General features: G+C 63.8%; 106 protein-coding genes, 2 tRNA genes and 3 pseudogenes (2 of these 111 running past the window's edge). 48 read left to right on the forward strand and 63 right to left on the reverse strand.

Features of this window, described 5'->3' with window-relative positions:
- The 4 genes and pseudogenes from dapB to J6497_RS09735 all read left to right on the forward strand — a co-directional run.
- A protein-coding gene (gene dapB, locus J6497_RS09720; protein ID WP_225704043.1) for a 4-hydroxy-tetrahydrodipicolinate reductase crosses the window boundary here: on the forward strand, positions 1–478 show its 3' portion. The gene continues 338 nt to the left of window position 1, outside the view; the window shows 478 of its 816 coding nt (coding positions 339–816); the start codon falls outside the window, past its left edge; its stop codon occupies positions 476–478.
- A 67-nt stretch (positions 479–545) separates the two neighbouring features.
- A complete protein-coding gene (locus J6497_RS09725; RefSeq protein ID WP_225704044.1) occupies positions 546–1,169 on the forward strand; it encodes a 2,3-bisphosphoglycerate-dependent phosphoglycerate mutase in 624 nt (207 codons plus the stop codon).
- 4 nt (positions 1,170–1,173) lie between these two features.
- Positions 1,174–1,635: a hypothetical protein gene (locus J6497_RS09730; protein WP_225704045.1), complete on the forward strand. Its 462-nt coding sequence runs from the start codon at positions 1,174–1,176 to the stop codon at positions 1,633–1,635.
- Positions 1,636–1,656: 21 nt separating this feature from the next.
- Positions 1,657–2,188: pseudogene (locus J6497_RS09735) on the forward strand (GNAT family N-acetyltransferase).
- Between the two features lie 61 nt (positions 2,189–2,249).
- On the opposite strand, the gene J6497_RS09740 reads toward J6497_RS09735, so the two are convergent.
- Together J6497_RS09740 and J6497_RS09745 are read right to left on the reverse strand one after the other, a co-directional pair.
- Entirely contained in the window at positions 2,250–3,146 is an 897-nt protein-coding gene (locus J6497_RS09740) for a methylated-DNA--[protein]-cysteine S-methyltransferase (RefSeq protein WP_225704046.1), read from the reverse strand.
- Between the two features lie 53 nt (positions 3,147–3,199).
- The gene (locus J6497_RS09745) at positions 3,200–3,718 is read right to left on the reverse strand and encodes a DUF2244 domain-containing protein (RefSeq protein ID WP_225704047.1); all 519 of its coding nucleotides are present in this window, start codon (positions 3,716–3,718) and stop codon (positions 3,200–3,202) included.
- Between the two features lie 22 nt (positions 3,719–3,740).
- Between J6497_RS09745 and nth the strand changes: the two genes are divergently transcribed.
- From nth to J6497_RS09760, 3 genes are all read left to right on the forward strand, one after another.
- Positions 3,741–4,505: an endonuclease III gene (gene nth, locus J6497_RS09750; protein WP_225704048.1), complete on the forward strand. Its 765-nt coding sequence runs from the start codon at positions 3,741–3,743 to the stop codon at positions 4,503–4,505.
- Positions 4,506–4,576: 71 nt separating this feature from the next.
- The gene (locus tag J6497_RS09755) at positions 4,577–5,740 is read left to right on the forward strand and encodes an HlyD family secretion protein (RefSeq protein ID WP_225704049.1); all 1,164 of its coding nucleotides are present in this window, start codon (positions 4,577–4,579) and stop codon (positions 5,738–5,740) included.
- Positions 5,727–7,355 (forward strand): MFS transporter, encoded by a 1,629-nt coding sequence (locus J6497_RS09760; RefSeq protein WP_225704050.1) that lies wholly within the window; start codon positions 5,727–5,729, stop codon positions 7,353–7,355. Before J6497_RS09755 ends, J6497_RS09760 begins: the two co-directional genes overlap by 14 nt.
- 111 nt (positions 7,356–7,466) lie before the next feature.
- Here the strand turns inward: J6497_RS09760 and J6497_RS09765 are convergent, their stop codons facing one another.
- The gene (locus tag J6497_RS09765) at positions 7,467–8,216 is read right to left on the reverse strand and encodes a sulfate transporter family protein (protein WP_225704051.1); all 750 of its coding nucleotides are present in this window, start codon (positions 8,214–8,216) and stop codon (positions 7,467–7,469) included.
- Positions 8,217–8,292: 76 nt separating this feature from the next.
- A pseudogene (nikR, locus tag J6497_RS09770) lies at positions 8,293–8,728 on the reverse strand (nickel-responsive transcriptional regulator NikR).
- Between the two features lie 220 nt (positions 8,729–8,948).
- On the opposite strand from nikR, the gene J6497_RS09775 reads away from it, so the two are divergent.
- Together J6497_RS09775 and J6497_RS09780 are read left to right on the forward strand one after the other, a co-directional pair.
- Positions 8,949–9,263 carry a hypothetical protein gene (locus tag J6497_RS09775; protein ID WP_225704052.1) on the forward strand — a complete coding sequence of 105 codons (315 nt, stop codon included), beginning with the start codon at positions 8,949–8,951 and terminating at the stop codon, positions 9,261–9,263.
- Between the two features lie 30 nt (positions 9,264–9,293).
- A pseudogene (locus tag J6497_RS09780) lies at positions 9,294–9,509 on the forward strand (TonB-dependent receptor); the annotation flags it as partial.
- Between the two features lie 5 nt (positions 9,510–9,514).
- Here J6497_RS09780 and J6497_RS09785 read toward each other — a convergent pair.
- The gene (locus tag J6497_RS09785; protein ID WP_225704053.1) at positions 9,515–10,402 is read right to left on the reverse strand and encodes a YiiX/YebB-like N1pC/P60 family cysteine hydrolase; all 888 of its coding nucleotides are present in this window, start codon (positions 10,400–10,402) and stop codon (positions 9,515–9,517) included.
- Between the two features lie 191 nt (positions 10,403–10,593).
- Between J6497_RS09785 and J6497_RS09790 the strand changes: the two genes are divergently transcribed.
- Both J6497_RS09790 and J6497_RS09795 read left to right on the forward strand, forming a co-directional pair.
- Positions 10,594–12,012: a flavin monoamine oxidase family protein gene (locus tag J6497_RS09790; protein ID WP_225704054.1), complete on the forward strand. Its 1,419-nt coding sequence runs from the start codon at positions 10,594–10,596 to the stop codon at positions 12,010–12,012.
- Entirely contained in the window at positions 12,012–12,680 is a 669-nt protein-coding gene (locus J6497_RS09795) for a Dph6-related ATP pyrophosphatase (protein ID WP_225704055.1), read from the forward strand. Before J6497_RS09790 ends, J6497_RS09795 begins: the two co-directional genes overlap by 1 nt.
- A gap of 819 nt (positions 12,681–13,499) precedes the next feature.
- On the opposite strand, the gene J6497_RS09800 is transcribed toward J6497_RS09795, so the two are convergent.
- The 7 genes from J6497_RS09800 to infC all read right to left on the reverse strand — a co-directional run bounded on the left by J6497_RS09800 (position 13,500) and on the right by infC (position 20,111).
- Positions 13,500–14,276: a sulfite exporter TauE/SafE family protein gene (locus J6497_RS09800; RefSeq protein WP_225704056.1), complete on the reverse strand. Its 777-nt coding sequence runs from the start codon at positions 14,274–14,276 to the stop codon at positions 13,500–13,502.
- Positions 14,273–16,681 (reverse strand): phenylalanine--tRNA ligase subunit beta, encoded by a 2,409-nt coding sequence (gene pheT, locus J6497_RS09805; RefSeq protein WP_225704057.1) that lies wholly within the window; start codon positions 16,679–16,681, stop codon positions 14,273–14,275. Before pheT ends, J6497_RS09800 begins: the two co-directional genes overlap by 4 nt.
- A complete protein-coding gene (locus J6497_RS09810; protein ID WP_225704058.1) occupies positions 16,678–17,148 on the reverse strand; it encodes an endonuclease domain-containing protein in 471 nt (156 codons plus the stop codon). Before J6497_RS09810 ends, pheT begins: the two co-directional genes overlap by 4 nt.
- A gap of 85 nt (positions 17,149–17,233) precedes the next feature.
- Complete coding sequence (gene pheS / locus J6497_RS09815; protein ID WP_225704059.1) at positions 17,234–18,316, reverse strand: phenylalanine--tRNA ligase subunit alpha; 1,083 nt, start codon at positions 18,314–18,316, stop codon at positions 17,234–17,236.
- A gap of 213 nt (positions 18,317–18,529) precedes the next feature.
- The gene (rplT, locus tag J6497_RS09820) at positions 18,530–18,889 is read right to left on the reverse strand and encodes a 50S ribosomal protein L20 (protein ID WP_225704060.1); all 360 of its coding nucleotides are present in this window, start codon (positions 18,887–18,889) and stop codon (positions 18,530–18,532) included.
- A gap of 68 nt (positions 18,890–18,957) precedes the next feature.
- On the reverse strand, positions 18,958–19,158 hold the full coding sequence (gene rpmI, locus J6497_RS09825) for a 50S ribosomal protein L35 (RefSeq protein WP_225704061.1): 201 nt from the start codon (positions 19,156–19,158) through the stop codon (positions 18,958–18,960).
- A gap of 413 nt (positions 19,159–19,571) precedes the next feature.
- Positions 19,572–20,111: a translation initiation factor IF-3 gene (gene infC / locus J6497_RS09830; RefSeq protein WP_225704188.1), complete on the reverse strand. Its 540-nt coding sequence runs from the start codon at positions 20,109–20,111 to the stop codon at positions 19,572–19,574.
- A gap of 223 nt (positions 20,112–20,334) precedes the next feature.
- On the opposite strand from infC, the gene J6497_RS09835 reads away from it, so the two are divergent.
- The gene (locus J6497_RS09835; RefSeq protein ID WP_225704062.1) at positions 20,335–21,138 is read left to right on the forward strand and encodes an alpha/beta hydrolase; all 804 of its coding nucleotides are present in this window, start codon (positions 20,335–20,337) and stop codon (positions 21,136–21,138) included.
- A gap of 164 nt (positions 21,139–21,302) precedes the next feature.
- Positions 21,303–21,773, forward strand: coding sequence for a nuclear transport factor 2 family protein (locus J6497_RS09840; protein WP_225704063.1), 471 nt, complete (start codon positions 21,303–21,305; stop codon positions 21,771–21,773).
- Between the two features lie 154 nt (positions 21,774–21,927).
- Here J6497_RS09840 and J6497_RS09845 read toward each other — a convergent pair whose 3' ends face one another.
- The 4 genes from J6497_RS09845 to J6497_RS09860 form a co-directional block, all read right to left on the reverse strand.
- Entirely contained in the window at positions 21,928–23,544 is a 1,617-nt protein-coding gene (locus J6497_RS09845) for a PEP/pyruvate-binding domain-containing protein (RefSeq protein WP_225704064.1), read from the reverse strand.
- Positions 23,545–23,555: 11 nt separating this feature from the next.
- Positions 23,556–24,662: a coiled-coil domain-containing protein gene (locus tag J6497_RS09850; protein WP_225704065.1), complete on the reverse strand. Its 1,107-nt coding sequence runs from the start codon at positions 24,660–24,662 to the stop codon at positions 23,556–23,558.
- A gap of 881 nt (positions 24,663–25,543) precedes the next feature.
- The gene (gene queG, locus J6497_RS09855; protein WP_225704066.1) at positions 25,544–26,767 is read right to left on the reverse strand and encodes a tRNA epoxyqueuosine(34) reductase QueG; all 1,224 of its coding nucleotides are present in this window, start codon (positions 26,765–26,767) and stop codon (positions 25,544–25,546) included.
- Positions 26,716–27,408, reverse strand: a complete 693-nt coding sequence (locus J6497_RS09860) for a glutathione S-transferase family protein (RefSeq protein ID WP_225704189.1) — start codon at positions 27,406–27,408, stop codon at positions 26,716–26,718. Before J6497_RS09860 ends, queG begins: the two co-directional genes overlap by 52 nt.
- 283 nt (positions 27,409–27,691) lie before the next feature.
- Here J6497_RS09860 and J6497_RS09865 point away from each other — a divergent pair, with 283 nt between their 5' ends.
- Positions 27,692–28,498: an undecaprenyl-diphosphate phosphatase gene (locus J6497_RS09865; RefSeq protein ID WP_225704067.1), complete on the forward strand. Its 807-nt coding sequence runs from the start codon at positions 27,692–27,694 to the stop codon at positions 28,496–28,498.
- A gap of 74 nt (positions 28,499–28,572) precedes the next feature.
- Here the strand turns inward: J6497_RS09865 and J6497_RS09870 are convergent, their stop codons facing one another.
- The gene (locus tag J6497_RS09870) at positions 28,573–29,562 is read right to left on the reverse strand and encodes a complex I NDUFA9 subunit family protein (protein ID WP_225704068.1); all 990 of its coding nucleotides are present in this window, start codon (positions 29,560–29,562) and stop codon (positions 28,573–28,575) included.
- 154 nt (positions 29,563–29,716) lie between these two features.
- Between J6497_RS09870 and J6497_RS09875 the strand changes: the two genes are divergently transcribed.
- The 3 genes from J6497_RS09875 (at position 29,717) to J6497_RS09885 (ending at position 32,751) form a co-directional block, all read left to right on the forward strand.
- Positions 29,717–29,803 (forward strand) — tRNA-Leu (locus J6497_RS09875).
- Positions 29,804–30,182: 379 nt separating this feature from the next.
- The gene (locus J6497_RS09880) at positions 30,183–31,070 is read left to right on the forward strand and encodes a cation diffusion facilitator family transporter (RefSeq protein ID WP_225704069.1); all 888 of its coding nucleotides are present in this window, start codon (positions 30,183–30,185) and stop codon (positions 31,068–31,070) included.
- 247 nt (positions 31,071–31,317) lie between these two features.
- A complete protein-coding gene (locus J6497_RS09885) occupies positions 31,318–32,751 on the forward strand; it encodes a multicopper oxidase family protein (protein ID WP_225704070.1) in 1,434 nt (477 codons plus the stop codon).
- A gap of 61 nt (positions 32,752–32,812) precedes the next feature.
- Here J6497_RS09885 and J6497_RS09890 read toward each other — a convergent pair whose 3' ends face one another.
- Positions 32,813–33,115 carry a PadR family transcriptional regulator gene (locus J6497_RS09890; protein WP_225704071.1) on the reverse strand — a complete coding sequence of 101 codons (303 nt, stop codon included), beginning with the start codon at positions 33,113–33,115 and terminating at the stop codon, positions 32,813–32,815.
- Between the two features lie 198 nt (positions 33,116–33,313).
- Between J6497_RS09890 and J6497_RS09895 the strand changes: the two genes are divergently transcribed.
- Entirely contained in the window at positions 33,314–33,682 is a 369-nt protein-coding gene (locus J6497_RS09895; protein WP_225704072.1) for a DoxX family protein, read from the forward strand.
- A 211-nt stretch (positions 33,683–33,893) separates the two neighbouring features.
- Here the strand turns inward: J6497_RS09895 and J6497_RS09900 are convergent, their stop codons facing one another.
- The 3 genes from J6497_RS09900 to J6497_RS09910 form a co-directional block, all read right to left on the reverse strand.
- Entirely contained in the window at positions 33,894–34,655 is a 762-nt protein-coding gene (locus tag J6497_RS09900; RefSeq protein ID WP_225704073.1) for a glycosyltransferase family 2 protein, read from the reverse strand.
- A 4-nt stretch (positions 34,656–34,659) separates the two neighbouring features.
- Positions 34,660–35,499, reverse strand: a complete 840-nt coding sequence (locus J6497_RS09905) for an FkbM family methyltransferase (protein WP_225704074.1) — start codon at positions 35,497–35,499, stop codon at positions 34,660–34,662.
- Positions 35,500–35,652: 153 nt separating this feature from the next.
- Positions 35,653–36,282 carry a class I SAM-dependent methyltransferase gene (locus tag J6497_RS09910; protein WP_225704075.1) on the reverse strand — a complete coding sequence of 210 codons (630 nt, stop codon included), beginning with the start codon at positions 36,280–36,282 and terminating at the stop codon, positions 35,653–35,655.
- Positions 36,283–36,562: 280 nt separating this feature from the next.
- Between J6497_RS09910 and J6497_RS09915 the strand changes: the two genes are divergently transcribed.
- The 9 genes from J6497_RS09915 to J6497_RS09955 all read left to right on the forward strand — a co-directional run bounded on the left by J6497_RS09915 (position 36,563) and on the right by J6497_RS09955 (position 43,940).
- Entirely contained in the window at positions 36,563–37,177 is a 615-nt protein-coding gene (locus tag J6497_RS09915; protein WP_225704076.1) for a ribonuclease D, read from the forward strand.
- A gap of 164 nt (positions 37,178–37,341) precedes the next feature.
- Positions 37,342–38,082, forward strand: coding sequence for an LPS export ABC transporter periplasmic protein LptC (gene lptC, locus J6497_RS09920; protein ID WP_225704077.1), 741 nt, complete (start codon positions 37,342–37,344; stop codon positions 38,080–38,082).
- Positions 38,079–38,768, forward strand: a complete 690-nt coding sequence (locus tag J6497_RS09925; protein WP_225704078.1) for an LptA/OstA family protein — start codon at positions 38,079–38,081, stop codon at positions 38,766–38,768. The genes lptC and J6497_RS09925 overlap by 4 nt, the downstream gene beginning before the upstream one ends.
- Before the next feature lie 264 nt (positions 38,769–39,032).
- Entirely contained in the window at positions 39,033–40,031 is a 999-nt protein-coding gene (gene lptB / locus J6497_RS09930; protein ID WP_225704079.1) for an LPS export ABC transporter ATP-binding protein, read from the forward strand.
- A 92-nt stretch (positions 40,032–40,123) separates the two neighbouring features.
- Positions 40,124–41,764, forward strand: a complete 1,641-nt coding sequence (gene rpoN / locus J6497_RS09935) for an RNA polymerase factor sigma-54 (protein WP_225704080.1) — start codon at positions 40,124–40,126, stop codon at positions 41,762–41,764.
- Between the two features lie 175 nt (positions 41,765–41,939).
- On the forward strand, positions 41,940–42,542 hold the full coding sequence (hpf, locus tag J6497_RS09940) for a ribosome hibernation-promoting factor, HPF/YfiA family (RefSeq protein ID WP_225704081.1): 603 nt from the start codon (positions 41,940–41,942) through the stop codon (positions 42,540–42,542).
- A gap of 231 nt (positions 42,543–42,773) precedes the next feature.
- Positions 42,774–43,235 carry a PTS IIA-like nitrogen regulatory protein PtsN gene (gene ptsN / locus J6497_RS09945; protein ID WP_225704082.1) on the forward strand — a complete coding sequence of 154 codons (462 nt, stop codon included), beginning with the start codon at positions 42,774–42,776 and terminating at the stop codon, positions 43,233–43,235.
- Between the two features lie 64 nt (positions 43,236–43,299).
- Positions 43,300–43,596, forward strand: a complete 297-nt coding sequence (locus tag J6497_RS09950) for a nucleotidyltransferase family protein (protein ID WP_225704083.1) — start codon at positions 43,300–43,302, stop codon at positions 43,594–43,596.
- Between the two features lie 143 nt (positions 43,597–43,739).
- The gene (locus tag J6497_RS09955) at positions 43,740–43,940 is read left to right on the forward strand and encodes a HepT-like ribonuclease domain-containing protein (protein WP_225704190.1); all 201 of its coding nucleotides are present in this window, start codon (positions 43,740–43,742) and stop codon (positions 43,938–43,940) included.
- A gap of 110 nt (positions 43,941–44,050) precedes the next feature.
- Here the strand turns inward: J6497_RS09955 and J6497_RS09960 are convergent, their stop codons facing one another.
- The 8 genes from J6497_RS09960 to J6497_RS09995 all read right to left on the reverse strand — a co-directional run bounded on the left by J6497_RS09960 (position 44,051) and on the right by J6497_RS09995 (position 51,365).
- Complete coding sequence (locus tag J6497_RS09960) at positions 44,051–44,317, reverse strand: BQ00720 family protein (RefSeq protein WP_225704084.1); 267 nt, start codon at positions 44,315–44,317, stop codon at positions 44,051–44,053.
- A gap of 49 nt (positions 44,318–44,366) precedes the next feature.
- Positions 44,367–44,792 carry an Hsp20 family protein gene (locus tag J6497_RS09965; protein ID WP_225704191.1) on the reverse strand — a complete coding sequence of 142 codons (426 nt, stop codon included), beginning with the start codon at positions 44,790–44,792 and terminating at the stop codon, positions 44,367–44,369.
- Positions 44,793–45,077: 285 nt separating this feature from the next.
- Positions 45,078–46,166: a sn-glycerol-3-phosphate import ATP-binding protein UgpC gene (locus J6497_RS09970; RefSeq protein WP_225704085.1), complete on the reverse strand. Its 1,089-nt coding sequence runs from the start codon at positions 46,164–46,166 to the stop codon at positions 45,078–45,080.
- A gap of 3 nt (positions 46,167–46,169) precedes the next feature.
- Positions 46,170–47,018 (reverse strand): sn-glycerol-3-phosphate ABC transporter permease UgpE, encoded by an 849-nt coding sequence (gene ugpE, locus J6497_RS09975; protein WP_225704086.1) that lies wholly within the window; start codon positions 47,016–47,018, stop codon positions 46,170–46,172.
- Positions 47,018–47,899: a sn-glycerol-3-phosphate ABC transporter permease UgpA gene (gene ugpA / locus J6497_RS09980; RefSeq protein ID WP_225704087.1), complete on the reverse strand. Its 882-nt coding sequence runs from the start codon at positions 47,897–47,899 to the stop codon at positions 47,018–47,020. Before ugpA ends, ugpE begins: the two co-directional genes overlap by 1 nt.
- A 63-nt stretch (positions 47,900–47,962) precedes the next feature.
- Positions 47,963–49,279 carry a sn-glycerol-3-phosphate ABC transporter substrate-binding protein UgpB gene (gene ugpB / locus J6497_RS09985; RefSeq protein ID WP_225704088.1) on the reverse strand — a complete coding sequence of 439 codons (1,317 nt, stop codon included), beginning with the start codon at positions 49,277–49,279 and terminating at the stop codon, positions 47,963–47,965.
- A gap of 296 nt (positions 49,280–49,575) precedes the next feature.
- A complete protein-coding gene (locus tag J6497_RS09990; RefSeq protein WP_225704089.1) occupies positions 49,576–50,781 on the reverse strand; it encodes a CaiB/BaiF CoA transferase family protein in 1,206 nt (401 codons plus the stop codon).
- A 218-nt stretch (positions 50,782–50,999) separates the two neighbouring features.
- Positions 51,000–51,365, reverse strand: coding sequence for an organic hydroperoxide resistance protein (locus J6497_RS09995; protein ID WP_225704090.1), 366 nt, complete (start codon positions 51,363–51,365; stop codon positions 51,000–51,002).
- 156 nt (positions 51,366–51,521) lie between these two features.
- On the opposite strand from J6497_RS09995, the gene J6497_RS10000 reads away from it, so the two are divergent.
- Positions 51,522–51,986, forward strand: coding sequence for a MarR family winged helix-turn-helix transcriptional regulator (locus J6497_RS10000; protein ID WP_225704091.1), 465 nt, complete (start codon positions 51,522–51,524; stop codon positions 51,984–51,986).
- A gap of 15 nt (positions 51,987–52,001) precedes the next feature.
- Here the strand turns inward: J6497_RS10000 and J6497_RS10005 are convergent, their stop codons facing one another.
- The 3 genes from J6497_RS10005 to J6497_RS10015 form a co-directional block, all read right to left on the reverse strand.
- On the reverse strand, positions 52,002–52,238 hold the full coding sequence (locus tag J6497_RS10005) for a GIY-YIG nuclease family protein (protein WP_225704092.1): 237 nt from the start codon (positions 52,236–52,238) through the stop codon (positions 52,002–52,004).
- Positions 52,239–52,402: 164 nt separating this feature from the next.
- Positions 52,403–52,478 (reverse strand) — tRNA-Ala (locus tag J6497_RS10010).
- Positions 52,479–52,542: 64 nt separating this feature from the next.
- Entirely contained in the window at positions 52,543–52,953 is a 411-nt protein-coding gene (locus J6497_RS10015; RefSeq protein WP_225704093.1) for a TIGR02300 family protein, read from the reverse strand.
- A gap of 143 nt (positions 52,954–53,096) precedes the next feature.
- Here J6497_RS10015 and aroA point away from each other — a divergent pair, with 143 nt between their 5' ends.
- Positions 53,097–54,446, forward strand: coding sequence for a 3-phosphoshikimate 1-carboxyvinyltransferase (gene aroA, locus J6497_RS10020; RefSeq protein WP_225704094.1), 1,350 nt, complete (start codon positions 53,097–53,099; stop codon positions 54,444–54,446).
- Positions 54,443–55,081 (forward strand): (d)CMP kinase, encoded by a 639-nt coding sequence (gene cmk, locus J6497_RS10025; RefSeq protein ID WP_225704095.1) that lies wholly within the window; start codon positions 54,443–54,445, stop codon positions 55,079–55,081. The genes aroA and cmk overlap by 4 nt, the downstream gene beginning before the upstream one ends.
- 11 nt (positions 55,082–55,092) lie before the next feature.
- Here the strand turns inward: cmk and J6497_RS41205 are convergent, their stop codons facing one another.
- The gene (locus J6497_RS41205) at positions 55,093–55,227 is read right to left on the reverse strand and encodes a hypothetical protein (RefSeq protein ID WP_283844408.1); all 135 of its coding nucleotides are present in this window, start codon (positions 55,225–55,227) and stop codon (positions 55,093–55,095) included.
- 492 nt (positions 55,228–55,719) lie between these two features.
- Between J6497_RS41205 and rpsA the strand changes: the two genes are divergently transcribed.
- The 6 genes from rpsA (at position 55,720) to trpB (ending at position 61,721) form a co-directional block, all read left to right on the forward strand.
- Positions 55,720–57,429 carry a 30S ribosomal protein S1 gene (gene rpsA, locus J6497_RS10030; RefSeq protein ID WP_225704096.1) on the forward strand — a complete coding sequence of 570 codons (1,710 nt, stop codon included), beginning with the start codon at positions 55,720–55,722 and terminating at the stop codon, positions 57,427–57,429.
- A 277-nt stretch (positions 57,430–57,706) separates the two neighbouring features.
- The gene (gene sppA / locus J6497_RS10035) at positions 57,707–58,684 is read left to right on the forward strand and encodes a signal peptide peptidase SppA (RefSeq protein ID WP_225704097.1); all 978 of its coding nucleotides are present in this window, start codon (positions 57,707–57,709) and stop codon (positions 58,682–58,684) included.
- Positions 58,685–58,825: 141 nt separating this feature from the next.
- Positions 58,826–59,176, forward strand: a complete 351-nt coding sequence (locus J6497_RS10040) for an integration host factor subunit beta (protein WP_312010264.1) — start codon at positions 58,826–58,828, stop codon at positions 59,174–59,176.
- A gap of 81 nt (positions 59,177–59,257) precedes the next feature.
- Positions 59,258–59,650 (forward strand): regulatory signaling modulator protein AmpE, encoded by a 393-nt coding sequence (gene ampE / locus J6497_RS10045; protein ID WP_225704099.1) that lies wholly within the window; start codon positions 59,258–59,260, stop codon positions 59,648–59,650.
- A 54-nt stretch (positions 59,651–59,704) separates the two neighbouring features.
- Positions 59,705–60,382, forward strand: a complete 678-nt coding sequence (locus J6497_RS10050) for a phosphoribosylanthranilate isomerase (RefSeq protein WP_225704100.1) — start codon at positions 59,705–59,707, stop codon at positions 60,380–60,382.
- Positions 60,383–60,503: 121 nt separating this feature from the next.
- On the forward strand, positions 60,504–61,721 hold the full coding sequence (gene trpB, locus J6497_RS10055; RefSeq protein WP_225704101.1) for a tryptophan synthase subunit beta: 1,218 nt from the start codon (positions 60,504–60,506) through the stop codon (positions 61,719–61,721).
- Positions 61,722–61,803: 82 nt separating this feature from the next.
- On the opposite strand, the gene J6497_RS10060 is transcribed toward trpB, so the two are convergent.
- Positions 61,804–62,148, reverse strand: coding sequence for an endonuclease domain-containing protein (locus J6497_RS10060; protein ID WP_225704102.1), 345 nt, complete (start codon positions 62,146–62,148; stop codon positions 61,804–61,806).
- Between the two features lie 75 nt (positions 62,149–62,223).
- Here J6497_RS10060 and trpA point away from each other — a divergent pair, with 75 nt between their 5' ends.
- The 3 genes from trpA (at position 62,224) to J6497_RS10075 (ending at position 65,434) form a co-directional block, all read left to right on the forward strand.
- A complete protein-coding gene (gene trpA, locus J6497_RS10065) occupies positions 62,224–63,060 on the forward strand; it encodes a tryptophan synthase subunit alpha (protein WP_225704103.1) in 837 nt (278 codons plus the stop codon).
- Between the two features lie 92 nt (positions 63,061–63,152).
- The gene (gene accD / locus J6497_RS10070; RefSeq protein ID WP_225704104.1) at positions 63,153–64,094 is read left to right on the forward strand and encodes an acetyl-CoA carboxylase, carboxyltransferase subunit beta; all 942 of its coding nucleotides are present in this window, start codon (positions 63,153–63,155) and stop codon (positions 64,092–64,094) included.
- Positions 64,091–65,434 carry a bifunctional folylpolyglutamate synthase/dihydrofolate synthase gene (locus J6497_RS10075; protein ID WP_225704105.1) on the forward strand — a complete coding sequence of 448 codons (1,344 nt, stop codon included), beginning with the start codon at positions 64,091–64,093 and terminating at the stop codon, positions 65,432–65,434. The genes accD and J6497_RS10075 overlap by 4 nt, the downstream gene beginning before the upstream one ends.
- A gap of 7 nt (positions 65,435–65,441) precedes the next feature.
- Here J6497_RS10075 and J6497_RS10080 read toward each other — a convergent pair whose 3' ends face one another.
- The 12 genes from J6497_RS10080 to ubiE form a co-directional block, all read right to left on the reverse strand.
- Positions 65,442–66,455 (reverse strand): ATP-dependent DNA ligase, encoded by a 1,014-nt coding sequence (locus tag J6497_RS10080; RefSeq protein WP_225704192.1) that lies wholly within the window; start codon positions 66,453–66,455, stop codon positions 65,442–65,444.
- Between the two features lie 147 nt (positions 66,456–66,602).
- Positions 66,603–66,923: a thioredoxin gene (gene trxA, locus J6497_RS10085; RefSeq protein WP_027580982.1), complete on the reverse strand. Its 321-nt coding sequence runs from the start codon at positions 66,921–66,923 to the stop codon at positions 66,603–66,605.
- Positions 66,924–66,988: 65 nt separating this feature from the next.
- Positions 66,989–70,510: a double-strand break repair helicase AddA gene (gene addA / locus J6497_RS10090; protein ID WP_225704106.1), complete on the reverse strand. Its 3,522-nt coding sequence runs from the start codon at positions 70,508–70,510 to the stop codon at positions 66,989–66,991.
- Positions 70,504–73,650, reverse strand: coding sequence for a double-strand break repair protein AddB (addB, locus tag J6497_RS10095; protein WP_225704107.1), 3,147 nt, complete (start codon positions 73,648–73,650; stop codon positions 70,504–70,506). Before addB ends, addA begins: the two co-directional genes overlap by 7 nt.
- Before the next feature lie 201 nt (positions 73,651–73,851).
- A complete protein-coding gene (locus J6497_RS10100) occupies positions 73,852–74,574 on the reverse strand; it encodes a nucleotidyltransferase family protein (protein WP_225704108.1) in 723 nt (240 codons plus the stop codon).
- A 139-nt stretch (positions 74,575–74,713) separates the two neighbouring features.
- Positions 74,714–75,034, reverse strand: a complete 321-nt coding sequence (locus J6497_RS10105) for a PilZ domain-containing protein (protein ID WP_225704193.1) — start codon at positions 75,032–75,034, stop codon at positions 74,714–74,716.
- Positions 75,035–75,116: 82 nt separating this feature from the next.
- A complete protein-coding gene (gene tsaE / locus J6497_RS10110) occupies positions 75,117–76,640 on the reverse strand; it encodes a tRNA (adenosine(37)-N6)-threonylcarbamoyltransferase complex ATPase subunit type 1 TsaE (protein WP_225704109.1) in 1,524 nt (507 codons plus the stop codon).
- A complete protein-coding gene (locus tag J6497_RS10115; protein ID WP_225704110.1) occupies positions 76,637–79,156 on the reverse strand; it encodes a PAS domain-containing sensor histidine kinase in 2,520 nt (839 codons plus the stop codon). Before J6497_RS10115 ends, tsaE begins: the two co-directional genes overlap by 4 nt.
- A 184-nt stretch (positions 79,157–79,340) precedes the next feature.
- Positions 79,341–79,799, reverse strand: coding sequence for a dUTP diphosphatase (gene dut, locus J6497_RS10120; RefSeq protein WP_225704111.1), 459 nt, complete (start codon positions 79,797–79,799; stop codon positions 79,341–79,343).
- The gene (gene coaBC / locus J6497_RS10125; RefSeq protein ID WP_225704112.1) at positions 79,796–81,208 is read right to left on the reverse strand and encodes a bifunctional phosphopantothenoylcysteine decarboxylase/phosphopantothenate--cysteine ligase CoaBC; all 1,413 of its coding nucleotides are present in this window, start codon (positions 81,206–81,208) and stop codon (positions 79,796–79,798) included. The genes dut and coaBC overlap by 4 nt, the downstream gene beginning before the upstream one ends.
- A gap of 53 nt (positions 81,209–81,261) precedes the next feature.
- On the reverse strand, positions 81,262–82,836 hold the full coding sequence (gene ubiB / locus J6497_RS10130) for a 2-polyprenylphenol 6-hydroxylase (protein ID WP_225704113.1): 1,575 nt from the start codon (positions 82,834–82,836) through the stop codon (positions 81,262–81,264).
- Positions 82,833–83,594: a bifunctional demethylmenaquinone methyltransferase/2-methoxy-6-polyprenyl-1,4-benzoquinol methylase UbiE gene (ubiE, locus tag J6497_RS10135; protein WP_225704114.1), complete on the reverse strand. Its 762-nt coding sequence runs from the start codon at positions 83,592–83,594 to the stop codon at positions 82,833–82,835. Before ubiE ends, ubiB begins: the two co-directional genes overlap by 4 nt.
- A 190-nt stretch (positions 83,595–83,784) precedes the next feature.
- Between ubiE and mutM the strand changes: the two genes are divergently transcribed.
- Positions 83,785–84,669, forward strand: a complete 885-nt coding sequence (gene mutM / locus J6497_RS10140) for a bifunctional DNA-formamidopyrimidine glycosylase/DNA-(apurinic or apyrimidinic site) lyase (protein ID WP_225704115.1) — start codon at positions 83,785–83,787, stop codon at positions 84,667–84,669.
- 23 nt (positions 84,670–84,692) lie between these two features.
- On the forward strand, positions 84,693–86,372 hold the full coding sequence (ggt, locus tag J6497_RS10145; protein WP_225704116.1) for a gamma-glutamyltransferase: 1,680 nt from the start codon (positions 84,693–84,695) through the stop codon (positions 86,370–86,372).
- 168 nt (positions 86,373–86,540) lie between these two features.
- Here the strand turns inward: ggt and J6497_RS10150 are convergent, their stop codons facing one another.
- Positions 86,541–87,896 (reverse strand): serine protease, encoded by a 1,356-nt coding sequence (locus J6497_RS10150; RefSeq protein ID WP_225704117.1) that lies wholly within the window; start codon positions 87,894–87,896, stop codon positions 86,541–86,543.
- A 270-nt stretch (positions 87,897–88,166) separates the two neighbouring features.
- On the opposite strand from J6497_RS10150, the gene J6497_RS10155 reads away from it, so the two are divergent.
- On the forward strand, positions 88,167–88,967 hold the full coding sequence (locus J6497_RS10155) for a HesA/MoeB/ThiF family protein (RefSeq protein WP_225704118.1): 801 nt from the start codon (positions 88,167–88,169) through the stop codon (positions 88,965–88,967).
- A 3-nt stretch (positions 88,968–88,970) separates the two neighbouring features.
- On the opposite strand, the gene J6497_RS10160 is transcribed toward J6497_RS10155, so the two are convergent.
- Positions 88,971–89,972, reverse strand: a complete 1,002-nt coding sequence (locus J6497_RS10160) for an aldo/keto reductase (RefSeq protein ID WP_225704119.1) — start codon at positions 89,970–89,972, stop codon at positions 88,971–88,973.
- 120 nt (positions 89,973–90,092) lie between these two features.
- Here J6497_RS10160 and J6497_RS10165 point away from each other — a divergent pair, with 120 nt between their 5' ends.
- Entirely contained in the window at positions 90,093–91,031 is a 939-nt protein-coding gene (locus J6497_RS10165; protein ID WP_225704120.1) for a LysR family transcriptional regulator, read from the forward strand.
- A gap of 119 nt (positions 91,032–91,150) precedes the next feature.
- Here J6497_RS10165 and J6497_RS10170 read toward each other — a convergent pair whose 3' ends face one another.
- Positions 91,151–92,152, reverse strand: a complete 1,002-nt coding sequence (locus tag J6497_RS10170) for a 2-hydroxyacid dehydrogenase (RefSeq protein ID WP_225704121.1) — start codon at positions 92,150–92,152, stop codon at positions 91,151–91,153.
- 327 nt (positions 92,153–92,479) lie between these two features.
- On the opposite strand from J6497_RS10170, the gene J6497_RS10175 reads away from it, so the two are divergent.
- Positions 92,480–93,007, forward strand: a complete 528-nt coding sequence (locus J6497_RS10175) for an SH3 domain-containing protein (protein WP_225704122.1) — start codon at positions 92,480–92,482, stop codon at positions 93,005–93,007.
- Between the two features lie 87 nt (positions 93,008–93,094).
- Here J6497_RS10175 and irrA read toward each other — a convergent pair whose 3' ends face one another.
- Entirely contained in the window at positions 93,095–93,583 is a 489-nt protein-coding gene (gene irrA / locus J6497_RS10180) for an iron response transcriptional regulator IrrA (RefSeq protein WP_283844409.1), read from the reverse strand.
- Positions 93,584–93,907: 324 nt separating this feature from the next.
- Here irrA and fabA point away from each other — a divergent pair, with 324 nt between their 5' ends.
- From fabA to fabI, 3 genes are all read left to right on the forward strand, one after another.
- A complete protein-coding gene (gene fabA / locus J6497_RS10185) occupies positions 93,908–94,429 on the forward strand; it encodes a 3-hydroxyacyl-[acyl-carrier-protein] dehydratase FabA (RefSeq protein ID WP_225704123.1) in 522 nt (173 codons plus the stop codon).
- A gap of 43 nt (positions 94,430–94,472) precedes the next feature.
- Positions 94,473–95,696 carry a beta-ketoacyl-ACP synthase I gene (gene fabB / locus J6497_RS10190; protein WP_225704124.1) on the forward strand — a complete coding sequence of 408 codons (1,224 nt, stop codon included), beginning with the start codon at positions 94,473–94,475 and terminating at the stop codon, positions 95,694–95,696.
- A 179-nt stretch (positions 95,697–95,875) separates the two neighbouring features.
- Positions 95,876–96,676, forward strand: coding sequence for an enoyl-ACP reductase FabI (gene fabI, locus J6497_RS10195; protein WP_225704125.1), 801 nt, complete (start codon positions 95,876–95,878; stop codon positions 96,674–96,676).
- 88 nt (positions 96,677–96,764) lie between these two features.
- On the opposite strand, the gene J6497_RS10200 is transcribed toward fabI, so the two are convergent.
- The 10 genes from J6497_RS10200 to rimP all read right to left on the reverse strand — a co-directional run bounded on the left by J6497_RS10200 (position 96,765) and on the right by rimP (position 108,921).
- Positions 96,765–97,370 (reverse strand): glutathione S-transferase family protein, encoded by a 606-nt coding sequence (locus tag J6497_RS10200; protein ID WP_225704195.1) that lies wholly within the window; start codon positions 97,368–97,370, stop codon positions 96,765–96,767.
- A gap of 199 nt (positions 97,371–97,569) precedes the next feature.
- On the reverse strand, positions 97,570–98,304 hold the full coding sequence (locus J6497_RS10205; RefSeq protein WP_283844410.1) for a superoxide dismutase: 735 nt from the start codon (positions 98,302–98,304) through the stop codon (positions 97,570–97,572).
- Positions 98,305–98,502: 198 nt separating this feature from the next.
- The gene (gene pnp, locus J6497_RS10210; RefSeq protein WP_225704126.1) at positions 98,503–100,653 is read right to left on the reverse strand and encodes a polyribonucleotide nucleotidyltransferase; all 2,151 of its coding nucleotides are present in this window, start codon (positions 100,651–100,653) and stop codon (positions 98,503–98,505) included.
- Positions 100,654–101,030: 377 nt separating this feature from the next.
- On the reverse strand, positions 101,031–101,300 hold the full coding sequence (rpsO, locus tag J6497_RS10215) for a 30S ribosomal protein S15 (protein ID WP_225704127.1): 270 nt from the start codon (positions 101,298–101,300) through the stop codon (positions 101,031–101,033).
- Positions 101,301–101,302: 2 nt separating this feature from the next.
- Positions 101,303–102,412, reverse strand: coding sequence for a tRNA pseudouridine(55) synthase TruB (gene truB, locus J6497_RS10220; RefSeq protein ID WP_225704128.1), 1,110 nt, complete (start codon positions 102,410–102,412; stop codon positions 101,303–101,305).
- 1 nt (position 102,413) lies between these two features.
- Complete coding sequence (gene rbfA, locus J6497_RS10225) at positions 102,414–102,827, reverse strand: 30S ribosome-binding factor RbfA (RefSeq protein ID WP_225704129.1); 414 nt, start codon at positions 102,825–102,827, stop codon at positions 102,414–102,416.
- Positions 102,828–102,973: 146 nt separating this feature from the next.
- Entirely contained in the window at positions 102,974–105,658 is a 2,685-nt protein-coding gene (gene infB / locus J6497_RS10230; protein ID WP_225704130.1) for a translation initiation factor IF-2, read from the reverse strand.
- A gap of 162 nt (positions 105,659–105,820) precedes the next feature.
- Positions 105,821–106,507, reverse strand: coding sequence for an RNA-binding protein (locus J6497_RS10235; RefSeq protein WP_225704131.1), 687 nt, complete (start codon positions 106,505–106,507; stop codon positions 105,821–105,823).
- Between the two features lie 15 nt (positions 106,508–106,522).
- Positions 106,523–108,133 carry a transcription termination factor NusA gene (nusA, locus tag J6497_RS10240; RefSeq protein ID WP_225704132.1) on the reverse strand — a complete coding sequence of 537 codons (1,611 nt, stop codon included), beginning with the start codon at positions 108,131–108,133 and terminating at the stop codon, positions 106,523–106,525.
- Positions 108,134–108,135: 2 nt separating this feature from the next.
- Positions 108,136–108,921 (reverse strand): ribosome maturation factor RimP, encoded by a 786-nt coding sequence (gene rimP / locus J6497_RS10245; protein ID WP_225704133.1) that lies wholly within the window; start codon positions 108,919–108,921, stop codon positions 108,136–108,138.
- A gap of 440 nt (positions 108,922–109,361) precedes the next feature.
- On the opposite strand from rimP, the gene J6497_RS10250 reads away from it, so the two are divergent.
- Positions 109,362–110,438 (forward strand): DUF2336 domain-containing protein, encoded by a 1,077-nt coding sequence (locus J6497_RS10250; RefSeq protein ID WP_225704134.1) that lies wholly within the window; start codon positions 109,362–109,364, stop codon positions 110,436–110,438.
- Between the two features lie 118 nt (positions 110,439–110,556).
- Here J6497_RS10250 and trmB read toward each other — a convergent pair whose 3' ends face one another.
- The 3 genes from trmB to J6497_RS10265 all read right to left on the reverse strand — a co-directional run.
- Positions 110,557–111,294 carry a tRNA (guanosine(46)-N7)-methyltransferase TrmB gene (gene trmB / locus J6497_RS10255; protein ID WP_225704135.1) on the reverse strand — a complete coding sequence of 246 codons (738 nt, stop codon included), beginning with the start codon at positions 111,292–111,294 and terminating at the stop codon, positions 110,557–110,559.
- Positions 111,294–112,418, reverse strand: coding sequence for a M20 family metallopeptidase (locus J6497_RS10260; protein ID WP_225704136.1), 1,125 nt, complete (start codon positions 112,416–112,418; stop codon positions 111,294–111,296). The genes trmB and J6497_RS10260 overlap by 1 nt, the downstream gene beginning before the upstream one ends.
- Positions 112,419–112,612: 194 nt before the next feature.
- Positions 112,613–112,825, reverse strand: the 3' portion of a protein-coding gene (locus J6497_RS10265) for a helix-turn-helix domain-containing protein (RefSeq protein ID WP_225704137.1). The gene runs 204 nt beyond the window's last position; the window shows 213 of its 417 coding nt (coding positions 205–417); its start codon lies beyond the right edge, outside the window; its stop codon occupies positions 112,613–112,615.

The following is a 112,825-nucleotide window of genomic DNA, read 5'->3' on the forward strand; positions in this document are numbered from 1 at the left end:
AAGCGTCACCAACCGCGCCGTCGTGGTGAAGTCCGGCAATATGAGTCTCGGCGTCAATCTCCTGGCGGCCCTCGTCAAGCAGGTTGCGAAATCGCTCGATGATGCCTTCGATATCGAGATCGTCGAGATGCACCACAAGGCCAAGGTCGACGCGCCCTCCGGCACCGCCCTCCTGCTCGGCGAAGCCGCCGCTGCTGGCCGTGGCATTGCGCTCGACAAGCACTCGGTGCGTGGCCGCGATGGCCACACCGGCGCGCGCCGGAGCGGCGATATCGGCTTTGCGTCGCTGCGCGGCGGCACCGTGACCGGCGATCACAGCGTCATCTTTGCCGGCCGGCAGGAGCGCATCACACTGTCGCACCACGCCGAGGACCGCATGCTCTTTGCGCATGGCGCAATCAAGGCGGCGCTGTGGGCACACGGCAAGAAGCCCGGGCTATACTCCATGATGGATGTGCTGGGGCTCTCTGACGTCTAACGCATGGTCCGGAAAAGTGGGATCGGTGATCCGAAATGATCATGCTCAAACAAGAACGGAATTTGGAATGAGCGATCGTCTTCTTGTGCTGGTGCGCCACGGCCAGAGTGAGTGGAATCTGAAGAATCTCTTCACCGGTTGGAAAGACCCCGGTCTCACCGAGCAGGGCATTGCCGAAGCGAAGGAGGCCGGCCGCAAGTTGAGGGCGCAAGGACTGTCGTTCGACATCGCTTTTACGTCGGTGTTGAAGCGCGCGCAGCATACGCTCGATCTGGCGCTTGCTGAAATCGGTCAGACCGGATTGAAGACGCTCAAGGACCTCGCGCTCAATGAACGCGACTACGGCGATCTTTCCGGTCTCAACAAGGATGACGCCCGCAAGAAGTGGGGCGAGGAGCAAGTCCATATCTGGCGCCGCTCCTACGATGTGTCGCCGCCCGGCGGCGAAAGCCTGAAGGACACGCTGGCGCGCACGCTGCCCTATTACGTGCAGGAGATCCTGCCCTGCGTGCTGCGCGGCGAGCGTACGCTGGTCGCCGCTCACGGCAATTCGCTGCGCGCGCTGATCATGGTGCTGGAGAAACTGTCGCCCGAGCAGATCCTGAAGCGCGAGCTCGCGACCGGTGCGCCGATCATCTATCGGCTCAACGCCGACTCCACCGTCGCCTCAAAACTCGATCTGGCGGCGTGACGTTATGGGCATTGCAGCACCTGACCTGTCGAATGAATGGGACAGGGACAAGCTGCGCAATTGGATGGCAAATGCGAAGCGGCATAACCGAAATGATATTTACCAAGCCGCTTTTCGACAGCTGTGCCGGATCGAAGGAAGAAATATAGACGACCCTTTAGAGGCAGAATTCGCCATTGTGATGAGAGCCCTGGAAGAAGCGCTCTCCGAGGAAAGCGGCACCACAAAACGCCTAAACCGAACGCGCCAAAAGTTGAACAGGGTAGGCGTAAGGCAGACTTTGGCAGATTTGGCGATGAAGCCAACTCCTTCCACCGGATTCCTCAAACTTGTGGAGTTTGGCATGGCTGCAGAACTTTCGGCGGAGGCTTTGATCCTGAAGTACGAAGGTGAGTTCGTTCCAGCAGTGGTCTCCGCCGCCAAGAAGCGTTTGGCAGAATATGAAATTCTGAACTCTCCGGCTTAATTTTCGACGAGGGTGTTCACGGTGACCGGCGACGTCGAGATTTGTGTTCTTACCGATCCCGTCGCTGACACAACACTCGATCAATTGGCATTGGTCTTGGTCGATTGCATCGAAGGGGGCGCTAGCGTCAGCTTCATGGCGCCGTTTACGCAAGCCGACGGGCTTGTGTTCTTCCGAAAAGTGGCAGCTTCGGTCGCGTCAGGCGACACCGTGCTGCTCGCAGCAAAGCTCGATGGCAAGATGGTGGGGCACGGTCCAGCTGGGTCTCGACACGCCGCCCAACCAGCCGCACCGCGCCGATCTGAAGAAGATGCTGGTACACCGTTCCGCCCGCGGGCGCGGCATCGGTGCAGCGCTGATGGCGCAGATCGAAGTCGAAGCGATCAGGCGCGGCCGCTGGCTGCTCGTGCTCGACACCGTGCCGGGCGAAAACGGCTATCGCCTGTACAAGCGTGCAGGCTGGACCGAGAGCGGGATCATCCCGAACTACGCGCTGTTCCCCGACGGCCGGCTCTGCGACACCGCGGTGTTCTGGAAGCGACTGGATAAGTAGGGCTTGTAGAGCGGGCAAAGCGAAGCGTGCACATCCTACGAACCAGGAAATCACCGCTTCGCTATTGCAAGCCTAGCTGCCCGGCTTCCCAGCCGAGCATCGCCTGCTTGCGGGTGATGCCCCAATGATAGCCAGTGAGCGCGCCGCTTTTGCCGAGCGCGCGATGGCAGGGTACTACGAACGACACGGGGTTGCGGCCGACCGCGGCGCCGACGGCACGCGAGGCTTTTGGGCTGTTGATCCTGCAAGCGATGTCGGAATAGGAAACTGCGCGCCCCATTGGGATTTTGAGCAGTGTCTCCCATACGCGCACCTCGAAATCGGTGCCGATCAGGACCACGCGCAGCGGCTGGTCCGGCCGCCACAGCTTCGGATCGAAGACGCGCTGTGCAATCGGAGCGGTGCCTTCGGTGTCCTCTACATAGGTCGCGTTCGGCCAGCGCCGTCGTAGGTCGGCAAAGGCGGTTGCTTCGTCCCCGGGATCGGCGAAGGCGAGACCGGCCAGGCCGCGGCTGGTGCCAATCACGATCGCGGTTCCGAATGGCGAGGGATGGAAGCCGTAGTGCAGCGTCATGCCGGCGCCGCCGTTCTTCCATTCGCCCGGCGACATTGCTTCATGGGTGACGAAGAGATCGTGCAACCGGCCCGGGCCCGAGAGCCCGGAATCGAGCGCGGCATCGAGCACGCTGGCCGAATCGCGGAGCAGGTTCTTGGCATGGTCGAGGGTGAGCGCTTGCATGAACGCTTTTGGCGTAAGCCCCGCCCAGCGCCGGAACAGGTGGTGCAACTCGTCAGGCGTCACGCCGGCGGCATCCGCCACCGCCTCGATGGTCGGTTGCGCGCGCCAGCGCTCCGAGATGAAGGCGATCGCGCGCCGTACCGAATCGTAGTCGCGCAGCGCGGCGCTCTCGAGACCCGGTTTGGCCAGATGCTGGTCATGGATGGCAAGTGTCATCATGGGCCTGATTTAGGGCACATGCGGCTGTTCAACCACCCGTTTTCCGACAACCTTCAGTGAATCGGATTATAGGTCGGTCCGCGCTTGGCGGCATTCAGCGCGGCGATTAAGGCCTTGGCAAAGCTCGCTTTTTCGTCCGGCCCCAGGAAGCTGCCGATGTCGACGCGGCGTCCTCTGGAAACCAGGTAGAGCCGCTCGATGCCAAACTCGGCGTCGACCTGCTGCTCGAACTGCACCCAGAGCGGATTGAGCACCCATTCCGCGACATGGCCACGATGGTTGACCCGGCGCACCCGCAATTCCGATGGCGTCACTGTGACTTCCTCGCAGGCCAGGGCTGTGCGGAAATTGACGCGGAAGGCCCAATAGATGACGAGCACGTCGAGGCCGAAGAAGCCGAACACCGGCCAGGCGCCCATCCACCAGAACACGATGCCGGCAGCAAAACTGACCGCGCTGACGATGCTCATCAGCACGATGAAGCCGCCGCGGCTGAGCGAGCGATGTGGCGTCAGCAGCGCCGAGAACAGCTTTGGTTCAAGCGCCGGGTCAAAGTCGTTGCCTGCGGTCATGGCTCACCAGTATATGCCGATCATGGCCAAAATCATCCGCGCTCAACGCGCCAGGAAACCCATCGTTCGATCCGCGTCGAAAAAATCGGCAAAGAGGCCGGTGGCCAAGCCACCCGCGCGCGTGGCGAAGAAATCCCTCAAAGCGCCCAAGCCCTGGACCCCGGCCGAAGTGCGCGAAGCATTCGCGCGGTTCCGCAAGGCCAATCCGGAGCCGAAGGGGGAGCTCGAGCATCTCAACCCGTATACACTGCTCGTGGCCGTCGTGCTCTCGGCGCAAGCGACCGATGCCGGCGTCAACAAGGCGACGCGCGCGCTGTTTGCCGTCGCCGATACGCCGCAGAAAATGCTCGCGCTCGGCGAGGAGAAGTTGCGCGACTACATCAGGACCATCGGCCTCTATCGGACCAAGGCCAAGAACGTCATCGCGCTATCCGAGAAGCTGATCTCGGATTTCGGCGGCCAGGTGCCGCGCACCCGCGCCGAGATCGAGTCGCTGCCCGGTGCCGGCCGCAAGACCGCCAATGTTGTGCTCAACATGGCGTATGGCGAACATACGCTGGCGGTCGATACCCATGTGTTCCGCGTCGCCAATCGCACCGGGCTTGCGTCCGGCAAGACGCCGCTCGAGGTCGAGCGGGGACTGGAGAAGGTGATTCCGGCCGAGTTCATGCTGCATGCACATCACTGGCTTATCCTGCACGGCCGCTACACCTGTCTCGCACGGAAACCGCGCTGCGAGGTATGCCTGATCAACGATCTTTGCCGGTGGCCGGAAAAGACGGTCTGAGCAATGATGGCGGCCCTCGGCCGACCGCTGTCTCGGCAATTGCGTGGGAAGGATGACTTGGGGAATCTACCTTGAGTGAGCAGAACCAAATCGCCCCAGCTCCGGTGAACAGGATTGCGCCGGCCCCGGCTCCGGCCCCCACAGCTCCGCCGCCGAAGCCATCGGCTGCGCCGTCGAGCACCTTGGGCCGGTTGGCCATTCCGGTCTTCGCCGTGCTCGCTGCTTTCGCTTTCATCGCACTGGCGACGCTGCGCTGGGACGAATGGATCGGCGCCGCCACGATCCAGACCACCAACGACGCCTATGTCCGCGCCGAGCTGACACGGCTGAGCAGCCGCGTCGCCGGCGAGGTGTTGACGGTGGCGGTGAAGGATTTCCAGCACGTCAAGGCCGGCGACCTCCTGGTGCAGATCGATCCCGCCGACTACCAGGCGCAGGTTGCGCAGGCCGAAGCCGGCGTCGCCGCCGCGCAGGCCGCGCTCGACAATCTGAACAACCAGGTCGAGCTGCAGTACGCGACCATCGCACAGGCCGAGGCCGCGCAAGTATCTGCGGCGGCGTTGGAGGTCGAGGCGCGTCAGGAACAGGAGCGCCAGCAATCACTGTCGCTGACGGACGCGGGCACGCGGCAGCGGCTCGAGCAGGCGACTGCGGCTTATGCAAAAGCGCAAGCCGATGTGCGCGCAAGCCGCGCCGTGATCGCCGCCCAGCGTCATCAGCTCGAGGTGCTGCAGGGCACCAAGAAGCAGCGCGCCGCCGATCTCGATGCTGCCAAGGCGCAGCTGGCCGCCGCAAAACTCAAGCTCGGCTACACCACGATCGTGGCGCCGTTCGACGGCGTGGTCGGTGAGCGGCAGGTGCAGCCGGGCGACTACGTCAATATCGGCACCAACCTGATCAATGTCGTGCCGCTGCCAAACGTCTATGTGATCGCCAACTACAAGGAGACCCAGCTCACGCGGGTGAGGCCGGGCCAACCCGTCGTGATTACGGTCGATAGTTTCCCGAACCAGAAACTGCATGGCCGCGTCGAGCGCATTGCGCCGGCCAGCGGCTCGCAATTCGCCCTATTGCCGCCGGATAACGCCACCGGCAATTTCACCAAAGTCGTGCAGCGTATTCCGGTCCGTATCCGTTTCGACGATGACCAGCCGCTGTTGTCGCGCCTGTTGCCCGGCATGTCCGTGGTCACCCGCATCAACACCAGCGAAGCGGGGGCCGATGGCGGCAAATGACGATGCCGGCCGCGGACCGATCTCGCAGGGCGGCATCGCGCGGCAGCCGCTGTTTGCGGTGGTCGCGGTGCTGCTCGGCTCGTTCCTCGCCAATTTCGACAGCCGGCTGACCACCGTTGGCCTGCCGGATTTGCGCGGCGCCTTCTCGCTCGGTTTCGACGAGGGCGCCTGGCTTTCAACCGCGGGAATCGGTTCGCAGATCTTCATCGCGCCGGCGGTCGCCTGGCTCGCCACGGTGTTCGGCCTGCGCCGCGTATTGGGCATCCCGAGCCTCGTCTATGCCGGGGTATCGCTGACTATCCCATTCGTCGACCATTACCCCACGCTGATCGCGCTCAGCATCGTGCATGGCCTCTTGCTTGGCACTTTCGTGCCGGCGACGCTGATGATCGTGTTCCGGAATCTGCCGATCCGCTGGTGGATTCCGGCGATATCGATCTACGCGATCCGCGTCGGCTTCGCGCTCGATACCTCGACCTCGCTGGTCGGTTTCTATGTCGATCATCTCGGTTGGCAATGGCTGTACTGGCAGGGCGTGGTCATCGCGCCTCTGATGGGCCTGATGGTTTATCTCGGCACGCCGAATGAACCCGTCAACAAGAACCTGCTTCGCGATGCGGATTGGGGCGGCATGCTCCTGCTCGGCACGTCGGTCTCGATGATCTATGCCGGCCTTGACCAGGGCAATCGGCTCGACTGGCTCGGATCCGGCACGGTGATGGCGCTGCTGCTTGGCGGCGCTGCGCTGTTCGTCGTCTTCCTGATCAACGAGGCCATGGTGCGGCAGCCCTGGGCGCATGTGAATGTGCTGTTCTCGCGCAACATCGGGCTCTCGCTGGTCGTCATCCTGCTCTACACCCTCACCAGCCTGTCCAATTCGTCGCTGGTGCCGAATTTCCTCGGCACTATCGCGCTGATGCGGCCGGAGCAGAGCGGCGTTTTGCTCTTGACCTACGGGGCGCTGCCGATGTTCGTGCTGGTGCCGATCTCGATCTATCTGCTCAGGCATTTCGATCCGCGTACCGTGGTGGTCCTGGGATTCTCGGCATTCGCGGCCGCAAATCTCTGGGGCACGCAATTGACCCATGACTGGGCGCGGGAGGATTTTGTCGGCGTCGTCATCCTGCAATCGATCGGGCAGTCGCTGACGCTATTGCCGATCATCATCATGGCGCTGTCCAATTCCGACCCGAGCCGCGCCACGGCGTTTGCCGCCTATATCCAGATCATGCGGCTTGGCGGCGCCGAGATCGGCGTGGCGCTGATGGGCACCTGGCTGCGGGTCCGCGAGCAGATCCATTCCAACTATATCGGGCAACACGTCGCCAATGGCGACGTCAACGTCGTGCGCATGCTCGAGCAACTCGCCGACCAATTCGCCGCCCATGGCGTGGGTCTGGCCCAGGCGCGCGCGATGGGAACGCTGGCGGCGCTGGTGCAGCGCGAGGCCAATGTGCTCGCCTATATCGACGGCTTCTGGCTGTGCTTCTGGCTGGCGATGACCGCGCTGTTTTTCGTCGCCCTGATTACCCGTGCGCCGCCGGGGCCGTTCACGCCCGAGCCGTTCGGCTTTGCCAAGATGCTGATGCGCAAGTGCGGAATGTCGGTGGCCTGATCGTCGATTGCTAGAGCATGATCCGGAAAAGTGTGAAGCGGTTTTCCGAAAAGATCATGCTCAAACAATAACCTAAAGCGCGATGATGATTCATCCTCATCTCATCGCGCTTTAGCGCATCGACATTTCCTGCCGTCTGGGCTCGAGCAATTCCGGCCGCGGCCCTGAGAGGCGCTTGTGCATGTGGACCATGAAAGCCATGCCAAACAGCGGCGTCGCCAGGTTGACGATCGGGATCGACACGAAGGCGGCTATGATCAGGCCGGCGGTGAATATGGTCGCGGCATTGTCGCGGCGCATCGCTTTCGCTTCCGCCGGCGGCCGGAACCGCATCGCGGCAAGCTCAAAATATTCGCGGCCCAACAGCCATGCGGTGGCGAGGAAGAAGATCAGGAAGCCGGCACCGGCGAGGAGCACAAAGGGCAGCGCGATCAGATAGACCAGGATCGTCAGCAGCGCGGTCTTGACGCCCTCGGCCATGGCAAGGTTGAACGGCAGCGGGACACCGGGCTGTTCGGCCGGATAATGTTCACGCTCGACATGGTCGGCGACATCGTCGACGAACAGGCTCGCCACCAGCGAGGTGATTGCAGGCATCAGGAAGATGCCGCCAAGCACCACGCCGAAACCAGCGGCGATCGACACGATCCAGGAGAGCACGTTGAGTGTGGAATGGAAGTTGGGGCCGAGCAGGCCCTCGGCCCAGACCTCGCCATAGTCGGCAAACCAGCTCAGGAGCCGCTGCAATCCGATCGCGAGCACGGTCACCAATACCAGCGCTACGCCGATCGAGCGCCACAGGATCGAGCGCATCGGCGGCGACAGGATTTGCGTGAGCGCCTTGACGGCGGCGTCTAACATGGTGGATCTACCTCAAGGAAGCCCCTGCGGGAGGTAGACATGGCCGATGGCTTCGGCAAGAGCCGGATGCTGCCCCTCAACCGTGCCCATGCTTGCGCGGCTTCTTGTCCGCTACGGTCGGGATCATCACGACCCGGCCATAGCGCACGCCGCGTTCGGCGATGACGTGGTCCGGCGAGATGGCGGACGTCGCCGGCGGCGCCCTTCAGCGCCGTCACCTCCATGCAGCTATCATTGTCGAGGTGGACGTGCAGCGTCGCCAGCGACAGGTCATGGTGACCATGGAAGTTCTGCACCAGCCGTTTCGACAGGTCGCGCGCGGCGTGGTCGTAGATGTACACCAGCGCGGCCACGCATTGCCCTGAAGGCGTCGCGTTCTCCGCACTCTGCTGCAATCCCGCCCGCGCGAGATCGCGGATGATCTCCGAGCGGTTCTGGTAGCCGCGCGCTTTTGCCGCGGCATCGATCTCGGCAAGCAGGTCGTCCTCGATGGTGATGGTGATCCGTTGCATCAGAAAATTCCGATTGGTGTCGCGGGCGCGACAGTATGATGTTCCGGTTGTAACATCATACTAGGCTTGCTAGCCTCGCTGGGCCGGGGTTGAAGTCGAACTGGTTGCCTCTCGGATTGTAGCAGGTTGCCATGCGGGGGCATGGGCATTGCGTAAACTTGTCGGGTGGATTTTTCCCACGGCCTCCCTTGTTGTCCTCACGTCGGCGGCGCAGGCAGAGATGGCTGCGGTCGGAGCAGGAAACCAGCTTCCCTCCGTCACGGTGACGTCGCCCGAGATGGCGACGCCGAAGCGGATCAAGCGGACCGAACAGTCGCGCCGTCCACAGAGCGGGCGAAATCCTCACGCTGCCCAATCGGGGCTGCCTGCATCGGCGGCGAGCGGCATCGCTCCCGGTTCGGGAGATTCGGACACCACCAATGTTCGGCCGACGGCCGCGAGCGAGATGCGCATCAGCGGCGAGGAGGTCAATGCGCTGCCGGTGTCGCGTGTCGGCGAGGTGCTGGAAGTTGTGCCTGGCCTGATCGTCACCTAGCATTCCGGCGAGGGCAAGGCCAACCAGTAATCCTCGCTGATCTTCAACGCCCGCGCCGGCTACCAGTTCGACAATGGCATGCGGCTGCAGCTCGACGTGCTCAATCTCTTCAATGCCAACACCAACCAGATCGAATACTACTATCTGTCGCGTCTGCCGGGCGAGCCGATCGACGGCGTCGCCGACCGTCACATCCATCCGGCCGAATCGCTCGCGGTCCGGCTGACGCTGGCGGCGGGTTTCTAGCGCGATTAAGCCGCGAGTCTCTCCGCCTTCACTTCCGTATCTTCAGGCGCAGCCGGAAGCGGCGTTTCCTGGTCAATCGTTTCAGGAACGAGCGGCGGCGATTTTTTCTGAAACACACTGAATTCGCCCGCCACCTCCTCAAGCGGCTTCTGCTTGTCGGCCCAGTGCAGGGCGGTGTAGTCGAAGCCGTGCACGATGGTGGGTTTGACGACTTCGAAATAGGGCGAGATGTCGAAGTCGCGCGGCATGTAGAGCGAGGAATCGCGGATATGCAGGATCTCGCGCCGCGCCCTGCGGCTCGAAGTGCGCGTGATCTTGGGCAGGATCGGGTAGCGCACGGCGTCGAAGGCCTGTGCGATCAGTGCCGAGCAGATGATCTTGGTAGGATCGCCCGATCCAAGCGCGATCATCCGCCGACGCCAGCGCTGCGGCACCGGCATTGGGAACAGATAGCGCGCGAGATCGACGATGTTCTTGGTGTCGTAGCCGAAGCCGATCCGGTTGATGGCGTAGCGGCACACCGTCTCGCGGTCCTCGTAGGACAGTCCGACCGGACGGCAGAGGCGGGTGTGATAGGGGAAATATTTCGACAGCGGCGCCGATGTCACGCCTTCGCCGATATTGGCCTCGATCAGCACATGCGGCTCGCCGTCCGCCTCGCCGGCGCCGTCGACCGGACCGACATAGAGCGCGGCGTGCGACCAGGTCGACTGCGTGAGGTATTTGATGATGCCGGAAATCCGGTTGTTGCCTTCGACCAGCAGGACATCGCCAGGCTGGATCACGCCGCGCAGATGCTCCGGATCGCTCGGCGTGAACGGCTCGTAACCGAGAATCTCCTTCTGCAGGTAACCCGCGATCACCTTGCCGATCGTGTCGAGCATGACGCCCATGAAACTTCCCCCCGCGCGGCTTGCCCTTCCCGCTTCTTGGTTCCTTATCATGGTCGCGAGCCGTTGCAATTTGGTTCATCGGCGCAGCCGATCAATCATGATTGATTCACCATGACGGTTGCTGCCCCGCATGAGATGCGGCAAGGTTCGCGGGCCGTTCCCATTTGCTTCAAGCCTGCGGAAACCATGATATGAGGATTACCCGCCGCGACTTTCTGTCGGCGTCCGCAGGCATCGCCGCTACTCCGTTGCTTGCCGGCCGCGCTAGTGCGGCGGCGCCGCGCGAGGCCGACATCGTGGTCATTGGTGCGGGCGCTGCCGGCATTGCTGCGGCGCGACGGGTGTTGGCGGCGGGCCGTAAGGTGATCGTGCTGGAAGCCGCGAGCCAGATCGGCGGCCGGTGCCAGACCGACAGCTCGACCTTCGAGGTGCCGTTCGATCGCGGCGCGCGCTGGACGCATAATCCCGAGACCAATCCGATGATCCGGCTCGCGCGGACCGCCGGCCTCGAGCTCATGCCGGCACCGGCGGGCGAGAAGATCCGGATCGGCCGACGCAATGCGCGTCCCGGCGAGACCGAGGAGTTCCTGGCCGCGCTGGTGCGCGCCAATCGCGCGATCGACGATGCCGCGCGGCGGAGCGACGTCTCCTGCGCCTCGGTGCTGCCAAAGGAGCTTGGCGATTGGGCCGGCACGGCGGAGTTCGTGCTCGGTGCCAGTTTTACCGGCAAGGACCTCAAGGATATTTCGGTCGTCGACAGGGCGCGGGCGCAGGATCGCACCAGCGCGATCGCTTGCCGACAGGGGCTCGGCACGCTGGTCACGAAGCTCGGTGAGCAGTTGCCGGTGGCACTGTCCACGCCGGCGAAACGCCTCTCCTGGAGCAACCGCGACGTCGTCGTGGACACGACCTCCGGCAAGATCCAGGCGCGCGCCGCCATCATCACGGTGTCGATCAATGTGCTCGCATCCGGCAAGCTCAGGTTCGATTCCGATCTTCCCAAGCGCGTCAATGACGCCATGGCCAAGCTCAGCCTCGGCAGCTACGACCGCATCGCGCTGGAGCTGCCGGGCAATCCGCTTGGGTTTGCGCGTGACGATGTCCTGATCGAGCAGAGCAATTCGACTCGCACCGCGCTGCTCTATGCCAATATCGGCGGTTCATCCTTGTGCACGATCGACGTCGCGGGCTCGTTCGGCCGCGATATCTCGGCAGAGGGCGAGCAGGCGATGGTCGCATTCGCGTCGGACTGGCTGAAGAAGCTGTTCGGCAGCGATGCGGTGGCCGGCATCAAGAACTCGAGCGCGACGCGCTGGAATGCTTCGCCCTACATACTCGGCGCGATGTCGGTGGCCGCGCCGGGCGGGCAGGCCGCTCGGAGAGCGCTGATCGATCCGGTTGGCTGCATGTATTTCGCCGGCGAGGCCACGCACGAAACCTTGTGGGGTACGGTCGACGGCGCCTGGGAGAGCGGCGAGCGGGCCGCGGAAGCGGCGCTGCGTCGGATCGGCGCGTTGTCGGCTGCACCGGCGGCAGCGCCGCCGCCCCAGAAGCAACGCCGGCGCACGCCGCGGGCGCAATCGGCCCAGCCGCGAGGGCTGTTCGACTGATGCCGCGCCCGAAAGCGTTGATCTCGTGGTCCAGCGGCAAGGACAGCGCGTTCGCATTGCACGAAGTGATGCAGGCAGGCGCGTTCGAGGTGGTCGGCGCGCTGACAACGGTCACCGAGAGCTTCGAGCGCGTCGCGGTCCACGACGTGCGGCCGCAGATTTTGCGCGCGCAATGCGAGGCAGCGGGGCTGCCGCAGCGGATCGTGCCGATCCCATATCCTTGCCCCAACGAAGTCTATGAGGCGCGCATGGGCAAAGCAGTCGCGCAGGCTGTCGCCGAGGGCATCACGCACATGATCTTCGGCGATCTCTTCCTCGCGGACATTCGCGCCTACCGCGAGCAGAAGCTGGACGGTACCGGCATCACACCCGTCTTCCCACTGTGGGAACGGCCGACCCCAGCATTGGCGCAAGCTATGATCGCGAGTGGGCTGGAAGCCTATCTTACGACCGTTGACCTGAAGCGGCTCCCTGCGGAATTCGCCGGCCGCCGGTTCGATGCGCAGCTCCTCGCCGATCTCCCTGATGACGTCGATCCCTGTGGCGAGAACGGCGAGTTTCACACCTGCGTGGTCGCAGGCCCGATGTTCTCGCACCGGCTTGAAGTCACCACAGGTGAGCGCATGCAACGCGATGGCCACGCGTATTGCGATTTGGTGATTGGGTAGCCGCTTCCATCGTCCTCGCGAAAGCGAGGACTCATAGCCACAGGGAGGTGTTGTGGTGCGAGTAAGCGGTTGCAGCGGAGCACATCACGGACGCCTGTGGTTATGGGTCCCGGGTCAAGCCCGGGACGACAAGCGGGGCGTTCTGATTCAAGATTTCAAACAGCGGAGAGGATGCGAGTCTGCGTTCTCGCGGCGCTTTTCGCCCGAGGTTTGCATCTCGTTCCGCCCTCTCATCGAACAGAGGGCGCAGGGAAAGCCGGGTGCCGGTTGCACCCGTGGGCCCCGTGCAACAAAAAGCACGGGGGTAGGACCACAGGTCAACCGGAGCAACACCGGCTTTCCCTGCGCGATGGTTTTACGGCTTACTTCGTGCTCTTCCCGGTGACCAGGCTTTCTTGCCACCGTCACTCTGCGGACACTCGATCCACAAAGCTTAGCGCCAGCGTCGGGGCGCCAGAACCACACGACTTCGCCGTCCGCGGATAGTCACGCTCGTCAGTCGCAGCACCCGCGTCCACCGCATCTCACCGCACGTTCGTGACGATCGCGAGCCGCCCCTCATTTGGATGAGACGCGCGGAGTCATAGTGCTGATTTGCCCGACGACGGAAGCGGAATGTTTTTTGCGCGAGGGCTGGACGGGGCAAATCAGTTTGGAATCAATGGCGAATTTTTCTCCTCCGTCATTCCGGGGCGTCCGAAGGACGAGCCCGGAATCCATTGCTCCGCCAGCGCAAGTGGTTGAATGGATTCCGGGCTCGCGACTTCGTCGCGCCCCGGAATGACGACGGAGGTGACGGCTCGATGTCCCCGCCTAGACCTACTTCCCGCGCAGCAGGCCGTCGAGGGCAGGCAGGCCGACGATGACGGCGGCGGCGATCAGGGCGTAGCAGATGGCGCGGAAGGTCTTTTCGCTGGCCTTGCCGAACAGGGAAGCGCCGAACCAGACGCCGATCGCGTAGACCGGGCCGACCACGAGTGAGAACTTGAGGGAATCGGCGGTGATCAGGCCGGTGAAGAAATAGCTCACAACGGAAAAGAAATCCGAGGCGCCGAAGAACAGCACGATGTTGGCGCGCGCGACTACTGGAGTGATAGGGCGGCCGAGCCAATAGCCGACGATCGGCGGACCGCCGGTCTGCGCGAGCCCACTGCAAAAGCCGGAGAGACCGCCGATGCCGATTGAAAGCGCTGTGTGATCCTTGCCGCGATAGCGCCAGCCCGACAGCAGCAGCACCATCAGCGCAGCGACGAAGCCGGAAATGATCCAGCGCGTGGTCACGGGATCGAGCACGCTGAGAAAATACGTGCCGACCGGCACGCCGACGAGCGCGCCGAGCACCATGATCGCGGTGGCCTGGCGATCAGCTTTCTGCCACGCGTTTGGAAGCAGCGGCGTGGCCGCGACGAAATCGATGATCAGCAGCAGGGCGGCGACCAGACGGGGTGCGGCGATGCTGCTCGCCAGCGGCATGAAAATCAGCGCGGAACCAAAGCCGGAAAAGCCGCGCGCCGTTCCCGAGACGAAGGCGATGGCACAGACCGCCAGCGCGACGTTGAGGCTGACGTCGGAAGGGATGAGGCCGAACGGGCTCATCCCCGGAGAGTGCCGCCGGTCTTCTTCGTGACTTCAGTGACGATCTTGCCCGCCACCGCGTCGATCTCCTGGTCGGTCAGCGTCTTCTCGCGCGGCTGGATCGTCACCGCGATCGCGATCGACTTCCTGCCGTCCTCCATGCCCTTGCCCTCATAGACGTCGAACACGGTGACCTCAGTGATCAGCTTCTTGTCCGCGGCCAGCGCGGCGCGAACGATATCACCCGCCTTGACGCTGCGATTGACGATGAAGGCGAAATCGCGCGACACCGGCTGGAACGCGGAGAGTTCGAGCGCGGGCTTGGCGCGGGTCGGCCTGCGCTTGGCGTCGGGGATGCGGTCGAGGATCACCTCGAACGCGATCATTGGGCCGTCGGCGCCGAGCGCCTCCAGCGCGCGCGGGTGCAACTCGCCGAAATGGCCGAGCACGTTCTGCAGCCCGATCTGGATCATGCCGGAGCGTCCGGGATGCAACCAGGCGGGGCCGCCGGGCACGACCTGCAGCGCCTGCACCGGCGCACCGGCCGCCGCGAGCACGGCGAATGCGTCGGCCTTGGCGTCGAACGCGCCGGTCGTGGCTGAGCCAGACCAACTGCGCCCCAGGCCTTCCAACGAGGCGAAGCCGTGGCGCACGCCGGAAGCGGCAACAAACTGGTCTTCCGGCTTGTCGCCCTTGAACACCTGGCCGACCTCGAACAGCGCTACGTCAGGATAGCCGCGGTTGATGTTCGCTTGCGCAGCGGCGACGAGGCCGGGCAAGAGGCTTGGCCGCATGTCCGAGAGGTCGGATGCGATCGGGTTGGCAAGCGTCAATTCGGCCTGTCCACCGCCGAACAGTTCCGCCGCAGGCTTTGAAATGAACGACCAGGTTACGGCTTCCACCATGCCGCGCGCGGCCAGCGCGCGCTTGGCGCGGCGGGTGCGGAGCTGGATTGAAGTCAGCACCGGCTTGCGCGGCGCCTCGCCGCGATCGAACGGCGTCTCCGGCACCTTGCCGACGCCGACGATGCGGACGATCTCCTCGACGATGTCGGCCTTGCCATGGACGTCGGTGCGCCAGGACGGCACCGCGATCTTCACCACAGGGCCGGTGCCCGCGACCATGAAGCCGAGATGGGCGAGAATGCGCTTCATCTCGACCAGCGGCACCTCGATCCCTGCAAGCCGCTTGACCTCGGTGAGCGGAAAATCGATCACGCGGTCGTCGCCGAAGCGATTGCCGACGACGATGCTTTCCGACGGCGCGCCGCCGCACAAGTCCATCACCATCTTGGTCGCAAGCTCGAGGCCCAGCACCATGAAAGCCGGGTCGACGCCGCGCTCGAAGCGATAGCGCGCATCCGAATTGATGCCGAGCTTGCGCCCAGTCTGGGCGATGTTGATCTCGTTCCACAGCGCCGACTCGATCAGCACGTCGGTGGTATCATCGTCACAGCCGGACGCTTCGCCGCCCATGATGCCCGCAAGCGATTCGACGCCGGCATCATCCGATATCACGCACATCGAGGAATCGAGCGTGTAGGTGCGACCGTCGAGCGCGAGCAGCGTCTCGCCGTCGCGGGCGCGTCGCACCACCAGATTACCCTTTACCTTCTTGGCGTCGAACACGTGCAGCGGACGCGCGCGGTCGTAGGTCATGAAGTTGGTGATGTCGACCAGCGCATTGATTGGTCTGAGGCCGATCGAGGCCAGTCGCTTCTGCAGCCATTCCGGCGACGGGCCGTTCTTCACGCCGCGCACCAGCCGCAGCGCGAAACCCGGGCAGAGCGAGGCGTCTTCCACCGCGACCGTCACGGGCGAGGCGAATTCGCCTTTGATCGGCTTGATCGCAGGGTCGATCAACTTGCCCATGTCGGCGGCCGAGAGATCGCGCGCGATCCCGTGCACGCCGGTGCAATCCTGCCGGTTCGGCGTCAGGTTGATCTCGATGACGGGATCGCCGAGCCCGGCCCATTCGGCATAGCCTTGGCCGACCGGCGCGTCGCCGGGCAGTTCGATGATGCCGTCATGGTCGTCGGAAATCTCGAGCTCGGCCGCCGAGCACAGCATGCCGCGGCTCTCGACGCCGCGGATCGTGCCAACGCCGAGCGTGATGTTCTTGCCGGGAATGAAGGTGCCGGGTGGTGAGAACACGCTGATCAGCCCAGTTCGCGCATTCGGCGCACCGCAGACCACCTGCACCGGCGCAGAACCATTGCCGGTATCGACCATGCAGACCCGCAGACGATCGGCATTCGGATGCTGCTCAGCCGAGATCACCCGCGCAATCGTAAACGGCGCCAGCGCCTTCGCCTTGTCCTCGATGTTCTCGACCTCGAGCCCGATCATGGTGAGCTTGTCGGCGAGCCTTTCCAGGGGCTCGTCGGTGTCGAGATGTTCCTTCAGCCAGGAGAGCGTGAATTTCATGGCTGTGCGCCTCGGGTCGTATTGATGTTTGCTGTGATACTTGCAGCGGTGTCAGAGTTCCCTCCCCCCTTGTGGGGGAGGGTTGGGGAGGGGGGTGAGCCGCTTGCTCCGAAGCGAATCGCTTGGCGGATAGCCTCTACGACGCCCTCAAGATTCGACATGACCTGCTCATTTGTGAAGCGCAGCACTCGAAATCCTTCAGATCTCAAGAAGGCGTCGCGACGCTGATCCTTCTTTTGAGTTTCTTCGAAATTGTGGGATTCGCCGTCGAGTTCAATGATGAGCTTTGCGGAAAAGCAAACGAAATCGACGATGTAGTTTCCGATCGGGACCTGGCGACGAACGCCGACTCCTTCCAATCGATTGGCCTTCACGTGGCGCCACACCAAGGTTTCGGCGGGCGTCATCGCTCGGCGAAGCTGCTTCGCCCGGCTGCGCTGGCGGCCGCTTACAACTGCGTGCGGCATCCGCGGCTGCCCCCCTCCCTGACCCTCCCCCACAAGGGGGAGGGAACGGAGAGCGCCTTCGCCGGCCCGCAAGTGAGAACCGAGTTCACGAACTCAATCCCCCGGCCAGTGTCGGGATCTCCAGCGGCTTGAAGCCGTAGTGGCTGAGCCAGCGGACGTCGCTGTCGAACAGTTGGCGTAGGTCGCTCATGCCGTATTTCAGCATCGCGATGCGGTCGATGCCCATGCCCCAGGCGAAGCCCTGGTAGACGTCGGGGTCGAGGCCGCAGGCGCGCAGCACGTTCGGGTGCACCATGCCGCAGCCGAGGATTTCCAGCCAATCCTCGCCCTCGCCGAAACGGATCTCGCCCTTGTCGCGGCGGCACTGGATGTCGACTTCCAGCGACGGCTCGGTGAAGGGGAAGAACGACGGCCGGAAGCGCATGTTGATGTGGTCGACCTCGAAGAACGCCTTGCAGAACTCGTGCAGGATCCATTTGAGGTGGCCGAGATGCGACTCCTTGTCGATCACGAGTCCCTCGACCTGGTGGAACTGCGGCGTATGGGTTGCGTCCGAATCGATGCGATAGGTGCGGCCGGGACAGATGACGCGGATCGGCGGCTTCTGCGTCAGCATCGTGCGCACCTGCACCGGCGAGGTGTGGGTCCGCAGCAGCATGCGCGAGCCGTCCTCCTTCGGATTGAAGAAGAAGGTATCGTGCATCTCGCGCGCGGGATGGCCGATCGGGAAGTTCAGTTTCGTGAAGTTGTAGTCGTCGGTCTCGATGTCGGGACCTTCGGCGACCGAGAATCCCATGTCGGCGAAGATCGCCGTCAACTCGTCCCAGACCTGGCTGAGCGGATGGATGCGGCCGGCTTCCGCCGGCGCCTCGCGCAGCGGCAGCGTGACGTCGATGGTCTCAGTGGCGAGGCGGGCGTCGAGCGCGGCGGTCTTCAGCACCTCGCGGCGCGCGGCGAGCGCCTGCGTGACCTTGTCCTTGGCGAGGTTGATCGCCGCGCCTTGCGTCTTGCGCTCGTCGGACGACATCTTGCCGAGAGTGGCAAGCAGCGCCGAGATCGAGCCCTTCTTGCCGAGGGCGGCGACGCGCACCGCTTCCAGCGCCGCTTCGTCGCCGGCGTTGGAAATGTCAGAGAGGATTTGGGATTCGAGTTGGGCTAGGCCGGTCATGGCAATCCCTTTTGGCCAGGATACCAAGTCGGCGCTCCCAGCCCGGCATGCCCGGACCTGGCCGGGCATGACAACTTCCAGAAACTTCGCAGAAAAGCGAAAGCAGCGATGGTTTAGAGCCTCGGTTCTGATTGAATTAGAACCGAAGCTCTAGATTCCTGTTTTGACGCGTTTTCTTCACGCGAACCGGTGTCCACTTCGCTCGAAAACGCCTTAGGCCGCGAGCGCAGCCTTGGCCTTCTCGGCGATCGCCTGGAATGCGGCCGGCTCGCGGATCGCGAGATCCGACAGCACCTTGCGGTCGACCTCGATGCCGGACTTCGACAGGCCGTCGATAAATCGGCTGTAGGTCAGGCCAAACGGGCGCACGGCGGCGTTGAGCCGCTGGATCCAGAGCGCGCGGAAGGTGCGCTTCTTGCGCTTGCGGTCGCGAAACGCATATTGGCCGGCCTTCTCGACCGCCTGCTTGGCGACACGGATGGTGTTCTTGCGGCGGCCGTAATAGCCCTTGGCGGCCTTGTAGACTTTCTTGTGCTTGGCGTGGGCGGTCACACCGCGTTTGACGCGAGACATGACTTAAATCCTCGAGTTACTGAAGTGGCGACGGGGGCCGCGCTGGTCGCGGCTCGGCTCAGGCGCGATCAGGCGTTCGGCAAGAAGTACTTCTTGATGTTGTCGCCGTCGGTCTTGAACAGCACGCGGGTGCCGCGGAGCTGGCGGATCTGCTTGGTGGTCCGCTTGATCATGCCGTGGCGCTTGCCGCGCTGGGCGTGCATCACCTTGCCGGTGCCAGTCACTTTGAAGCGCTTCTTGGCGCCCGATTTGGTCTTCAGCTTGGGCATTTGGCTCTCCTTAATCCCGGCAACACGAAACCCCCCGCGAGGGGCGTCGGCCGGCTAAAATGCTCGTTAGAGCGTTGAACGTGCTCAGGTTTTTCGTAAAATGGAACAACCCGCACAGACGTCGCCACGGCAGCCCTTGATCAGCCGGGCGGCGAAGGCTGCGCTTATGGCAGAGTAGGGGCGAATTGGCAATCCCGGAACTGCCGATCCTCGGGAGGTGCTTCACCTCTCCCGCTTGCGGCGGAGGTCGACGCGCAGCGCCGGGTGGGGGCTTTCTCCACTTGCGAGGACCTGAATCGTGGAGACACCCTCACCCCGGCCCTCCCCCGCAAGCGGGGGAGGGAGAAGAAAACGAAAACGCCCGCCGGATTGGTCCAACGGGCGTCGTCTGGTCATCGAACGAAAACTTCAGGTCAGCGCGGTGCCAACACCATCACGACCTGGCGGCCCTCGAACCTCGCGTCCTGCTCGACCTTGGCGAATTCCGCGACGTCGGCCTTGACCTTGTCCAGCAGCTTGGTGCCGATCTCCTGGTGCGCCATTTCACGACCGCGGTAGCGCAAGGTGATCTTGACCTTGTCGCCTTCCTCGAAGAAGCGCTGCATCGCGCGCATCTTCACGTCGTAGTCGTGATCGTCGATCATCGGACGGAGCTTGATCTCCTTGATCTCGACGATTTTCTGCTTCTTGCGGGCTTCGGCGGCTTTCTTCTGCGCAGAATATTTGTACTTCCCGTAGTCCATGATCTTGCAGACGGGAGGACTCGTATTCGGCGAAATCTCGACCAGGTCCATGCCAGCTTCCATGGCCATCTTGATGGCCATCATGGTCTCGACGGTGCCATGGTTGGTACCGTTCTGGTCGATCAGCTGGATCTGCGCGTTGCGGATGTCATCGTTGGTGCGCGGCCCATCTTTGGCGACAGTGGGCGGGGCTCTATTGGGACGGCGAATGGGTAACTCTCCAAAGTTGTGAAGGAAGCCGATATTTTGAAGCAATACGTGGCAACGGGCAAGCGTGCTCGCAAGTTGCATCCCAAAACCGTCAAATGCGCGGCATTTGGGTCACGCGATACAGCAGATATTTGGTGAGCGGATACTCTACAAGGAGCGACACCTTATTTGCGCGCGGTTTGCCCGTGCTTATTGAAGACGCACTGACGAGAGTGATGATCCCATGACCACTTCCGCGACGATCGACCAGGAACCAGAGTTCATCGAGATAGGGAACGGCGCCGAGGGCCGCCGCATAGCGGTGCGTGCGCGGAGCGGTCGCAGCCCGGCGCACGGTCCTGGGCTGTTCTGGCTCGGCGGCTTCAATTCCGACATGAAGGGCACCAAGGCGGTTGCGCTCGACGCGTGGGCTATGGAACAGGAACGCGCATTCGTCCGCTTCGACTACTCCGGCCATGGCGAATCCGGCGGCAAATTCATCGATGGCACCATCGGGCGCTGGCTCGAAGAGAGTGTCGCAGTGTTCGAGCGGTTCTGCAGCGGACCGCAGGTGGTGATCGGCTCGTCGATGGGGGGCTGGATGGCGCTGCTGTTGGCACGCGAACTCGCCAAGCGGCCCGACAGCCGCGCCACGCTCGCGGGGATGGTGCTGATCGCGCCGGCGCCGGATTTCACCGAAGAGCTGATGTGGAAGGGATTCTCGCCGGAAATCCGCGCCGAGATCGAGACCAAGGGGGTCTGGCTGCGGCCGTCGCAATATGGCGATACCCCCTATCCGATCACGCGGGCGCTGATCGAGGAGGGACGCCATCATTTGTTACTCGGAGCCAGGATCGATGTCGGCTGCCCGGTGCGCATCCTGCAGGGCGCGCAGGATCCCGACGTACCCTGGCAACACGCGTTCACGCTGGCGCATCGACTGCCGAGCGAGGATGTGGTGCTCACCATGATCCAGGACGGCGACCACCGCCTGTCGCGCCCGCAGGACATCGCCCGGATCATCGCGGCGGTGAAGGAGATGGGGTAACCCCGCCGTCATCATCCGCGAAAGCGGATGATCCAGTAGTCGGCGGCCTATCGATGTGTCACGACCGCTGTGGAATACTGGATGCCCCGTCGGAGCCTGTCATCGGGCTCGCCGAAGGCGAGACCCGGTGGCGGGGCATGACGAAGAGAGTGGGGAGAAACGCCATGGATACAGCGAGCCTGCTCCGCGCCTTCTGCGATGCGGTCGAACAACGTAAAGGCGCTACATTCGCCGATCTGTTCACGGAAGACGGCGTCTATCACGACGTCTTCTATGGCGCCTTCACGGGGCGCGCCGCGATCGCCGACATGATCAATGAGGTGTTCTATCGCACCGCGACCGATTTCCGCTGGGACATGCATGACCCAGTCAGCGACGGCCGTACGCTCTATGCGCGCTATACGTTCAGCTACCGCTCGACGCTGCCGGAGGCTGCTGGCGCGCGGGCGATGTTCGAGGGCGTTGCGATCATGCGGCTTCGCGATGGCCGGATCGCGGAATATCACGAGGTTGCCAATACCGCGCCAGCGCTCCTCGATATGCACTTTGTGCCGGAGCGAATTGCAAAGATCGTCGCCAAGCAGGGCGCCGCGCTGAAGGCGCGTCCCGAAATGGCGCGGCATCTGGTGACGTAGTCGCCGTCATTCCGGGGCGCGCGAAGCGCGAACTATGATGTGCAATTGCACATCAGAGAATCCATCAGGCCGCCGGGCAAGTGGTGAAATGGATTCCGGGCTCGATGCTTCGCATCGCCCCGGAATGACCAAGGGGAAAGGATGTGCCGCTTACTTAGGCGGGCGCCGACTTGCGCGCCTGTGGCCGCGTGTTGGCGGCGTGAGATTGCCAGTTTGCGATTTCCGCAAGCTCCGCTTCCGGCCGCTTCACGACGGTTTCGCGCCGTCCGAGATAGATGTTGCCGCCATCGCCCTCGATGGTGATCCAGTCGCCCGCCACGATGGCCGCCTTGCCGAGCGAGGCGCGTTCGGCCGCCGTGTCGATCGTCATGTCGGCGCATCCGACGATGCACGGTTTGCCCATCTGCCGGGCGACCAGGGCGGCGTGTGCCGTGCGTGCGCCGACGGCGGTGACGATGCCGGCGGCCACCGCAAAGCCGGCGACATCGGCCGTGCTGGTGTCCGGGCGCATCAGGATCACGGGGTCGCCGGCGGAAGCCAGGCGCTGCGCGCTTTCGGAATCGAAGGCGGCGCGTCCGATGGCAATGCCGCCGGAGGCGCCGATGCCGGTGATGACCGGATCCTCGGCTGTCACCAGCGAGACTTCGACCAGCGAGGCAAGGTCGACATCGGCGATCCGGCTGAGTCCCTCCTTCGGCGTGATCAATTCCTCATGCACGAGGTCGATCGCGATCTTTAGCGCGGCGCGCGGCGTGCGTTTGGCGGAGCGCGTCTGCAGGATCCACAATTTGCCGTCCTCGACGGTGAACTCGACGTCCTGCACGTCGACAAATTCCCGTTCCAGCCGTTTCAGGATGTCGCCGAGCTCGGCCTCGAGCCTGGGCAGCGCGCGGGCGATCGTCGTCTCATTGTCGGGCGTGCGCCGGCCGGACACGACGTCCTCGCCTTGAGCGTCGAGCACCAGGTCGATCATCGGCCGCGCCGTGCCGTTCGAAGGGTCGCGCGAGAAGGCGACGCCCGCGCCCGATGCGAGCCCGCCATTGCCGAACACCATGGCCTGCACCGTCACGGCGGTCCCCTTGAGATCCTCAAGCTTCTGCAGCCGGCGATAGGTCTGCGCGCGCTCGCTGGTCCAGGATTGATAGACCGCATGTGCTGCGCGTTCGAGCTGCGCTTCCGCATCCTCGAGCCAGCCGTCGTCGCGATCCTCGATCAACGCCTGTTCATCGGCGGCGAGCCGCTCGATCGCCCCGCTGTCGAGCTCGCGGTCGGTCGCAACGCCCTCTTCCGCGGTGAGCTGGGCGATCCGCGCCGCGAATGGGGCGACGTCGAAGCCGAGCACGGTCGCGGCAAAGCTCTCCAGGAAACGCCGGCGGCAATCCCATGCCAATCGCGGCCGGCCGGTGGCGCGGATCAAGCCGTGCACCGCGCGCGAGGTGCAGCCGACATTGAGCACGGTCTCGAGCATGCCGGGCATCGAGCGCGCGGCGCCCGAGCGCACCGAGACCAGGAGCGGATGCCGGTGATCGCCGAAGCGTTTTCCGGTGGCACTCTCCAGGAACGCGATGCCTTCCTTCAGCCCGTCGCGCAGGCGCTGTTCCGCATGGGCGTGCCTGTCGGTGAGATCGGCGCAGAGTTTCACGGGCAGCACGAAGGCCGGCGGCACCGGCAGGCCGAGCGCCGCCATGCGCGCGAGGTTCGCAGCCTTGGCGCCGATCTCTTCAGCCGGGTGACAGACGGTCTCGCCGCCGCCGATACGGACGATTTGCATCTTCTTTCCCCTCAGGCTGCCAGATCGATCATGATGTGCCGCCGCAACAGGTGCCCGAAACCAGCGAGGCGGTCGGTCGAGCGCTCCACGGCGCGGGCGAATTCGAGTGTGGAAAGCGACGTCGCGACATCGTAGCCGCCGGTGAACACCAGCGCGGTGATGGCGCGTTCGCATGTGTCGGCGGCGTGCTCGGCGTCGACCAGGCGGATGACGGCGGCGAGCGCATCCTCGGAATCGGCGCGGCGGCCCTCCGGCACTTCGATCGCTGCGGCAAGTCCGGTGGCGGCGGCTTCGGTCGCGGTGATGGCGACCGCGCAGAGTTCGGCGAGCGCTGAGACCAGCGATTTGTCGAGATTGGCGGGCGTGAGCGATGCGATGAAGGCGGCCTGCTCGAGCTCATCGACGGCTTCTTCGGCGCGGTCGATCAACTGTCCGATCACGGGACGTGCGTCGAGCCGGGCGACCTCGCGCCGCGCCTCGAAGGCGAGGCGATCCGCCTTCTGCTCGATGTGCGCCGCACGCGCGGTCAGCGCCTTGCCGTCGCCGGCCTGGTTGGCCTGCAGGGTCGCAACATAACGCGAGATGGCGGCGACGAGGTCATGCGCCAGCCCGACCTGGCGCAGCACCATCGCCAGCAGCGCGCTCTCGACCCGCTCCAGCCGCCGCACCAGATCGGCCTCGATCTGGTCGCGCACCATCCTGACCGATTGGCCGGCGAGCAGCGCCTCGGTCGAAAGCCGCAGCACGGCTTTCAGGAAATCGACCGCCGCCGCGCGCCCGAGCGCCTGGTCGAGCCGCTCGCCGAAACCGATCCGGTTCGGCGCGGCATTGCGTACGGCGCCGCCGAGCAATTCATTGCCGCCAAGCTCGAGGAAGGCGCGGTGGCCTATTCTGTGCCGCGCCGCCCATTCCAGGATCCGCGCCGCGTCGTCCTTGGCAACCCAGTTCCGCAGCAATTTGCGCGCCTTGTTCCAGTCGATCAGGAACACCAGCGCGGCGCCCACCGCGGCGAGGAAATCGTTGCGGTCCGCGGCGCTTCCCCCTTCGAACTGCCCGGTGACGAGGAAGAAGGCGTTGGCCATCCGCGTGGCGGTTGAGCCCGCTCCACTTCGCCTCAAACTTGTCGAACAGCGAGATGAAGAATTTCGCGCGCGCCAGGTGCACGTCGCTGTAGGTGACGGTGACCGCGTTCTTTCTGACCGCGATCACCAGGACATGCGCGTCGGTGGTGCCGATATCGTTCTGGATCAGGAGCCGGCCGTCGGACCTCATTGCCATGGTGTCGAGGCCGGGATGATCGAATTTGAGGCCGCGCGTCTCGTTCAGGCCCTTCATGAAACTCTCGACTGGCGCGCGGTCTTCGTCGTGCAGGCCGAACACATGGGCCCCGGCAATCACCTCTTCCGAGCAGCCGGCGGCCAGCTTGTTGAGCGCCTTGTGCAATTCCATCACCAGCCGGTGCAGGCTGACGCCGGAGTCTTCGCCGACACCGGTCAGCCGCGCGATCCGCGCGAGCTCGATCTCGCTGGATGCGTCGAGCAGGCCGGTGGCGCGGATCGCGTCCAGCCGCGCATTCGCCTTGTCGCCGTCCGCCGCGCTGCCGGTATTGACCGCGCGGATCATGGTCGCGATGTCGTCCTGGATCTCCTTCATCAGCTTCGCGAGGCTAGGTGCACCGATGCGGCTGTCGCCGATCATGTGGGCGCCGCCGACCAGGGAGGCGATGGCCGCTGGCGGGATTCCCGCGGCATGACTCTCCACGGCAAGTTCGTTGATCGGGTGATCGGGTTGCCTCGCGTGTTCGGCGGCGGCCTGCAGCGCGCTCAAGCGGACCTTGATGCGATCGTTGGCGGCGAGGCCTTCGGCGACGAGCGACGGCAGCAGAATATCGGCCTGTCCAAGTTCCCTAATGATCTGAGCTTTCATGACACCACCGGGGCAAGACATCTCTGCCGTCTCTATGCCTCGCGTCCGGGGTGGTCTCCTTGCGCTAGATCATTCATATGATTGTCATATTCGGCGCCGCGTTGGATCCGGAGACGACAGGCGCCCACTCTTGCCGCACGCTGTCGTCGGTCTCCGCATCTATGGACTTGGAGGCGAGCGCGGCAAATGCATCCTGTTCGATCAGTTGCGACAAGGCCCACACGGCTGCGCCGCGCACCAGCGGGCTTGCGTCGTCGAGCAGGCGCTCGGCCTCGCCGGCCAAAGCGGCATCACCGGAGTTGCCGATCGCGATCAGCACGTTGCGGACAAAGCGGTCGCGGCCGATGCGCTTGACCGGCGATTTCGAAAACAGCGCGCGGAAGGCGGCATCGTCGAGCCGCACGAGATCGGCAAGCGGTGGCGCGCGCAATTCCTCGCGGGCTGCGAGCTTTGCCTCGCGACCTGCTTGCGCGAACTTGTTCCAGGGGCACACCGCAAGACAATCGTCGCAGCCATAGATGCGGTTGCCTAGCGGTTTACGGAATTCGCGCGGGATCGGACCTTTGTGCTCGATGGTGAGATAGGAGATGCAGCGCCGCGCATCGAGCTTGTAGGGCGCGGGGAATGCCGCGGTCGGGCAGATGTCCTGGCAGGCGGTGCAGGAGCCGCAATGATCGATGTCGGCGGAATCGCGCGGCAGCTCGCTTGCGGTGAAGATCGCGCCAAGGAACAGCCATGAGCCGAACTCGCGCGACACCAGGTTGGTGTGCTTGCCCTGCCAGCCGAGACCGGCGGCCTGCGCCAGCGGCTTTTCCATTACGGCGGCAGTGTCGACGAACACCTTCACCTCATCGCCGCTGGTCGCGACCAGCCATCGCGCCAGCGCCTTCAGCCGCTTCTTGATCACGTCGTGATAGTCATCGCCCTGCGCGTAGGCCGAGATCGCGCCGCGGTCGCGGCGCTTCAGGACCTCAAGCGGATTTTCGTCAGGCCCGTAATTGACGCCGAGCATGATGATCGAGCGCACGCCGGGCCACAGCACGCGCGGATCGCTGCGGCGCTCAGGCTGTGCTGCAAGCCAATCCATGTCGCCATGGCCGCCCAGCTTGAGGAACTCGCGGAAATAGCTGGCCGCGCTGCCGATCGCGCCGGGATCAGTGACCCCGAGGCAGTCGAAGCCGAGCGCACGAGCTTCGCGTTCGAGCGCGGATTTGAGATCGGCCGGTGAAAGCTTGGAAGCCGGGTTCAGAAGTCGAGGTCCACATAGGTCCGTGACGCCGGCACGCCCGCCAGCCATTCGCTGAGCAGCGGGCGGAACGACGGGCGGGATTTCACCCGCGCGTACCAGGACTTTGCTGCGTCGTCCTCGCTCCATGGCACGTCGCCCAGATAATCGATCGCCGAAAGATGCGCGGCGGCGGCGAGATCCGCATAAGTCAGCCTGTCGCCGGCGAGATAGTTCCGCGTCCGCGCCAGCCAGCCGATGTAGGTCAGATGATAGCGCACATTGACCTTGGCCGCGCGGAGCACCTCCGCATTCGGCGCACCTCCGCCATCCTCCTCGCTCATGAAGCGCTTGTAGATGCGCTCGGTCACCAGCGGGTTGGACGCCTCCTCGAAGAACTTGTCGTTGAACCACGACATCAGCCGGCGCACCTCGACGCGTTCGGCCGTCGATGCCGGCATCAGGCGGCGGTCGCCGGCATTGAGCCCATGCGCCTCGTCCAGATATTCGGCGATCACACCGACACCCGGAACCGGCGGAAAACCCTCGGCGATCAAGGTCGGCGTCGTTGCCGCCGGATTGAGCGCCAGATAGGCCTCGCGACGCTCCCAGACCCGTTCCTCCACCAGCCGCAGATCGAGCCCGTATTCGCCAAGCACCAGGCGAATGAAACGGGAATGCGGACAGAACGGATGATGAAACAGCGTGTACATGAAGTCCTTCAGCATTTCACGGCCTGATCATGTCGAAGCCGCGGCAAGCTCGGGACACTAGATCATGATCCGATCGGATGAAATCGGATCATGGTCCCAATGCCTTTGTCCCACGTCTTTGTTTGAGCATGATCTTTTCGGAGAACCGGCCTGCCACTTCTCCGGATCATGCTCTAGCCAATCAGACGAATCAGGCAACCTATGTTTGGCGTTTTTAGCGATTGCAGCAAAACGGGGAATAGGCGAGAAGGACCCGATTTCTCCAGCAAAAGCAGGCCACATCATGATGACCGATATGTTGCGGGCAGTGATTCTCGGCATAATCGAAGGCGTGACGGAATTCCTGCCCGTTTCATCCACCGGGCATCTCCTGCTGGCGGAACGATTCTTCGGGCTCGGCGAGGGCGCGTTCTGGGACAGCTTCACGGTGCTGATCCAGCTCGGCGCGATTCTTGCGATCGTCGGCCTCTATTTTACTAAATTGTGGCGGGTTGCGCTCGGCATGTTCTCCAATGCGGATGACCGGCGCTTTGTCATCGGCGTGCTGGTCGCGTTCCTGCCGGCGGTCATCGTCGGCCTCATCGCCGGCAAATACATCAAGACCGTTCTGTTCAATCCATGGGTCGTGTGCTTCTCGCTGATCGTCGGCGGCGCCATCCTGCTGTGGGTCGATCAGCTCGAGCTGAAGCCGCGCGAACATGACGCGACGAGATATCCGCTCCTGATGTATCTGTGGATCGGCATCGCGCAGTGTTTCGCGATGATCCCGGGCGTGTCGCGCTCCGGCGCCTCGATCGTCGCGGCAATGCTGCTCGGCTCCGACAAGCGCGCGGCGGCGGAGTTCTCGTTCTTCCTGGCAATCCCGACCATGATCGGCGCCTTCGCCTATGATTTCTACAAGAACCGCGCCGAGATGACGACGGACAATCTATTGATTGTCGCGATCGGATTCGTGGTTTCGCTCATCACCGCTGTGATTGTGGTGAAGACCTTTCTCTCCTATGTGACCCGCCATGGCTTCACGCTGTTTGCGTGGTGGCGCGTGATCGTCGGCACGCTCGGCCTGATCGCGCTGGCGCTGGGGATGTAAGCATCCGGCGCCGGTACGATCTTTCTCTCCGCTTACTCCGCGTCACATCGACATTTGTGGTTATGCGTGCCGGCTCAAGTCTGGGACGACGGACGATACGCGTTCTTGCGCTGGAATTGTCCGGCCGGGCGGAAGCGCCAGAGATATTGCGGGGCGATTGCCTCCAGCGAATCGGGTGTGATCCCCAGCCCCTCGAAGGTGAGGCCTGCAGCCTTGGCCGCGTCCGACACGACGTTGTCCTTGCGCAATAGTTCGACCTGGTCCGCCGTGAGCTTCAGCGCGCCCGGCGCGAATTGCAGGAACACAGCCATGAATTTGGCAAGGCCGAACGGGAGGAAGACCAGCGCCCGGTCGCGGTCGGTGATTTCAAGAATCGTCTCCATGATCTCGCGCATGGTCAGCACTTCCGGCCCGCCCAGCTCGTAGGTCGCGCCCGGCTTGGTCTTGCCGTCGACGGCATCGGCAATCGCAGTGGCGACGTCGCCGACAAAGGCGGGCTGCATCTTGGTGAGGCCGCCGCCAACCAGCGGGATCGCCGGCGACATCCGCGCCATCGCTGCGAAGCGGTTGGTGAATTGATCCTCCGGCCCGAACACCAGCGACGGGCGCAGGATGGTGGCCGACGGCGAGGCGGCCAGCACGGCCTGTTCGCCGGCCGCCTTGGCCCGGGCATAGGCCGAGGGCGAATCGGCATCGGCGCCGATCGCCGAGACATGCACCACGCGGGCGCCTTCCGCGCTGGCGGCCGCGGCCACCGCCTCGGCCCCCTTGGCCTGGACCGCCTCGAAGGTCTGCGCGCCGCCCTCAGTGAGGATGCCGACCAGGTTGATGACGACATGCGAATCGCGCATCGCGGCCTTGACCGAGGCCGGATAGCGCAGATTTGTCTGCACGGCGTGGATCTGGCCGACCTTGCCGAGCGGCTGCAGGTGCCCGGCCAGTTCCGGCCGCCGCACGGCGACGCGGATGCGGTAATCCCGTCGGCACAGCGCCCGGACCACGTGCCGCCCGAGGAAGCCCGATCCGCCAAAAACCGTGACGAGCGTTTCCAGGTTCGATGCCATGGGGTCAGTTCCTGCGGGTCGAAATAGCTGCGATTTTGGGGCCTGTCCGGCCGGTTTCGCGATACGCCATCGCGGTCACCCTGTACAGACTATTTGGCTTTCCAATCATCTATTTGACAACCGCGCAACCGATCCTTACTAACCCCCGCCACGTGCCCAGGTGGCGGAATTGGTAGACGCGCTGGCTTCAGGTGCCAGTGGCTTCACGGCCGTGAAGGTTCGAGTCCTTTCCTGGGCACCACTCCCCTTTTCAAATGGTTAAAATCGCTGGTTTGAAGCCGTTGAGCCCATAGCCCGGGTGGAGCGGAACGCGCCATCCGGGACATTTGCTCGCGGATCGCGAGCGGCCCAGGGTTACGCTGACGCTCCACCCGGGCTACGGGGCTTTGTCCCTGCAGATAGGTCGTTGTCGACTGACGGCGTTGCGGCGGGCAGTGGCACCGGTCAGGCAGTTGCATTCCAACTGGCTAGATGAGACGGAGCGTCCGCCGCGCCGTGACGGCACTCCCATGTAGTCGAGCGCAAATGAAATTCATTCGCATTTGAGAAGTGCGCTCGAAGTTGCAGGCCTGCCGTTGCTTCGATACAGCATGCGCCTATCACCCAACACGATCTGTGCGATGAACAAGCCACTGAGCTTTGCGATAGGAAGCATTCTCGTCAGCGTGTCGGTGCTTGCGTTGAAGAGCCTGGCGTACTGGCTGACCGGGTCCATTGCGCTCTACTCCGACGCGCTCGAAAGCATCGTCAACGTTGTAACGGCCGTTGTCGCACTGTTGGCGGTTCGCATCTCGGCCAAGCCGGCCGACGCAAATCACCCGTTCGGACACCACAAGATCGAATACTTCAGCGCAGTCCTGGAGGGAGTGATGATCATCATCGCTGCGCTCCTGATTGTGCGCGAGGCATACGATGGCTTCTTGCATCCGAGAGAACTGGCCGTCGTACCGGAAGGGTTGCTCGCGAACGGGTTCGCCAGCATCATCAATGCCGCTTGGGCCTGGGTGTTGATCACACGGGGACGGCGCGTGCGTTCGCCGGCGCTCGTGGCAGACGGCCGGCATCTCCTGACTGATGTGATCTCATCCCTCGGCATACTGCTCGGACTTGTGCTCTCGCTTTTCATGAAATGGCAGTTTCTTGATCCTGCACTTGCCCTCATGGTCGCTGCGACAATCCTGTGGTCCGGTTGGGGGGTGCTCAGGGAGTCCGCCGGCGGCCTGCTCGACGAAGCGGTGCCTGAGGCGACGCTGAGCGGCATTCGCCGGACGATTGCCGACCATGCGGCAGGCGCGCTGGAGGCTCACGATATCCGCACCCGCCACGCCGGGCGCGTGACGTTCATCGAGTTTCATCTCGTCGTTCCCGGTCAGATGACCGTGTCAGAGGCGCATCGGATATGTGACCGGCTCGAAGCGGCCTTGCGGGCGGATGATGATGACAGGCGCGTTACCATTCATGTGGAGCCGGAAGACAAGGCCAAACACTCCGGTATCGTGGTTGTCTGAGATCGATTTGCGTCCGCCTTTGCGAATGGCGGCCCCGTAACCAGCGGGGAACATGCCGCCGCTCAACCAGTACCGTCAATCCTGACTTCCATCTGGTCAGTGACCTGACGTTATCGGCTTTCATTATCGAAATACGATATCGATGCGGGCTGCCGCATCAACTCCTTGTGTGTCGTGGTCACTCGCCTTCGCCTGTCGTCAGACGACCATCGATGATATTGGTGTTGTGCTGGGCCCGGAGTTTACGATGACGACTCGATGCGTCGATGAATTCCCGAGACAGGCATCGCTGAGCCGCCGGGCGGTCGTTCTCGGTGCGGGGGCTGGTGCTGCGTCCTTGATCGCGGCGAAATCCGTGCCGCTCGTTCGAGCGCAGACGGCTGCGCCGGAAGCTGTCGACCACAAGATCACGATTGCTCCGACCTCGCTCGAGATCGCGCCCGGGAAGGTGATCAAGACCACTGCCTACAATGGGACCGTGCCCGGTCCGGTGCTGCGTCTCAAGGAGGGGCGGCCGGTCCGGATCGAGGTGACCAACAACTCAGGCTATCCGAACCTGATCCATTGGCACGGATTGATGATCCCGTCGGTGCAGGACGGCGCGGTGGAAGAAGGTTCTCCGATCATCGAGCCCGGCGCATCGCTGACCTATTCGTACATTCCCAAGCCGTTCGGAACGCGGTGGTATCACAGCCATGCGATGGCGATGACCGATCTCGCGAAGAGCACCTATTCGGGCGAGTTCGGCTTTCTGCTCGTCGAACCTGCCGCCGGCGATCCCGGAAGCTACGATCGCGAGGTGCTGCTCGCCGCCCATCACTGGGATGGTCACTGGGTCAGTATGCAGGACATCAAGAAGGGACCGCCGCCGGACAATGGTCTCGAAGTCATGTATCACGCGACCACCTTGGGCGATCGCATGCTCGGTCACGGTGAGCCGATCAGGGTGCGCGAAGGCGAGCGCGTGCTTTTCCGGGTGCTGAACGCCAGCGGCAATATGGGCATCTCCCTCGCTCTCCCGGGGCATCGTTTCAAGGTCCTTGCCCTCGATGGCAATCCCGTCCCGACGGCGGCGATCGTCGATGTGCTGAAACTCGACGTGGCTGAGCGAGCGGATGTCATTGTGGAGATGAACAACCCGGGAGTCTGGGTGTTCGGATCGACGGACGACGAAGATCGCGGCATCGGGATGGGGATCGTCGTCGAATATGCCAACAAGACCGGCGAGCCTAGCTGGACCGCACCTGCGAACCTGAAGTGGGATTACACTGTGTTCGGCTGGGCCAATGCGGCATCCGCCGCACCCGACGAGACGATCGACCTCAAATTCGAAAAGATCCCGGGCGGACGCGGTGGCTACAACCGTTGGACCATCAATGGCAAATCCTGGCCCGACACCAATCCTCTGTTCGCCGTCACGGAAGGCAAGCGTTATCGGCTTCGGTTGAACAACAACAGCGGCGACGAACACCCCGTGCATCTGCACCGGCATTCCTTCGAGATCACGAAGGTCGGCGAAAAGCAGACGTCAGGTGTCATCAAAGACACCATCAGCATGCCCCGATACTCCACCGCGGAAGTCGACTTCGTCGCGGACGATCCCGGGCCGACATTCTTTCACTGCCATCATCAGGATCATATGGACGAAGGTTTTGCCGGCCTGATCACCTACCGGCCATGACGACGGGGCGGGCCTCATGGGGATCCATGCGGCGATTCTTGACCCTCATCGGAGGTATCACTCACTCCTTCATCGCCTCTCCGATGAATTCTTTCAGTCGACTCTTGGCGAGTTCGAGGCCCTTCTTCCCCGAGCCCGTCGCCCGGTACAATTTCCGTGCGGTGCGCCCGTGCCGCTCCTTGCGGGATTTGAGATAGCCGCGCTGCTCCATCGCGTTCAGCAGAGGGTAAAGCGTGCCGGGGCTGAGCCGATACCCGTGCCGGGCAAGCTCGTCCATGATCCACTGACCGTAAATCTCGTGTTCCGAAGCATGGTGGAGAATGTGGAGCCGGATGAATCCGGTCAGCAGATCCTTGTATCTCATCTCCGCCTTATCGAATTTCGTAATTGGAACGGCTGCGTCGACCGGTGGTTGACGCGGGTAGCTCCTGGAGCGATCCGGTTAGTTCCCGGCAACAATACGTACGATAGCAGACAGCAGACCAAGGATGGCAAGTGCCGCAGATCGCGACCTCGCATCCCGGTCGTCAACCACCCGCTCGGCCTCGGAAGATGACCGCCGATGAGTTGGAAACAACTACTCGAGACGAATGCATCCGGCTGGACCGTCCTGGTCCGTCTGCAGGTCGGGCTTATGGTCTTTCTGCCCGAAGGTATCCAGAAGCTGGTTTTTCCGGACATTCTCGGAGCCGGCCGATTTGCCAGGATCGGAATCCCGTACCCCGACATGATGGGTCCATTGGTAGGCGTGGTGGAAACGGTTTGCGGTGGCTTGATCATCCTGGGCCTGCTGACGCGGCTTGCCGCGATCCCTCTCATCTTCATCATGATCGTCGCGCTGATCTCGACCAAGCTTCCGATACTCCTTGACCACGACGTCTGGATGTTCGCCTGTCCCACGACATCAAGCGGACGGGCTTTTGGAGCATGATGCATGAAGCCCGCGCCGACCGGTCATGCTGCTCGGCTGCCTGTACCTGCTGGTGGTCGGCGGCGGCCGCGGGTCGCTCGATGACTGGCTACGGCGCTAACCGCGGTGGCTAAGTCCGTCGCTTTCGATCGGGATCCAGCTTGCTTCGGTGCCGATCTTTGTCTTGGCGCGGACTCGCCAGGAAGCAGCGCGATAACTGCTCGGCTCCCAATCAGGTGTGCCGTTTTGCTTGCGCTGAATATTCCGCAAGGCGTCGCCACTTCGCAGCGGAATATCGTCGGTTGTACTCTGCCACGCCCCAGCCCGCGGCGCCGTCCAGGAATCCCAGGCGCAGAACGTAGACTTTCAGGAAGGCGGCCAGGCCATGCAACGGCGCAGCAAACGGGCCTGCGCGGCGGCCTCGGGCCATCATCTGCTCTGCCGCGGCTCGGGAGTAGCGGTCGATCTTGTCTTCTGCGTCGGGCCAGGACTCGATCGAATCATGCTCGAGGGTGACATCGATCCGTCTGATGGATCCATTGACGATCAGCCCCTCATGGACGAGGTCGTCGGAAAATCGGGCCTGTCTGCGCTGGAACAGGCGAACGATGTAGTCGGAGGACCAGCCTCCGAACCGCAACGCCTTGCCGCAGAAGCGCGATCGCCGGAGCGTCTGGTACGCTGCGGGCGCGTCCGGTGCGTTGATGGCGCACCTGATGCGCCTCCCAAATTCCGGTTCGATCCATTCGTCGGCGTCAAGCGACAGAACCCAGTCGCCTCGCGCGAGCTCGAGCGCACGGCTCTTCTGCGGCCCGTACCCCGGCCAATCCGATGTCACCACGACGTGCGCGCCGCTCTCGCGGGCGATCTCCACCGTTCGATCCGTGCTGCCGCTGTCGACCACGATGATCTCATCTGCATCAACCGAACGCAGGCACCGCGCGATGCAGTGCTCCTCGTTCTTGGTGATCACGATCAGCGATAGGCTCGGCATGCCGTCATCCCGCGGATGGGTCGACCTGCTCGGATGCGGCCACGGCGCTACCGTTCGCTCCTGGTTTGATCCAGAGGATATCGGTCTGGTCCTCGATGCCGCGCAAGTCCTTCAGATCAACCCTGACGGCCTTGGACGACTTCGCCGCGAGCTGATGCGGGACAAATCCAGCCGCAAGCAGCCGGTCGACCATCCCCTCAACCGACAAATCGCCGGCGCGGCTCAGCTCGGGCGAGTATTCCGTGATGACGACATCGGCTCGCTCGAGCGCCTTCACGGCGCCTGCCAGAACCGCGGGCTCAAAACCCTCCACATCGACCTTCATCAGCAATATTCGGTCCTGCGCGAGCCCAAGGGCTTCGAGCGCGGAATCGACGTTAGTCAACGGGACCACGCGGGAGCCGAGGCCATAGTTCTTGATGAGCGAATGACGCCCATTGTTGGACCTCTTGTAACGGTGCAGATGCGCGTGCCCGGCGCTGGCGCCAACCGCGCAGGGATAGACGACGACCTTGTCGATGTCGTTGATCGTGAGATTGCGGTCGAGCAGCCACGCATTCGTCGCATCCGGTTCGAACGCGACCACGGTGGTGACGGAGGCATGTTGCGCGGCATGCACCGCGTGCCAGCCGAGATTGGCGCCGACGTCGACGACGATACCCTTCGGTCGATCTTGCAGATATGCGCCGATCCAGTCGGTCAATTGCGGTTCAAACCGGCCATATTTCGCGATGTGACGGCCGATGACGTCCCGGCACTGGACGATGAAGCGGAGCTTCGACCCCGCGGCATAGGTCTGGAACGACGTGCCCGGCGGCATCATCCAGGCGAGCAGGAACTTCATCGATTGGAGTGGTCTGGGTATTCGGCGCATCTTCTGGTTCTGACCGTATCTCGACCTTGCGACCTCTTCGGGAGGAGTCGTCCGTACAAAGCGGGTAAGCCAAAGTCCAGATGCCGCCGAATGAGTTACCACCGGCTTCTTGAGTACGGCTGGTCAGGAGAGCCCGGTCTTGCGAAACACGCTGAACTGGAACGACTGCTTCGCGCCCCATGGCGTCGTGTGCCGATGCTGTCGCCTATCGATCAGCTCGAACGCGGGGCCCAAGATGCGGCCGAGGCTCTCCGGGTCGTAGCGCACGACGGGCAAGCCGCTGCAGCGCTCCGGTCCGTCCAACGCGAAGGTGGCGATTATCGCGTGGCCTCCGGCCTTCAGTGCCTGCTTCAAGCGCGCCACATAGGCCGTGCGGTCGTTCTCCTCGGTCAGGAAGTGGAAAGCGGCACGATCATGCCAGATATCGCAGGTCTTTGGCGGTTCCCACGTCGTTACGTCAGCGACGATCCAATCGACCCTTGCAGCACGGTCTCCGAGACGGTTTTTGGCAACCTGCAGCGCCGCTTCTGACACATCGAGCACGGTGACGTCTTCAAACCCTTTCTCGATGAGATCATCGACCAGACGTGAAGCCCCGCCGCCGATGTCTATGATGGCGGAGCTGCGCGTCGCCCCGACCTGCATGATCAATTCGATCGAAGCCGCCGGGCTCTCCTGAAACCAGCTGACTTCGTTCTCAGCCTTGCTGGTGTAGACGTTTTGCCAATGGTCCTGTCGATCCTGGCTCTGCATGGTCTTGCTCCGGCATTGGAGTGAAACGCGCAACCGGGACATCTGCGCGAGTGGTTGCGGGCGGCCCAGATTGCGCTGGCGCTCCCCGGGCGAGGCCCCGAGGGACGGCCGCCGGTCCGGCTCGCCCCGGTTTCGGCAGCCAGCACCCCGAAATAACGCAAAACCACGCCAAATGGCTCGTTTTATTGCAGTTTAACTGCCCTGTTCCGCTCGCCTCTCCGCGCTTTGGCGGCTAGTGTCTCGGCTCGAATCGAACTTTTTTGACCCGAGGCACGCTTTCATGACCATCCGACTGCATCGCGGCGACCTGCCGGATCTGTCCCGTTACAAGGATTCTGTCGCGATTGACACCGAGACCATGGGGCTCAATCCACATCGCGACCGGCTCTGTGTGGTGCAGATGTCCAATGGCGACGGCACCGCCGACGTCGTACAGGTGCCGATGGCGTCAGCCGATGCGCCGAACCTGAAGGCGCTGCTCGCCAATCCGAATATCCTGAAGATCTTCCACTTCGCGCGGTTCGACCTTGCGGCGCTCTACAATGCCTATGGCGTGATGCCGACGCCGGTCTACTGCACCAAGATCGCGTCCCGCCTCAGCCGCACCTATACCGACCGCCACGGGCTGAAGGACCTTGTGCGCGAGGTGCTCAACATCGAACTGTCGAAGCAGCAGCAGTCGAGCGACTGGGGCGCGACGGCGCTGAGCGAGGCGCAGCTTGCCTATGCCGCCTCCGACGTGCTGCATCTTCATGCGCTGCGCGAGAAGCTCGACGCGATGCTGGCGCGCGAGGGTCGGACCGAACTGGCGAAAGCCTGCTTCGAATTCCTGCCCACCCGCGCCCGGCTCGATCTCGGCGGCTGGGAAGCTGAAGATATCTTCGCCCATTCCTGAATGTGTCCGGGCCGGCGCCGGAAACGCGTCCGTCCGCCCCGTTTCGGTCACACTCGTAACGCGAGTGTGCGGGTGGCCGCGACGCGAGGTCCCGGCTGCGCGATCCGGCGGTTCCGGGTAGAATGATGTGAGCCTTTGCCAGACCTCGCGCCCTTGGAGCAGCGGTGAATTCGATCCAGAACCCGACCTATCTAGCCGGCCTCGAGGCGCGCTTTGCCGCCGCCGAGCGCCACAGCCAGATGGTGCGGATCCTGCGCATCGCGGTCCCCGCGGCGGTGGTGCTGTCATTGCTCGCGATCGTTGGGGTGTCGGTCTTCAATCCGTTCCGGATGCTGTTGCCGAAGCTGCCGGTCGACATGGGCAACCTGGTTGTATCGGGCACCAAGATCACGATGGAATCGCCGCACCTTGCAGGCTTCTCGACCGACCAGCGTCCGTACGAGCTCTGGGCCAAGGCGGCGATCCAGGACCTCACCGACCCCGATCACGTCGAACTTCAGACCCTGCGTGCAAAGATGCTGATGGAAGACCGCTCCACAGTGACCTTGGATGCGCGCACCGGCTTCTTCGACAGCAAGCAGCAGCTGCTCGACCTGCGCAAGGATATCTTCCTGCAATCGTCGACCGGCTATGAGGCAAAGCTTTCGCAAGCCTTTGTCGATATCAACAAGGGCACCGTGACGTCGGAAGAACATGTCGACGTCAAATTGCTGAATGGCACACTGACCGCCGACAAGCTCCGGATCTACAACAGCGGCGAGGTCGTGCGCTTCGAAGGCAATGTCGTGATGAATTTGATCATGGATAATCCGTCTGCGCAGGCTGAACCGGAGCCAGCGCCGGCACCTGCGCCGCCACCACAGAAGACGCGCTCGGGCTCAAGTAGGTCCGCCAACACGAAATGATCTTCATGAAGCTGTTTTCTTCGCGCGGTGTTGCAACGGCGGCCTTCGTGCTCGCGATCATCGCGCCACCTTCGGTGCGCGCGCAAGGCGCGGTCTCCGGCGTGCCCAACGCCATGCAGGGCTTTACCCAGAATCGCGACCAGCCGATCCAGATCGAGGCGGCGGCGCTCGAGATGCGCGACAAGAAAAAGGAGGCGACATTCTCGGGCAATGTGAAGGTGGTGCAGGGCGACACCACCATGACCTCGAAGACGCTCGTCGTGTTCTACGAATCGAATTCAGCACAAGGCGCGCCGCCGTCGAACGCCAAGGGCGCAAAATCCGCGCCGATGCAGTCGGCCCAGCCAGGACCGGGCGGCAGCTCCTCGATCAAGCGGCTGGAGGCCAAGGGCAACGTCGTAGTCACCCAGAAGGATCAGGTCGTCACCGGCGAGACCGCGATCTTCGACACCAAGGCCAACCTGATCACCATGCTTGGCGGCGTCGTGCTGACGCAGTGCAAGAATGTGCTGCGCGGCGACCGGCTGCTGGTGGACATGACGACCGGCGTCTCGCGCGTGGAATCCGACGGCGGCAGGGTGCAGGCGCTGATCCAGCAGGGGCAGGGACAGGGCGGGCAAGGCGGCAGTGGCCAGGGTTGCCCGCCGCAGCCGGGTAGCCCGTCATCTTCCAGTAAGTCAAAATAAATCAATGACTTACTCATTGGATTGAAGTAGCGAGGTTGAAGCCGGCGGGGCGAGACTGTATCTAGGCATTGATCCGGAAAAATGGGAACCGGTTTTCCGAAAAAAGATCATGCTTCTTAAGTGGACGTCCGGTGGTGGAACGCGCCTTGGGGTGGGCAAGCGGTGCCACAGGGCAAGGGCATCCATGCATTCAAGGTTCGCGAGCGAATCGATTAGCCCGCGGGCGTAGTCCCCGGGGACACCGTGAAAGGCTGGCGAAGCGGGATGGTGGACATATTCGGCATGTTCCGAAGGCGCCCTGCGAAACGCAGTTCCGGCTTCGCACGCTCGCGTGAGGACATCACGGCGCTTGGCGATTCCTTTGACGAGATGCTGACCAGCTCTGTCCGGGATGCGCCACCAGTTGCGCGGGCCGCCCCGATGCACGGCATGGAACTGCCGCATCCGCAACCGGCGCCCGCGCCATCCAGGGCGGAGCGCCCGCGCGCCGCCAAACCCGCCAAGACCAACGGCGCCACTGCCCCGCGCCTGATCCGGCGCCCAGGCTATCTGGCTGTGCATAGCGTGGAAAAGAGCTTTGGCAGCCGCCAGGTCGTGCGCGGTGTCAGCATCTATGTGCGCCGCGGCGAGGCGGTCGGCCTGCTCGGCCCGAACGGCGCCGGCAAGACCACCGTGTTCTACATGATCACCGGGCTGATCAAGGCCGATCGCGGCGCCATCGAACTCGATGGGCACGACGTGACAAAACTGCCGATGTATCAGCGCGCCCGCCTTGGTATCGGCTATCTGCCGCAGGAAGCCTCGATCTTTCGCGGACTGTCGGTTGAGCAGAATATCCGCGCGGTGCTGGAGGTGGTCGAGCCTTCCCGGAAGAAGCGCGAGGCGGAACTCGACGCGCTGCTCGACGAGTTCAACATTACGCGGTTGCGAAAGACACCGTCGATCGCGCTGTCGGGCGGCGAGCGGCGCCGCGTCGAGATCGCCCGCGCGCTGGCGACGCGGCCCAATTACATGCTGCTCGACGAGCCCTTCGCCGGCATTGACCCCATTGCGGTCGGCGACATCCAGGATCTGGTCCGCCACCTGACCAACCGCGGTATCGGGGTGCTGATCACCGATCACAATGTGCGGGAAACGCTCGGCCTGACCGACCGCGCTTACATCGTTTACGCCGGGGAAATCTTGACGGAGGGCAGCCCGGATGAGATCGTCAACAATCCGGATGTCCGCCGGCTTTACCTTGGCGAAGAATTCCGCCTCTAGCCCTTTTTCCGATCCGTCAAGCCGTGTACATCGGCCTTGGACTAGGCTAAGCAAGAATCGAGCCAACTTCATTTTGGACCGTTCTTGCCTCCATGGCACTGACCCAGAGACTAGAGTTCCGCCAGTCGCAGTCGCTGGTGATGACGCCGCAGCTGATGCAGGCGATCAAGTTGCTGCAACTGTCCAACCTGGATCTCTCGGCGTTCGTGGAAGATGAGTTGGAACGGAACCCGCTGCTGGAGCGTGCGAGCGACGGGCCGGAACCGCCGGTGGCTGGCGAGCCTGCTTCGGAACGACCGGAGTTTCCCGAGGCTGACGATTCCAGTTTTGGCGAGGATGCCGGGAGCGAGGCGCCGAGTTCCGGGGACGGCTTCGAGCCAGGTCAGGCGGAATGGCTGAACCGCGATCTTGGCAGCCGCGCCGAGATTGAACAGACGCTGGATACCGGCCTCGACAACGTCTTCACGGAAGAGCCGGCGGAAGCCGCCGAACGCGCCGCGAAAGACGCGGCTCCGACCGCCTATACCGAGTGGGGCGGCGGCGCCTCCAGCGATGAGGACTACAATCTCGAAGCCTTTGTCGCCGCCGAGCTGACGCTTGCCGACCATCTCGCCGAGCAGCTTGCGGTCGCCTTCGCCTCGCCCTCCCAGCGCATGATCGGGCAGTATCTGATCGACCTCGTCGATGAGGCCGGCTACTTGCCGCCGGATCTCGGACAGGCAGCGGAGCGTCTCGGTGCGCCGCAGCAAGAGGTCGATGCGGTGCTCGAGGTGCTGCAGAAATTCGATCCCCCTGGCGTCTGCGCGCGAAGCTTAAGCGAGTGTCTGGCGATCCAGCTCCGCGAGCTCGATCGCTACGACCCGGCGATGCAGGCCCTGGTCGAGCATCTCGATCTCCTGGCCAAGCGCGATATTGCCTCGCTGCGGAAGCTGTGCGGCGTCGACGACGAAGACATCACCGATATGATCGGCGAGATCCGCAGGCTCGATCCGAAGCCCGGTCTGAAGTTCGGCACATCGCGGACGCAAACCATGGTGCCGGACGTCTATGTGCGGCCGGGACCCGACGGCGGCTGGCATGTCGAGCTTAACAGCGACACGTTGCCGCGCGTCCTGGTGAACCAGACCTATTACGCCGAATTGTCCAACACGATCCGGAAAGACGGCGACAAGTCCTACTTCACGGATTGCCTGCAGAATGCGACCTGGCTGGTGCGCGCGCTCGATCAGCGCGCCCGTACGATCCTCAAGGTCGCAACCGAGATCGTGCGCCAGCAGGACGGCTTCTTCACCTATGGCGTGGCGCATTTGCGGCCGCTCAATCTGAAAGCCGTGGCGGATGCGATCCAGATGCACGAATCGACGGTGTCGCGTGTGACCGCCAACAAATATATGGCGACCAATCGCGGCACTTTCGAATTGAAGTATTTCTTCACGGCCTCGATCGCGTCCGCCGACGGCGGCGAGGCGCATTCCGCCGAGGCCGTGCGTCATCATATCAAGCAATTGATCGACGCCGAATCGCCATCCGCGATTCTCTCCGACGATACGATCGTGGAACGATTGCGCGCATCGGGCATCGATATCGCCCGCCGCACCGTCGCGAAGTATCGCGAGGCGATGCGAATTCCATCTTCGGTGCAGCGCCGCCGCGACAAACAGAGCATGCTTGGTCACGCCCTTTCAGCACCTGTCTCCTCTCCAGACCGCTCGCGCGATATCGCGCCCGCCTAAACACGTTCCGATTGGTGAATCGGATATTGATTGCGTCTGCTTTGTTTAAGCCTGGCTTTTCGCCGAAGCCGGTTCCCGCTTCTTCAGATCATGCTTCAATTGCGTTCGCGTCAAATCGCGATAGTCTTGAACCCCCTCGGAAACGATCGGGATTTTACACGCATAGAGGCACGCAATGACCCTTCGAATCTCGGGAAAGAGCATCTCCATCGGCGAGGCACTTCGCGTACGCGTGAGCGAGCGCACCGATGAGGTTCTGAAGAAGTATTTCGACGGCAACTATTCCGGCCATATCACGCTGAGCAAGGACGGCTTCGGCTTCCGCACCGACTGTGCATTGCACCTGGATTCCGGGATCACGCTGGAAGCGGATTCGAACGCCACAGACGCCTACGCCAGCGCGGACGCCGCGCTCCTGATGATCGAGAAGCGCCTGCGTCGCTACAAGAGCCGCCTGAAGGACCGCTCGGCCCGCAAGGCTCACGCGGCTTCTGCCGCCCTTGCCGAGCTTAACGGCGTTCCTCTGGATGCGCCAAGCTATGTGATCGAGGCGCCGGCAGAAGGCGATGAGGACGTCACCGGATACAGCCCCGTGATCATCGCTGAGGCGACTACCTCGTTGAAGCGGCTGTCGGTCAGTGAGGCGGTGCTGGAACTGGACCTGACCGGCGCACCCTGTCTGGTCTTCCAGCACGGCGGTAGCGGCCGTGTGAACATCATTTACCGTCGTGCGGACGGCAATGTGGGCTGGGTCGATCCGCCCGTGGTTAACCCATAATGCCTATGCCGTACTGCATTGACGTCCACCTTGGCCGTCCCTATGGTCCGCGGCCCTTAAGCATATGCTCGAGGGAACTGGCCGGCGGGAGTTGGCACGGCTCATGCCTTGGAGTAGAAGCCGCCCCATCGGGATCCGGACCGAAACGCCGCTTCCCGATTCATCTTCTTGACGCCTGCGACTGACAACCTATTTCGCAACCTGACGGTTCACTTCACCTCGGAACGCCCCATGACGATTACCGATCTGGTCGCACCCGAGGCGATTCTCCCGGCGTTGAAAGTCATCAGCAAGAAGCAGGCGCTGCAGGAGCTCGCCGCGCGGGCCGCAAGTCTTACGGGGCAGAACGAACGTTCGATCTTCGAAGTATTGCTGCAACGCGAGAAGCTCGGCACCACCGCGGTCGGTTACGGCGTCGCAATTCCCCACGGCAAATTGCCGAAGCTGGAAAAGCTGTTCGGCTTTTTCGCGCGCCTGGAGCGCCCGATTGACTTCGAAGCGATGGATGGCCAGCCGGTCGACCTGATCTTCCTCCTGCTCGCCCCCGAAGGCGCCGGCGCCGACCACCTCAAGGCCCTGGCGCGCATCGCCCGCCTGTTACGCGACCAGGACGTCGCCAAGAAGCTCCGCGCTTCCCGTGACGCGCAGGCAATCTACTCGGTGCTCGCGCTGCCGCCGGCAAGCGCGGCTTAGTCGTTGACTGCGAAGCACATGCTGGCTCGGCCGGCACTTCGCCGTACATGATACGACCGGCCAGATGACGAGAGCTGAAGCATTGAGGAAGCTACGAAGCCAAGCGGACGCCATCAAGGCGCGCGGCGCGACGTCGCTCTACCTGTTTGGTTCGACAGCTCGCAACAAGGCGAATGCGAAAAGCGACATAGACTTGTTTGTCGACTACGATCCTAGGAGCCGCTTTAACGCCCTGGATCTGGTGGCTGCCAAGCGGCTCCTTGAGGAAAGCCTTGGCGTCGAGGTCGATTTGACCACCCGCAAGGGACTTCATCCGCTGATCCGAAAACAGATCGAAGCTGAGGCGACGCGGGTTTTTTGAATGCCCACGCGTTCCCCATTGCTGCCGATCCACGACATGCTCGAAAGTATCCGCGGCATCGAGAGGGCGCTGGCCGGAAAAACGATTCGCGATTACCAGCGCTCGTGGCTGCTGCGTTCTGCGGTTGAACGTGGAATAGAGATATCTCGGAAGCCAGTCGCCATCTCGCCAACGATTTGAAGGCGCAGCACAAGGACGTGCGTTGGAAGGATATCGCCGGCATCGGCAATATTCTGCGGCATGATTACCAGCGGGTCGATGCAGCAATCATCTGGAAAGCAGTCAAGGACGATCTACCGCCGCTCAAAGCGGCGCTGCTTGAACTCCGGGACTCCTTAAAATAGCACGCGTCAAGCGGCTCTGAAAAAATGCGCGGACAGCCTCTTTGGAGGACATGCCCGCGCATTCGAATTCGCTGTGGTCGCGTTCGGCCAGCGCGCGTGACGCTGCTGCGTCAGTGGACGCTGACGGCCTGCAGCTCGTTGCTCCAGGCGTTGGCGATTGCGGCTTCCCGGCTATCGGTCAGCATGATCGGGGTGCCGTCGGCGGCATGGAGCGCGAAGAGTGTCAGTCCCGGCGCGATCTCGGGTGCCTGGGGAAAGAGATCCGGTACATCCTCGGAACGGACCTGCTTCACATAGGCGATATGACCCTCGCCCAGATGGGCCAGCGCCTCCGGGGAGACGCTATCGCGTTCTAACGTGGTACTCACTTCACTCATGGTCTCGACTCCTCTGTCGATTAAGCGGTCGAGTCCGCTCCTCGTTCCATTATTCGTGCTCATTGATAGCGATTGTCTTAATGACCCTTTCAGGTTCCGGCCTGGCCAGGTCGACCGACAACAGCCCGTTCTTCAGATCCGCGCCCAGCACCCGCATCCCCTCCGCCAGCACGAAAGTGCGCTGGAAGTGGCGCGCGGCAATGCCGCGATGGATGTATTGCCGAGCCTTGTCCTCCTGCTGACGGCCCCGGATCACAAGCTGATTTTCCTCAACCGTCACATCGAGTTGCTCGCGGGTAAATCCTGCGACCGCCAGCGTGATCCGCAGACGTTCCGGCTGGCCGTTGGACCGGTCAAACCGCTCGATGTTGTACGGAGGATAGCCGTCGGCGCCTTTCACGACGCGATCGAGCGCACGCTCGATTTCGTCGAATCCTAGAAGGAACGGACTGGATAACGATGGAACACGAGACATCCCAAAGTCCTCTCGAAGCGACTTTGAGGGGCCCTTGCGGCACCCCATGCAACCGAGGGGCCTGTTGCCCTCCGGTCATGAACGAATATGGGGCTGATTTGCGGGGGGTTCAAGCGTCTATGGAATCGGGATTAATTGGCCCGCCGCGAACCTTAACGCTGTCATTCCGGGGCATTGCATAGCGATGAACCTGGAATCCATTTCTCCGTCATGGGCATGGGCCCGATGGATTCCGGGTTCCCGCTGCGCGGGCCCCGGAATGACGCGGGTGGCGGCAGTTAAGCCTCACCCGACCCGCCTTCGGCCATCGGCGGTGAACAGGTGCAATTTCTCGCGGGGGGCGACGGCCCGGATGCGCTGCCCGATGGCGGGGCCGGTCGCGCCGGGAACCCGGACGATGACCTCGCCCGGTGGCAGCTCGCCGGGGTTGGCGGCGACGCCCTGCTCCTCGCGCTGGCGCGTGCCGTAGACGAAGGTCTCGGCGCCGACATGCTCGACCGCCTCCACGGTGAGGCCAAGCACGATGGCACCGGGGATCGATTCGCTCGAGATCACGAAGTCCTCGGGCCGGATCCCGAGGATGCCGGCCTCGCTGGCATTGATATCGCTCGCGAGTTGCGACCTGAGTTCATCTGATGTCAGCGGCATCAGATTCATCGGCGGCGCACCGATGAAGGCCGCGACGAAGGTGGTCGCAGGCCTTTGATAGATTTCGAGCGGATTGCCGATCTGCTCGACCACGCCGCCGTTCATCACGACGAGGGTGTCGGCGAGCGTCATCGCCTCGAGCTGATCGTGGGTGACGTAGATCGAGGTCGTGCTCAGCCGGCGCTGAAGTTTGCGGATCTCCACACGCATCGCGATGCGCAGCTTGGCGTCGAGATTTGACAACGGCTCGTCGAACAGGAACACCTTCGGCTGCCGCACGATCGCGCGTCCCATCGCGACGCGCTGGCGCTGGCCGCCGGAGAGCTGCCGCGGTTTGCGGTCGAGCATGGTGGCAAGCTCGAGGATGCGGGCGGCCTCCTCGACGCGCTTCCTGATCTCGGGCTCGGCCATGCCGCGGTTGCGCAAACCATAGGCCATGTTGTTGTAGACGCTCATATGCGGATAGAGCGCGTAGTTCTGGAATACCATGGCGATGTCGCGATCGGCCGGCTCGACCTGATTGACCACGCGGCCGCCGATGTCGATCTGGCCGCCGGTGATGGTCTCGAGCCCCGCCACCATGCGCAGCAGCGTCGACTTGCCGCAGCCGGACGGGCCGACCAGCACGCAGAACTGGCCGTCGCCGACCTCGAAATCGATGCCCTTGATCGCTTCGAAGCCGCCCGGATAGGTCTTGCGGACGTTGCGGAGGGTGACGTTAGCCATGTCTCACTTTTCCGTCTCCACCAGTCCGCGCACGAAGAGCTTCTGCATCACAACGACAACGAACACCGGCGGCAGCATCGCGAGCACGGCGGTCGCCATCACCACGGGCCATTCCGTCAGCGCATCGGTGGTGGTGATCATCTTGCGGATGCCGATCTGGATCGTCTGCATGTCGTCACGCGTGGTGATCAAGAGCGGCCAGAGATATTGATTCCAGCCGAGAATGAAGAGGATCACGAACAGCGCTGCCATGTTGGTGCGTGACAATGGCAACAGCGTATCCCAGAAGAACCGGAAAGGCCCGGCGCCGTCGATGCGCGACGCCTCGAGCAATTCGTCGGGGACGGTCATGAAGAACTGGCGGAACAGCAAGGTTGCGGTGGCGGATGCGATCAGGGGCAGCGCGAGGCCGGCATAGCTGTCGAGCAGATGCAGGTCGGCGACGATCTTGTAGGTCGGATAGATTCGCACCTCGACCGGCAGCATTAGCGTGATGAAGATCAGCCAGAACATCGCCATCCGGAACGGAAAGCGGAAATAGACGATCGCATAGGCCGAGATGATCGAGATCGCGATCTTGCCGAACGCGATCAGGAGCGCCATCACCAGCGAATTGAGCAGCATCGTGCCGACCGGCTCGCGGGTCGAGCCGCTCGTGCCGACGAAGATGGTCTGGTAGTAGGTTTGAAGGAAATGTCCGCCGGGCAACAACGACATCTGGCCGTTGGCGATCACAGCGTTTTCCTGGGTCGACGCAACGATGGCGAGATAGACCGGAAACGCGACGATGGCGATACCGAACCACAGGATCGCGTGCGCGACGTAGCGCTGGATGCCTTCCTGCTCGACCATCAGTAGGTCACCTTGCGCTCGACGAAGCGGAACTGGATCGCCGTGAGGCCGATCACGATGACCATCAGGATCACCGATTGCGCCGCGGAGCCGCCGAGATTGCCGCCAAGCAGGCCGTCGACATAGACCTTGTACACCATCGTCTCGGTCGCCTTCGCCGGCCCGCCGCGCGTCATTGTATCGATGATGCCGAACGTGTCGAAGAAGGCGTAGACGATGTTGATGACGAGGAGGAAGAAGATGGTCGGCGACAGCAGCGGGAACGTCACCGTCCAGAACCGCCGCATCGGGCGCGCCCCGTCGATTGCGGCCGCCTCGATCACGCTTTTCGGAATGCTCTGCAGGCCTGCGAGGAAGAACAGGAAATTGTAGGAAATCTGCTTCCATGCGGCGGCCAGGATGATCAGGAGCGCGGCCTGGTTGCCGTCGAGCAGCGGATTCCAGTCGATGCCCATGCCGCGCAATCCGCGCGCCAGGATTCCGAGCGAGGGGTGCAGCATGAACACCCAGAGCACGCCGACGACCGGCGGGGCGACGGCATAGGGCCAGATCAGCAGCGTGCGATACAGTGTGCCGCCGCGCAGCGGCTTGTCGGCCATGACAGCCAGCAGCAACGCTGATGATAGCGACGAGAACGCGATCGCGAAGGAGAATACGAAGGTCCTGACGATCGCCGCGAAATAGTCCGGCTGGCTGAGGATGTCCTGGTAGTTCTCGAACCAGACGAAACTGGTCGAGAGCCCGAACGCATCCTGGAGCAGGAAGGATTGCACCACCGCCTGCGCAGCCGGCCAATAGAAGAAGATCAGCACGATCGCGAGCTGCGGCGCGACCAGCGCGTAAGGCAACAGCTTTGACTGGAAAACCGACTGCTTCTGCATGACACCCCAAGCAAAGCAGGCCGCATCATGCGGCCCGCCGGATCCATCGCATCACTGCATCATTCAGCGTACGGCGGTTTTTTCAAACTGCCGGAGCATCTGGTTGCCGCGCTCAACGGCGGCATCGAGCGCTTGCTTGGCCGTCTTCTTGCCGGCCAGCGCCTGCTCGATCTCTTCCGCCCAGATGTCGCGAAGCTGAACCATGTTGCCGAGGCGCAGGCCGCGCGAGTTCTCGGTCGGCTCTTTGTTGGTGAGCTCCTTCAGCGGGGTCTCCAGATAGGGCTGGTCCTTGTAGAAGCCCTCCGCCTTCGTTTTCTCATAGGCGGCCTTGGTGATCGGCAGATAACCGGACGCCTTGTGGATCCCGATCTGGCGGTCGGTGTCAGAGAGGAAGGCCAGGAACTTGGCGACGCCCTTGTATTCCTCGGCCGTCTTGCCACCCATCACCCACAGCGAGGCGCCGCCGATGATCGAATTCTGCGGGGCGCCCTTGGCGTCCGGGTAATAGGGCATCGGCGCGTTGGTCCAGTTGAACTTGGCCTGCGACTTCACATTGGCGAAGAAGGCCGACGAGGTCAGGAAGATCGGGCACTCGCCCGAGGTGAAGCGGCCCTCGCCGGTGTTGGTGCGGCCGGAATAGTCGTAGGTCTTGTCCTTCTGCAGCTCGATCAGATTTTCGAGATGCTTGACCTGCAGCGGTCCGTTGAACTGCAGCACGGTGTCGAAGCCGTCGAGCCCGTTGGCCTTGCTGGCCAGCGGCACGTTGTGCCAGGCCGAGAGCTGCTCGAGATTGACCCAGGTCGCCCAGGCGTTGGAGAAGCCGCAATTGGTGTAGCCGGCAGCTTTCAGCTTCTTCGCGGCATCGAACACTTCCGGCCAGGTCTTCGGAATCTCCGCAACATTCGCCTTCTTCAAGGCGTCCAGATTGACCCACATCACGGTCGAGGACGAGTTGAAGGGGAAGGACAGCATCTCCCCTTTCGAGGTCGAGTAATAGCCGGTGATCGCGGGCAGGTAGCTCTTGGGATCGAATTTCTCGCCGGCCTCCTGCATCAGCTTGTAGACCGGCTTGATCGCGCCGGTCGCTGCCATCATGGTGGCAGTGCCGACCTCGAAGACCTGCATGATGTGGGGCGCGTTGCCGGCGCGGAACGCCGCAATGCCGGCGTTCAGGGTGTCCGCATAGCCGCCCTTGTAGGTCGGGACGACCTTGTATTCGCTCTGTGATGCGTTGAAGTCATTGGCGAGCTTGACCACGACATCGTTGTTGCCGCCGGTCATGGCGTGCCACCATTGGATTTCAGTCGCGGCAAACGCCGGCGAAGCGCCGAATGCCAGTGCGACCGCGATTGCTGCAGCGCCGAACTGTCGAAAAGCCATCAAACCCCTCCCATTAAGCCGCCATCTCCGTCGGTTGCGCTAACAGCGCGGAATGACGTGCAAATGACCTATAAGCGAAGATCATGGCGCCGGGGAAGCCGGAGAAAGGTAGAAACGACGAAAGGCGCCGGTAGCGGCGCTCCGAATGCCAAGGGTTCGCGCTGGCTTTAGCCGTCATTCCGGGGCACGCGGAGCGTGAGCCCGGAATCCATTCATCCACATCGTTTGTGGCCCGATGGATTCCTGGCCTGCGCCTTCGGCGCATCCCGGAATGACGAGCACGTAGCCCGAACAGATCAGCGCTTCCGCTCGGGTCCGCAGACCACGCCCTTGGCGACCAGCGCCTCGACTTCGGCCTGCGAATAGCCGAACTCGCCGAGCACCTCAGCGGCGTGCTGGCTGAACTTCGGCGGGGTGCGGCGCAGGCTGGGGTTGGTGCGTTGCAGCCGGATCGGTGAGGCGACGCCCTTGTACCAATCCTTTTCGATGATATCGCCGCGATAGATCGTGTGCGGATTGGTCAGCGCCTGGTCGATCTTCTGCACCGGGCCCGCCGGCAGGCCGGCGGCGAGCAGGCGATTGCACAGCGGCTCGGCCTCGTACTGGCGGAACACGGCGGCCAGCTCCGCGCGCAGCGCGTCGCGGTTGGCGATGCGGTCCTTGTTGCGGGCAAAGCGCGGATCGATGCCGAGCTCGGGCTTGCCGATCTCCTTGCACAATTTGCCGAAGGTGCCGTCATTGCCGACGCCGATGAAGATGTTGTCGGTCTTGGTCGGGAAAATTGCGTACGGCACCAGGTTCGGATGCTCGTTGCCGGTCAGGCTCGGCGGCTTGCCGTGCATGAAGTAGTTGGCCGTGTGCGGATGCATGATCGCAAGGCCGGTCTCGTACAGCGTGGTCTCGAGGAACTGGCCGACGCCGGAACGCTGCCGCTCCGACAACGCCATCAGGATGCCGATCGCGGCATAGAGCCCGGTGGTGATGTCGACCAGCGGCACGCCGATCCGCATCGGGCCGCTCTCCGGCGAGCCGGTGGCGGCGATCATGCCGGTCATCGCCTGGATGATCGCATCATAGCCGGGATTGCCGCCGCGCGGCCCGTCGGCGCCGAAGCCGGAGATCCGGCAATGCACCAGCCGCGGAAATTTCGCGCGCAGCACGTCGTTGCCGATGCCCCATTTGTCGAGCGTGCCCGGCTTGAAATTTTCGATCAGGACGTCGGCGCCTTCGAGTAGCTTCATCAGCACCGCGCGCCCGCCTTCGGAGGCGAGATCGAGCCCGATCGAGCGCTTGTTGCGGTTGATGCCGACGAAATAGGCCGCATCCTCGTCATGAAAGGGAGGACCCCAGTCGCGCACCTCGTCGCCGGCAGGCGGCTCGACCTTGATGACGTCGGCGCCGTGGTCGGCGAGAATCTGCGTGCAATAGGGGCCGCCGAGCACGCGCGTCAGATCAATCACGCGCAGGCCGGCCATCGCGCCTGCGACCGCTTCTGAACTCATGGAAAACCTTCGCTCAAGTCAAACAGATGGAGGGCTTGTCCAGAGCTAGCGGTGTTCGGACGCATCGGCAATGCCCTATCGCGCGCTCAGGGCATGCCGCATCGCCGGTCGCAACGCGAATAGCCGCCGTGCGCGGCGGGCTATTCCGTCATACGGATTTACACCACGTTCAGGCGGACATCGACATTGCCGCGGGTGGCGTTGGAATAGGGGCACACCTAGTGGGCCTTTTCCACCAGCGCCTCGGCATCGGCGCGCGCCAGCCCGGGCAGGGAGATATCGAGCGCGATATCGAGACCGAAGCCGCCTTCGGAGCGCGGTCCGATGCCCACGGTCGATGTCACCGAAGCATCGGCGGGCACCTTCGGGCCGCCCTGCGAGGCCACGAACTTCATCGCGCCGATGAAGCAGGCGGCGTAGCCGGCCGCAAAGAGCTGTTCGGGATTGTTGCCGGCGCCGCCGCCACCACCGAGTTCCTTCGGGGTGGTGAGCTTGACGTCGAGTGCGCCATCGAGCGTGGCGGCGTGGCCGTCGCGGCCACCGGTGGCCTTGGCGCTGGTCTTGTAGAGCACGTTCACGGACATGGGGGTCTCCCTGATCAACGGTTTCGATGGCCGCTTATATTGCGAACAATTAGATTGTGCACAATATAAAGAGCATGGCCTCACATTTAATTGTACGCAATTGAATGTGAGGCCGCGCCGGCCCACAATGAACTGAGATTCTGACGAGGCTAAGAAATGGCACGGAAACAGCTGGCGGTCGCGGACCAGCCGCTACGGCTCGACAATCAAATCTGCTTTGCGATCTATTCGACCGCGCATGCGTTCAATCGCGTCTACAAGCCGCTCCTCGACCGGCTCGGGCTGACCTATCCGCAATACCTGGCGATGCTGGTGCTGTGGGAGAAGGATGCGGTGCCGGTCAAGGACATCGGTGAGCGGCTGTTCCTGGACTCCGGCACGCTGACGCCGCTGCTCAAGCGGCTGGAGGCGGCGCAGCTCATCAAGCGCACACGCAGCAAGAAAGACGAGCGGCAGGTGCTGATCGCGCTCACGCCGCAAGGTCAGGCGCTGAAGGAGAAAGCGAGAGCAGTGCCGCAGTCAATCCTGGCTGCTTCGGCCTGCTCGATCCCGGAACTATCGGCGATGAAGAACGAGATAATCGCGATGCGGGATAGGCTGAATGCGGCGGCGGGGGAGTGAGGGAGTTGCGGCGCCTCAGAAATGCTTTCTCGCAAAAGCGCGGCCCGACCCGGATTTTAGGTATTTCTCAAATGCGACTGCTCGGGCCTCGTCGTTGAAGGCAAAATAAGTTCGTAGCCGCCAAGGCCTGTACTTCGACGTATGTGGCACTTCGCCGGCATTGTGCTTTGGCAACCGGGCGCGCAGATCGTCGGTCAAGCCAACATAGAAATGTTCTGAATCAATACTTTCGAGAATATAGACGTATTTCACGCAGCAGCCCCCAAAGTGCTTACGGATGGGGACTATATCGGATCTGACGCCAGCGAATCTTGGAGTCTAGTTGCCGAGGCCCGCCTTCGCCCTGCGGGCTACGGCGAGGCAGCCTTCGCTACGATAGGTCTCGCCGAGCCGTAGCTCGCGAAGCGAGCGAAGGCTGGTGGAGCCAGGCGGGATCGAACCGCCGACCTCTTGCATGCCATGCAAGCGCTCTCCCAGCTGAGCTATGGCCCCTTAAGGGATCGCGAGCCGAATCCTGCTCGCGGGGAAAGACCCAGAACACAGTTCTGGATCGACCTCAAGTCTCTTCATCGCCTCCGACGTCGCCAATAATGTCGGTGACGTCCTCATCGCCCTCTTCCTCATCGGCGATGAAGGTGGAATCATCGTCATCATCGTCTTCGAGGGTCTCGTCGATCTCGATATCGTCCTCGGATTCGGGGGCGACCGCCTTGACCTTGCCGGTGTTCTCCTCGGCATCGGCCTCCTCGAGCGAGACCAACTCTTCGGCTTCCGCGGGCTCCGGCACATCGGCAGCGGCGGTAGCCGCAGCGGCGCTGGCGCCTCGGGTGGCGCGGGGGGGCGCCACGGGGGCGATCGGCACGACCTCACCGGTGTAGGGCGAGATGACCGGGTTCTTGTTCAGATCATAGAACTTCTTGCCCGTGGTCGGGCAAATGCGTTTGGTTCCGAGGTCGGACTTGGCCACGTGGTAATCCCAGGAATTTCTGAAAAGCGGTGCTTCACTTGGCTAGTTGAGGGGCCGCTGTCAATAGCGGTTTGCGCGCATTTATCCCCGGGTGACGCCGGGGGTTCGATGTGTTACGTGCCGCGCCGCGAGAGGACGCGAGCTTGGCCCATTCCGACCACCAGAACCCCGAAAAGACCCCTCTGGAGGCCCGCGCGAGCGGTCCCCTGAACGGCAGGGCGCGCGTGCCCGGCGATAAGTCGATCTCCCACCGGGCCCTGATCCTGGGCGCGCTGGCCGTCGGCCAGAGTCGGATTTCCGGGCTGCTCGAGGGTGAAGACGTGCTCAATACCGCCAAATCGATGCGGGCATTGGGCGCCGAGGTCGAGCGCATCGGCCCGTTCGTCTGGTCGGTTCGGGGCGTCGGCGTCGGGGGCTTCGCGGAGCCCACCGGAACGCTCGATTTCGGCAATTCCGGCACCGGCTGCCGGCTGGTGATGGGAGCGGTCGCCGGCTGTCCGATCACTGCGATCTTTGACGGCGACGCCTCCCTGCGCTCCAGGCCAATGCGGCGGATTCTCGATCCCTTGGAACTGATGGGCGCCAAAGCGGGCGAAATGAGGGAAGGCGGCCGCCTGCCGCTGACGCTGCATGGCGCCCGCAACCCGGTGCCGATCATCTACAAGACCCCTGTCGCCTCGGCCCAGATCAAGTCCGCGGTGCTGCTGGCGGGGCTTTCGGCGCCGGGCGTCACGACAGTGATCGAGCAGGAAGCCAGCCGCGATCACACTGAACTGATGCTGAAGCATTTTGGCGCCGAGCTTGCCTCGAGCAAGGAAGGCAGCCGCGGCCGCAGGATCGCGCTGACCGGCCAGCCCGAACTGCATGGCGCCGAGGTCGTCGTGCCCGCCGATCCCTCCTCGGCGTCGTTCCCGATCGTGGCGGCGCTGATCGTCGAGGGCTCCGATATCGTGCTGCCCGATGTGATGACCAATCCGCTGCGCACCGGCCTGTTCACCACGTTGCGCGAGATGGGCGCTTCCATCGAGGAGGACGAGCTGCGCAGTGACGGCGGCGAGCCGATGGCGCGCCTGCGCGTGCGTGCTTCCAAATTGCGCGGGGTCGAGGTGCCGCCGCAACGTGCGCCCTCGATGATCGACGAATATCTGGTGCTGGCGGTGGCAGCCGCTTACGCCGAAGGCGCCACCATCATGCGCGGGCTGCAGGAGTTGCGCGTCAAGGAATCCGATCGCCTCGAGGCCACCGCCGATATGCTGCGCGTCAACGGCGTCAAGGTCGAGATTTCCGGCGACGATCTGATCGTCGAGGGCAAGGGCCATGTGCCCGGCGGCGGCGTGGTCGCCACCCACATGGATCATCGCATCGCAATGTCTGCACTGGTGATGGGGCTCGCCGCCGACCAGCCGGTGACGATCGACGACACTGCCTTCATCGCCACCAGTTTCCCGGATTTCATTCCGATGATGCGCTCGCTCGGCGCGGAGTTTTCATGATCATCGCTATCGACGGACCGGCAGCATCCGGCAAGGGTACGCTGGGAAAGCGGCTCGCCGCTCATTATGGCTACCGCCATCTCGATACCGGCGTGATCTATCGCGCGGTGGCGAAAGCGCTGCTCGATGCCGGCGCCGACCTCACCGATGAGGCGCGCGCGATCAAGGCGGCGATGGAACTCGACCCCGAGAAATTCGGCCATCCCGAATTGAAGACGCAGCGGATCGGCGATGCCGCTTCGGTGGTGTCTGCGATACCCAAGGTGCGCGAGGCGCTCGTCAACTTTCAGCGCCAGTTCGCGGCGGACCCGCCCGGCGCGGTGCTCGACGGCCGCGACATTGGCACCGTGATCTGCCCGAATGCCGATGTGAAGATCTTTGTTGTCGCCGATCCGCGTGTGCGTGCGCGGCGGCGGACGCTGGAGGCGCGCGCACGCGGCGAGGACGCCGATGAAGCTGCGGTGCTGGCCGACATTCTCAAACGCGACGAGCGCGACAAGAACCGTTCGGCGGCCCCGCTAAAGGCAGCGCCCGATGCGCACACGCTGGATAATTCCAACCTCGATATCGAGGCAGGCGTGCGGGCTGCGATCGACATCGTTGAGGCGGTGCGTGCGGCACGCGAGCTACCCTAGCGCGTCGAGGATTACTGGTCAGCCAGACCGGAAAACGACTGCGCAGCCGAAAAGGTCCGCATCGATGCTGCCGCGCCGGGCATCGCGGCGATGGCATGGCCGAGTGCAAACGCGGCAACTACGGCCAAGGCGATCAGGCTTTTCATGATCATCTCCCCCTGTCTCTTGGGTGGGCCCACTATGCGCGGGCTCACTTAAGCCCCGGTTCCACCGCAAGCCGTGCCGGATGCCTTTCGCGCAACACGGTCAACAATTGTTCAAATGCAGTCCGGCATTGTTAAGGCTTGTGTCAGCCTCAGAGCCCCGCAAATCGGGCATTTCTGGCTTGCCGAAAATAGCGCCGGATATTATATCAACCCTGTCCGTGCTGCCATCGACTATGTCGAGGCCGCCCGAGCGGGCCGGCACTGGGGCATGAGTCCCAGCCGATATTGGAGGAGCGCCCGCTCCATCGGTTTTTGACGTCGATCTTTCGTTTCGGCCCTGGACATCATCACGTATCGGACATGTGGCTTGCTGCCGGCACGCTTTTGCGCCTTCGCGCAACGAGCGGTCGTCAGGATTTGCGGACCTGACACCACATGCGCGATGCGCCCTTAACCCGAACGGCCGGCAAGACACCCGCATCTGGAGAACATATGGCTTCAAATACTGCTGCTTCCTATAGTCCCAGCCGCGACGATTTCGCCGCGATGCTTGATGAATCCTTTGCCGGCGGCAATCTGCAGGAGAGCTCGGTCGTCAAGGGCAAGGTGGTTGCCATCGAGAAGGATATGGCCGTCATCGATGTCGGCCTGAAGACCGAGGGCCGCGTGGCGCTGCGCGAATTCGCCGGCCCCGGCCGCGAAAGCGATCTCAAGGTCGGCGACGAGGTCGAGGTGTTCCTCGACCGCATCGAGAATGCGCTGGGTGAAGCCGTGCTGTCGCGTGACAAGGCGCGGCGTGAGGAAAGCTGGGGCAAGCTCGAGAAGGCGTTCCAGAACAACGAGAAGGTCACGGGCGTCATCTTCAACCAGGTCAAGGGCGGCTTCACCGTCGATCTCGACGGCGCCGTGGCCTTCCTGCCGCGCTCGCAGGTCGATATCCGCCCGATCCGCGACGTCGCACCGCTGATGAACAACTCGCAGCCGTTCCAGATCCTCAAGATGGACCGCCGCCGCGGCAACATCGTGGTTTCCCGCCGCACCGTGCTGGAAGAGACCCGCGCCGAGCAGCGCCAGGAACTGGTGCAGAACCTCGAAGAGGGTCAGGTGATCGACGGCGTGGTCAAGAACATCACCGATTACGGTGCGTTCGTGGATCTCGGCGGCATCGATGGCCTGTTGCACGTCACCGATATTGCCTGGCGCCGCGTCAATCACCCGACCGAGGTGCTGTCCATCGGCCAGACCGTGAAGGTCAAGATCATCAAGATCAACCACGAGACGCACCGCATCTCGCTGGGCATGAAGCAGCTCCTGGACGATCCATGGCAGGGCATTGAGGCGAAGTATCCGCTCGGCGCCCGCTTCACGGGCCGTGTCACCAACATCACCGACTATGGTGCGTTCGTCGAGCTCGAGCCTGGCATCGAAGGCCTGATCCACGTCTCCGAGATGTCGTGGACCAAGAAGAACATGCATCCCGGCAAGATCGTCTCCACCTCGCAGGAAGTCGAGGTGCAGGTGCTGGAAGTCGATTCCGTCAAGCGGCGCATCTCGCTCGGCCTCAAGCAGACCATGCGCAACCCCTGGGAAGTCTTCGTCGAGAAGCACCCGGTCGGTTCGGTGGTCGAGGGCGAGGTCAAGAACAAGACCGAGTTCGGCCTGTTCCTGGGTCTCGAAGGCGACGTCGACGGCATGGTGCACCTGTCCGATCTCGACTGGAAGCTTCCGGGCGAGCAGGTTATCGACAACTTCAAGAAGGGCGACGTGGTGAAGGCCGTCGTGCTCGATGTCGATGTCGAGAAGGAGCGCATCTCGCTCGGCGTCAAGCAGCTCGAAGGCGATCCTTTCGCCGAGCCGGGCGACGTCAAGAAGGGCGCGGTCGTGACCTGCGAAGTGCTCGAAGTGAAGGAGAGCGGCATCGAGGTGAAGATCGCCGGTACCGACTTCACCACCTTCATCAAGCGCTCGGAACTCGCCCGCGACCGCAACGATCAGCGCGCTGAACGGTTCGCCGTCGGCGAGAAGGTCGATGCGCGGGTGATCCAGTTCGACAAGAAGGCCCGCAAGGTGCAGGTCTCGATCAAGGCGCTGGAAGTGGCCGAGGAGAAGGAAGCCATCGCGCAGTACGGCTCCTCCGACTCGGGTGCGACACTTGGTGACATTCTCGGCACCGCGCTCAAGAATCGCGCCAACGAGAAGTAAGCGCTTGCTTTCCTCGTCACATCATCAAGCCCCGACTGCGGCCGGGGCTTTTTTGTTTGGGGCTCGTCCGTAGCCCGGCAGCACAGCGCCATCCGAGTTGTCGCAAGCGGCGAATCCGTCCCGGATTATGCGGTCGCTCCATCCGGGCTATGACGCTACGCCTGTAACGCTATGCCAGCCTTGTTTTCTTCATATTGCACCGCAATTGGTGTATTCTGATAACCTCTCCGTCATCCCGTGATTGCAAGAACGCGTTGCGCTCTTTTGGAGATTTTCGATGTCGCTTGACTCAGACGTGATCGTCGATCGTCGCCGCATTCGCCGCAAGCTGACCTTCTGGCGCGTCGCGGCCGCGGTGGTTGTGATTGCGGCCGTTGTCGGCGCCGGCGTGATCGCGACGGGCGGACGCAGCTCGCTGACGACGGCGGGATCGATCGCGCGCGTCAATATTGAAGGTCTGATCCGCAGCGACCAGGATCGCGTCGAGGCGCTGGAGCGGCTGGAGAAGTCACAGGCCGCGGCCGTCATCGTCCACATCAATTCACCCGGCGGCACCACCGCCGGCTCCGAGCAGCTTTACGACGCGCTGACGCGGCTGAAGACGAAGAAGCCGCTCGTCGTGGTGGTCGAGGGATTGGCGGCCTCCGGCGGCTACATCACCGCGATTGCGGCCGATCATATCATCGCGCGGCAGAGCTCGCTGGTCGGTTCGATCGGCGTGTTGTTCCAGTTTCCGAATGTCAGCGAACTCCTGAAGACCGTGGGCGTGAAGGTCGAAGAGATAAAGTCGTCGCCACTGAAAGCCGCGCCCAACGGCTTCGAGCCGACCAGCCCGGAAGCACGTGCCGCGATCGATGCGCTGGTGAAGGATTCCTATGCCTGGTTCCGCGGCCTTGTGAAGGATCGGCGCGGCATGGATGAGGCCTTGCTCGAAAAGGTCGCGGACGGACGTGTCTTCACCGGCCGCCAGGCGGTGGAGTTGAAGCTGGTCGATCAGGTCGGCGATGAGAAGACCGCGGTCGCCTGGCTGGTCCAGGAGAAGAAGATCAAGAGCGAGTTGCCGGTGCGCGACTACAAGCTCAATCCGCGCTTCGGCGATCTGACATTCCTGCGCACGGCGGCTTCGGTCACGCTTGATGCGTTTGGTTTGAGCGGAATCGCGCGCCGCATTGAGCAGGCCGGCCTCGTCCAGGCCGTCGATCAGCTTAGCATGGACGGCATGCTGGCGCTGTGGCAGCCGGCGGGGAGCAACTGAGATGCGCACGATTGGTCTTTGGTCGCATTCCCGTATTGCGGGAATCGCGAAAAGCCAGGTTCGGGCCATTTGTCACGGCTTCTCATCGGCGCCAAAAGTGATTTAGCGTCTTGACAGTTCAAGGCATTTTCACGGAAATGGATATCCGCAAGGTCCCGGGCCACATTCTCGATGATTAAATCCGAACTTGTTCAGCGTATCGCCGAGCACAACCCGCATCTCTACCAGCGGGATGTCGAGAACATCGTCAATGCGATTCTCGATGAGATCGTGGCTGCGCTGGCGCGCGGCGACCGGGTTGAACTGCGCGGTTTTGGCGCATTCTCGGTGAAGCATCGTCCGGCGCGGGCCGGCCGCAATCCGCGAACGGGTGCGCACGTTCCCGTTGATCAGAAGAGCGTTCCGTTCTTCAAGACCGGCAAGGAAATGCGCGAGCGCCTGAACCGCGAGACCGGCAGCAGCGGCGGCAGCTCGCCCGAATCCAGCGCCTGATCTCGCGAAGTTTGCTGGCGCATCCGCGCCTCCCGTTGCTATAGATCGGCGTGCGATTGTCGGCCGATGCGAGGGATGGTGATGCGAAAGTTCTTCACGGCGCTGCTCGTCATCCCGCTTGGCCTGTTCTTCATCATCTTCGCGGTTGCGAACCGGCACCTGGTGACGGTTTCATTTGATCCGTTCAATTCGGTCGCTCCGACGGTGGCGATAACGCTGCCGCTGTTTCTGGTGCTTATTGTGGTGGCGATCCTGGGCGTGATCGCGGGCAGTACGGCGACCTGGTTCCGGCAGTATCGCTGGAGGCGCGCGGCGCGGCAGCATGAGGCTGACGCGCGTCAGGCCCTGGCGGAACTGGCCGATCTGCGGGCGGCCCTGGTCACCGCGCAGGCCGAACGGCGTCGCCTCACGGCTCCATCAAATGGCGGTTCACCGGGGGTCGTCGAGCGAGACAAGCAAGGCGCGACGTTGTAGAACCCGACCCGTGCCGGAGCCCCTGGTTCCGGCCTTGCAACGCCCTGAGAGACCATGTCCCTGCTTGTCAAAATCTGCGGCCTGTCCACGCGCGAGACGCTCGACGTCGCGCTCGAGGCCGGCGCCGACATGGTGGGATTCGTGTTCTTTCCGCCTTCGCCGCGGCACCTCTCGCTCGACATCGCGCGGGAGCTTGGCCGACAGGCGAAGGGCCGCGCCGTGAAGGTGGCGCTCACCGTCGATGCGGATGACGTCACGCTCGAAAACGTCGTCGAGACGCTGCAGCCCGACATCCTGCAACTGCACGGCAGGGAGACGATTGCGCGCGTCCGCGACATCAAGCAAAGGTTTGGCCTGCAAGTGATGAAGGTGCTTGCGGTCGAGACAGCAGCCGATCTCGCGCCGCTCGTGGGCTATGCCGCGGTCGCCGATCGCATTCTGTTCGACGCCAGGGCTCCAAAAGGCGCGACCCGGCCAGGAGGGCTCGGTGCGGTGTTCGATTGGCACGTGCTGGAACAGCTCGAGCTTGACATGCCCTTCATGGTCTCAGGCGGGCTCAACGCCGACAACGTCGCCGACGCCGTTCGCGTCACCCGTGCCGGCGGCGTCGACATCTCCTCAGGCGTAGAACGTTCGCCCGGCATCAAGGATCCCGAGCTGATCCGCGCCTTCATCCGTGCCGCGCGCGCGGCCGAACATCAATCCGCTTTCGCGATCACGGATGATCGATGATAGCGATAGCTCGCTCAGCAGCGTCATGCCCGGGCTTGTCCTGGGCATCCACGACTGTTGAAAACCCGAAGCAGGTGAGGCGTGGATGGCCGGATCAAGCCCGGCCATGACGGAAACGAAGATGAGCCCAGCACTACCCAACTCTTTCCGCAGTGGTCCCGACGAGCGCGGGCATTTCGGCATTTTCGGCGGACGCTTCGTCGCGGAAACGCTGATGCCGCTGATCCTCGACCTCGAGAAAGCCTATGCTGAGGCGAAGGCCGACCCTGCTTTCCAGAAGGAGATGGACGGCCATCTGAAGCATTATGTCGGCCGGCCCTCGCCGCTCTATTTCGCCGAGCGGCTGACCGAGCATCTCGGCGGTGCAAAAATCTATTTCAAGCGCGAGGAGCTCAACCACACCGGCTCGCACAAGGTCAACAATGTGCTTGGCCAGATCATGCTGGCGCGCCGCATGGGCAAGAAGCGCATCATCGCCGAGACTGGCGCTGGTCAGCACGGCGTTGCCACCGCGACGCTGTGCGCGCGGTTCGGGCTCGAATGCGTGGTCTACATGGGCGCAGTCGACGTCGCGCGCCAGCAGCCCAACGTGATCCGCATGGAGATGTTGGGCACCAAGGTGGTTCCGGTGCAGTCGGGCGCCCGCACGCTGAAGGATGCGATGAACGATGCGCTGCGCGATTGGGTCACCAACGTGCACAACACGTTCTATTGCATCGGCACGGTGGCGGGCCCGCATCCCTATCCGATGATGGTGCGCGACTTCCAGTCGATCATCGGCATCGAAACGCGCCAGCAACTCCAGGAGGTCGAGGGCCGCCTGCCGGATTCGCTCATCGCCTGCATCGGCGGCGGCTCCAATGCGATGGGGCTCTTCCATCCGTTCCTCGATGATCCCTCGGTCGAGATCTTTGGCGTCGAGGCCGCCGGTCACGGGTTGACGCAATTGCACGCTGCATCGATCGCGGGCGGCCGGCCCGGCGTGCTGCATGGCAACCGCACCTATCTCTTGATGGACGAAGACGGCCAGATCCAGGAGGCGCATTCAATCTCCGCCGGACTGGATTATCCCGGCATCGGGCCGGAGCACGCCTGGCTGCACGAGACCGGCCGCGTCAACTATCTCTCGGCGACCGATGAAGAGGCGCTGGAAGCTTTCCAGTTGCTCTCACGGCTCGAAGGCATCATTCCGGCGCTGGAGCCGGCGCACGCCATCGCCAAGGTGATGGAGCTCGCGCCGAAGCGACCCCGGGATCACCTGATGGTGGTCAACCTCTCCGGCCGCGGCGACAAGGACGTGCCGCAGGTCGGCGACATCTTGAAGGGCCGAAAAAAGTGACTATCTGCCGCCGCTCCCTTTCTGACCTCTCCCCGCCGGGGAGAGGTCGGCTGCGCAGCAGCCGGGTGAGGGGTCTCTCCATTCACTCGAATCGCAGTGAGGTTTCGATCATCTCGAGCACCCCCTCTAGATTCTCATACACATCGGTATTCGAGACGCGGACGACAAGGAAGCCGCAGGCTTCGAGAACCTTCGTTCTCGCCTCATCGTACTTGATCTCGGAGTCCGTGGAATGTGTCGCTCCATCGACCTCGACGATCAATTTGCCATCGAGCGTGACAAAATCGACGATGTACCGGTCGATCGGATGTTGGCGACGAAACTTCCACCGCGCCAGCTTCCTGTTGCGCAATGCCTGCCAAAGCTTGGCCTCGGCGCTGGTCTGCGACGCGCGGAGGCTCCGTGCTCTCGCCTTGAACCTCTCCATCCCCCTCACCCGGCTGCTGCGCAGCCGACCTCTCCCCGGAGGGGAGAGGTGTAGCACCACAGCGAACGCCGCACCATGACCACCCGTATCGATGCACGTTTCGCCGAGCTCGCGAAGCAGGGCCGCTCTGCCTTTGTCACTTTCGTGATGGCCGGCGATCCCGATCCTGCGACGTCGCTCAACATCATCAAGGCGCTGCCGAAGGCCGGCGCTGACATTATCGAGATCGGCATGCCTTTCACCGATCCGATGGCGGATGGTCCCTCGATCCAGGCGGCCGGCTTACGCGCGCTCAAGGGCGGCATGACGCTCAGGAAGACGCTCGAGATGGTGCGCGGCTTCCGCAAGGATGATGACGCCACGCCGCTGGTGCTGATGGGCTACTACAATCCGATCTACATTTACGGCGTCGACAAGTTCCTCGCCGATGCCAAGAGCGCCGGCGTCGATGGTCTGATTATCGTCGACCTGCCGCCGGAGGAGGACGCCGAGCTGTGCCTGCCGGCGATGAAGGCTGGGCTCAACTTCATTCGACTGGCGACGCCGACTACCGACGACAAGCGCCTGCCCGCGGTGCTCGCGAACACCTCCGGCTTCGTCTACTATGTCTCGATCACCGGCATCACCGGTGCCGCGGCGGCGGACGCCAAGGCGGTCGGCGAGGCGGTGGCACGCATCAAGCGGCATACGAAGCTGCCGGTTTGCGTCGGTTTCGGCATCCGCACCCCGGAAACCGCGCGGGCGATCGGCGAAAGCGCCAACGGTGCGGTGGTCGGCACCGCGCTGGTCGATGCCGTGCGGGGTAGCCTGGATGCGGAGGGGCGAGCGACCGCAAAGACCGTATCCGCGGTTGCCGACCTTGTCGCCGCGCTCGCGCAGGGCGTCCGGGGCGCCAAACAAGCCGCCGAATAGGCTACAATCGTCATTTTAGGCGGCTTGCCGGGCGTTGGCCGGGCCGCCATATATTCAAGCAATGCGGAACCGACCGCATTTCGGAGCGAAGCATGAACTGGCTCACCAATGTCGTCCGGCCGAAGATCCGCAGCATCCTGCGGCGCGAGACGCCCGAGAACCTTTGGATCAAGTGCCCGGATTCCGGGCAGCTCGTGTTCTACAAGGACGTCGAGGCCAACCAGTTCGTCATTCCCGGCTCGAACTACCACATGCGCATGGGCGCGGTGGCGCGGCTGAAGTCAATCTTCGACAATGAGACCTGGTTCGACGTGGCCCTGCCAGAGGTGGCGCCCGATCCGCTGAAGTTCCGCGACGAGCGCAAATATGTCGACCGCATCAAGGATGCGCGGGCAAAAACCTCACTGAATGACGCGATCAAGATCGGTTACGGCAAGCTCGAAGGCGCCGGCGTCGTGATCGCCGTGCAGGATTTCGATTTCATGGGCGGCTCGCTTGGCATGGCCGCCGGAGAGGCGATGGTGCGCGGGCTCGAGCTTGCGGTCGAGAAGAAGTCCCCCTTCATCGTGTTCGCAGCCTCAGGCGGCGCGCGGATGCAGGAAGGCATCCTGTCGCTGATGCAGATGCCGCGCACCACGGTGGGCGTGCAGATGCTGCGCGAGGCCAAGCAGCCCTATATCGTCGTGCTGACCAATCCGACCACCGGCGGCGTCACCGCCTCCTATGCAATGCTGGGCGATGTGCAAATCGCTGAGCCGGGCGCGCTGATCGGCTTCGCCGGCGCGCGCGTGATCGAGCAGACCATCCGCGAGAAGCTGCCGGAGGGATTCCAGCGCGCCGAATATCTGCGCGACCACGGCATGGTCGACATGGTCGTGCATCGCCATGACATGCGCGCGACGCTGGCGAGGCTGTGCCGCCTGCTCACCAAATCGCCGCCGCTGCAAGCTCCCTTGAAGCCTGCGCCGGAGGTCACCACGCCCACCCAGATCGTCTCGGCACCGGAAACCGTGCCGGCAGCGCCTCACGCGTGAGCGTGCCCGCCGCCCGACCGTCGCCGCCGCTCGGCGAGCTGGTTGCGCGCCTGTCGGCGCTGCATCCGAAGACGATCGATCTCAGCCTCGATCGCATGCACGGGCTGCTCGCGCGGCTCGATCATCCCGAGCGCAAGCTGCCGCCGGTGATCCATGTTGCCGGCACCAACGGCAAGGGCTCCACGATCGCCTATTTGCGCGCGATCCTGGAAGCGGCCGGCCTGCGCGTGCATGTTTTCACCTCGCCCTACCTGGTGCGACTGAACGAATGCTATCGCCTTGGCCGCGTCGGCGGCGGCGTGCTGGTCGGCGACGACGAATTGCGCTCGGTGATCGAACATTGCGAATGCGTCAATGAAGGCCGCCCGATCACGATCTTCGAGATCGAGACCGCGGCGGCCTTCTGCCTGTTCGCTGGGCATGCGGCCGACATCGCGCTGCTGGAGGTCGGACTCGGCGGCAGGCTGGATTCGACCAATGTGGTCGAGAGGCCGCTTGCGTCCGTCATCGCGCCGATCAGCATGGATCACACCGAATTCCTCGGCGATACGCTGACCGCGGTCGCCGGTGAGAAGGCCGCGATCATCAAGCCTGGCGTGCCGGTGATCTCGGCCGAGCAGCCGCCCGACGCGATGTCGGTGGTCGAGGCGCAGGCGGCGCGACGGCGTGCGCCGCTGCATGCGGCCGGACAGGAATGGCATGTCGGGGTCGAGCGCAGCCGGCTGGTCTACCAGGATGATCGCGGCCTGATGGATCTGGCGGCGCCAAAGCTGTTCGGCCGTCACCAGTTCGACAATGCCGGGCTCGCGATCGCGACACTGCGTGCGATCGACGCGTTCAAGATCGGGATCGCGGCGTTCGAGGCCGGCATCGTCAATGCCGAATGGCCGGCGCGGATGCAGCGGCTGGCGTCGGGCATGCTGGTCAATCTGGCGCCGGCGGGCTCGGAGATCTGGCTCGACGGCGGGCACAATGCCGAAGGCGGTCGCGTGGCAGCCGCTGCCCTCGGCGACCTCGAAGAGCGGGTGTCGCGTCCGCTGGTCGTGATCGCCGGCATGATGGCGAACAAGGATGCATCCGGTTTTCTCGCCAATTTCGCCGGCCTCACGCGCCACATCATCGCGGTCAAGATTCCGGGTCGCACGGGCGCCATGCCGCCGGATCGGCTGGCGGATGCCGCCCGCGCGTTCGGCATGCGTGTGGACATCGCGCCGAGTGTGGAGGCCGCGCTGCAGGCGCTGTCGCAGCTTGCCTATGAGGTGCCGCCGCGCATTTTGATCACGGGCTCGCTCTATCTCGCCGGCCATGTGCTCGAGGTGAACGGCACGCCGCCGGTGTGAACGCCGGCTACACCTTCAGTAATTTCATCGGGTCGACAGCCTTCTGCTTCAACTGCTCGAAGGTGCACTGCCGCGGTGCCTTGTCCGGGCGCCAGCGCAGGATCGAGGTGCCGTGGCGGAAGCGCTCGCCGCTGAAATGGTCGTAGCAGACTTCGATCACCAGTTTCGGTTTCAGCGGACACCATTGCGCGGAGCGGTCGGTCGACCAGCGGCTCGGGCCGCCCGGCGCATTCCCGGTGAAGCCGGGTTTTGCGATCAGCGCCTCCAGCTTTGCCGTCAGCGCCGGTTTGTCCTCGCGCTTGATGGCGGAAGTGAAGCCGACATGGTGCAACAGGTCGTCATCGTCATAGAGGCCGAGCAGGAGTGAGCCGATGACGTTCCGTCCATTGATCTTGTTGGTCGCGTAGCGGAAGCCGCCGACCACGCAATCGGCGCTGCGGAATTTCTTGACCTTCTGCATGCCGTCGCGGTTGCCGGCCTGATAGGGCAGATCGATGCGCTTGGCGATCACGCCGTCGAACCCGCCGCCCGATTGCTTCAGCCACTTCATCGCCGTCGCGTAGCTTGTGGTGACCGGTGAAAGCCGAAATGCCGGATTGGACCTCAACTGCACCCTGGCGAATGCTTCGAGCTTTGGCCGCCGTCGGCTGAGAAGTTCGGCCGATAGCTTTTTGTCGGCTGCATTCGCGAGCAGGTCGAACGCGATGAATAGCGCAGGCGTCTCCTGCGCCAGCTTTTTGATACGGCTGACCGCGGGATGAATCCGCTGCAACAGATCGTCGAACGAGAACATCTTGCCATGCGGCACGACGATTTCGCCATCGAGCACGAATGAGGTTGCCTTGAGCTTGAGGGCGGCAGCAATCAGCTCGGGAAAATAGCGCCCAAGATTCTCGCCGGACTTGGAGCGCAGGTCGACCTTCTCGCCGTCGCGCGCAAGCAGGCAGCGGAAGCCATCCCATTTCGGTTCATACTGCCACTCGCCCCCGCGCGGGATCGCATCGACCGAACGCGCTTCCATCGCGAGCAGCGCAGTGGAGTCGGAAGCGATCTTTCGGCGAGGAGATGGCACGGGCGAGGGCCTTCAAACGCAACACACGCCCTCTCAACGCAAGCGGCCGGCTATCCGCCGGCCGCTGTCGAAAATTATTCCAAGGAAACTGCCGAATCAGACCGCAGCGGAAATCCACTGCTGCAGCTTCGCCTTCGGCGCCGCACCGACCTGGCGCGAGGCCATCTCGCCACCCTTGAAGATCATCAAGGTCGGGATCGACATCACGCCGTATTTGGAAGCCGTCTTCGGGCTCTCGTCGACGTTGAGCTTCACGATCTTAACCTTGTCGCCCATCGAACCCGCGATCTCGTCCAGTGCGGGAGCGATCATGCGGCAGGGGCCGCACCATTCGGCCCAGAAATCGACCACGACAGGCCCGGTCGCGTTGAGCACTTCGGCTTCGAAATTGGCGTCAGAGACCTTGCCCACTGCCATGGGATACCTCGTTCGGTTGGAAGAAAAGGGCGCGACTGAGTCGCGCCCGGGATCATACGTCAAACCTATGAACGCGCCCCTGCCGGGTCAAGCTCGGTCACGCCAGCACGATGGGATGCCAGCTCCCTGTCCAGCGCGGAGACGGAAATCTCCATCAATTCAGTAGTTTCGGTCCAGAGCAGGGCGGCGCGGACGGATCGCCCAGGATAAAGCTTGCGCAGCACGGCCCGGTAGAGCGCCAGCTGCCGGACATAGCCCCGCGGTGCCTTGGCCGCAGTTTTCGGCGGGGCGTGGTTGGTCTTGAAATCGACGATCAGGACTTCCTCTCCTGTCACCACCAGCCGGTCGATCTGGCCGGATACCAGCGCCGGCGCCTGCCCGGGCTGCTCCAGCCGACCGACAATGGAGACTTCCGCGCGGCTTCCGGCGGCGAACACGGCTGCGAAGCGTGGATCGGCGATCAGGGCCAGCACGCTTTCCGCCAGCGCTCCACGCTCCTGCTCGGTCCAATCCTCGGCGTTGCGTTCGAGATAGGAGAGTGCTGCGCCGCGCCGGCGCTCGGGTGCGATATCCGGCAGCGACTGCAACAGCCGGTGCACCAACGTGCCGCGCTGGATGGCACGGGCGCGCTGGGTGAGCTGTTCGCCGCTGCGGACGCGGCGGCTGTCGTCGGTCGGGTCGGACGGCCGCAGCAGGCTGTCGGCGGCGAGTTCAGCCGGCGCCGGCCGCTGCAGCCAGGACGGCAGCTCGATCGGCTGCAGCGCTGCCGAGGCAGCGAGGCCGGTCGCAGCATCGGCGTCCTGTGGCCGGAAATAGCGCTTCACCAGACCCGCGGGGGTCTCGATCTCCTGCAAGCTGAGGCCGGAATTGGCGAGGCCCTTGTCGATCAGATCATACCAGCAGGAATTCCGGACCTTCTTCATGTTGCCGGGCATGCAGCCGCCAACGATCAGCCGATCGGCGGCGCGAGTCATCGCGACATAGAGCAGGCGGCGATATTCGTCCTCCGTCTCTTCCAGCATCGCCTCGCGCGCCTTGGCGACGGGACAGGGATCCTCGGCCTTGCGGCCGGCCCAGACCACGACGCCGGGCGCGTGCGACGCGCTATTATCCTGCGGCAGATGGATCAGCCGCAGGCGCTGGGTATCCGAAGGCGAGGTGGTGGTGTCCACCAGGAATACGACGGAGGCTTCCAGCCCCTTGGCGCCATGCACGGTCATCACGCGCACCTCGTCGCGCGAAATTTCCATGTCGCGCTTCACCTCGGTGTCGGCCGCGCGGAGCCACGCCATAAAGCCCTGCAGCGAGCTCGGTGCCTTGCGCTCATAGGCCAGTGCGAGCTCGAGGAATTCATCGAGCGCGTCGTTGGCCTCGTGGCCGAGCCGGCGCAGGAAGCGCGCCCGCCCGCCATCGCCGCCGAGCAGCCAGGCGTAGAAGGCGAACGGGGCCGAATCGGCAAACCGCCGCTCGCATCGCTCAAGCCGTCTCACCGCGGCCGCGAGGCGCTCGTCGGTCGCAGCATGCTGTGTCAGCGCCTGGCGCAGCGATCCCTTGCGATCCCAGGCCAGCTTGAACAGATCGTCATCGTCAAGACCGAACAGCGGGCTCTTCAGCGCGACCGCCAGCGCCAGATCGTCCTGCGGCAACAGCAGTGCGTCCGCGAGGTTCATCAGGTCGATGATCGCGATGTGCTCGGTCAGCTTCAATCGGTCGGCGCCGGCGACCGGGATATTAGCGTGCTTCAGCGCCTGGATCACCGCGTCGAACGCGTTGCCGCGCCTTCGCACCAACACCAGGACATCGCCGTAAGTGAGCGGCCGGCGGTTGCCGTGGCTGCCGGTCATCGTGCCACTTTCCACCAGCCGCCTGATCTCGGCCTGGATGCGCTTTGCCAGCTTGACTTCCGGGCTGGTGACGGAGACGCCATCGAACGGCGCGCGCCAGCCTTCGATGTCCTGCCTGTCGTCGGCCTCCGCGAGCTCCCAGAGCTCAATCAGGCTGGGGCCGGCGTCGGCGAGCGCATTGTGGAGCGGATAACCGTTCTCGACCGCATGGATGCTGCGATAGATCTCCTGCTCGCGGAAGACGTGGTCGACCGATTGCAGGATCACGGGTCCCGAACGGAACGAATAGGTGAAGGAGACCGGATCGAATTTCAGCCCGGCATCCTCGAACTTCTTCTTCAGCTCGCGGCGGCGCAGGTCGAATTCATGCGGGGCCGCACCCTGGAACGAGAAGATCGACTGCTTCTCGTCGCCGACCGCGAACACGGTGCGCGTAACGCCATCGCGCGCGCCGGCACCGGAAGTGAATTCAGAGATGATGTGGGCGACGATGTCCCATTGCTTCGGGCTGGTATCCTGCGCCTCGTCGATCAGAACATGATCGACGCCACGGTCGAGCTTGTAATGCACCCAGCCGGAGGAAACGCGGTCGAGCATCTCCAATGTCTTGCCGATGAGGTCATCATAGTCGAGCAGCCCGCGCTCCAACTTCTCGCGGCGGTAGTTCGCGGCCGCCGCGGTTGCGATGTGCAGCAGCGCCTCGGTGCGGTCGCGGATCGTCACGGCGCGGCGGCGCTCGATCAGCGGATGGATGCGCTGGCTTTCCGCCTCGAACAGCCGCCCGATGGCGGGATTGTTGTCGCAGAATTTCTTCGTCACCACCGACTTGCGCGGCGTGCGGTCGGCATCGGTAAGGAAGACGCCGAGATAGGCGTCGACCTGCGCGCTGCCGGTGAAGACCAGCGCCTCACGCAAGCGCGCCGCCTGGTCCTGGTCGGACTTGTTGCCGGTGTCGAGGACGAGCGCGACGTCTTCCCAGCGCGCACGTGGCAGATAGGGGCCATCGAGGATCTCGCGCTCGACGTCTTCGATCGAGTTGGCGGCAACGCCAAGCGCTGCGGACATCTGGCCGGCGGCTGCTTCCGCGCTGCCCGCTGCATCGGTCCAGGCCATGAAATAATCGCGGCTGAGGCACGCCTCGCGCACCACGTCCTTGAAGGTGACGTCGGCGGCGCTCGCCATTGCCACCATCAAGGCACGCCCGGTCGCGCTGTCCGGATTGCGGGAGGCCTCCAGCAGCACGGCGAGATTGGCGCGCTCCATCATCTCGTTCTGATCGCGCTCGTCGAGCACGGCAAACCGCGCCGGCACATTGGCCTCGAATGGGAACTGCTGCAGCAGGCGTGTGCACAGCGCGTGGATGGTCTGCACCTTCAGCCCGCCCGGCGTCTCCAGCGCGCAGGCGAACAGCTTACGCGCTTCCCTCCGCAGCTTTGCATTGGGATGTGCAATGCCGGCTTCGCGGATCGCCGCATCCAGTGCCGCATCGTCGAGCGTGACCCAGTGGCCGAGCGTGGAGAATACCCGCTCGGCCATGTTGGCCGCGGCCGCCTTGGTGAAGGTGATGCAGAGGATCTTTTCGGGCGGTGTACCCTCGAGCAGCAGCCTGATCACGCGCTGCACCAGCACGTGGGTCTTACCCGAACCGGCATTGGCGGACACGAAGGCGGACGCCTTGGGATCGGACGCGCGCGCCTGCGTGGCGCGCACCGCGTCGGGAATGGGACGGGGCGCTTTCACCATTCCTCCACTCCCAGGCCGCCGGCGGCCGACCATTCCTTGATGCGGGCGAGGTCGTCATAGGTGCCGTAGCGATTGGCCCACATCGAGAGATTCAGCGAGGTGTAGGCCTGGTTCTCGTCCTCGAACTGGCGGATCAGTTTTTCCAGCTCCCGCCGCGCGTGGTCGGCGGCATCGTCGGGCGATTGCGGCGTGTCGCCCGGCTTGATCTTCAATTCCAGCGTCCGCTGCTCGCCCGGCGGGTTGTTGCCGCTCAGCCTGACATAGGTGAGCTCGCCGACGGATGCGGCGGCGGGAATGCCCTCAAAGCTGCCCTCGCGCAGGATCGCGGCTTCCAGCGTGAGCTGCGGCGACAGTCCCATGCGCACCTGTTTTCCCGTCGGCGGCTGCCCGGTCTTGTAGTCGAGGATCGCGAACGAGCCGTCGCGGTGGCGCTCGATGCGGTCGGCGCGCGCCGAAAGCGTGAAGGTGCGCGCGTTATCGAGGGGGATGCCGATCTCGCCACGGATCTCGGCGTCGATGGCCGCGATATCGCCGCGCCGCACGGTCTCCCATTCGGCGAACCAGGTCGCGATCCGCTGGAAGCGCGGCCACCACAGCGCCCGCGCTTCCGGGCGTTCCATCAGCGGCGCGAAGTGTTTGCCGCCGATCTCGCGCAGCGCGCGAAGCGGATCGTCCGGCAAGCCGGCGGCGAAGCTTTCCGTGAATTCGCCGAGAGCTGCGTGGATCGCCGAGCCGCGGTCGGCGGCCGATAGCGGCATGTCGACCGGATCGAGCGGGTCGAGCTTCAGGATATATCTTGCGTAGATCGTGTAGGGATCGCGCAGCCAGTCCTCGATCGCGGTTACCGACATTCTGAGCGGCCTGGTCGCAAGCGGCGGCTTTGGTGCGGGCTGCGCGATCGGCTCGACCTTCTCCGGCCGGTCGAGTTCGGCGGCGTAATGGACGTATTTCTCGCCTAGTGCCGTCGCGGCCTTCCAGCGCGCCTCGCCCGCGACCGCCTCAAACCGGTGCAGGAAGCGCGAGGCCACGGCCGGCGCTCCGCCGACCTTGGCCGAGTGGCTGAGGATCACATCGCCAGTGCCGAGCAGTTGCGCGAAGTCATGCGCGGAAAGACCGATACGCCGTTCCGGCAAATCGAGGCCGAGCTCGTGCCGCATCGGTCGGCTCAGCCAGGGATCGATTCGCGGTGCCGGCGGCCAGACGCCTTCGACGAGCCCGCCGAGGATCACGCGGTCGGTCTCCGTCAGTCGCGCTTCGAGCTGACCGAAAATGTGGAGTTGCGCGCGCGGCGATTCCGCACGGCGCACCATTCTGTCAGCAAACGCGGTCTGGAAGACGTCGGGATAATCGGCGAGCGGGACCATCACGCCGCTCAGCTTTTTTGCGCCGAGGAGATCATCAAATGCGGATGCGAGCACCGAGCCTGCCTGCTCCTCGAAGGCGACGGCGACGCCGTGCTGGTCGCAGGACAAGGCGGTGAGCGCCTCGCGATGCCGCAGTGCCAGCTCGACAAAATCGTAAGGCTTGGACGCGCCGAGGCTTTCGAGCGGTGCAAGCGTGGCCCTCAGCTTTGATATCAGCGACTGTGCCTGGTCGAGCTCGACATCGCGGAGCCGGGTCCGCTGTTCGAGAGCATGCAGCGATGAGGTCTCGCCGCAGCGGAGCTTGGCGAGTTCGCCGCGGAAGCGTTCGAAGTCGCGGGCAAGGCCTTCGCTGCCCGCTTGCGGCCGCGTGCCGCGTAAGAGCGCCAGCTCCAATACTTCGGTCGCGCGCCGGTGGGCGCCGGGCGCGGCACCGAGCCGGAACAGCGGATGCTTCAACAGCGCGAGCAGCGTCGGCGGCTCCAGTCCCTTGGTCGCAGCTTCCGCGGTGAGGCGGGCGAAAATGCCCGATGGCGTGTCCATCAGCGCCTCACCGCCGGAATCGTCGAATTCGAGATTCCAGCGCGTCAGTGCCGCCATCACCCGCCGCGCCAAAGCGCGGTCCGGCGTTACCAGCGCGGCGGACTTATTGAGATGCCGCGCCTCGCGCATCGCAATGGCGATGGCGAGCGCTTCCATCTCCGGGTTCGGCGCTTCCACGACGGCGATGCCATGCATGCCCGCGGAAATCTTCTCGGCGACGTCGGGCTGTTCCAGCCGCTCGTGCCATTGCGCCGTGGCGCGGGATGGCCGCATCGCTTCCGACATCAGCACTTCACGCCCGTGCGGTGCCGGCTCACCTAGAATCTCCACCTCGTCACGCTTGATGCCGAAGCGATCGAGCAGCGCGTGCATGGCGAATTGCGGATGGTTCGACGCGGGCGGCGTGGTGAATTTGCCCTTGGCATCCCGCATGCCGCCGATCGTCTCCCAGGACTCGTCGTCAAGATCGGTATCGAGCCCGGGCAGCACGACCGCGCCGTGCGGCAGCTTGGCCACTGCGTGGAGAAACTTGGCGGTCGTCGGCATCGAACCAGTCGAGCCTGCCGCTATCACGGGACCATCAGGCTGCGCGGTCAGGCGCACGGCTTCGGCCGTGATCAAGAGGTCGCGCCGCGCCGCTGGTTCGATGCGGCCGACCTCGGCGAGATAGGCCGGCCACGCCTGGCGCGCGATCCGCAGGAAATCCAGCGAATGCTGCCAATACTGGTCAAGCTGGTCGGGAACGAGTTTATCGAGCGCGCTCCACGCGACGCCGCGCGTCACCATGTCGTCCATCAGGCGCGCGAGATCGCCGGCCAGCTGCAGTGTCGATGCAGGGCCGCCGACCACCTGCGGCGAGGTCACCGGACTCTTGGCCCAGGCCGCGACCAGCTTCGCCAGCGTCAGCCGGCGCTCGAGCTCGCTGAGCTTGGGCGGAATCTCCAGCGGTGCTGCGCCGCTGAATTGCTCCGCTTCTTCCGCGAAAGCGAGTTCATCCTCATCGATGTCGCCAAGCGCTATGATGCGCGGCAGCACGGCGGCATCCGTGTTCAGGACATCGAGGAAGATCTCCCGCGCGAGCCGGCCCGCGCGCCGCGTCGGCAGATAGAGCGTCGCGCCCGCCAGCCTTTCGGGATTGCCGCGCGCGTCGAATCCCGTCACCAGACGACCGTCGACCAAGGCGGCGATGACGGTACGCAGGAACGGGACGGAGAGGGGAACGCTGAAAACGCGCATGAGGAGCCTGATTCGGAATCAAGCCTAATATAAGCGGCGATTCCCCAATGGTCATGCGCGGTCAACCGCTACTCACCGGTCATCACCCGCGAAAGCGGGTGATCCAGTATTCCAGAGATGGCGGTGCTTAAGCCGAGAGGCTGCGGCGTACTGGATGCCCCGCATGCGCGGGGCATGACGGACGATTGCGGCTGGCGCGGATCAGGCCACGCTTTCCAGGAATGCTTCTTCCGCGGCGTGCACGGCGTCGGGAGTTCCGACATGCATCCAGACACCGTCGAGCCTGAGGCCGAACAGCCGTTCCTGCTCGTTGGCGCGGTCGAACAGCTTGGTCAGCGAGAACTCGCCCGCAGGGGCGTCCGCAAAGATCGACGGCGACATGATCGCGGCGCCGGCATAGACGAACGGCACCACCTGCTGTTCCCGCCGCTTGCGGAGTGCACCATCCGGCAGCATGGAATAATCGCCGCGGCCGCTATAGCCGATGCTGCTTGCGGTCGGCGCCATCAGAAGCAGGATATCCATTCTGGCGAGGTCGAAGGTCTCCGCGAGCCGCGCCAGGTTCGGCCGCACGCCATCGATCCACATCGTGTCGGCATTGAGGTGGAAGAACGGCTCAGGCCCGAGCAGCGGCAACGCCTTCACGACCGCGCCGCCGGTACCCAGCACCTTGTCGCGCTCGTCCGAGATGATTACGCGCGGTTGCTTTCGCGTTTTGACGTGCTCGATGATCTGGTCGGGCAGATAGTGCACATTGACCACGGCCTCGCTGACGCCGGCAGCGGCGAGCTTGTCCAGGACATGATCGAGCAGCGGCTGGCCCGCCACGCTCACCAGCGGCTTCGGCATATGGTCGGTCAAAGGCCGCATGCGCAGGCCGAGACCGGCGGCTAGGACCATGGCTTTATGGGGGCTGACGGGCATTCTTCCGTGCTCTCGAACCGTTCAAATCACAGCGCGCAATCCTATCACGCCGATTCGGGGCGCGCATGGGGTCGACGCGATAGTCGCCGGACATGACGGCCGTGCGACGGGGAAGAAAATACGTCAAAAACAACGATCTTCAGGCGTCGGCGGGTTGCGAGCCGCGCTTGGCCGCCCTCTTCTTTTTGTCGCCCTGCTTGAGGAAATTGACCCCGATCTGGTCGCCATTGACCCAGGACAATTCGCAGCGGCGATAGGCGAGTCCGGTCGATGACAACAGCAGGAAAAACTCCTTCAGGTGCAGTCCCTCCACCGAGCCCTCGACCGTCAGCTTGGCGCCGGTCTCGGAAACGTCCTCCATGGTGCAATCGCGCCGCCAGGTGCCGTCGATTCCCATCATATGCGCGGGAATGCCGCGTTCGAAGGTGACACGCTCGCCGCGTTGCCGTTCTGTCTTCATCGCCAATTTAGACCCTTAACCAAGCCGCCCTGCATCCAGAGCGTGTGTCAGACTAGGGCGGCTCAGGCTAACAGGCGGTAAATCAGCCAACTGGCGGCGGGACGTGCGCCTCGTACCATTTGCGCAGGCCGGCCAGCGCCGGGTGGGCCAGTGAACGAGTGAGGTAGGTCCAGATCCGCGGCTGATGCTTGAGATAGTGCGGCTTGCCGTCGCGCCCGTTGAGCCGCGCAAAGGTCCCGAGCAGGCGCGTGTTACGCTGCGCCGACATGATCGCGTAGAGCTCGGCGAAGCTGGCCGCATCGAAATGCTCCTCGGCGGCCCGCCGGGCCTTGATGTAGCGCGACAGCAGCGTGAGCTCGAGCGATTCGGGCACGTCGATCCGCGCGTCCTGCAACAAGGACACCAGGTCATAGGTGGCAGGCCCCAGCACGGCGTCCTGGAAATCGATCAGGCCGACCCGCAGGATTCCGGTGCGCTCGCCGAGCCAGATCAGATTGGGCGAGTGGAAGTCGCGCAGCACCCAGGTCCGCGGCGCGGCGGCCGGCTTCTCCAGGAGCGCTCGCCACATAGGGTAAAACTCGTCGCGCAGGTCGGAAGCAAGCGTGACTCCGCGGTCCGGCAAGTACCATTCGATTATCAGCCCGATTTCGACGAGCCACGCATCGATGTCGAAGATGGGGATCTCGTAGTTCAGCTGCGGCGTCAGCGGCAGCACCTCCGGCAGCTTCTCCCGATGCAGCGCCGCCAGCATGTCGGTCGCGGTTTCGTAGCGCTCGGTGATCGGTGCCGGCGGATCGCCTTCGATGAAGCCTTCCTTGCCGAAATCCTCGGTGATCAGGAATCCCAGATCGAGGTCGAAATGACGGATCGCGGGTGCGGAGAAGCCATGGTCACGCAGGCCGTTGTCGATCGCGACGAACGGCTTGACGTCCTCGGCGAGATGGACGGCCGCGCTGTAGGACTTGCCGTCATAGATCGCCGGCCCGTCGGGCCGGCGCGGCGAATTCATCAGGATGACGCTGCCATTGTCGTCGAATAGCCGGGCGTAGGAGCGGGTCGAGGCGTCACCCGGCATGCGCTCGCGCCGCGCGTCCGCATAGCCGGCGTTGTCGAGGAATTGGCGCAGCGCCTTCAGCCGGGTGACGACGGCGGCAGCCTTGCCGCGGCCGGTGATCTCGGCCGCGCGCGCGGTCGATCCCAGCGCCGGCCGGTGGCTCAGTGCGATATCGATGCGATCCGGCGGCAGGGCATCCGGCGCGCGCTCCGGCCATTCGATCAGAGCTACCGCGCCTTCGGGCAAGGGCGACAGCCCGATCTCCTCGAGCTCGCTCGCGTCATTGATGCGATAGAGATCGGCATGGATCAGCGGAAATGCCGGCAGCTCGTAGCTTTGCGACAGCGTAAACGTCGGGCTGGGCACTTCCAGCGTATCGTCGGTTGCGAGATAGCGGATCAGCGCGCGGGCGGCTGCGGTCTTGCCGGCGCCGAGATCGCCGGAGAGCGCGATGACTTCGCCAGGGCCGATCAGCAGCGCGAGATCGGCCATCAGATGCGCGGTCGCGGCCTCATTGGCGAGTGCGACCGAGAATGTGCTGGTGACAATCATTCGGCGGCGTTGCGATGCGCGTTCTGGTCGACCGGAAAGACGCAAATGACGGTCGTGCCTTTGCCGACCGTCGAATCGACGCGGACCTTGCCGCCATGCAACTCGACGAAGGAGCGCACCAGCGACAGGCCGAGGCCGGCGCCGCGGTGCCGCGAGCCATGGGAATGGCTCTCGAACCAGTTGAATACCTTGTCCTTGACCTCAGGCGCGATGCCCGGCCCGGTGTCGGTCACCGCGAATACGACACTGTGCTCGGCGCGTCGCGCGCTGATCGTGACCGTCCCGTCATGCGGGGAGAAGCCGACGGCGTTGGCGAGCAGGTTATAGAGCACCTGCACGACGCGTCGTTCATCGCCGATGAATTCGCCGATATTGGGCTCGATATCGACCTTGAGCGTGATCCGGTCGGTCGCGAGGCGATCCTGAATGCCTTCGGCGGCGGCCTCGATCGTCTTGCCGATATCGACGGAGCCGAGCTCGAGCGTCATCGCGCCGGCATCGATGGTGGCGAGATCGAGGATGTTGTTGGTGAGCGCGAGCAATGCGTTGGTCGATTTGGTGACGTAGTCGAGATATTCGGCCTGCTTCTGGTTGAGCGGTCCGGTCGCGGGATCAGAGAGGAAATGCGCAAAGCCGATGATGGTGGTGAGCGGCGCGCGCAGTTCATAGGATACGTGGTGGACGAAGTCGACCTTCATCTGGTCGGCTGCTTCGAGCGCCTCGTTGCGCTCGCGCAGCGCGCGTTCGACATTTTCGGTGTCGGTGATGTCCTGGAACGTCAGCATGGTCGCGCCATCGGGCAGCGGCATGGTCGTGCAATGAAGCACGCTGCCATCCTTGCGCTCCAGCTTCAGCGCGACCTGGGCGCGGTTCTCGATCGCGGTGATCGCCTCGCGCAGCGCCCGCCAGACGATCGGATCGTCAAACAGCGGCTTGCACAGCGCTTCGACGGTCTCGATGTGCGGCTGCTCGCGCAGCGCATCCGCCGGCAGCTTCCACATCTTCTCGAATGCCGGGTTGAACAGTTTCACTCGGCCGTTGCTGCCGAACACCGCAACCGCCTCGTTCAGATTATCGAGCGTTTCGTGCTGAACCCGGATCAGGCCGTCAAAGCGACGCGCCAGATCGAGGCTTTCGGTGACGTTGTCGAAGAGATAGGTGACACCGCCTTCGAGGTTCGGCGTGGTGACGACGCTGACAGCGCGGCCGTCGGGCAGGAACCAGGTGTAGTTCTCCGGTTCAACCGCGCGATAGGCTTCGTGGAGCTTGGCTTTCCAGGCGCGGAAATCCGGCTGCTCCGGCAGTTTGCGGGCAGCGCGCAGCCGATCGAGGATGCTGGAGTCGTCGGGATTGCTATCGAGGAACGCCTGATCGAGGTTCCAGAGGCGACGGTAGGATTCGTTGTAGAAGGCGAGCCGCCGGTCGGCGCCGAACACGGCCACGCCCGAAGAGAGCTGGTCGAGGGTGCGGCGATGCGCTTCCGCCATCCGGGTGAGCGCAGCGCGAAGGGCGGCGACTTCGCTGGCATCGATGGCGATGCCGGCGCTCCCGCCGACAAGCTTCAGTGCCTGGACGTCGTAGATCCGCCGCTCGCCGCCGACCACGATCGGCAATCGCGCGGTATAGGTCGAATATTCGTGCAGCGCCTTGGCCATCTCGATCCGCTGGTCGTTCTCCAGGAGTTCGAGATTGCGGGTGATCGCATCCGCGATGCTTGCGCCCTCGGTCGCCCGCAGATAGGCCGTGTTGGCATAGCGCAGATCGTCCTGTGCATTCTTGGCCCAGATCGGCCAGGGCGCGGCGGCGGCGAAATCGCGCAGCAGCTCGGTCTCCTCCTGCAACATCTTGTAGCGCAGATTGGCTTCAGCCAGTTCGCGGCGCAAGCCGCCAAGCTCACGCATCCGCACGATGGCTTGGCCGCCGATGGCGCGACCCATCGCCTCGATCGCACGGCCGTTCGAGGTGGTGAGGTTGAGCAGAAATCCTTGGCCGGCCTCGCGCAGCGCGTCGACCGCGTGGTCCATCTGCAACGCCGGTTCCGGCGGCAGCCAGGTTCCGAACGCCAGCACGCGCTGGGGCAAGTTCTGCGTCGCCTCCTGCGAGGTCAGCAATGCGATATCGCCACTGATCTCGGGGCGGTTGTCGCCGGCCGCCCAGGAAATCAGGACCTGCGGTTCCGCAAACAGCAAAGCGCGCAGGCGATCGGATTGGGCCTGCAGGCCGGCGATCTCGGCGCGCAGACGTCGCTCGCTCCGGCTCGCGCGAGCGCGCGTGCGCATCAAGAGGATCGCGGCGACCACGGAAAAGCCCAGCAATGCCAGCGCTGCTGTGAAGAGCACGAATTCCTGATGATCGAGGTCGAACCATGCCGAGATCACCGGCTCGAACAGCCAGTCGCCGGCGCGCGCCGATCCGGTGGACAGCGTCAGTGTGGCGGCGAGCGCAATCAGGCCGTCGCGCGCCAGTGAGGTGCACGACAGCAGGGTTCGACGCATTGCGGCGACCACGCCAGACATAATTTGCCCCAGAACGCACGACTTCGGCCCGGCGTCAGACCCCCCGCCGTGCTCACGAATCGAGGAAGCATATCCTCAAGCTGACTCGGCGAGTAAGAGTCCAGATCGTGAACACAAGACCCGCTGTGAAAAATGCCGGGCTCAATTGGTGCGCTTGCGCAAATTTTATCCGTATTCGAACGGCTTAGCGCCCGGTTGAGCCGAACCCGCCGCTGCCGCGTTCGGTGCTCGAGAGCGCCGTCGCCGGAACCAGTTCTGCCTGCACGACCGGCGCGATCACCATCTGCGCGATGCGCTCGCCGCGTCTGATCGAAAATGGTGCCTCGCCATGATTGATCAGGAGCACGTTGATCTCGCCGCGATAGTCGGCGTCGATCGTGCCCGGCGAATTCAACACGGTCACGCCATGCTTGGCGGCAAGCCCGGAACGCGGCCGCACCTGCGCCTCAAAGCCGGGCGGCAGCGCAATCGTCAGCCCGGTCGGAACCATCGCGTATTTGCCTGATGCGAGCACCAACGGCGCTTCTTCGGGCACGGCGGCGAGCAGATCTAGCCCGGCGGCGTCGGCAGTCTGATAGGCCGGCAGCGGAAGGCCTTCGCCATGGGGCAATTGCCTGACGTCGACCTTGATTGTCGCACTCACGATCTTGCCTCCACGACCTTCGCGATCCGCGCCACCAGTTCGGTCGCGACCTGTTCCTTGGTCATGACCGGCCAGGAATGGACGCTGACATTCTCGCCCTCGCGCCTCAGCAGATGAACGGTGTTGCGGTCGCCGCCCATCACACCGGTGGCGGGTGAAACGTCATTGGCCACGATCCAGTCGCAGCCCTTGCGGGCGATCTTTGCCTTCGCATTCTCGACCAGATGCTCGGTCTCGGCGGCGAAGCCGATCACCAGCGGCGGGCGCTTGTCGTTGAGCTTGGCGATGGTGGCGAGGATGTCGGGATTCTCGACCAGCTGCAGCGACGGCACGCCGGCGGCGGCCTTTTTCAGCTTCTGCTCGCCTTCGTTGGCGACCCGCCAGTCGGCGACCGCGGCCGCGAAGATCGCGACATCGACCGGCAGTGCCGCTTCCACCCGGTGCAGCATCTCGCGCGCGGATTCCACAGGGATCACTGACACGCCGGGTGGATCGACGAGGTCGACCGGCCCCGAGACCAGGACGACCTCGGCGCCGGCGTCTCGCGCGGCGATCGCGATGGCAAAGCCCTGCTTGCCCGAGGAACGGTTGGCGATATAGCGCACCGGATCGATCGCCTCATGCGTTGGCCCTGCGGTGATCAGTACACGCTTGCCAGCAAGCGGGCGCGGCTGCGGCGGGCGCAGGATGTGCTCGGCAGCGGCGGCGATTTCGGTCGGCTCGGCCATCCGCCCGACGCCGGCTTCGCCAGCTTCGGCCATCTCGCCGGCATTGGGCCCGACGGTCAGGATGCCGTCGCGGCGGAGCTGCAGCACATTCCGGCGGGTGGCGGCGTTGTTCCACATCAGCGGGTTCATCGCCGGTGCCAGCAGGACCGGGCGGCTCGAGGCGAGCAGGATGGCGGAAGCGAGGTCGTCGGCATGGCCATGCGCCATTTTGGCAATCAGGTCCGCGGTCGCCGGCGCCACCACGATCAGGTCGCACTCGCGCGCCAGGCGGATGTGGCCGGCATCGAATTCGCTCTCGGCATCGAACAGGTCGGTATAGACGCGCTCATGCGACAGGGCGCTGGCCGCAAGCGGGGTGACGAATTGCTGCGCTGCCTTGGTCAGCACGCAGCGGACCTGGATATGGCGCTCCGTGAACCGCCTGATCAGGTCCAGCGCTTTGTAGGCGGCGATGCCGCCAGCGATGATCAGGGTAACCCGGGCAAGCCCATTGGCCGACGCCACGGGGGCCTGCGGGCGCGGCGCGGGAGCCGTAGGCGATGCTTCGGAAGGCTGTCCGTGCACCACCTCGCCCAGGATGACACGTACCTCGTCCTCGACCGAGCGGCCGCTACGGGCGGCGCGCAGGCGCAGTTCGTCCCTGATAGCATCATCGAGCTTGCGAACAGTCAGATTAGCCATGACCGCACCACCATTTTTGCTGGCAATGCTAGCGCGAGATGCTGTCATTGCAATCACAGATTCTGGACGGCGATCAGGATTCCGATAAAGGTGGCCGCGATGATCCAGAGCGCCACCGTCCGCCAGCGGTTCTTGCGGCCCTCGGTCTGGCCCATCGCCGCGATCGTTTGGGGCGACAGCGTGACGCCCTCGCGCGTCAGCTTCTCCAGATTGGCCAGCACCGCGACCGCGCGCGAGGCGATATCGGGCAGATGAACCAGTACGCGGGCGAGTTCACCAGCCCCCGACATCGCACCCTGGATCCGCCCCACCGGTCCGAGGTTGCGCTCGATCCATTCGCGCACCACGGGGTCGGCGATCTTCCAGATGTCGAGCCTGGGGTCGAAGCTGCGCGCCACGCCTTCGACCACCACCATGGTCTTCTGCAGCAGGATCAATTCGGGGCGCGTCTGCATGTCGAACAGGCCGGTGACTTCGAGCAGCAACGTCAGCAGCCGCGCCATCGAGATTTCCTCGGCGGTGCGGTTGTGGATCGGTTCGCCGATGGCGCGGATCGCCTGCGCGAAATTCTCCACCGAATGATGCCCCGGCACATAGCCGGCCTCGAAATGCACCTCGGCGACGCGGCGATAGTCGCGGGTGATGAAGCCGAGCAGGATTTCGGCGAGGAAACGCCGCTCCTTCTGCCCGAGCCGGCCCATGATGCCGAAATCGACCGCGACCAGCCGGCCGGTATCGTCGAGGAAGAGATTGCCAGGATGCATGTCGGCATGGAAGAAGCCGTCACGGAGCGCGTGGCGCAGGAAGCTCTGGATCACCTTGCGCCCGAGATCGGGCAGGTCGACCTGGGCTTGCTCCAGCCTGATACGGTCGTTCAGCGGGATGCCGTCGACCCATTCCATCGTCAGCACGTTGTGGGTGGTGCGGTCCCAGTCCACCGCCGGCACGCGGAAATCCGGATCGTCGTTGGTGTTTTCCGCCATCTCGGAGAGGGCGGCGGCCTCCAGGCGGAGGTCCATCTCAATCGCGACCGAGCGCGACATCGTGTTGATGACCTCGACCAGCCGCAATCGTCGCGCTTCGGCCGAGTGTGCTTCGGCCTTGTGCGCGACAAAGAAGAAATCGGAGAGGTCGCGGCGGAAGCGGGAGGCGACGTTCGGCCGCAGCACCTTCACCGCCACCGGCTGACGCACGCCGTTGCGCTCGATCTCGCCGCGATGCACCTGCGCGATCGAGGCGGCGGCAACAGCAGGCCCGAGCCGCACGAAACTCTGCGCCAGCGGGCGTTCCAGCGACTGCGCGATCACGGCTTCGGCATCGGCTTGCGGGAACGGTGGCAGCCGGTCCTGCAAGCTCTCCAGATCCTTGGCCATCACCACGCCGACCACGTCAGGTCGTGTGGCGAGGAACTGGCCGAGCTTGAGATAGGCCGGCCCCAGCCGCGTCAGCGCGCGCGACAGCCGCGGCCCCGACTTGGCGCCGCGCCGTTCGACCAGGCGGGCGAGTTTCACCAGCAGTTGCGCCGGCGGCGGCACCAGCGCCGGGTCGACGACGCCGAACACGCCCTCGCGCGCGAAGACGAAGGCGGCGCGGGCGAGGCGCGCGATGTGGGTTGTCGCAGAGATCACAAACGCCAGCCCGAATGCAGCGCCACGATGCCGCCGGAGAGGATTTCCCATTTCACGCGCGCAAAGCCGGCGGCGGTGATCATCTCGGCAAAGGCGCTGGGCCGTGGAAACTTGCGGATCGATTCGACCAGATATTGGTAGGACTCGGCATCGCCGGTCACGACGCGGCCGAGCGGCGGGATCACCCTGAACGAGAACAGGTCATAGAGCCGGTCGAGGCCGGGCACGTCGACCGCGGAAAATTCGAGACAGAGGAATCGGCCGCCGGGCCGCAGCACGCGATAGGCCTCGCGCAGCGCGACATCGATCCGCGGCACGTTGCGGATGCCGAATGCGATCGTGTAGGCGTCGAACGAACGGTCCGGAAAGCTCAATACTTCTGCATTGCCGGCGACGAAGGAGACGCGATCATCGAGATGCTGCGCGCGGGCGCGGTTGCGGCCGACCTCGAGCATGTCGGCATTGATGTCGCAAACGGTGGCTCGGAAACCGGGACCGCCCGCTTTCGCGGCGCGGAACGCGATGTCGCCGGTGCCGCCCGCGACGTCGAGCAGCGCGAACGGCGCCTCGCTCTTCGGCGGATTGAGCTGAGTGATCATGATGTCCTTCCAGACCCGGTGCAGGCCGATCGACATCAGATCGTTCATCAAGTCATAACGCGACGCCACGCTGTGGAACACCTCGTTCACCAGCGTCTGCTTCTCGCCCAGGGGGACGTCCCTGTAGCCGAAATGGGTGGTTTGGTCCCGCCGATCCATCAACGCATCACCTTACGGCGCGACCATAGCGCGCCCGCCGCAATGGCGCTATCACGTCAGCACCTCCGCGCACAATCCGCCAAACCGGCCGCGGTCTGCTGGATTGTTCGCAAATTGTTAATTTGTCGCGCGAAGGGGCGCAAAACCGCTTACAGTTTTGCCGATCGCGCTCCCTGTGAATGACATCTCCATGCCCGAACTCCCCGAAGTCGAGACCGTCCGCCGCGGCCTGCAGCCGTCCATGGAGGGCGCGAAAATTCTGAAAGCGGAGGCCCGCCGCAAGGATTTGCGGTTTCCCTTTCAGAAGGATTTCGTCGCGCGGCTGGAGGGTCAGACGGTCGCGGGTCTCGGCCGTCGCGCAAAATACCTGATGGCGGATCTGGCCTCCGGCGACGTGCTCTTGATGCATCTGGGCATGTCCGGCTCGTTCCGCGTGCTCAAGGACGACGACAACATCGCACCGGGCCATTTCCACTATGAGCGGAATCAGGACCGCACACACGATCATGTGATCTTCCACATGTCGTCGGGTGCTGCGATCATCTTCAACGACCCGCGGCGCTTCGGCTATATGAAAGTGATCGCGCGCAACGCGATCGAGGATGAGCCGCTGTTGAAGGGCCTCGGCCCCGAGCCGCTCGGCAATGAATTCGATGCCGCGATGCTGGCGCGTTCCTGCGCCAACAAGAAGACCAGCCTGAAGGCGGCGCTGCTCGACCAGCGCGTGGTCGCAGGGCTCGGCAATATCTACGTCTGCGAAGCGCTGTTTCGTGCGCGCCTGTCGCCGCGGCGATTGGCGGCGACGCTCGCCATGAAGAAGACGGGGGAGCCGACGGAGCACGCGAAACGATTGGTCCCTGCGATCCATGATGTGCTGAACCAGGCGATCCAGGCCGGTGGCTCATCGCTGCGCGACCATCGCCAGACCAATGGTGACCTCGGTTATTTCCAGCATTCGTTCCAGGTCTATGACCGCGAAGGCGAGAAGTGCCCGACGCCGGGTTGCGGCGGCACCGTGAAGCGCTTCACCCAGAACGGCCGTTCGACCTTCTGGTGCCCGAAATGCCAGAAATAACCGACAACAATGGGAGCGACGTCATGAGTGACAATTGGCGCGATCGCGCGGCGACGAATTTCGAATGCGAAAAGCAACCAGCGATCTCGAGCCGCGGCATGGTCGTCAGCAATCATCCGCTGGCCTCAAGCGCGGGCGCCGAGATGCTTGCCGCCGGCGGCAACGCCATCGATGCGGCGATCGCGACATTGTTCACGTTGACTGTGGTCGAGCCGATGATGGTCGGTATCATCGGCGGCGGCATGGCGCATATCCGTCTCGCCGACGGCACGCATCGCTTCATCGACGGCCAGAGCACCGTGCCGCTCGCGGTCCGTCCCGATACCTATACTTCGAAGCCGGGTTCGGCGCACGACGTGTTCGATACCGTTGGCGATGAGAATTGCGTCGGTCCAAAGGCGGTCGCTGTGCCGGGGTCGCTGATGGCCTGGTGCGAGACACTGCGGCGGTTCGGCACCATGAGCCTTGCCGACGTCATGCAGCCGGCGATTAAACACGCCGCCCACGGCTATGCGGTGACGCCTTACCTGCACGAATGCATCCGCGAGAGCGCCGCCGACATGCTGAAGGACGAGCCGATCTCGGCGATCTACCTCGCGAACGGCGAGCCGCTCCAGATCGGCGAACGCGTGGTGCAGGCCGAATATGCGGAGACTCTGCGCCATATCGCCGAGCACGGCGAGGCCGCGCTGTATCAGGGCTCGCTCGGCGATATCCTAGTAGACTACATGGAGAAGAACGGCGGCTACATCCGCCGCACCGATCTCGCAGCCTACAAGACCGTCGAGCGTCAGCCGATCCGCGCCGATTATCGCGGCTGGACCATCCTGGGACCGCCGCCGCCGGCGGCATCGGGCGTGCACATCGCCGGGATGCTGAACATCCTCGAAGGTTACGATATCGCGAGCCTCGGCTTCGGCACCGCCGAGACGATTCACTATCTTGCCGAAGTGCTGAAGATCGCCTTTGCCGACCGCGCCGCGGCGAGCGGCGATCCAGCTTATGTCAACGTGCCCGTCGAGCGGCTGACGTCGAAAGCCTATGCCGAGGAGCGGCGCCGTGCGATCGATCCCCATCGGGCGCAAGCGTGGGGGTCGGGCGTCGCGCAGCTCGAGGGCGCGCACACCACGCATCTGACAGCGGCGGATGCGTTCGGCAATGTGGTTGCGACCACGCAGACCATCAACAATCTGTTCGGCGCCAAGATCTTGATCCCGGGCTTAGGTGCCATCGCGAACAATTACATGCATCTATTCGATCCGCGTCCCGGTCATGCGCTGTCGCCGGCGGCAGGCAAGCGCGTCACCACCTCGATGTCGCCGATGATGGCGCTGCGCGGCGGCAAGCTGAAGTATGCGCTGGGCTTGCCCGGAGGAAAACGCATCTTCCCCAGCGCAATGCAGGCGCTGATCAACCTGATCGATCACGGCATGAGTCTCCAGGAAGCCGTCGAGGCGCCGCGAGTATGGACCGAAGGCAATGCACTCGAAGTCGAGCTCGCCGTTCCCCAGAGCGTGCGCGACAAACTCGCGAGCCTGGGCCATACGATCGCGCCGGTATCCTCCGTCGCCGGCGGCATGAATGCGATCCAGTTTGATGACGATGGCCGCATGCAGGGCGCGGCCTGTTGGCGCGCCGACGGCACGCCGATCGGCATCGCCGGCGGGCTCGCGCGTGCGGGGGTGAGATTCAGGTTGGTGTGAGGTGTTCGGTGCGCTCCCTCGCCCCGCTCTTGCGGGGAGAGGGCTGGGGTGGGGCTCGCGCCGCAAATGCGGTGAGAGACGAGTTCGCGGAAGCTCCCCCTCACCCGGATTGCATCTGGCGATGCAATCCGACCTCTCCCCGCAAGCGGGGCGAGGCGAAGAACCGGCCTATTTCCGCACGCAGATCACGCGGACGACGGCGGCGTTTGCATCCGACGATGTGCCGTTCGCAATCACGCCATGCGCCTTGAGGAAAGCGCTTACCGTCTCAGCCGGCGCCAGCATCGCCTGTGATGTCGGGATCGCATTCGCTGGACCCGCGACAACCACCGGCTTCAGCAAAGCGAGTCCGGCGAACTTGCCATCGGCATCGAGCGCCGCGGCCCCGGAGAAGCCGAGCGCGGGCGCCGGCGTTAGCGTGACGTCGCTGCCGACAGGCGTGGCTGTCGCCTTGGCGCTGCTCACGGCGTTGGCGCCGCTCTGGTTCTGCGGATCGGCGATGCCGGTGAGGTCGAGCGCCGTCTTGGCGCCGGTGGCGCCGATGTTTAGCGGCTTCAATCCGCGCGCGCCGTAGATGTGCAAGAGCGCGAGATCGTGCTCCTTGTCTTCGGCGATCCGGTCGGCATTGCCGTGGCCGGGAATCGTGATCGCGATGCATTCGTCGGTGACCAGCCGGTCGGTCACGATCGCGCCGTCGTCGCTGACAAAAACGCCGGTGCCGTATTCCACGGTCTTGCGCGGCGGGGGTCCTGCGACTTGCGGGCCGGATGGGAACGCGCTGAACGCGCTCGACATCGCGATCACCACGGGCTCGACCGTATTCTCGGTTGCCTGGTCGTAGAGGACGGTGAGGACGCGGACGTCGTCACCCTTGAACGTGCCGCGGATGTAGAACTTCTTCAGCCCCTGCAGGCCTGACAGCACGAAGAAATCCGGCTTGACGACGGTATAATCGACGGTCCGGCCCGGCTCGTTCTTCTCGCGCTCGGCAAGTTTTGCGGTGGTCGGGTTCGCCTCCTTGCGCCGCGCCAGCACGACCTGAACCGTTCCCGTCGGTGAGGTCCATTTGGCGCCGTCGACGCCGCTTGCGAGCTGCGGCACCAATTTTGAGGGGATGCCGAGCCGCGCGCCGGTGCCGGGTTCGGTGACGATCCGCCAGCCGACGCTCTCCCGCTTCCGCCGCGCGGTCTCGGCCAGCGCGCCGCGCTCCTGCGGGTTGAGCACGCCAGTCGGCTTGCCGCCCCGAGATTTCTGGAATTCCTTGATCGCGTTGACCATGCGCTCGCTGACATCGCCCGTGATCGCGCCATTGTATTGCCCGACCCAGGCAAGATCGGATTGCAGCGCTAGCCGCTCGGCCTGTGTCATCCCGCTTGCCGTCTCTTCAGGCTTCTGCAGCGCGGGGCGGACCGGCACGGTCGCGACCGTCTTCGGCTTGGCGCCGGCCGTGGACGGCGGGGTCATCTGAGCCTGCGCGGTGGCCATTGTCACGATCATCAATGTTGCCGAAAGCATCGATCTCATGACAAATCCGGGAGGCTATTGCGCGGTGGGCCGATTATGCACATCTGCTTGGTCGCGAACAGCCGCGCGAGGGTTCACTGCGTAAGGCGCAACAGGGAAGACCCTCATCCTGAGGAGGCCGCGCAGCGGCCGTCTTGAAGGATGACCACAGGTGAGATCCGGGCCTCATGGTTCGCCCGGCGATGCGATAGCATCGTCCGGAGACGCGCATTCTGCGCTCCTCACCATGAGGGGCAGCAGCAGGGACCGCGAGGAAGGATAAAGTCGACGATGCTAAGTGCCGACGAACTTGAACGCTACGCCCGCCACATCGTGCTGCGCGAAGTCGGCGGGCCCGGACAGGCTGCGCTGAAGGAAACCTCGGTGCTGGTGATCGGCGCCGGCGGCCTTGGCGCGCCGGCGCTGATGTATCTGGCGGCGGCTGGCGTCGGCACGCTCGGGGTCGTCGATGACGACGTCGTGTCGCTCTCCAATCTGCAGCGCCAGATCATCCATGCCACGCCGGACATCGGCAAACGCAAGGTGGACAGCGCCGCCGAGCAGATCCATGCGCTCAACCCGCACGTCAATTTCGAGGCGCATGCGGTGCGGCTCGATGCGAGCAACGTGATGTCGCTGATCGGCGGCTACGATCTCGTGCTCGACGGGTCCGACAATTTCGAGACGCGCTATCTCGTCTCCGATGCCTGCTTCCTCGCCGGCAAGCCGCTGATCACGGCGGCGCTCGGCGTATTCGACGGCTCGCTGACCACGATCCGCGCACATGAGAAGAATGAAGCCGGCGAATTCAACCCGACCTATCGCTGCTTGTTTCCGGAGCCTCCGCCGCCTGGCACGGTACCGGCCTGCGCGGAAGCCGGCGTGATGGGCGCGCTCGCCGGTGTCCTGGGCTCGATGATGGCGCTGGAGGCGATTCGCGAGATCGTCAGCTTCGGCGAAGGCCTAGTCGGGCGTCTGTTGATGGTGGATGCGCGCGCGATGCGCTTCGAGACGCTGCGCTACACGCGCGATCCGGCCAATCCGCTCAACGGCGATAAGCCTGTTATCACCGACTTGAGCGGGCATTCTTGAAAGTTAGGACGCGCGTTTCTCGCTGTCCATGTGCCTTAAGTGCTCCTCCGGATAGCGGCCGCCGGCAGCGACGCCGGGCGGAAATGCTTTTGCCAATGCGGCGAGATGCGCGTCCGTCAGCTTCACCTCGAGCGCGCCGAGCGCCTCGGTGAGACGGTCGCGGCGGCGGGCGCCGACCAGCGGTACGATATCCTTGCCCTGTGCCGCGACCCAGGCGATCGCGACCTGCGCCGGAGATGCGCCGACGTCCCGGGCAATGGCGCGAAGCGAATCCACCAGCGCCAGATTGGTGTCGATATTGCCGGCCTGGAAGCGCGGGGTCATCAGACGGAAATCCTGCGCGCTAGAACTCTCTTTCGACCAATGACCGCTGATCAGGCCGCGCGCCAGGACGCCGTAAGCCGTGATGCCGATACCGAGTTCGCAGCAGGTCTTGAGGATGTCGTCCTCAATGCCGCGCGCTACAAGCGAATACTCGATCTGCAGATCGGCGATCGGATGCACGGCGTGCGCGCGGCGGATGGTCTCCGAGCCGACTTCCGAAAGTCCGATATGCCTGACGTGTCCGGCCTTGATCAGGTCAGCGATCGCACCGACCGTCTCCTCGATCGGCACGTTGGGATCGAGCCGCGACGGCCGATAGATGTCGATATGGTCGGCGCGGAGCCGCTGCAGCGAATAGGCGGCAAAGTTCTTCACCGCGATCGGCCGGCAGTCATAGCCGAAGAAGCCCCGGTTCGGGTCGCGCAGCCCGCCGAACTTGACCGAGATCTGCAGATTGTCGCGGCTCCGCCCGGCAAGCGCTTCACCGATCAGCATCTCATTGTGGCCCATGCCGTAGAAGTCGCCGGTGTCGAGCAAAGTGATGCCGGCATCGAGCGCGGCGTGGATGGTGGCGATGCTCTCGCTGCGATCGGCGGGTCCGTAGAAGTCGGACATGCCCATGCAGCCGAGGCCGATGGCCGAGACCTGCGGGCCCGTTGAACCGAGTTTGCGTTTTTCCATGGCAGCTTCTCCTCGAAATGGCGGCGGACGGGATGTCGCTTGCGACGAGCCTGATATGCGCCGCTTTGATTATTTCGATAAGCTGGACAATCAAGAATAGCTTGTTCACTATATCGAACAATGCAGGATTTCGACCTCCGCGATCTCGAAGCCTTCCTCGCCGTGGCCCGCACGCAGAATTTTCGGCGTGCGGCGCTGGAGCAACGCGTCTCGGTCTCCAGCCTCAGCCAGCGGCTACGCGACCTGGAAGAGCGGCTCGGTGTTCGGCTGATGAATCGCACCACCCGCAGCGTGGCGTTGACCGAGGCCGGCGAGTTGTTACTTGCGCGCGTGGATCCTGCGATGCGCGACGTCGGCGCGGCGCTCGACCAGGTGCGGGGCCTGCGCGGCGTGCCGTCGGGACGCCTGCGCATCAATGCGCCGCCGCCGGCGGTTGACCTGGTGATGGCGCCGATGGTGGCACCGTTCCTGGCAAGATATCCGCAGATCGACCTGGAGATCGTGGCGGAAAGTGCATTCGTCGACATCGTCGCCGAAGGCTTCGATGCCGGCGTACGTTATGGCGAGCATCTCGCGCAGGACATGATCGCGGTCGCACTTGGTGGGCCGCAGCGCTATGCGGTGGTGGCCTCACGCGACTACGTCGCGCGGCACGGCCAGCCGACACACCCGAAGGATCTGCTCGATCACTCCTGCATCCGCACCCGCTTCGGCAGTGGCGCGATGCTGGAGTGGGAGTTCGAGAAAGCGGGCCGCGTTGTGAAAGTATCGCCGCCGGCCAAGCTGATCGCGACCTATCTCGGACTGGCGTTGCGCGCCGTCCATGACGGCGTCGGCTATTGGGCGACGTTCGAGGGATATGTGCGCTACGGCGTCAAATCCGGCGCGCTGGTCAGCGTGCTCGACGATTGGTGCCCGCCGTTCCCGGGCCCATTCCTCTACTATCCGAGCCGGCGTCAACCGCCGCCGGCGCTCGCCGCCTTCGTGGCTTTCGTCGCGGAGTGGCGCAAGCGGGAGCGGCGGAAGAATAGGGTAGTCTCTCCGTCGTCCCGGGCTTGACCCGGGACCCATAACCACAGGCGTTTGTAATGTGCTCCGCTGCAACCGCTTGCTCGTGCCACAACACACATCGGTGGTTATGGGTCCCCCGCCTTCGCGGGAACGACCAGAGATATTCGTTACAGCATGCTCGGCAGCACGCGGTCCGGCGGCTTGTGGTCGTCGAGGAAGGTGCGGATGTTGATGATCACCTTCTCGCCCATCTCGACACGGCCCTCGATGGTGGCCGAGCCCATATGCGGCAGCAGCGTCACCTTGCCTGCCTTGGCGAGCCGCACCAGCTTCGGATTCACCGCGGGCTCGTGCTCATAGACGTCGAGACCGGCGCCGCCGATCTCACCGGCTTCGATCAGCTTGATCAGGGTATCCTCGTCGATCACCTCGCCGCGGGCGGTGTTGACGATATAGGCGTCCTTGCGGATCAGCTTTAGCCGCCGCGCCGAAAGCAGGTGGAAGGTCGCGGGCGTATGCGGACAGTTCACCGACAGGATGTCCATCCGCGCCAGCATCTGGTCGAGGCTTTCCCAATAGGTGGCGCCAAGCTCGTCGGCGATGCGCGGCGCCACCGGGCGACGGTTGTGATAGTGGATCTGCAGGCCGAAGGCGCGGGCGCGGCGCGCCACTGCCTGGCCGATGCGGCCCATGCCGATGATGCCGAGCCGTTTTCCCCCGATGCGATGGCCGAGCATCCAGGTCGGCGACCAGCCCGGCCAGTTCTTGCCGTCGGTCAGGATCGAGGCGCCCTCGATCATCCTTCGCGGCACGGCGAGAATCAGCGCCATGGTCATGTCGGCGGTATCTTCGGTCAGCACCTTCGGCGTATTGGTCACGGTGATGCCGCGCGCATGCGCCGCTGGGACGTCGATATTGTCGACGCCGTTGCCGAAATTGGCGATCAGCCGGAGTTTGGATTCGGGCTGGTTGAGCACGTTCTCGCGGATCAGGTCAGTGACGGTCGGCACCAGCACATCGGCGGCGCGCACGGCTTCCGCGAGCTGCTCCGATGTCATCGGCGTGTCGTCGAGATTGAGCCTCGCGTCGAACAATTCGCGCATCCGGGTCTCGATCGAATCCGGCAGCTTGCGGGTGACGACGACGAGAGGCTTCTTCTTAACCGACATGTCCTGCTCTCATGAGGCTTCGGCCCGTGAAAGGCTTCACCGTTCAGGCCTCATTAACCCGGTTGTTCGAAACTGCGGTGGCTGCGCGGTCCCGGCGTTTCCTTCACGTTTCCCTGGGTTCCCAGATACTTGCCTCGGGTTTCCAAGGAAAGCCGGGTGTTCTGGTTTTAAACGTTCCGTCCTCTCTAGCAGAAGACCGGGCCAACACAAGAACCCCTCGGCAAGACGGGCCGGGGCACTGGTGCGCGGCGCAGGGGTTTGTGGTTCTGGACGTTTAGGGTTCAACTCGCAGAATCTGAGTTGGCGTTCTCGGCAGGAGACGAGTTGATGGCGTTGGGGCGGTTGAGTTGGTTGGCGATGCTGGTCGGGTGCGTGCTCGGCGCCTCGGTATCTCCAGGACATTCGGCCAAGGATGCAACCCCGACCACCAGCGGTCTGCCGATACCCCGTTACGTCAGCCTCAAATCCGATCATGTGAATGTCCGCGCCGGCCCGACCAAAGACAATGACGTCGCCTGGGTCTACACCCGCTCCGGCCTGCCGGTCGAAATCACTGCCGAGTTCGAGAACTGGCGCCGGGTGCGCGATTCCGAAGGCGCCGAAGGCTGGGTCTATCATTCGCTATTGTCGGGCCGCCGCACTGCGGTCGTCACGATGAAGCACAAGGACGATCTGGCATCGATCTACGATCGTCCTGATGCGACCAGTGCGGTTGCAGCGCGGCTGCAGGCCGGCGTCATTGCGCAGGTCAAGAAATGTGCCAATGGCTGGTGCCGTGTCATCGGCAACGGTTTCGATGGCTGGATCGAGCAGCAACGCCTGTGGGGCGTGTACGCCGACGAGAAGGTGGATTAGCCAGATCCCAGCGATGGTGTCCTAGGGTGGGCACGCCTTCGCTTTGCTCACCCTACGGAATTTCCGCTTGTATTGAGTTACTGAAGATCAGCGCTTCTTGCGCAGCCGCACAACCATGTCGATGCGCGCGATCTCGTAGCCTTCCGGGATATCCGGCACCTTGGAGAGCACCAGATGCGGGTCGGGAATGTCGACCAGCTCGTGGTTGTTCTCGAGATAGAAATGGTGGTGCGCGGTGACGTTGGTGTCGAAATAGGTCTTGGTGCCGTCGACGCTGACCTGGCGCAGCAGGCCAGCATCAGTGAGCTGGTTCAGCGTGTTGTAGACGGTAGCAAGCGACACCGGAACCTTCGCGAGCGTCGCCTCCTCGTAAAGCATTTCTGCGGTCAGGTGGCGGGCGCCCTTGCCAAACAGGAGCCAGCCCAACGCCATGCGCTGACGGGTCGGCCGAAGGCCCGCCGCCTGCAGCATTTCATTGACGTCATGCCACGGGCACCCCGTCAGCGCCGGCTGATGACCGGGGTTGCGGGCGACCTGACCAGCGTCATCGCTTACATGCGGAACTTCGTCGCTCATATGCACTCTAGACACCTAACTCGGGCAACATTCAGTAGCAGTATAAGAAGGAAATCCTTCAGATGCAAGTTTCTCGCAACTAGAGCCGGCCCGAGACATGTGAGCGGAACCCTCTGGGGATGCAGCAATTTAACCCATTCCGGCACTTTGCCGCGCCTTCCCGCCTATGTTAGAGAGCGCGCGGACCACATATGCGAATTCGGCAGAGACGATGCCATTCGCGCCCAAGGTAGCGCCGGGTTGCGGGAAATGTTCTCCCGCCGGGGAAACGGTCCGATTCGTTCGAGAGCGCTTCACCGGGACATTGAGAAGAGTGGAAACAGGATGCTGGAGCGGCGCAGCAGTTACGAGTACGAGGATTTGCTGGCGTGCGGCAGAGGCGAGATGTTCGGCCCGGGCAACGCCCACCTGCCGTTGCCGCCGATGCTGATGTTTGACCGCATCAGCGAGATCTCCGAGACCGGTGGCGAGTTCGGCAAGGGACTGGTGCGCGCCGAACTCGATGTGAAGCCGGATCTCTGGTTCTTCGGCTGCCACTTCAAGAACGATCCTGTCATGCCCGGCTGCCTTGGCCTGGATGCGATGTGGCAGATGGTTGGTTTTTACCTCGGCTGGATCGGCGGCGAGGGCCGCGGCCGCGCGCTCGGGCTTGGCGAGCTCAAGCTCGCCGGTCAGGTTCTGCCGAACGTGCGCAAGGTTGTGTACAACGTCGATATCAAGCGCGTGATGCGCTCGAGATTGGTGCTCGGCATTGCCGATGGCTGGCTTTCCATGGACGGCGAGATTATTTATCGCGCGAAGGATTTGAAGGTTGGGTTGTTCAAGCAGGGCACGGCCCCGGCGTGACCGAAACCATCGCACAGAAAACTAACGGCAGGGCGAGGCGATCATGAGGCGGGTTGTCATCACCGGGATGGGCATCGTCTCGTCCATCGGAAACAACACCCAGGAAGTGCTGGCGAGCCTTCACGAGGCAAAATCAGGGATTAGCCGCGCGGAGAAATATGCGGAGCTCGGCTTCCGCTCACAGGTGCAAGGCGCGCCGACACTCAATCCGGCCGAGGTGATCGATCGCCGCGCGATGCGGTTTCTGGCCGACGGCGCGGCATGGAATCACGTGGCGATGGAGCAGGCGATCCGCGATGCCGGGCTGGAGGCGGGCGAAGTCTCCAACGAACGCACCGGAATCATCATGGGTTCAGGCGGGCCGTCGACGCGTACGCTGGTGGAGGCCGCCGACATCGCCCGCACCAAGGGTCCGAAGCGGGTCGGTCCGTTCGCCGTTCCTAAGGGGATGTCGTCGACCGCGTCTGCAACGCTTGCGACCTGGTTCAAGATCAAGGGCGTGAACTATTCGATCTCCTCGGCCTGCGCGACGTCGAACCACTGCATCGGCAATGCCTATGAGATCATCCAGATGGGCAAGCAGGACGTGATCTTCGCCGGCGGCTGCGAGGAGCTCGACTGGACACTGTCGGTACTGTTCGACGCCATGGGCGCCATGTCGTCGAAATATAACGACACGCCGGCCACAGCCTCGCGCCCCTACGACATCAACCGCGACGGTTTCGTCATCGCCGGCGGCGCCGGCGTCGTGGTGCTGGAAGAGCTGGAGCACGCCAAGGCGCGCGGCGCACGCATCCATGCCGAGATCGTCGGCTATGGCGCCACTTCCGATGGCTACGACATGGTGGCGCCCTCGGGCGAAGGCGCCGAACGCTGCATGCGCATGGCGCTGTCGACCGTGAAGACGACGATCGACTACATCAACCCGCACGCAACCTCGACGCCTGCCGGCGATCCGCCGGAGATCGAGGCGATCCGTAAGGTGTTCGGCACTGGCGAGAAGTGCCCGCCGATCTCGGCGACCAAGGCGCTGACCGGCCATTCGCTCGGCGCCACCGGCGTGCAGGAGGCGATCTATTCGCTCTTGATGATGAACAACGGCTTCATCTGCGAGAGCGCGCATATCACCGAGCTCGATCCGATCTTCGCCGACATGCCGATCGTGCGCAAGCGCATCGACAATGCCAAGCTCGGCACTGTGCTGTCGAATTCCTTCGGCTTCGGCGGCACCAACGCGACGCTGGTGTTCAAACGGCTGGATGCGTAGTTTTCCTTTACCCGTCATGCCCCGCGAAGGCGGGGCATCCAGTATGCTGCAGCCTTTCGGTCGGTCGCTGGGGCATTCGGAATACTGGATCACCCGGCGGAGCCTGTCATCGGGCGGCGCTCTGCGCCGACCCGGTGGCGGGTGATGACGCAGCAGCGAGTCAATAGGAGCGGACGGGAATGCAGGACCTGATGAAAGGCAAGCGTGGACTGATCATGGGCGTCGCCAATGATCACTCGATCGCCTGGGGCATTGCCAGGACGCTCCATGCGCAGGGCGCCGAGCTCGCCTTCACCTACCAGGGCGAGGCGCTCGGCAAGCGCGTCAAGCCGCTGGCGCAGTCGCTCGGCGTCGACACGGTGCTGCCCTGCGATGTCGAAGATCTCGCCAGCGTCGATGCGGCGTTCGCAGCCCTGCGCGAGAAATGGGGGCGGCTCGATTTCCTCGTCCATGCCGTCGCCTTCTCCGACAAGAACGAGTTGAAGGGCCGCTATGCGGACACCACGCGCGAGAATTTCGCGCGCACCATGCTGATCTCCTGCTTCTCCTTCACCGAGCTCGCCAAGCGCGCGGCCGAGTTGATGCCGGAAACTGGCGGCGCCATGATCACGCTGACCTTCGGCGGCTCGATGCGCGTGATGCCCAACTACAACGTGATGGGGGTTGCGAAGGCGGCGCTGGAGGCCTCTGTGCGCTATCTCGCCGCCGATTTCGGCCCGCGCGCCATCCGCATCAATGCGATTTCGGCCGGGCCGGTCCGAACGCTCGCCGGCTCGGGTATTGGCGATGCGCGCGCGATGTTCGCGTTCCAGCAGAAGCATTCGCCGCTCGGCCGCGGTGTGACGCTCGATGAGCTCGGAGGTTCTGCGCTCTATCTGTTGTCCGATCTCTCAGGCGGCGTCACCGGCGAAATCCACTACGTCGATTCCGGCTACAACGTGATCTCGATGCCGCGGCCGGAAAACCTGAAGGCGGAGTAGCTTCGCCCGTAGCCCGGATGGAGCGCAGCGCAATCCGGGTTTCTCCGCTTGCGCCATGGTCCCCGGATTACGCTTCGCTTCATCCGGGCTACGTGATCCCACCCGCAGCAATCTTCTCCGCTTGCTGGAACGCCGGGCGCGCCGCACAGCGCGCGATATAGTCCTCAAAGGACGGCCGCGACGGCACCATCTTGAACAGCCGCACCGCATAATTCAGGCCCGAGCCGACCACGATGTCGGCGGCGGAAAAATCCTCGCCGAGGATCCACGGCCCCTTCTGCAGCTCGGCGTCGAGCACGTCGAACACCTGCGTCGCGGTGCCCCATGCGGCGGTGCTGGCGGGCACCTCGAGCTTGGTGAAGATCTGGATCAGCGCCGGCTCGATGCAGCTTGGCGCGAAGAACAGCCACTGCAGATATCGTCCCCGCTTCGGATCGTTCAGCGCCGGCGCGAGCCTCTTCTCCGGATAGCGATCCGCAATATAGGCGCAGATCGCGGCGGCTTCGCTGAGCGCGACGTCGCCGTCCTTCAGCGCCGGCACCTTGCCCATCGGGTTGATCTTCAGGAACTCCGGCGCCTTCTGCGCGCCGGTCGAGATGTCGGTCAGCACACGCTCGTAAGGCAGTCCGGTTTCTTCCATCAGCCATAAGCAGGTGAATGAGCGCGAACGAGGCGACCAATAGAGCTGGATCATGATGCTGAACCCTTCACTGGAGGAGCGCACGTTCTTCGCCCGGAAAGGCCGGATTGGCAATCTACAACCCTTGGGAACAGCGAAGGATTGCGCGCCGACATCTAGGTCAAGCTCATTCATCCGCATCAGGCTGAACGCCGCAGAGCGATCGCTGCGCAAAAAAGCGACCGAGGCTTGCGGCCCCGGCCGTTTGACGGCGTCACACGCCGAGCGTGCCGGCCTTCGCGGCCGCGTAGCGGTCGCCGATCGCCTTCCAGTTCACCGTGTTCCACCAGGCCTGCAGATATTCCGGGCGGCGGTTCTGGTAATGCAGGTAATAGGCGTGTTCCCACACGTCATTGCCGAACAGCGCGCGCTTGCCGTCCATCAGCGGGCTGTCCTGGTTCGGACGAGTCTCGAGCGCGAGCTTGCCGTCCTTGGTCACCGTGACGAACACCCAGCCCGAACCGAATACGCGTCCACCGGCCGCGTTGAAGTCGGTCCGCAGTTTCTCCATTCCGCCGAGGTCACGGTTGATCGCGGCGAGCACCTCGCCCTCCGGCTTGCCGCCATTCGGTCCCATGATCTGCCAGAACATGGTGTGGTTGGCATGGCCGCCGAGATTGTTGCGGACGCCGGTACGGACGGATTCCGGCACACTGCTTAGACTGGCGAGCACATCCGGGATCGGCTTGTCCGCGATCTGCGGATGATCTTTCGCGATTGCGTTGACGTTGTTCACATAGGCCTGGTGATGCTTGTCGTGATGGAGCTGCATTGTCAGCGCATCGATATGCGGCTCCAGCGCGTTGGTCGGATATGGTAGTTGATCGACCTTGAACGGACCGGCAGGCGGCTGGGCCGCGCCTTGCGCGAACACCATTCGCGGCGAAGCGGCTGCGGCGAGCAGACCGGTTGCGGTCATCATCAGGCGGCGGCGGGACAGGAATGACATCGTGACCTCCGGGCTTAAGGAAAGGCATGGTGTCCTATTGTAGGCGCAGGACGTGAAGCGGTTCCGACAAAACCTGATCACGATATCGCGGCCAAACCGCACATGGCCATCAGGCACGGTTGATTTGCAAAGCCCTATATAAACTTAGGGCGGCCCATCGGGCCGCCCTTTTTTAGCAATTCAATTATGTCTAGGCGCTCACTCGCCCGCGGCCTCGCGTGGCGCCGGCGCCTCTGGCTTGGCCTCCAGATCCTCGCCGGTCTCCTGATTGACCGCCTTCATTGACAGCCGGGTCTTGCCGCGGTCGTCGAAGCCGAGCAGCTTGACCTTGACCTTGTCGCCTTCCTTGACGACGTCGGAGGTCTTCTGCACGCGGTTGGCCGCGAGCTGGCTGATATGGACGAGGCCGTCCTTGGCACCGAAGAAGTTCACGAAGGCGCCGAACTCCATCACCTTGACCACGGTGCCCTCGTAGATCTGGCCGATCTCCGGCTCCGAGGTGATCGACTTGATCCACTTGATCGCCGCCTTCATCGCCTCACCATCGTTGGAGGCGACCTTCACGGTGCCGTCGTCCTCGATGTTGATCTTGGCGCCGGTCTTCTCGACGATCTCGCGGATCACCTTGCCGCCGGTGCCGATCACTTCGCGGATCTTGTCGGTCGGGATCTTGAAGGTCTCGATGCGCGGCGCGTATTCGCCGAGCTCGGCGCGCGCCGCCGTCAGGGCCTTCGACATTTCGCCGAGGATGTGGATGCGCCCTTCCTTGGCCTGGCCAAGCGCAACGCGCATGATCTCCTCGGTGATGCCCTCGATCTTGATGTCCATCTGCAACGAGGTGATGCCCTGGTCGGTGCCGGCGACCTTGAAATCCATGTCGCCCAGATGGTCCTCATCGCCGAGGATGTCCGAGAGCACCGCAAAGCGCTGATCTTCGAGGATCAGGCCCATCGCGATACCCGCGGTCGGCCGCTTCAACGGCACGCCGGCATCCATCAACGCCAGCGACGAGCCGCAGACCGTCGCCATCGACGAGGAGCCGTTCGACTCGGTGATTTCAGACACCACGCGCACCGTGTAGGGGAATTCGTGGTGCGGCGGCAGCACGGGATGGATCGCGCGCCAGGCGAGCTTGCCGTGGCCGATCTCGCGACGCTTGGTGCCGCCGAGCCGGCCGGTCTCACCGACCGAGAACGGCGGGAAGTTGTAGTGCAGCAGGAACGTCTCCTTGTACGTTCCGGACAGCGCGTCGACATACTGCTCGTCCTCGCCGGTGCCGAGCGTGGTGACGACCAGCGCCTGCGTTTCACCGCGGGTGAACAGCGCCGAACCATGGGCGCGCGGCAGCACGCCGACTTCGGCGACGATGTTGCGCACCGTCTTGACGTCGCGGCCGTCGATGCGCTTGCCGGTGTCGAGGATGTTCCAGCGAACGATCTTCGCTTCGAGCTCCTTGAACACGTCGGCGACGCGCAGCTTGTCGTATTGCGGCTCCTGCCCTTCCGGGAAGAAGTGCGCCATCACCTTTTCCTTGGCGGCGCCGACTGCGGCGTAGCGCTCCTGCTTGATCGGGATGGCGTAGGCGGTGCGGAGCTCCTGCTCGATCAGGCCGAGCATGTCCTTCTCGATCGCGGAGTTGTCGATCGCGGTAACCTCGCGCGGCTCCTTCGCGGCCTTCTCGGCGAGTTCGATGATCGCGCTGATGACCGGCTGGAAGTGGCGATGGCCGAACATCACGGCGCCAAGCATGATGTCCTCGTTCAGCTCCTTGGCTTCCGATTCCACCATCAGCACGGCGTCCGCCGTGCCGGCGACGACGAGGTCGAGCTGGGTCTCGTTCATCTCGTCCAGCGTCGGGTTCAGCACATATTCGTCGTTGGCAAAGCCGACGCGGGCAGCTCCAATCGGGCCCTTGAACGGCACGCCAGACAGCGTCAGTGCGGCGGAAGCTGCCACCATCGACAGCACGTCCGGATCGTTCTCCATGTCGTGCGACAGCGTCGTCACGATCACCTGGGTTTCGTTGCGCCAGCCGTCGACGAACAGCGGGCGGATCGGGCGATCGATCAGGCGGGAGACCAGCGTCTCCTTCTCGGTCGGCCGGCCCTCGCGTTTGAAGTAGCCACCGGGAATACGGCCTGCGGCATAGGCCTTCTCCTGGTAGTCGACCGTCAGCGGCAGGAAGTCGACACCTTCGCGGGGCGTCTTGGCGGCGACGACAGTGGCAAGCACTACGGTCTCGCCGTAAGTTGCGACGACAGCGCCATCGGCCTGACGGGCGACCTTTCCAGTTTCAAGCTTGAGGGGACGTCCACCCCAATCGATCTCCACGGAATGCTTCGTAAACATTTCGGTCTTCTTTCATGGTTTCACGAAAGAACGGGCCTCCAAAACGCAAAAACCATGCGCAAGATGGCGAGACGCTGATCGCAAGCCGTGATCAGCATCCGGCGATCCTGCCATGGTTCTCATGTTCCGGATGGCGTCCATCCTTTCGTTCATACGGGCATCTTGCCCTGTCCAGCGGCCGGATTGCTGCTGGGCACTTTGGGTTTGAGCATGGTCTTTCCGGAAAACCGGATCATGCTCCAGGTTTGAGCGGCTGCGCGCGACAACCGTCATCACGCTCATGCTCCTGCGCATGATCGTATCCGAACGGTAGAAACTCCGGTTTCTCGGAAGATCATGCGAAAACGCGCGCCAACGTTGCGCGCGTAGTGTTGAAATCAGCGACGAATGTTATGCTTTTCCAACAATGCCTTGTAACGCGCCTCGTCCTTTTTCTTGATGTAGTCGAGGAGCGAGCGTCGCGTCGACACGAGCTTCAGCAGGCCGCGGCGTGAATGGTTGTCCTTCCCGTGGGTCTTGAAGTGCTCGGTGAGGTTGCTAATGCGTTCCGACAGGATCGCGACCTGAACTTCGGGCGAGCCGGTGTCGCCGGCTTTGAGGGCACTCGTCTTGATGACTTCCGCTTTGCGTTCGGCGGTAATCGACATCGTCAGATACTTCCATGGTTGCGAGCCGAACTGGCAGTCAGTCCGGTCAGGTTGAACACGCGCTTGGGGATGATTTCGCCATTGCCAATCTCGGCAAGCGCCAGAAGCCGGCCTGCCACCGTGACATAGACTGTGCCGCTACTATTGGGCGCATCCCGTCCGCGCAACAAAACGGCTTGGCCCCGATGGAGCCTCGCCGCATCCGCCCGTGTGACGGCCAGTGCCGGGATGTCGTCCAGCGCGGTCTCAACGGGCAAAAGTGCATCGGCGAGGCTGCCCTCGCCAGATGCGGCTCTATTGCACAAAGCCTCCAATTCTTCCAGCGGAATCATGTCCCGTTCGGTAAACGGACCGACAACGGTTCGCCTGAGCGCGCAGATATGGCCAAAACAGCCGAGAATCCGCCCCATATCCCGGGCCAACGCGCGAACATAGGTTCCTTTGCCGCATTCGGCCTCGAACACGGATTGGCCGCCATCCCCATGTTCCACCAAGGTTAATTCATGAATCTCGACCGGCCGCGGCTGCAATTCGACCTTTTCGCCGTCCCGCGCCAAATCATAGGCCCGCTCGCCCTGAACCTTGATCGCAGAATATTGCGGGGGGACCTGCTCGATCACGCCGGTGAAGCGCGGCAGCAATTCCTGGATCGAACCGGCCGAGGGACGAAGTTCGCTGGTGGCGACCACGCGGCCTTCGATATCGTCGGTGTCGCGCTCCTCGCCCCAGGCCACGGTGAAGCGATAGCGCTTGCGGCCTTCCATGACGAAGGGCACCGTCTTGGTGGCCTCGCCGAGTGCGATCGGCAGCCCGCCCGAGGCGAGCGGATCGAGCGTTCCGGCGTGTCCGGCGCGCTTGGCCTGGAACAGGCGCTTCAACACCGCCACCGCATGCGTCGAGGTCATGCCGATCGGCTTGTCGAGCACGACCCAGCCATGGACGTCGCGCTTGTCGCGCCGCGGCTGGTTGCCCTGCTGTTTCTGTTTCTGACGCGGATCGTTGTTGACGCGACGCGTCTCGTTGCCGCGCGCAGGCACAGAAAATTTTTCTTCGTCTGCATGCGAATCGACGTCTTGCGATTCGATCACGGGGTTTGCGGTCGTCACGGTCATCTCATTCGTCGTCCGAATCGGGTGCAAGATCGCGTTGCACCGCAGGTGTTCTCAGTAATTTCTCGATACGTTCCGCTTCGTCGAATCGGTCGTCGGCGCGGAAGCGGATGTCAGGTGCAAATTTCAGGTTAACGCGGTGCGCGATCTCGCCGCGGAGGAATTTCTTGTTGCGGTCGAGCGCAGCGATCACGGTCTCGGTGTCGCGTCCGCCGAGCGGCATCACGTAGATGGTCGCGAGCTTCAGGTCCGGCGACATTCGCACCTCGGGGACGGTGATGATGTGGCCTTGAAGATCCGGATCGTGGACGTCACTGTGCGAGAGAATCTCGGCAACCGCATGGCGCACCGTCTCGCCGACGCGCAGCTGACGTTGCGAGCCGCCGGCGGCGGAACTCTTCTTCTGATGACGGGGCATTGTCCAAAATCCCAATTATCGTCATCACCCGCGAAGGCGGGTGATCCAGTATTTCGTAGCTAGAATCAATTGCGATACTGGATGCCCCGCCTTTGCGGGGCATGACGGTTCAGCTCGAAATTTCCTGCGCTTCGTAAGACTTGGACTTACAGAGAGCGCTGGATCGTTTCGACACGGTAGCATTCGATCACGTCGCCGACACGCATGTCGCCGTAGTTCTCGAATGCCATGCCGCATTCCTGGCCGGCGACGACTTCCTTCACTTCGTCCTTGAAGCGCTTCAGCGTCGACAGCTTGCCTTCGTGCACGACGACGTTGTCGCGGATCAGGCGGACATTGGCGCCGCGTTCGACCGTGCCGTCGGTGACGCGGCAGCCGGCAACCTTGCCGACCTTGGAGATGTTGAACACCTCCAGGATTTGGGCGTTGCCGAGCATGGTCTCGCGCAGGGTCGGCGCGAGCAGGCCGGACATCGCCTTTTTGATGTCATCCACGAGATCGTAGATGATGTTGTAGTAGCGGATCTCGATGCCGTTGCGCTTGGCGGCGGCGGCCGCCTCCTTGTTGGCTCGCACCGAGAAGCCAATGATTGCCGCGTTGAAGCCCTCCGCCAGTGTGACGTCGGACTCGGAGATGCCGCCCACGCCGGCATGCAGGATGCGGGCGGCGACTTCCTCGGTGCCGAGCTTCTCCAGCGAGCCCAGGATCGCTTCCAGCGAGCCCTGCACGTCGGCCTTCACGATCAGCGGGAATTCCTTGCGGCCCGCGGTCTTGAGCTGCGACATCATCTGCTCGAGCGAGCCGCGCATGCCGGAGATCGAGGCGGCGGCGTTCTCGCGCTTCTGATGCGCGCGATAGCTGGTGACCTGGCGGGCGCGGGCTTCGTTCTCCACCACCGCAAGCCGATCGCCGGCTTCGGGCGGACCGTTGAAGCCGAGCACCTCGACCGGCACCGACGGACCGGCTTCGTCGAGATTCTCGCCCTGGTCCGAGATCAGCGCGCGGACGCGGCCCATCTCGGCGCCGGCGACGATGATGTCGCCGACCTTGAGCGTGCCGCGCTGCACCAGCACGGTTGCGACCGGACCGCGGCCGCGGTCGAGCTTGGCTTCGATCACGGTGCCTTCGGCCGGACGCAGCGAGTTGGTCTTGAGGTCGAGAAGTTCGGCCTGCAGCGCGATCATCTCGAGCAGCCGGTCGAGATTGATCTTGTTCTTGGCAGAGACCTCGACGTCGACGACTTCGCCGCCGAGCGATTCGACCTGCACCTCATGCTGCAGCAATTCCGTGCGCACACGCTCAGGCCGCGCGTCCGGCTTGTCGATCTTGTTGATCGCGACGATGATCGGAACCCTGGCGGCCTTGGCGTGATTGATCGCTTCGACCGTCTGCGGCATGACGCCGTCATCGGCCGCGACCACCAGCACCACGATATCGGTGACCTTGGCGCCGCGCGCGCGCATCGCGGTGAACGCGGCGTGGCCGGGCGTGTCGATGAAGGTGATCTTCGTGCCGCTTTCCGGCGACGACACCTGGTAAGCGCCGATGTGCTGAGTGATGCCGCCGGCTTCGCCTTCGACCACGTTGGCGTGACGAAGCGCGTCGAGCAGCGAGGTCTTGCCGTGGTCGACATGGCCCATGACGGTGACGACGGGCGAACGCGGCTCGGTATCGGTGGAGTCGTCGACAACGTCGAACAGGCCTTCCTCGACGTCGGACGCAGCCACGCGCTTCACTGTGTGACCCAGTTCCTCGGCGATTAGTTGCGCTGTATCGGCATCGATCACGTCGGTGATCTTGTGCATCACGCCCTGCTTCATCAGCATGCGGATAACGTCCACCGCGCGCTCGGACATGCGGTTAGCGAGTTCCTGGATGGTGATGACCTCCGGGATCGTGACTTCGCGGACCAGCTTTTCCTTCGGCTCGTTCGAGTTGAGACCCTTGAGGCGTTGGGTGCGGCGGCGGAACGACGCGATCGAGCGTTCGCGCACGTTGTCGGCGTCGAGCGCGGTGACAACCGTCAAGCGGCCACGCTGCTTCTGCGGACCCGGTTTATGGGTGGTCTTCGGGGCGGCCACCGGTCGCATCGCGCCGCCGGGACCACGGCGGACCTGGCGCGGACCCTCGTCCTCATCGGGCTCGGCGGCAACGCCCGGTGCCCGCGCCGCCGGAGCCGACGCTGGTGCGCGTGCCGGGGTCGTCGGGGTACGGGCCGTCGACGGGGTGCGGGCTGGAGCCGCCGGTGCCGGCGCAGGGGCTGCTGCTGCGGCTGGCTTGGCTTCGGCCTCGCCAAAGCGCCGCTTGGCCTCGGTCTCGGCCTTGCGCTTGGCTTCCTCTTCCTGGCGATGACGCTCCTCTTCGGCCTGCCGGCGGGCCTCGGCGGCTTCGCGCTCAGCCCGCTCGGTGCTCTCCCGGATGGCGCGGCGCTTGGCTTCCTCTTCGGCCTGCTGGCGCTCCTCGATCTCGCGCTGCCGGGCGTCGGCGAGCGCACTGGCGCGGGCCGAGCGCTCGTCCTCGGTCAGGCTGCGCAACACCACGCCCGATCCACCGGCGTTGCGCTGCGATGGAGAAGGCCCACCCGAACGGCCGAGCGGTGGCCTGGCTGGCGCCGGCGCGGGCTTGGCTGCGGCCGGCTCGGGCGCATGCGCCTCGGCTCCCGGGCCATCGCCACCAACGCGGCGCTTGCCGCGTTTCTCGACCACAACCTGCTTGCTGCGGCCATGGCTGAAGCTCTGGCGCACGGTGCCCGTCTCGACGCGTGGCTTCAGCGTCAAGGTCTTGGTCGGGACACTCAAAGTCTTGTCGCCAGGGGTTTTGGTATCAACCATTCAGCAGTCCTAATCTTGTTAGCGTTGTGCCTGTTCGCACGCGTCGTCGTCGCAGTCCCAAAAGAACGAAATGACTTGTCCGCGGAACCGTCATCTCGCTCCATCTTGTTGTTTGAACACGATCTTTTCCGAAAACCGGTTTCCCCTTTTCCGGATCATGCTCTAGCTAGAATTTCTGGCCGCATCGGCGGTCTTGTCGTCGTCGGCCATCCGGTATCGGACCAGAAGCTGGCAGCGCGACAGGAACGTCTTGCTCGCCGGGCCCGCGAGCAGGGCAGCATGTATCACATTTGACCGGCCCAGTGCCAAATCCAATTCTGCCGATGTCAGCGCGGTGACGACAGATATTTTCAACGAATCTTCGTCTTTTCCGCTCCTTTGCCGCAGGATCGCGTCCAATTTGCGGACTCCGTCAGGGGCCGCATCGGAAGCATGGATCAGGCTCAGGGGTCTTTCCCGCTGCGACAACGCGTCCTCGACCTTGCCGAAGCCGGAAACGGCCCGGCCGGCCTTGGCGGCCATGGCCAGCGCCTCGATGACACTGCGAACCAGCAGCGCTTCGGTATCATCGGGCAGAGTTGCCGCGACGCGGACGTCGCGCTTGAAACCCCGCTTAAACTGGTGACGGCGCACCGCTTCTGCAACCGTGCGGCGCGAGGCGGAAAGCCAAAGGCCGCGACCCGGCAGCTTCCGTTTCACATCGGCGACCACCTCGCCGGTGGGGGCGACGACGAAGCGGATCAGCTCGTCGATCGGGCGCACCTCGCGGTTGACCGCGCACATCCGCATGGTCGCGGACTTTCCGGTCCGCGGCCCATGATCCAGATCGGGGTCAGCCATTGCGAGCATGCGTTCCGCATCTCCTTAAGCCGTCGGTTCTTCGGCGGCTTCCGTCTCGGCGTTCTCCTTGGCGAGGTCAGCCTCGGTGATCCAGCCGGCTTTCACGCGGGCCTGCATGATCATCGCCTCGGCTTCCTCGCGCGAGACATCGATTCCGTCGAGGAACCCGCTGTGCTTGGTCGTTTCGCCGCCGTCCTTGCGCTCGGTCCAGCCGACCAGATCGTCGGTGGCGCAGCCGGCGAGATCCTCGACGGTCTTGACGTCGTTCTCGCCAAGCTTGACCAGCATCTTCGAGGTCATGCCGGGAACGGTCTTCATGGCATCCTCGACGCCGAGTTCCTTGCGCTTGACTTCCAGTTCCGACTCAAGCCGATCCAGATATTCCTTGGCGCGGTTTTGCAGTTCCGTCGCGGTTTCCTCGTCGAAACCTTCGATGCCGGCGAGTTCCTTGACATCCACCAGCGCCAGTTCCTCGACCGAGGTGAAGCCCTCCGAGGCCAAGAGCTGGCCAACGACCTCGTCGACATTGAGCGCTTCCATGAAGACGCGGGTCGAATTCTCGAAGTCGGCCTGGCGGCGCTCGGACTCTTCCTGCTCGGTCAGGATGTCGATATCCCAGCCGGTGAGCTGCGAGGCGAGGCGGACATTCTGGCCGCGGCGGCCGATCGCCAGCGAAAGCTGGTTGTTGGTGTCGGGCACCACGACCTCGATCCGCTCGCGCTCCTCGTCGATCACGACTTTGGCGACTTCGGCCGGCGCCAGCGCGTTGACGACGAAGGTCGCGATGTCGGGCGACCACGGGATGATGTCGATCTTCTCGCCCTGCAATTCGTTGACCACGGCCTGCACGCGCGAACCGCGCATGCCGACGCAGGCGCCGACCGGATCGACCGACGAATCCCGCGAGATCACGCCGATCTTGGCGCGCGAGCCGGGATCGCGGGCCACCGCCTTGATCTCGACGATGCCGTCATAGATCTCGGGCACTTCCTGCGCGAACAGTTTCGCCATGAATTGCGGATGGGTGCGCGACAGGAAGATCTGCGGGCCCCGCGTCTCGCGGCGGACGTCGAAGATGTAGGCGCGGACACGGTCGCCGTTGCGGAACACTTCGCGCGGCAGCATCTCGTCGCGGCGGATAATGGCTTCGCCACGGCCGAGGTCGACGATCACGCTGCCATATTCGACGCGCTTGACGACGCCGTTGACGATGTCGCCGATGCGGTCCTTGAATTCCTGGTACTGCCGGTCGCGCTCGGCCTCGCGCACCTTCTGCACGATCACCTGCTTGGCCGATTGCGCGGCGATGCGGCCGTATTCGAGCGGCGGCAGGGTGTCGGCGATGGTGTCGCCGACCCGGGCGCCGGGATTGGCGCGCTGCGCATCGGCGAGCGAAATCTGGTTGGAAGAATTCTCGACCACGTCGACCACCAGCATGTGGCGCGACAGCCGGAGCTCGCCCTTCTTGGGGTCGATCTCGGCATGGACGTCGGTCTCGCTACCGTATCGGGCGCGCGCCGCTTTCGCGATCGCGTCCTCCATCGCGGCGATCACGATGCCGCGGTCGATCGATTTTTCGCGCGCGACGGCGTCGGCGATCTGCAGCAGTTCAAGTCGGTTGGCGCTGACTGCCATGGCTAGTCTCCTTCGTCAGGCTCGGTCTCGCCCCGGCGCAGCCGTTCGGCGGCGAGGCGGTGTTGTTTGGTGTTCTTCGGGGCGGGCTTCTTGCCGGTCCCTTGTTTCGGCTTATCGCTCTTGCTCGGATCGCTTTTCTTCGCGTGCGTGGGCTGCGCCTTCGCATGCGCGGGTTGTGGCGGGTCCAGCCCCAGTTCGCGGCGCAACTCGCGCTCCTGAGCCTTGCCGCGCCGCATCGATTCGGCGATCAGCTCGTCGGTCAGCACCAGCCTCGCTTCGGCGAAGTCTTCCATCGCCAGCAAGATCTCCGCATCCTCGCCCTCGCGTGTGTCATCCCGATGTAGGCGCACCGCATCGCCTTCGACCCCTTTCAGGATGCCGCGGAACCGCTTGCGGCCTTGATGCGCCACCGCCATCTCGATCTTGACGAGGTGCCCGGCGTAGCGCTCGAAATCCGAGCGCCGCACCAGGGGCCGGTCGATACCCGGCGAGGAGATCTCCAGCCGATAAGCCCGGTCGATCGGATCGGCGATATCGAGCACCGGCGACAGCGCGCGCGAGATTGCCTCGCAATCCTCGATCTGCATCGAGCCGTCCGGCCGTTCCGCCATGATCTGCACGGTGCAGCCGGCTTCGCCCGTGATCTTGATCCGCACCAGGCGGTAGCCCAGTCCCTGCAGCACCGGGGTAGCAACTGCCGACACGCGCGCCGCAGCGCCCGGCTCGACGACGAGCCGCGGCTCGGCGAGCAGTTCGACATTGACGGAACCAGCGGTTGGATCGGTCATATCCAGGATCAAAGATACGTCTTGAGCTGTCGGTTCTGTTGGTTAGCCGGTCTTTGCCGGCGTCGGATCATGATCCGATCACGCAAAATCGGGTCATGATCCTATCTCGTATTTGAGCATGATCCTTGCGGACAACAGGCTTCCGCTCTTCCGGTTCATGCTCTGGTTGCGCCACCCAAACCGGACCAGGCTCGGCCGGGTTCGTTCGGGTAATAAAAAAGAGCGGGTCCCGAGGGGCCCACTCTCAATACGCGATCGTATGAGAACTTTAAGTCGCTGCCGATATAGCGCTTTTCCCTCCGTCCGGCAAGGGGCGGAGGCCACGGCCGAGCAAATTTGCGCTATCGGAAAGTTGGCCGCGAATGTCTAACGCTTCGTTCACGAACGCCACCTAGATTGCGGCGCAAAACCGACACGGCGGGGTCGGTTTAGGCAGGCTTATGACGACGACAGCGACCGCGCTGATCCCTGAACTCGACGAGATCGTCCGTACCGGTGACCCCAAGCGCCGCGCCGAGGCCGCGCGCCGGATCGGCGAGCTGTTCCTGCAGGGGGCGGCGAGCTTCAGTACCGACCATATCGATCTGTTCGACGGTGTCCTGACCAGCCTGGTCCCTCACGCCGATCGCGACGCGCGGGCGGAGCTCGCCGAACGGCTGTCGCTGCTATCGAATGGGCCGCGCACGCTGATCGGGCAGCTTGCGCGCGAGGATGAGATTGCGATCGCCGGGCCGCTGCTGCGCCGATCTCCCGTCGTCGACGAGCACGTCCTGGTCGAAATCGCGCGTGAGAAGGGGCAGGAACATCTACTCGCGATGGCGGAGCGGCCGAAGCTCTCATCCGATCTGACCGACGTCATCGTCCGCCGCGGCGATCGCGACGTCGTCAGGCGCGCGGCGGGCAATGCCGGCGCTGAATTCTCGACGAGCGGCTATTCGACGCTGATCCGGCGCGCCAGCCAGGACAGCGTGCTGACGCTCGCCGTCGGTCAGCGCGCGGATTTATCGCCCGAGCAGTTGAAGGCGCTGGTGGCAGGCTCCGTTGAGATCGTCCGCCGCCGCCTGTTCGACGCGGTCAAGCCGGAGCGGCGCGCCGCGATCAAGCAGGCGATCAGCGAGATCAGCGGCATGAGCGATAAGATCGACAGCGCGCACGATTTCGCGCCGGCACAGCGCACGATCCTCGCGTTGCATCACGCCAATCAATTGAACGAGGCCGCGCTGCTCGACTTTGCCAAGTCCTTCAAATACGAGGAAGCGGTGTGCGCGCTGGCCGCGATGACCGGCGTCAAGATCGCAACGCTCGACCGCCTTATCACCGGCGACCGCTACGATCCCATCCTGATCGCGGGCAAGACCATTGGCCTTGAATGGGCCACCGTGCGCGCGCTGATCCTGCTTCGGCTCGGCCCCAACCGCGTCCCGTCGCCCGCCGACATCGAGAGCGCTCGGCTGAACTTCACTCGCCTGATGCCCTCCACCGCCCAGCGCGTAGCGGATTTCTGGAAGACGCGGTAGTCGCTATCTCTTTGTCATTCCGGAGCACGCGCAGCGTGAGCCCGGAATCCATTTCTCCGCCCGCGCAAGTGGTTCAATGGATTCCGGGCTCGTGCTCCGCACGCCCCGGAATGACGGCTCAACCTGTCCGGCGAAACCGCAAATACGTCGCGCGTCGTCCCTCGCGCTCGGCTTTGGCGCCGTAGCGCGTCATCGTGTAATCGGGCCAGGGCGCCTGCCAGTCGGAGGCGCGCTCGGCGGTCCAGGTGAAGTCGGGCGACCGCATCAGGTGCCATAGCGTCCAGGCGCAGTAATCGTCGATGTCGCTGACGAAGCGGAATTCGCCGCCCGCTTTGAGGATGCGCGCCATTGCGGCGACGGTGGCGTCCTGGACAAAGCGGCGCTTCCAGTGCCGCCGCTTGGGCCAGGGATCGGGATGGATCAGGTCGATGCGCCGCATCGACTGCGACGGTGCCCACGCGAGCAGCTCGGCGGCGTCGCCCGCGAACAGGCGGATGTTGCCGATATTGTGCGCCTCGATCTGGGTCAGGATCTTGGCCATCCCGTTGACATAGGGCTCGCAGCCGATGAAGCCGATATTCGGAAACGCGCGGGCCTCGGCGACGAGATGCTCGCCGCCGCCAAATCCGATTTCGAGCCTGATATCCTCAATATTGTCATCGAACAGTTCGGTGAGGCTGGCCGGCGCACGGCTTGCGATGTCGAGCGCCAGATGCGGCAGCAAATGCTCGATCAGGTCGGCCTGATGCGCGCGCAGCCTGTGGCCCTTGCGTCGTCCGAAGAATGAGCCATGCGCATGCGCGTTCGCGCCGTCGTTCGGCGGTGCATCGCGATCGTGATGGCGCGCGGCGTTCATCATCGCAGCGTCTGGTAAAGCTGATAGAGCAGCCGCGCCCGCGGCTCGATCGATGAGATGTACATCTGCTCATAATGGGTATGCGCGCCCTTGCCGTCCACGCCGAGGCCGTTGAGCGTCGCCCTATGCAGCGCCGTGAAATTGCCGTCGGAGCCGCCGCCGGTCGAGGCGTCCACGAGGTCGAAGCCGATCTCGGCCGCGAGCGCCCTGGCGTGCTCGTAGAGTGCCGCGCCGGCGCTGGTCTTCTCGTAAGGGGGCCGGTTCAGTTCGCCGACCACATGCACGCTGACGCCGTCGGTGCGCGATTTCAGATTGAGGATCTTCGGCACCAGCGCTTCGGCGTCGGCGGTGGTCGGCACGCGCATGTCGACCTCGGCATAGGCCTCTTCCGCAATCACGTTCGGCTTGGTGCCGCCTCTGACGACTCCGACGTTGACGGTGATGCCGCGCGTCAGATCGTTCATCGCCTCGACCGTCTGGATGATGTTGCCGAGCTCGCAGATTGCGCTGCGGCCGTCCTCGGGCCGTGTACCGGCGTGCGAGGGCACGCCCTTGATGAAGATCTCGAAGCGGGCGACGCCCTTGCGGCCGGTGACGATCTTGCCGCCATCACGCGCCGGCTCGGTCACCAGCACATATTTGGCTTTGCGGCCCTCGGCTTCGATCAGCGCCCGTGAGGTCGGGCTGCCGATCTCCTCGTCGGAAACGTAGAGCTGCGTGACGCCGAGCGGCGAGCGCGCGCCGTTGGCGCAAATTTCCCTGAAGGCGTGGTAGGCGAGAAAGGCACCGCCCTTCATGTCGTAGATGCCGGGGCCGAAGGCGCTGTCGCCGTCGATGCCAAATGGCAAGCGCTGGATGAATCTGAGAGGGTGCACTGTATCCAGATGGCTCAGCACCAGGATTCCCGGTGCGTCCTGGCCCCAGGCCGAACGCGCGACGAGATGATCGCCGCATCCGTTCTGGCCGGCGATCCGCTCAAGTGTGGCCGGTAGGCCGCGATAGCCTTCGGCGACGAGATCGGCGAGCTTGTTGATCTGTTCGGGCGCTTCCGTCGGCGTCTCGATCTCCACCCAGCGGCGGATGCCGTCGAGAATCTCCGCAGGATTGAAGGATGTGGTGGTCATTGGTCCGCCGGTATCTAGAGCATGATCCGGAAAAGTGGAAACCGGTTTTCCGAAAAGATCATGCTCAAACAAATAGATGAGATCATGATCCGATTACGTCTAATCGGATCATGATCTGGAAACGATTGAACCAACGTCATGCCCCCGCGCCGGCGGGCGCGTCAATCGCCATGTCGCGGGAATGATGACGACGATCAGCGCTTGTCAGGGCCTTCGCGGGCGGCGATCTGTTCGACCAGTTCGACGATGCTGCGGCGGAGCTTGGCGTCGGCGATGCGCGTGAAGGCGCGCGTCAGCGCCAGTCCTTCGGAGGTCGCGAGAAAATCCGAAACGTAGCTGGGTGAGGCACCTTCGCTGAAGCCTTCCGCGGTTGCCGATCCGCTTGGTCCGCCGTCGAACAGGAACGA

The organism is Bradyrhizobium cenepequi, assembly GCF_020329485.1.
Lineage (GTDB): Bacteria > Pseudomonadota > Alphaproteobacteria > Rhizobiales > Xanthobacteraceae > Bradyrhizobium > Bradyrhizobium cenepequi.

Excerpts from the sequence above, each read along its gene's own strand:
- J6497_RS09725 (WP_225704044.1), top strand. The coding sequence starts at position 546 with ATGAGCGATCGTCTTCTTGTGCTGGTGCGCCACGGCCAGAGTGAGTGG.
- J6497_RS09730 (WP_225704045.1), top strand. The coding sequence starts at position 1,174 with ATGGGCATTGCAGCACCTGACCTGTCGAATGAATGGGACAGGGACAAG.
- J6497_RS09740 (WP_225704046.1), bottom strand. The coding sequence starts at position 3,146 with ATGATGACACTTGCCATCCATGACCAGCATCTGGCCAAACCGGGTCTC.
- J6497_RS09745 (WP_225704047.1), bottom strand. The coding sequence starts at position 3,718 with ATGACCGCAGGCAACGACTTTGACCCGGCGCTTGAACCAAAGCTGTTC.
- nth (WP_225704048.1), top strand. The coding sequence starts at position 3,741 with ATGGCCAAAATCATCCGCGCTCAACGCGCCAGGAAACCCATCGTTCGA.
- J6497_RS09760 (WP_225704050.1), top strand. The coding sequence starts at position 5,727 with ATGGCGGCAAATGACGATGCCGGCCGCGGACCGATCTCGCAGGGCGGC.
- J6497_RS09765 (WP_225704051.1), bottom strand. The coding sequence starts at position 8,216 with ATGTTAGACGCCGCCGTCAAGGCGCTCACGCAAATCCTGTCGCCGCCG.
- J6497_RS09775 (WP_225704052.1), top strand. The coding sequence starts at position 8,949 with ATGGCTGCGGTCGGAGCAGGAAACCAGCTTCCCTCCGTCACGGTGACG.
- J6497_RS09785 (WP_225704053.1), bottom strand. The coding sequence starts at position 10,402 with ATGGGCGTCATGCTCGACACGATCGGCAAGGTGATCGCGGGTTACCTG.
- J6497_RS09790 (WP_225704054.1), top strand. The coding sequence starts at position 10,594 with ATGAGGATTACCCGCCGCGACTTTCTGTCGGCGTCCGCAGGCATCGCC.
- J6497_RS09795 (WP_225704055.1), top strand. The coding sequence starts at position 12,012 with ATGCCGCGCCCGAAAGCGTTGATCTCGTGGTCCAGCGGCAAGGACAGC.
- J6497_RS09800 (WP_225704056.1), bottom strand. The coding sequence starts at position 14,276 with ATGAGCCCGTTCGGCCTCATCCCTTCCGACGTCAGCCTCAACGTCGCG.
- pheT (WP_225704057.1), bottom strand. The coding sequence starts at position 16,681 with ATGAAATTCACGCTCTCCTGGCTGAAGGAACATCTCGACACCGACGAG.
- J6497_RS09810 (WP_225704058.1), bottom strand. The coding sequence starts at position 17,148 with ATGCCGCACGCAGTTGTAAGCGGCCGCCAGCGCAGCCGGGCGAAGCAG.
- pheS (WP_225704059.1), bottom strand. The coding sequence starts at position 18,316 with ATGACCGGCCTAGCCCAACTCGAATCCCAAATCCTCTCTGACATTTCC.
- rplT (WP_225704060.1), bottom strand. The coding sequence starts at position 18,889 with ATGTCTCGCGTCAAACGCGGTGTGACCGCCCACGCCAAGCACAAGAAA.
- rpmI (WP_225704061.1), bottom strand. The coding sequence starts at position 19,158 with ATGCCCAAGCTGAAGACCAAATCGGGCGCCAAGAAGCGCTTCAAAGTG.
- J6497_RS09835 (WP_225704062.1), top strand. The coding sequence starts at position 20,335 with ATGACCACTTCCGCGACGATCGACCAGGAACCAGAGTTCATCGAGATA.
- J6497_RS09840 (WP_225704063.1), top strand. The coding sequence starts at position 21,303 with ATGGATACAGCGAGCCTGCTCCGCGCCTTCTGCGATGCGGTCGAACAA.
- J6497_RS09845 (WP_225704064.1), bottom strand. The coding sequence starts at position 23,544 with ATGCAAATCGTCCGTATCGGCGGCGGCGAGACCGTCTGTCACCCGGCT.
- queG (WP_225704066.1), bottom strand. The coding sequence starts at position 26,767 with ATGGCTGGCGGGCGTGCCGGCGTCACGGACCTATGTGGACCTCGACTT.
- J6497_RS09860 (WP_225704189.1), bottom strand. The coding sequence starts at position 27,408 with ATGTACACGCTGTTTCATCATCCGTTCTGTCCGCATTCCCGTTTCATT.
- J6497_RS09865 (WP_225704067.1), top strand. The coding sequence starts at position 27,692 with ATGATGACCGATATGTTGCGGGCAGTGATTCTCGGCATAATCGAAGGC.
- J6497_RS09870 (WP_225704068.1), bottom strand. The coding sequence starts at position 29,562 with ATGGCATCGAACCTGGAAACGCTCGTCACGGTTTTTGGCGGATCGGGC.
- J6497_RS09880 (WP_225704069.1), top strand. The coding sequence starts at position 30,183 with ATGAACAAGCCACTGAGCTTTGCGATAGGAAGCATTCTCGTCAGCGTG.
- J6497_RS09885 (WP_225704070.1), top strand. The coding sequence starts at position 31,318 with ATGACGACTCGATGCGTCGATGAATTCCCGAGACAGGCATCGCTGAGC.
- J6497_RS09890 (WP_225704071.1), bottom strand. The coding sequence starts at position 33,115 with ATGAGATACAAGGATCTGCTGACCGGATTCATCCGGCTCCACATTCTC.
- J6497_RS09895 (WP_225704072.1), top strand. The coding sequence starts at position 33,314 with ATGAGTTGGAAACAACTACTCGAGACGAATGCATCCGGCTGGACCGTC.
- J6497_RS09900 (WP_225704073.1), bottom strand. The coding sequence starts at position 34,655 with ATGCCGAGCCTATCGCTGATCGTGATCACCAAGAACGAGGAGCACTGC.
- J6497_RS09905 (WP_225704074.1), bottom strand. The coding sequence starts at position 35,499 with ATGAAGTTCCTGCTCGCCTGGATGATGCCGCCGGGCACGTCGTTCCAG.
- J6497_RS09910 (WP_225704075.1), bottom strand. The coding sequence starts at position 36,282 with ATGCAGAGCCAGGATCGACAGGACCATTGGCAAAACGTCTACACCAGC.
- J6497_RS09915 (WP_225704076.1), top strand. The coding sequence starts at position 36,563 with ATGACCATCCGACTGCATCGCGGCGACCTGCCGGATCTGTCCCGTTAC.
- J6497_RS09925 (WP_225704078.1), top strand. The coding sequence starts at position 38,079 with ATGATCTTCATGAAGCTGTTTTCTTCGCGCGGTGTTGCAACGGCGGCC.
- lptB (WP_225704079.1), top strand. The coding sequence starts at position 39,033 with ATGGTGGACATATTCGGCATGTTCCGAAGGCGCCCTGCGAAACGCAGT.
- rpoN (WP_225704080.1), top strand. The coding sequence starts at position 40,124 with ATGGCACTGACCCAGAGACTAGAGTTCCGCCAGTCGCAGTCGCTGGTG.
- hpf (WP_225704081.1), top strand. The coding sequence starts at position 41,940 with ATGACCCTTCGAATCTCGGGAAAGAGCATCTCCATCGGCGAGGCACTT.
- ptsN (WP_225704082.1), top strand. The coding sequence starts at position 42,774 with ATGACGATTACCGATCTGGTCGCACCCGAGGCGATTCTCCCGGCGTTG.
- J6497_RS09950 (WP_225704083.1), top strand. The coding sequence starts at position 43,300 with ATGACGAGAGCTGAAGCATTGAGGAAGCTACGAAGCCAAGCGGACGCC.
- J6497_RS09960 (WP_225704084.1), bottom strand. The coding sequence starts at position 44,317 with ATGAGTGAAGTGAGTACCACGTTAGAACGCGATAGCGTCTCCCCGGAG.
- J6497_RS09965 (WP_225704191.1), bottom strand. The coding sequence starts at position 44,792 with ATGTCTCGTGTTCCATCGTTATCCAGTCCGTTCCTTCTAGGATTCGAC.
- J6497_RS09970 (WP_225704085.1), bottom strand. The coding sequence starts at position 46,166 with ATGGCTAACGTCACCCTCCGCAACGTCCGCAAGACCTATCCGGGCGGC.
- ugpE (WP_225704086.1), bottom strand. The coding sequence starts at position 47,018 with ATGGTCGAGCAGGAAGGCATCCAGCGCTACGTCGCGCACGCGATCCTG.
- ugpA (WP_225704087.1), bottom strand. The coding sequence starts at position 47,899 with ATGCAGAAGCAGTCGGTTTTCCAGTCAAAGCTGTTGCCTTACGCGCTG.
- ugpB (WP_225704088.1), bottom strand. The coding sequence starts at position 49,279 with ATGGCTTTTCGACAGTTCGGCGCTGCAGCAATCGCGGTCGCACTGGCA.
- J6497_RS09990 (WP_225704089.1), bottom strand. The coding sequence starts at position 50,781 with ATGAGTTCAGAAGCGGTCGCAGGCGCGATGGCCGGCCTGCGCGTGATT.
- J6497_RS09995 (WP_225704090.1), bottom strand. The coding sequence starts at position 51,365 with ATGTCCGTGAACGTGCTCTACAAGACCAGCGCCAAGGCCACCGGTGGC.
- J6497_RS10000 (WP_225704091.1), top strand. The coding sequence starts at position 51,522 with ATGGCACGGAAACAGCTGGCGGTCGCGGACCAGCCGCTACGGCTCGAC.
- cmk (WP_225704095.1), top strand. The coding sequence starts at position 54,443 with ATGATCATCGCTATCGACGGACCGGCAGCATCCGGCAAGGGTACGCTG.
- J6497_RS41205 (WP_283844408.1), bottom strand. The coding sequence starts at position 55,227 with ATGAAAAGCCTGATCGCCTTGGCCGTAGTTGCCGCGTTTGCACTCGGC.
- rpsA (WP_225704096.1), top strand. The coding sequence starts at position 55,720 with ATGGCTTCAAATACTGCTGCTTCCTATAGTCCCAGCCGCGACGATTTC.
- sppA (WP_225704097.1), top strand. The coding sequence starts at position 57,707 with ATGTCGCTTGACTCAGACGTGATCGTCGATCGTCGCCGCATTCGCCGC.
- ampE (WP_225704099.1), top strand. The coding sequence starts at position 59,258 with ATGCGAAAGTTCTTCACGGCGCTGCTCGTCATCCCGCTTGGCCTGTTC.
- J6497_RS10050 (WP_225704100.1), top strand. The coding sequence starts at position 59,705 with ATGTCCCTGCTTGTCAAAATCTGCGGCCTGTCCACGCGCGAGACGCTC.
- trpB (WP_225704101.1), top strand. The coding sequence starts at position 60,504 with ATGAGCCCAGCACTACCCAACTCTTTCCGCAGTGGTCCCGACGAGCGC.
- J6497_RS10060 (WP_225704102.1), bottom strand. The coding sequence starts at position 62,148 with ATGGAGAGGTTCAAGGCGAGAGCACGGAGCCTCCGCGCGTCGCAGACC.
- trpA (WP_225704103.1), top strand. The coding sequence starts at position 62,224 with ATGACCACCCGTATCGATGCACGTTTCGCCGAGCTCGCGAAGCAGGGC.
- accD (WP_225704104.1), top strand. The coding sequence starts at position 63,153 with ATGAACTGGCTCACCAATGTCGTCCGGCCGAAGATCCGCAGCATCCTG.
- J6497_RS10080 (WP_225704192.1), bottom strand. The coding sequence starts at position 66,455 with ATGGAAGCGCGTTCGGTCGATGCGATCCCGCGCGGGGGCGAGTGGCAG.
- trxA (WP_027580982.1), bottom strand. The coding sequence starts at position 66,923 with ATGGCAGTGGGCAAGGTCTCTGACGCCAATTTCGAAGCCGAAGTGCTC.
- addA (WP_225704106.1), bottom strand. The coding sequence starts at position 70,510 with ATGGTGAAAGCGCCCCGTCCCATTCCCGACGCGGTGCGCGCCACGCAG.
- addB (WP_225704107.1), bottom strand. The coding sequence starts at position 73,650 with ATGCGCGTTTTCAGCGTTCCCCTCTCCGTCCCGTTCCTGCGTACCGTC.
- J6497_RS10100 (WP_225704108.1), bottom strand. The coding sequence starts at position 74,574 with ATGCCCGTCAGCCCCCATAAAGCCATGGTCCTAGCCGCCGGTCTCGGC.
- J6497_RS10105 (WP_225704193.1), bottom strand. The coding sequence starts at position 75,034 with ATGAAGACAGAACGGCAACGCGGCGAGCGTGTCACCTTCGAACGCGGC.
- tsaE (WP_225704109.1), bottom strand. The coding sequence starts at position 76,640 with ATGATTGTCACCAGCACATTCTCGGTCGCACTCGCCAATGAGGCCGCG.
- J6497_RS10115 (WP_225704110.1), bottom strand. The coding sequence starts at position 79,156 with ATGTCTGGCGTGGTCGCCGCAATGCGTCGAACCCTGCTGTCGTGCACC.
- coaBC (WP_225704112.1), bottom strand. The coding sequence starts at position 81,208 with ATGGCTAATCTGACTGTTCGCAAGCTCGATGATGCTATCAGGGACGAA.
- ubiE (WP_225704114.1), bottom strand. The coding sequence starts at position 83,594 with ATGGATCGGCGGGACCAAACCACCCATTTCGGCTACAGGGACGTCCCC.
- mutM (WP_225704115.1), top strand. The coding sequence starts at position 83,785 with ATGCCCGAACTCCCCGAAGTCGAGACCGTCCGCCGCGGCCTGCAGCCG.
- ggt (WP_225704116.1), top strand. The coding sequence starts at position 84,693 with ATGAGTGACAATTGGCGCGATCGCGCGGCGACGAATTTCGAATGCGAA.
- J6497_RS10150 (WP_225704117.1), bottom strand. The coding sequence starts at position 87,896 with ATGAGATCGATGCTTTCGGCAACATTGATGATCGTGACAATGGCCACC.
- J6497_RS10155 (WP_225704118.1), top strand. The coding sequence starts at position 88,167 with ATGCTAAGTGCCGACGAACTTGAACGCTACGCCCGCCACATCGTGCTG.
- J6497_RS10160 (WP_225704119.1), bottom strand. The coding sequence starts at position 89,972 with ATGGAAAAACGCAAACTCGGTTCAACGGGCCCGCAGGTCTCGGCCATC.
- J6497_RS10165 (WP_225704120.1), top strand. The coding sequence starts at position 90,093 with ATGCAGGATTTCGACCTCCGCGATCTCGAAGCCTTCCTCGCCGTGGCC.
- J6497_RS10170 (WP_225704121.1), bottom strand. The coding sequence starts at position 92,152 with ATGTCGGTTAAGAAGAAGCCTCTCGTCGTCGTCACCCGCAAGCTGCCG.
- J6497_RS10175 (WP_225704122.1), top strand. The coding sequence starts at position 92,480 with ATGGCGTTGGGGCGGTTGAGTTGGTTGGCGATGCTGGTCGGGTGCGTG.
- irrA (WP_283844409.1), bottom strand. The coding sequence starts at position 93,583 with ATGAGCGACGAAGTTCCGCATGTAAGCGATGACGCTGGTCAGGTCGCC.
- fabA (WP_225704123.1), top strand. The coding sequence starts at position 93,908 with ATGCTGGAGCGGCGCAGCAGTTACGAGTACGAGGATTTGCTGGCGTGC.
- fabB (WP_225704124.1), top strand. The coding sequence starts at position 94,473 with ATGAGGCGGGTTGTCATCACCGGGATGGGCATCGTCTCGTCCATCGGA.
- fabI (WP_225704125.1), top strand. The coding sequence starts at position 95,876 with ATGCAGGACCTGATGAAAGGCAAGCGTGGACTGATCATGGGCGTCGCC.
- J6497_RS10200 (WP_225704195.1), bottom strand. The coding sequence starts at position 97,370 with ATGATCCAGCTCTATTGGTCGCCTCGTTCGCGCTCATTCACCTGCTTA.
- J6497_RS10205 (WP_283844410.1), bottom strand. The coding sequence starts at position 98,304 with ATGTCATTCCTGTCCCGCCGCCGCCTGATGATGACCGCAACCGGTCTG.
- pnp (WP_225704126.1), bottom strand. The coding sequence starts at position 100,653 with ATGTTTACGAAGCATTCCGTGGAGATCGATTGGGGTGGACGTCCCCTC.
- rpsO (WP_225704127.1), bottom strand. The coding sequence starts at position 101,300 with ATGTCGATTACCGCCGAACGCAAAGCGGAAGTCATCAAGACGAGTGCC.
- truB (WP_225704128.1), bottom strand. The coding sequence starts at position 102,412 with ATGACCGTGACGACCGCAAACCCCGTGATCGAATCGCAAGACGTCGAT.
- rbfA (WP_225704129.1), bottom strand. The coding sequence starts at position 102,827 with ATGCCCCGTCATCAGAAGAAGAGTTCCGCCGCCGGCGGCTCGCAACGT.
- infB (WP_225704130.1), bottom strand. The coding sequence starts at position 105,658 with ATGGTTGATACCAAAACCCCTGGCGACAAGACTTTGAGTGTCCCGACC.
- J6497_RS10235 (WP_225704131.1), bottom strand. The coding sequence starts at position 106,507 with ATGCTCGCAATGGCTGACCCCGATCTGGATCATGGGCCGCGGACCGGA.
- nusA (WP_225704132.1), bottom strand. The coding sequence starts at position 108,133 with ATGGCAGTCAGCGCCAACCGACTTGAACTGCTGCAGATCGCCGACGCC.
- rimP (WP_225704133.1), bottom strand. The coding sequence starts at position 108,921 with ATGACCGATCCAACCGCTGGTTCCGTCAATGTCGAACTGCTCGCCGAG.
- J6497_RS10250 (WP_225704134.1), top strand. The coding sequence starts at position 109,362 with ATGACGACGACAGCGACCGCGCTGATCCCTGAACTCGACGAGATCGTC.
- trmB (WP_225704135.1), bottom strand. The coding sequence starts at position 111,294 with ATGAACGCCGCGCGCCATCACGATCGCGATGCACCGCCGAACGACGGC.
- J6497_RS10260 (WP_225704136.1), bottom strand. The coding sequence starts at position 112,418 with ATGACCACCACATCCTTCAATCCTGCGGAGATTCTCGACGGCATCCGC.